Genomic DNA, 115,343 nt, shown 5'->3' on the forward strand with positions numbered 1-115,343 from the left:
TGGTTGGTGCGCGCCTTCGCCTTCTCTTGCGGCGCGTTGATCGGCAGTTGCAGGTAGTTGGGCCCCACGCGGTAGCGCTGGGTGTCGGAATACGACAGGGTGCGGCCCTGCAGCATCTTGTCGTCCGAGAAGTCGATGCCCTCGACCAGCACGCCGGTGCCGAAGGCCGACTGCTCGGTTTCTGCAAACACATTGTCTGGGTTCTTGTTCAGCACCATGCGGCCCACCGGCAGCAGCGGGAACTGGTCTTCCGGCCAGCGCTTGGTGTCGTCCAGCGGGTCGAAGTCGAGCTCGGGATGCTCGCCGTCGGCCATGATCTGGACGCAGAATTCCCATTCCGGGTAGTCACCGCGCTCGATTGCGTCATACAGGTCGCGCGTGGCGTGGCTGGTGTCGCGGCCCTGGATCTCGGCCGCTTGTTGCGCGGTCAGGTTGCGCACGCCCTGCTTGGGTTGCCAGTGGAATTTCACCAGGTGGGCGACGCCCTGGTCGTTGACCAGCTTGTAGGTGTTGACGCCCGAACCTTCCATCTCGCGGTAGTTGGCGGGGATGCCCCATGGGCTCTTGACCCAGGTAACCATGTGCAGCGCTTCCGGATGGCTGCAGATGAAGTCGTAGAAGCGCCACGGTTCTTGCTGATTGGTGACTGGGTCCGGTTTGAAGGCGTGGATCATGTCCGGGAACTTGATCGCGTCGCGGATGAAGAAGACCTTGAGGTTATTGCCCACCAGGTCCCAATTGCCGTCGACGGTTTTCAGCTTGACCGCGAAGCCGCGCGGATCGCGCGCGGTTTCGGGCGATTCCTTGGCGCCGATCACGGTCGAGAAACGCACGAATACGGGGGTCTGCACGCCGGTCTCGTTGAGCACGCGTGCAGTGGTGTATTTGGAGGCGGGTTCGTTGCCGATCTTGCCATAGGCTTCGAAGAAGCCGTGGGCGCCGGTGCCGCGCGCATGCACGACGCGCTCGGGGATGCGCTCGCGGTCGAAGTGGGTGATCTTTTCGATGAACTGGTAGTTCTCGAGCGTGGCCGGGCCACGTTCGCCGACCGAACGCAGGGACTGGTTGTCACGGACAGGATGGCCCTGGCGTGTGGTCAGCGTGGGACGCTTCTCATTCATTGCCTTCTCCTTTGATGCAGGTGATCGAGAAGGGCAGTATAGGAACTCGAACGGGAAGGCAGCGCGCGGCTGCCCTCGCTTTCAATCCCCGTCAAAAAGGCGCAGGAACTATTGCTTACAACTGCTGGAAGACGCCTTCGCTGCGGTTCTTGGTCACGTTATCCCACGGGAAAACCTGGCCGTTCATGGCGACATACACGCCGGCCGGCAGGGTCTGCGCCACGCCGCAGGCAAAGCCCAGGTTGAACAGCGCATCCGAGTTGGCGATGGAATATGGAATCATGGCGCCGGTCAGCACGATGGTCTGGTCGAGGTTGGCGGCGCCGAGGACGGCGGCCGTCTCGCGCATGGTGTCGGTGCCGTGCACGATCACGATCGCCTTCTCGCTGGCGGCCTGGCACGACGCCAGCACGCGCTCGCGGTCGGCATCCTGCATGTCGAGGGAGTCGAGCAGCGGCAGCACGTCGAGCGCGACCGGCACCGTCATGCGGCTGCGCTTGATCACCTCTGGCAGATGGCTTTCAGCAAAGCCGAGCACGCCGTTCAGTTCATTGTAATGCTTGTCGAAAGTGCCACCGGTGGCGATGAGTCGCAAAGTCATGTTGGTTTATCTACTCGCAGAAAAAAGGTGCGTCATGATAGCCGCAAACCATAGTGTATCCGACTGTGACTGCGCTAGAATCGTCCGGATCGGATGAGTACACTCATCGTCTTTCTTTTCTTTCTTTCCCCCGGCCATGAAAGCAGTTGCACCCGGCACCGTCATCTTCCACCGCCATCGCGGCTATGGCGTGATCACCCACGTCAATCTGCTCACTGGCTGGATCTCGGCGCGTTTCAACGACGAGGCGCGCGCCCTCGACCTGAACCTGTCGAGCGACGAAGTCCAGCATGCCGACGGCGAGCCGATCCTGTTCCGGCGCGCGCCGCCAGACCGCATGCCGCATGCGCGCCTGATGGCCGTGGTGCGCGCATTGCACGAGGCCGGCTACCAGAAGCTGTACCTGTATTCCTGGCCCAAGCCCTCCGGCCTGCACTGGCGCTGGCACCTGTTCACGGGGCCGCGCAACTGGATGCAGCGCACCTGGCGCGAAGGCTGGTATGGGTCGGGCGCCGACTACAACAACAATCCCGTGATGGGGTGGGGCGACGTGCCGGGCGCCACCACCGACGAGCTGATCCACGCGCTGGCGAAGTTCGATCCGCAAGGGCTGGCGCAGGCGCTGGGCCGCGACGAAGACCATACCGCCTGGTTCGCGCAAGCCTGCGACCTGCTGCTGCCGGGATACATGTACAGCCTCAATATGGAACGTCCCGCGGGCGGCGGGCTGGTCGAGGCGCCGGCGGTGCCGATCGTGCCGGTACGGGCGGGCTTGAAAGCCTACAGCGGCCGCGACATCGGCTGGCCGCCGGGCTGGGCGGGACTCTGGACCGGCACCCACGTGATGCCGGCGCCAAAGGTCAACCTCACGGGCGAGCCCGAACTGCGCTGAGCGCTTCCGGATTGAGAATGTTCGCCGGCTCGCCTTGCGCGAACTTGACGATGTTCTCGAACGCCGCCTGGAAATAAATCTCGTAACTGTCTTTCTCAACATAGCCCAGGTGCGGGGTGGCCAGCACCGTCGGGATGCGCAGCAGCGGAGAGTCCTGCGCCAGCGGTTCGCTGGTGAACACGTCCAGCGCCGCCGTGCCCGGCCGGCCCTGCTTCAGGGCGTGCTCGAGCGCGCCTTCCGCCACCAGTTCGGCGCGGCTGGTGTTGACGAACAATGCATCCGGCTTCATGCGCGCCAGGTCGCCGGCCGTGACGATGCCGCGCGTCGATTCCGCCAGCCGCAAATGCAGGCTCAGCACGTCGGCCTGCTCGAACAGCGCCTCGCGCGACGGCGCCGCCTCGAAGCCATCGGCGACGGCCGCCGCACGGCTGGCCTCGCTGCCCCAGACCAGCACCCGCATCCCGAAAGCGCGCGCATAGCCGGCCACCAGCTTGCCGATCTTGCCGTAACTCCAAAGGCCCAGGGTACGCCCGTGCAGCACCCGCCCCACGCCATTGAGCGCCGGATTGATCGAGGCCGTCTGCCACAAGCCATCCCTCAGATTGTTCGCATACGGCACGATCTTGCGGCTGGCGGCCATGATCAGGGCCCAGGTCAGCTCGGCCGGGGCGAGCGGCGAGCCGACCCCTTCGGCGATGGCGATGCCGTGCGCGGTCGCGGCGGCCACGTCGATGTGGCCGCTGACCTTGCCGGTCTGCGAGATGAGCTTCAGGTTCGGCAGTTTCGCCAGCAATGCCGGCGCAAAAGCGGTGCGTTCGCGGATCAGCACCAGGGCGTCGAAAGGGGCGAGGCGGATCGCCAGCTGGCCCAGTCCACGGGTGGTGTTATTGAAGACCTTGACCTCATGGCCGTCGAGCAGTCGGAAGCAGTCAAGACCGCGCACAGCGTCTTGATAATCGTCAAGAATCGCGATTTTCATTGGTGTTGTCAGAGTTGTATCAGTTAAATGTAAACAAATAACAGGGTAGGGCATTTGCCCAAATAGCCTACTACATTACTAGGGCATTTTTCCTACTTTTTTGTAGTGGAAGGGCCCGTAAGACGGTTTTTGGGGTGTACAATCGGCTCAGAACTTAAAGGAATGACACGTATCCAACGGTGCTCATGAGACGCACTGCTCAGCCTTGCCAGAGGCTGCCGACCCGACCGCTGTCCCACCGCGATCCTGCAATGGGCCGCCCGCCCACCGTCGATCCCGACCATGGGGCGCCCCGGCCAAAGGACGATCCCGACCCAGCGATCCACCCGAATTCTTTATTGGCATTTGGAGGACTCCCATGAATCAGCCCGTGATGGGCGGCGTCGCCGCACTGAACGTTCCAGCTTACATCAAACATCAAAAGCTCATCAATTGGGTCGCGGAAATCGCCGCCCTGACCAAGCCTGACAGCATTTACTGGTGCGACGGTTCGGAAGAAGAATACGACCGCCTGTGCGCACAGATGGTCGAAGCGGGCACGATGCAGAAGCTCAACCCCGCCAAGCGTCCGAATTCCTACCTGGCCTGGTCCGATCCGTCGGACGTGGCGCGCGTCGAAGACCGCACCTTCATCTGCTCCGCCACCAAAGAGCAAGCCGGCCCGACCAACAACTGGATGGAGCCGGCCGAGATGCGCCGCACCCTGCACGGCCTGTTCGACGGCTGCATGGCCGGCCGCACCCTGTACGTGGTGCCGTTCTCGATGGGCCCGCTGGGCTCGCCGATCGCCCATATCGGCGTCGAACTGTCCGACTCGCCTTATGTCGCGGTCAATATGCGCATCATGACGCGCATGGGCAAGGCCGTGTACGACGTGCTGGGCCCGGACGGCGAGTTCGTTCCCTGCGTCCACTCCGTTGGCGCGCCGCTGGCTGCCGGCCAGAAGGACGTCGCCTGGCCATGCAACGCCACCAAGTACATCGTGCACTATCCGGAAACCCGCGAGATCTGGTCCTTCGGTTCCGGCTACGGCGGCAATGCGCTGCTGGGCAAGAAATGCTTCGCCCTGCGCATCGCCTCGAACATGGGTTATCAAGAGGCGCAAGCCGGCGGCACCGGCTGGCTGGCCGAACACATGCTGATCCTGGGCGTCGAGTCGCCGCAGGGCGACAAGAAATACGTGGCCGCGGCCTTCCCTTCGGCCTGCGGCAAGACCAACTTCGCGATGCTGATCCCGCCGAAGACCTTCGACGGCTGGAAAGTGACGACCATCGGCGACGACATCGCCTGGATCAAGCCGGCCGCGGACGGCAAGCTGGTCGCGATCAACCCGGAAGCCGGCTACTTCGGCGTGGCCCCGGGCACCAATGAGAAGACCAATCCGAACTGCATGGCCTCGCTGCGCGAGAACGTGATCTTCACCAACGTGGCGCTGACCGACGACGGCGACGTGTGGTGGGAAGGCATGACCAAGGAAGCGCCGGCCCACCTGATCGACTGGCAGGGCAAGGACTGGACCCCAACCTCCGGCACCAAGGCGGCGCACCCGAATGCGCGCTTCACCGTGGCCGCGACCCAGAATCCGGTGATCGACCCGGCCTGGGACGATCCGGCCGGCGTGCCGATCTCGGCCTTCATTTTCGGAGGCCGCCGCTCGACCACGGTGCCACTGGTGACCGAAGCCAACAACTGGGTGGATGGCGTGTACATGGCCGCGACCATGGGTTCCGAAACCACCGCCGCCGCCGCCGGCCAGATGGGCGTGGTGCGCCGCGATCCGTTCGCGATGCTGCCGTTCATCGGCTACAACATGAGCGACTATTTCCAGCACTGGCTCGATCTGGGCAAGAAAGTGGCCGCGATCGATCCGGCTGCGCTGCCGAAGATCTTCTGCGTCAACTGGTTCCGCACCGGCGAGGACGGCAGCTTCGTGTGGCCGGGCTATGGCGACAATATGCGCGTGCTGAAATGGATCCTCGACCGTACCGAAGGCAGCGCCGCCGCCGGCAACGCGCACCTGTTCGGCACCTCGCCATCGTATGGCGACCTGAACTGGGATGGGGTGGAATTCACCGAAGCGCAGTTCACCCAGATCACGTCGATCGACAAGAACGCCTGGGCCGAAGAACTGAAGCTGCACGGCGAATTGTTCGACAAGCTGGCCTACCGCCTGCCGCAAGAGCTGGTGGATACGAAGGACCGCCTGGAGAAGCAACTGGCTGGCTAAGACCGGCCGAGTGGGGGAGAGGTCGCTGAAAGCGGCCATATAAAAAAGAACAGGGGCACCGCCAATGGCGTTGCCCCTGTTTCATTTGGGTCGAACCGTGAAGATCAAGCCTTCAGCAGCGGCTTCAGGTACTTGCCGGTCGGGCTGTCCTTGACCTTGGCCACCTGTTCCGGGGTGCCGCAGGCCACGATGGTGCCGCCGCCGGCGCCGCCTTCGGGCCCCAGGTCGACGATCCAGTCAGCGGTCTTGATCACGTCCAGGTTGTGCTCGATGATGGCGAGCGTATTGCCCTGGTCGCGCAGGCGGTGGATCACCTTCAGCAGCAAGTCGATGTCGGCGAAGTGCAGGCCGGTGGTTGGTTCATCCAGGATGTACAAGGTGCGTCCGGTGTCGCGCTTGGACAGCTCGAGCGACAGCTTGACGCGCTGCGCCTCGCCGCCCGACAGCGTGGTCGCGCTTTGTCCCAGCTTGATGTAGCCCAGGCCCACGTCGAGCAAGGTCTGCAACTTGCGCGCGATGACCGGCACCGGCTTGAAGAACTCGTGCGCATCCTCGACCGTCATGTCCAGCACTTCGGTGATGTTCTTGCCCTTGTACTGCACTTCCAGCGTTTCGCGGTTGTAGCGCTTGCCATGGCAGACGTCGCACGGCACGTACACGTCCGGCAAGAAGTGCATCTCGACCTTGATCACGCCATCGCCCTGGCAGGCTTCGCAGCGGCCGCCCTTGACGTTGAACGAGAAGCGGCCGGCGCTGTATCCGCGTTCTTTCGCGGTCGGCACGGTCGCGAACAGGTCGCGGATCGGCGTGAACAGGCCGGTATAGGTCGCCGGGTTCGAACGCGGCGTGCGGCCGATCGGCGCCTGGTCGACCGAGATCACCTTGTCGAAGTGTTCCAGGCCGTGGATCGAGCTGTGCTCGGCCGGCTCGGTCTGCGAACCGTACAGGTGGCGCGACAGCGCCGGATACAGCGTGTCGTTGATCAGCGTCGACTTGCCGGAGCCCGAAACGCCCGTCACGCAGGTCATCAGGCCCACCGGCAAGGTCAGGGTCACATCCTTCAGGTTATTACCCTTTGCGCCCGTGATCACCAGCTGGCGCGCCGGGTCGGCCTTGGTGCGCTTCTTCGGCACTTCGATCTTGCGCCGGCCGTCCAGGTATTGCGCGGTCAGCGAATGCTCGTTGTTCATGATCTGCTCGAGCGTGCCCTCGGCGATCACGGCGCCGCCGTGCACGCCCGCGCCCGGACCCATGTCGACGATGTAGTCGGCGGTGCGGATCGCATCTTCGTCGTGCTCGACCACCAGCACGCTATTGCCGATGTCGCGCAAATGCTTCAGGGTGGCGATCAGGCGATCGTTGTCGCGCTGGTGCAGGCCGATCGACGGTTCGTCGAGCACGTACATGACGCCGGTCAGGCCCGAGCCGATCTGCGAGGCCAGGCGGATACGCTGGGCTTCGCCGCCGGACAGGGTGTCCGCGCTGCGGTCGAGCGACAGGTAGTCCAGGCCGACGTTGTTCAGGAACTTCAGGCGCGAGACAATTTCTTTGATCACGCGCTCGGCGATGTCGCGCTTGGCGCCGCTCAGTTCCAGCTTGTCGAAGTAGTCCAGCGTTTCGCGCAGGGGTTTATCGGACACCTCGTAGATGGCGCGCTGCTGCTCGCCCTGGCCGATCTTGACGAAACGCGCTTCGGTGCGCAGGCGCGCGCCTTCGCAGGCCGGGCACTTCTTTTCGTTGATGAACTTGGCCAGCTCTTCCTTGACTGCCATGGAGTCGGTCTCGCGGTAGCGCCGCTGCAGGTTGTTGACCACGCCTTCGAAGGTGTGCTCGCGGATCACGGTGCGGCCACGCTCGTTCACATAGCTGAACGGGATCGCGGTCTTGCCGGAGCCGAACAATACGGCTTCCTGCGACGATTTCGGCAATTGCTCGAAAGGCTTGTCGAGGTCGAAGTCGTAATGGGCCGCCAGGCTCTGCAGCATCTGGAAGTAGAACTGGTTGCGGCGGTCCCAGCCCTTGACGGCGCCGGAGGCCAGCGACAGGTGCGGGAAGGCCACGATGCGCTTCGGATCGAAGAACTCGATATGGCCCAGGCCATCGCATTCCTGGCAGGCGCCCATCGGGTTATTGAACGAGAACAGGCGTGGTTCCAGCTCTTGCAGCGAGTAGCCGCAAACATTACAGGCGAACTTGTTCGAGAAGACGGTTTCCTTCTCGGTATCCATCTCATAGGCCACGGCGCGGCCATCGGCCAGGCGCAGGGCGGTCTCGAAGCTTTCGGCCAGGCGCTGCTTGATGTCCGGGTTCACTTTCACCCGGTCGATCACGACATCGATGCTGTGCTTTTCGGTCTTCTTGAGCTTGGGCAGCTCGTCGATCTCATGGATCTTGGCAGGGTTGACGCCGCTGGCGATGCGAAAGCGCACGAAGCCCTGGGCCTGCATGGCCTGGAACAGGTCGCCGTGTTCGCCCTTGCGGCCAGCCACGACCGGCGCCAGGATCATCAGCTTGGTGCCTTCCGGCATGGCAAGCACCGCATCGACCATCTGCGACACGGTCTGGGCCGACAGCGGCTCATGCGGGTGTTGCGGGCAATACGGCGTGCCGACGCGCGCGTACAAGAGGCGCAGGTAATCGTGGATCTCGGTGACGGTGCCGACGGTCGAGCGCGGGTTGTGCGAGGTCGCCTTCTGCTCGATCGAGATCGCCGGCGACAGGCCTTCGATCAGGTCGACGTCCGGCTTTTCCATCAGTTGCAGGAACTGGCGCGCATACGCCGACAGCGATTCGACGTAGCGGCGCTGGCCTTCGGCATACAGGGTGTCGAAGGCGAGCGAGGATTTGCCCGAGCCCGACAGGCCGGTGATCACGATCAGCTTGTTGCGTGGCAGGTCGAGGTTGATGTTCTTCAGATTGTGCGTGCGGGCACCACGAATGCGAATTTCTTCCATTAAGTTCGGCAGACTTTCTATCAGTTTTTGCGGGGCCGCAGACGCCAGCAGCGCGGTAAGCGGGCCAATCGGGGAGAACCCGTAAGTGTAGCGCGTTTTTGTTTCGGCTGTACATTCATCCAGTGGTTGGTGTACAGCGATGGCAGAACAGCACGGGACCTGGATACGCTTGCAGCCGGCCGGCGCCGTCCGAGGTATGTGGGCGTCTTCAAGGACGCTTCAATGGCAAATCGTTCAGAATCCCAAAATAATTTATGGCGCCCGGCTGTTCCTTCACGCAGGTTTTTCAGCACCCCGGCGTCAAGTCTTTGTTGCTCTCAGGTTACAATTTACTTCTTTGGCGAGGGCTTGTGCAATGCAGATTTTTACCGAAGACGACTTCAGCGGCGAACAGCCGGACCACCCATGGGCGGCGCAATTCACCATCATGACCTATGCGAGCGGCGGCTATACCAGCATCCCGCACGGGTTCTTCCGTAACTGGTTGGACGAAGAAGCCACCCATGGCTATTTCTACATTGGCCGCTGTTCGGGATTGGGCGTGGGTTCCATCGCCAAGTACGATGCCGGAAAACAAAACCTGGCGGTGGGGCGCTTCGTCGCCGGCGGCTTGCGCCTGCGCTTCCTGTTGAATGGCCAGCACGACATGCGGACCATCTCGACCAATATGTTCTCGGTCCAGGGCATGGGCTTGCGCAATGCGCCGCCGCCGCAATATGCCGATACCGTGATCAAGAACGACGTCTGGATCGGCGACGAGACCATGGTGCTGGGGGGCAGCGTGATCGAGAATGGCTGCGTGATCGGCGCCCGTTCCGTCCTGCCGCCCAACTTCCGGTCGGAGCCGTACGGCATCTATGCCGGCTCGCCGGCGCGCCTGATCCGCTTCCGTTTCCCGGAGAAGGTGCGCGCCGCGCTGGTCGAACTCGCCTGGTGGGACATGCCGCTGAGCTGGATCCGCGACAATAACGACGCCTTCCTTCAAGACATGACGCAGGACGAGGATGCGGCGCTGGCCACCATCGCCAAGCTGATCGAGCGCCGCAAGGCCTACGAGGCCGAGCATGGCCCGCAGACCTGACATTGCGCCCGATTGAGGAAGCTCACCGGCCAGGATTTATCACGTTTTGATGCATTAAAAACCACGAACAAATTCTGCTGAACAGGCATAATATCGGGTTGCAGCACACAGTTCCCTGACGCTTAGTCAAGTGCAGAGTCAGGGCTCACAACACCATTCAAGGAACCATCATGGCATCAGTCAACAAGGTCATCATCGTCGGCAATCTCGGCCGCGATCCCGAAATCCGCTACATGCCGAGCGGCGACGCCATCGCGAACATCGCGGTCGCCACTTCCTACCGCTCGAAGGACCGCAATACCGGCGAACAGAAAGAACTGACCGAGTGGCACCGCATCTCCTTCTTCGGCCGCCTGGCCGAGATCGTGGGCCAGTACCTCAAGAAAGGTTCGTCGGTCTACGTCGAAGGCCGCCTGCAGACCCGCAAGTACACCGACAAGGACGGCATCGAGCGCTACGCCACCGACATCATCGCTGAAAACATGCAGATGCTGGGCGGTCGCCAGGGTATGGGCGGCGACAGCATGGGCGGCGGTATGGGCGGCGGCATGGACGACGACTACTCGGCCCCGCAGCGTCCGGCTCCGCGCCAGGCGCCACCGGCTCCGGCCGCGCGTCCGCAGCCGAAACCGGCGCCGAACTTCTCGGATATGGATGACGATATTCCGTTCTAAGTGCGCCGTTTAATCTTATAAATCAAGTACTTACGGCATTTATGCCTGTAGTGTAGCTTACTTGGGAAGCTACTGGCAACCCGTCCCACCTTCGTTGGTAACAACTGTAATCCCGAAAGGGAGAGGGGAAAGCAGCATGGCGGGAAAAGGCGGAGACGCGGGGAAAAGACCTACCTTGCTTCCGTCATGCCAAGTCCCGTATGGCTAAGCCTGTATTGGTTGAACCATAGTCCTAAGCCGGGTTCGGGATCTCACCGACGCAGGGTCTTTGAAGCGTCGGTTCGGAAGATAGGCGGGTGATATTAGAACGCCCGCCTACCAAGTTCTTCCGAGGCGCGTACGACGAGTACGTTCACAGGACGAAAGTGGAGCCTAACCGAGACGCATCTTGTTTATAAGAGAACTCGGGATACCCTAAGTTGGACGCCTGGAAGATAGGCGGCCCAATATGGGTACGGAGTCCTCGTAGTACCCAAAGTCGGGCTGCAATGGCACCGGCAGTTCGGACGAACCCGAAGGAACGTATCCGGACCTGATAACCCGCTATAAGTGATCGGCAACGAAAGCGAAAGGTGGCGGTTCAGGGGGAAGGGGGACAGTCAACAGGTCCCTCGATGAAGACCTGAAAGGGAGGATAGTCAGTGCTGTCCGATCGAACGATTAAGGCCATCGAGGGTGCAGCAAAGGCTGTACACAACGGTTGTAAGGCAAAGAAGCTACTCAAGATCATGGGGGCTTGTCCTGACCTATGGTTGCGAGCCTACGCCAACATCCATCCCAACAAAGGCGCGCTAACGCGAGGGGTTGATGACAACACGCTGGACGGCTTTAGCATGGAGAGGGTCAACAACCTGATCCAGTCCATCAAGCACGGAGCGTATAGCCCCAAACCGGTACGACGTGTTCATATCCCAAAGGACAAGCTCAACCCGAAGGGGAAGACGCGGCCATTGGGCATTCCAACCGGGGACGACAAGCTGGTACAGGAGGTCATGCGAATGATCTTGGAAGCCCTGTATGAGCCAGTATTCAGCGAAGACTCCCATGGTTTCAGGCCGCGCAGGTCTTGCCACACCGCGTTGGATGGCATCCGGAGCGGCTGGAAGAGCACGAAGTGGTTTTGCGAAGTAGACATCAAGGGGTACTTCGACAACATCGACCATACGAAGCTGCTCGATATCCTAAGGAAGCGGATCGAGGACGAGACGTTCCTGTCGTTGCTCGGTAAATTTCTGAAGGCCGGGTATGTGGAGGACTGGCGATGGAGTGCAACCCATAGTGGAACACCCCAAGGCGGGATCGTTTCGCCGATTTTGGCAAACATCTACCTGCACGAGCTCGATATCTTCATGCAGGGCCTGAAGGCACAGTTCAATAAGGGACACCGCCGGAGACCGAACCAGGAATACGCAAGGCTGAAGAACCGTGCCTACCTTAGAAGGAAGCGACTGAGGGCGGCAGACACGCTGGGGGAAGAGGAAGCGAGCAATCTTCGAGAGAAGATCGCGACTCTGAAGGAGCAGTACCCTGGGAAGCCAAACGGAGACCTGGACCTTGATGCACCAGCGTACCGAAAGCTCGACAACGAGCTGGCAAAACTGCAGGCGGTGTTGCGGGATAAGGGACCAATTGATGACGAGGAGGTCGGAAGACTGCAATCGGAAATCAAGGTCCTGACCAAGCAGTACAATGCAATGCCAGCCAACGACATGCACGATCCGAACTTCCGTAGGCTGCACTATGTTCGGTATGCCGATGATTTTCTCATCGGGGTAACCGGCACCAAGGACGAAGCCAAAGGGATCATGGCTCACGTGGCCTCATTCATTGAGGGCGAACTGAAGCTTGAAGTCTCGACGGAGAAATCCCGGCTAGGTGCATTCGAGGACGGGTGCAAGTTCCTCGGCTATGGGATCAAAATGCGGAGAGAAGCAAAGCGGATGAAAACTGTGGTTGGCCGAAGAAGCGGACGTGCGATCCACGCCGTCAAGAGGACAATTACGGGGCACATTCACTTCTCGGTGCCAGAAGAAAAATGTCGTAAGTTTGTACGAAGTCATGGATACGGTGTCTATGACGCTGGGAGGACTGGGTTCTGGCCGCGTAAATGGATGACGCAATGTTCAGAATACGAAATCGTGACCCAGTACAACGCAGAAATGCGTGGCTTTGCGAACTACTACAACAGATGTGCGCGACTCTACCTGAACAAGGTGGAGTGGATATGGCTGAATAGTCTGATCAGGACTCTTGGCTGGAAATGGGGCCACATGACCCCCAACGCGGTGTACAGCAGACTGCGCCAGCCCGACGGAACGCATGCACTGGAGTTCGAGGGTAAGGATGGGAAACCGCGATTACTCAAGATATACAGTCTAACGGACCGCCGCCGCATATCCTACGGCGACAAAGGGCTGGAGAACCCCTATGTGGACATTCAGCCGAAGGCGGGATGGATGCTTGGGCGGACCGAACTACTGCGTAGGCTGAATGCGCACATTTGTGAATACTGCTGGGACGAGGAGGGGCCGTTCGAGGTTCACCACGTACGGAAAATGAAGGACATCGCCGAAGGGAAGAGTATGTGGCAAAAGCTGATGATCGCCCGGCAGCGAAAGACGATGGTGTTGTGTCTACCCTGTCACCACAGGCTCCACCAAGGCGCTCTCCCGGACAACCGGTTTTGGAAAAATGTTGATACTGTTGATGGAGAGCCGGATGCGTAGAAATGCGCAAGTCCGGTTCGGAGGGAGGGTAACGGGCGACTCTTGAGCGTCACGTACCCTACCCTACGATTTCCGGTCTGATCGGTACGACAAACCCTGCGAGTGCATCATTCGCAGGGTTTTTTTATAGTGCAGCATATTCAAGACACTAGCGCCGCGCCGCCTTCAGGAACAAGCCATGCGCCGGCGCGAAGTTCGCATGCAGCGGCAAGTAGGCCGCGCCGATGACCTTGGCCGTCATCCCGATCGTCCCCGCCATCACCAGCGGCCGCTCGGTGCCCTGCCAGCTGTAGCGCGTCATCTGCTCCTGCACCGCGGCGATCAGGCGTTCGAGCAGGGCGCGGCTGACGGCGCCGTCGACGATCACGCCGTCCAGGTCGAGCAGGCAGGCCGCGCCGGTGACGCCGAAGGTGATCGCATTCGCGGCTTCCTCGACCCATTGCAGGGTCACCGCTTCCCATGGGCCGCTCAAGAGGCGCTCGTCGCCGAACGCCAGCGGCGCCAATCCCGCCTGCGCATGCATCTCTTCCAGCCGCACCAGCGAGGCCGCCCCGAGTAGCTGCGGCGCCACGCCGCGTTCGTCCGTTCCGGCCAGGCCCAATGGCATCGAACCGATCGCGCCGGCGTTGCCGAACTGGCCGCTGTGCGGCTCGCCGTCGATCACCAGGCCGCCGCCGACCAGGGTGTCCACGAAAACGTACAGATAGCTTTTCAGCTTGCGTCCGCGGCCGGCCACCAGTTCGGCCACGCAGGCCGCGATCGTGTCCTTGGCGAAGTCCACGCGCAGCGGCGTCATGGCCTGCAGGCGGATGCGCAGGTCGACCCGGCGCCAGGCTTCGGCCTGATGCGGCAGCAGGCTTTCCAGGCCGTGCCAGGTGCCCAGCGTGAGCGGGGCGGCCAGGCCGATGCCGGTCAGGCGCGGGGCCAGCTCCGGGCCGAGGAAGTCGTCCACCTCGCGCAGCCTGGCGTCGATGGCGGCGAACACCTGCTCCACGTCGGGGCTGGCGTAGGGCGTCGACGACTGCCAGCGCAGCGCGCCCGTGAAATCGAGCAGGACCACGTCCAGCGCGCGCCTGCCGATCTGGATGCCGATCGAGAACGCGCCTTCCGGATTGAGGGCGATCGGCTGCGACGGCTGGCCGACCTTGCCGCGCACGGCGTCGCGCTTGACCACCAGCTGCTCGTCCAGCAGGCGGTTGATGATCACCGAGGCGGTCTGGGTGCTCAGATTGGTCAGGCGCGCGACTTCGGCCTTGGGCAGGCTGCCATGGGTGCGGATCGCCTGCAGCACGACCCGCTCGTTGAACTCGCGCATGCCGACCTGGTTCGAGCCGACGGTGCGCAGCAGCGGCATGGTGGCGGGGTCAAAGGCGGGAGGCGGTGCGTTATAGGGCGGCATGGCGCGGCGTTCGATGGGCAAGACAGCGGGAGACGGTAAGTATACGTCCTTCCGCTAAATAAACCTATGCGACTTATTTTTCGGGCCGATCGGGCGCTGTTGGTCGCCGCGCTGGGCCGCTTCGCGCTCGCCCGCCAAAAAATAATGCGGTGACAACTGGTCGAACTTGGCGTTAGAATCGCGCCCAATCAAGTGAATGGTGCCTTCCTGCTCGTCTGCAGGGAGGTGAAACGGGAAGCCGGTGACGTGCGCGATAGCCATCGCGCGCCAGTCCGGCGCAGCCCCCGCTGCTGTAAGCCTGACGACCCCGGTCGAACGCCACTGTGCCCCGTGCACGGGAAGGCAGGACCGGGGAAGGAAGACGGCGAGCCAGAAGACCGGCCATCCACGATGCATTCGCACGTCCCGGGGTGAGGGCGTGCCTGTTGGTTGTCCGCTGTTCCTTCTTTGTCTGCCCGCGTCATTCGCTGCGATCGCTCGCCTGCGCGGCGCGCAAGCGTCCCTGTTCATCGTGGAAGGATGGCGGCTGCCTGTTGTCGTGCGCGCGTCAAGCGCGCAGCTGAAAGGTCGACGTTCACATGAACACGCTTCTCCCTGTCCGCATCTGCGTCGCGCTGGTGTTCCTGCTCGCCTGCATGTCGGGCTTCCAGCATGCCGGCGCCACCACCCTGTTCGCCGTGGTCACCGAGCGCGCCGCGCCGGGCGCGATCGAAGCCGCCCACCGCCACCTGGCCAGCCGTCCGCGAGACCGCATCCTGCTGCGCACCCCGGCGCAGCTGATGGCGGCCGGCGAGCGCGAGGTGGCGCAGTGGATCGCCGGCGCCGACAGCATCCTGGCGGTGTCGCTGTTCGGCGACCCGGCGCGGCGCATGAAGGATGCCCTGGCGCGCCACGCCAGGCCAGGCACCGCCGTGCTGGCGCTGAACGGCGAGGCGACCCTGAACCTCATGACGCGCTCGCGCCACGGCAGCCTGGCCGGCTTCTCGCCCGAGCTGCTGCGCCAGCTGGCGAGCGAGGCGCCGCCGCAGGCCGCGCTGCGGGCGGCCGACGCCAATCCCGCCGCCCGCCACTGGCTGGCGGCGCGCCGCGTGTGGCAGGCGGGCGGCGTCGACAACACCACGGAGCTGATGCGGCACCTGCTCGCGCCGGGCACGCCCCTGGCCGATCCGCAGCCGGAGCCGACCCTGCGCCTGCGCGCGGGAGAGCGCGAGCTGCAGGACGGCGCCGCCTGGGGCAATGCGTCGAAGCTCGGCCTGCAGGACCGCCCGACCGTGGTCGTGCTCGACCTGGCGAACATGGATGGCGTGGTGCCCGCGGCGCTGTGCCGGCGCATCGAGGAACTGGGCCAGCCCTGCGTGCAGCTGCTCACGCGCTGGGGCGGCGCCTCGCGCGAAGCGCTCGAGCGCCTGCCGCAGCTGGTCGCGCCGGCCAAGCCTGCTGCGCTGGTGGTGCTGCAGGACTTCGTGGTCGGCGCCGCCGAGGGCCGGGAGGCGGTAGGCGAAGCCTTCAAGCGCCTGGACATCCCGGTGTTCAAGGCGATCCGCCTGTCGGACCGCACCGCGATGCAATGGCAGCTGTCGCCCGACGGCCTGCCGCCCGACTCGGTCCAGTACCGCGTGGCCCTGCCCGAGCTGCAGGGCATCGGCCAGCCGATGGTGGTGGCGGCCCTGGGCCAGGCCCGGCGCGACCCCCAGACCGGCATCGAGAACCGCCCGCCCGTGCTGCTGCCGGCTGAAGTCGACCGCCTGTCGGGCCGCGTGGCGCGCTGGCTGGCGCTGCGCGCCAAAGCGAACGCCGACAAGAAGATCGCGATGGTCTACTACAACCATCCGCCGGGCCGCCAGAACATCGGCGCCGACAACCTCAACGTGCCGGACTCGCTGTTCGGGATGCTGCATGCCCTCAAGGCGGCGGGCTACACGGTCGGCGAACTGCCGGCGTCGCCCGAGGCGCTGCTGGACATGATCATGGCGCGCGGCGTCAACCTGCCGGAAGACCGCGCCGCCCTGCGCGAGATGGCCGGCGCCGTCAACGGCGTCACGGCGCAGGAGTACGCGCGCTGGTTCGCGACCCTGTCGCCGCGGGTGCGGGGCGAGATGCAGGACGGCTTGCTGGGCCGCCTGCATGCCGACGTGCTGGCGGCCGAGAAGGCCGGCGAGCGCGCGCTGGGCCGCAAGCAGGCCGAGACCGTGATCGAGGAGCTGCTGCACCTGGTCGAGGGCGTCGACCATCCGCGGCGCGAGCAGGCCACGCGCGACCTGCATGCGCTGGAAGAAGGCTATTTCGCCTGCCTCGACGAAACCAGGCCACGGCCCTGCAAGGCGCTGGCGCCCCTCTACCGACGCCTGATCGGCTACGGCATCGAAGGCATGCGCGGCTGGGGCCCGGCGCCGGGCAAGGTGATGGTCGACGGCGGCAAGATGCTGGTGCCGGGACTGGTGTTCGGCAACGTCTTCATTGGCCCGCAGCCGCCGCGCGGCTGGGAGGTGGACGAGGAACTGCTGCACGCGAACACCAGCATCACGCCACCGCACCAGTTCCTTGGCTTCTACCACTGGGTCCGCGACCGCTTCAAGGCCGACGCCGTAGTGCACGTGGGGCGCCACTCGACCTATGAGTTCATGCCGGGCAAGGCCGTCGGCCTGTCGAGCGACGACTATCCGAGCCTGATCGCGAGCGACCTGCCGGGCATCTACCCGTATATCGTCGACGGCGTCGGCGAAGGCACGCAGGCCAAGCGCCGCGGCCTGGCCATCATCGTCGACCACCTGACGCCGCCGCTGGCCACCACGCCGCTGTACGACGAACTGCTGTCGCTGCGCCAGATCGTCGAGAGCTTCGAAGCCGCATCGTCCGAATCGCTCAAGACCCAGGCCGCGCAGCTGATGCGCGAGCGGGTGGTGGCGCTGAACCTGCGCGCCGAGCTGGAAGCGTCGATGTCCGACGTGCTGGAGGTGCGCGGCATCGGCTTCGACGCGGCCGACGACGACCTGCTGGCGCACGAGATCGGCCACTATCTGACCAAGCTGCAGGAGAAATTCATGCCCCATGGCCTGCATGTGTTCGGCCGGCCGTGGAGCCGCGAGTCGCTCGAGCTGATGCTCGATTCGATGAAGAAGAGCGGCATCGACGATCCCGACGTCGCGCATAAACTGCGCGATTCGCCGCGGCGCGAGATGGCGGCGCTGCTGGCCGGCCTGGATGGGCGCTACATCGAGCCGGGCAAGGGCAACGACCCGCTGCGCTCGCCCGAGGCGCTGCCGACGGGCCGCAACTTCCACGCGGTCGACGGCGACATCCTGCCGACCCGTCTTGGTTATGGGCTGGGCCGGCAGATGGCAGGAAAAGCGGCCGAAAGAGACAAGGTGGGCGAGGGCAGCGAAGGCATCATCCTGTGGGCGTCCGACGCCGTGCGCGACGAAGGCGTGATGGTCGGCTTCGCGCTGGCCATGATGGGCGCCGAGCCGGTGTGGAATGCGCGCGGCATCGTCACCGACGTGAGGCTCATGCCCGGCGCCGTCCGGCGCGACGCGGTGGTCACCACCTCCGGCCTGTTCCGCGACCTGTATCCGAACCTGATCCGCCTGATCGACCGCGCCGGCCGGCTGGCGCTGGCGGCGTCGGCGCAGACGCTGGTCGAACAGGACCCGTCCTTGCGCGACGCCCTGCAGGCGGCGCTGACGCCGATCGAAGGCGCGGTGTGGGGTCGCGAAGCGGCAACCAGCAACCGCGTGGCGCGCGAGTGGCTGACGCGCCAGCGGGCGCTGCTGGCCGATGGCATGCCGGCGAGCGAAGCAGGACGGGCCGCGGCGCTGCGCGTGTTCGGCGATGCGCCGGGCGCCTACGGCGCCGGCGTGAACCGCCTGACCGAGCGCTCGGGCGCCTGGCGCGAGCGCGAGGAAATCGGCCGCGCCTACCGCAACCGCATGGGCCATGCCTATGGCCTCGATGCCGAAGGCGCCTCCAGCCACCGCGCCTTCGACGTGGCGCTGGACGGCATCCACCGCACCTATCATGGCCGCGCCAGCAACCTGTATGGCCTGCTCGACAACAACGACGCCTTCGACTACCTGGGCGGCCTGTCGCTCGCGGTCGAGACGCGCACCGGGCGCGTGCCGGACGCGCTGATCCTGCAGCACTCGCGGCCCGGCCAGGCCGACGTCGAGCCGCTCGCCAGCGCCCTGCTGGGCGAGCTGCGCGGGCGTTTCCTGAACCCGGCCTGGCTGCGGCCATTGATGGACAACGGTTATTCCGGCGCGCGCACCATGGGCCAGGAATTCATCGAAAACCTGTGGGGCTGGCAGGTGACGCGGCCCGACCTGGTCAAGAACTGGGCCTGGGACGAAGTGAAGGCCGTTTACTTCGACGACCGGCACAAGCTCGGCCTGCCCGAATTCCTGGGCCAGCGCCACAACGCGCACGTGAAGGCGCACATGCTGGCGGTGTTCATGGTGGCGGCCGAGAAGGGCTACTGGAAGACCGATCCCGAGACCATCCGCCGCCTGGGCGGAGAGCTGGCGCGCCTGGTGGCGGCCAATGGCTTGCCGGGCAGCGGCCATACGGCGCCGGATCATCCGATGTGGGGCTGGCTGGCGCCGCAACTGGATGGCGCGGATGCGCAAAAGCTCGGCGTGACGCTTGCCAAGGCGCGTGGCGAGCTGCTGCCGGCAGTGGCGACGACCGTCCCCTCCGTCGCCGTCCCGGCGCAGCAAGCTATCGCACCTGACGCCGGCGAGACGGCAGAACCGGCAGCGCCCGCGCCGGAACCCGAACCGATGCGCGTCTATGAACTGAAACAGCAACCAGAACCCGCGCAGCCCGCCGCGCTGCGCATCGTGCAGGTGCTGGCCATCCTGGCCGCCTGCCTCGCCCTGTTCTCGCTCGGCCTGTGGCGCGGCCGGCACATCCCTCAACCTCTCAGGAGTCATCCATGATCGAAACCCTTTCCTATGCCTGGCTGCACGACGCCGTCAGCTGGCTGCTCGCGCCATCCCTGGTGGCGCTGCTGGCCGGCTGCGCGATCGCGCTGGTCGAATCCGGCATCGCCGTCGGCGAACGCTTCCACGGCCTGGCCAGGCTGCGCGCCAGCGGCGACCTGGCGCTTGTGCAAAAGATTGCCCGCCACCGCCTGGAACGCGCCGACCTGCTGGCGCGCATCCCGCCGATGCTGGGTCTGATGGCCACCATCATCCCGCTCGGACCGGGCCTGGCGGCGCTGGGCGAAGGCGACCCCGCCAAGCTGGCCAGCGCCGTGACCGTCGCTTTCGACGCCACCGTGCTGGGCCTGGTGGCCGGCATCGGCGGCCTGGTGATCGGCAAGCTGCGCCGCCGCTGGTATGAAGAGACGCTGGACGCGATGGAGCCGCAGCCATGAGTGGGCGCGGCAGACTGCGGCTGTACCGCCACCTCGACGCGCGCTTCGACCAGAGCGACGAAGATCCGCGCGCCAGCCTGGTCAACCTGGTCGACGTGATGCTGGTGTTCGCCTGCGGCCTGATCGCCGCCATCGCCGGCGCGCAAGGGACCCTGAAAACCCCGCAGCCGGTGGAGAAGGGCCGCCAGATCGAGCGTCCCGCCAGCGGCGTGACCCAGGACGGCAGCGGCTACGACCGCGTCGGCGAAGTCTATCGCGATCCCGCGACCGGCCAGCTGGTGCTGATCGAACCCGTGCAAACCAGGAACAAACAATGAACACCGTTTTCCAACCCCGCCCGCTCGGCGCGCTCGTCGCCCTGCTGTGCGCCGCCGGCGCCTTTGCGCAAGATCTGCCTACCGTCACCATCCGTGGCGCAGCCGGTGAAGAAGGCCTGGCGCTCGACCGCCAGAACACCACCGCCAGCCGCCTGGACATCAGCGCCCTCGACCTGCCGGCCAGCGCCAACAGCCTGAGCGCCGCCACCATCGCCGCGCGTGGCGACCTGCTGGTCAAGGACGCGGTGACGCGCAGCACCGGCCTGACCGACAGCAGCTCGCCCGGCAGCGGCATCAGCTATTCGGCGCGGGGCTTCAACGGCAACAACGCGATCGCAATGCTGGAGAACGGCCAGCGCCTGCTGGTCGGTTCCAGCACCGCGACCTATCCGGCCGATCCCTGGGGCTACGAGACGATCGACGTGCTGCGCGGCCCGGGTTCGGTCGTCCACGGCAGCGGCGCCACCGGCGCCATCGTCAACGCCGTGCGCAAGGCGCCGCGGCGCGCATCCTCGCTCGAGATCCTGGGCGGCATCGGCGGCGGCGAGTCTGTGCGCGCGGGCATCGGCGCCACCGGTGCGCTGGGCGAGCAGGGCGCCTTCCGCATCGATGCCTACGCCGGTCGCAGCGACGGCTTCATCGACCGCGGCGAATCCCGCCACGGCAAGATCCTGACCAGCATGACGACGACCCTGGCGCCTGGCGTGACCCTGTACGCCCAGCTCGATCATGCCGAACAAGAGCCGATCCGCTACTTCGGCACGCCGCTGGTAAACGGCGGCCTGGCCGAACGGCTGCGCGACCAGAACTACAATGCCGGCGACGCCGTGCTGCGTTTCGTCGACGACAAGGCCGTCGCGCGCCTGCACTGGCAAGCGGCGCCGAACCTGGAGATCAGCAACGAACTGGCTTACTTCACGTCGCGTCGCGACTGGCGCAATATCGAGTCGTACGCCTACGACGCCATGCGCGACGTGGTGGAGCGCAGCGACTACATCGGCATCCGCCACGACCAGGAGCAGACCGCGAACCGCCTGGAGGCGCGCTGGAAAACCGGCGCCAACCAGGTCGTGGCCGGCTGGGAAGCGTCGACCATCAGCTTCCGGCACACGAATAACTCGCCCTATGGCGGCGCATCGACGGTGGCGCCGACCGGCTTCGACCCGGGCAGCTTCTGGGACACGCCGGACCCGTTCCGCCCGAACTTCGCGACCGACACCACCACCCATGCCTTCTATCTCGAGGATGCCTGGCGCGTGGACGAGCGCCTGCTCGTGACGGCGGGCGCACGCCACGACCGCTACCAGATCGGCCGCCGCAACCTGCTGGCCGACAGCGGCCATTTTGGCACGACCCTGCGCGCCAATTCGGTCCGGGTCGGCGCGAGCTGGAAGCTGGCGCCGGACACCTCGCTCTACGGCCAGGTCAGCACCGGCAGCGATCCGGTGACGAGCCTCTTGTCGATGACCCTGGCCAACAGCAGGTTCAAGCTGACGGATGCGCGCCAGGTCGAGGCGGGCGTCAAGCAGATGCTGGCCGGCGGCCGGGCCGAGTGGACGGCGGCGCTGTACCGGATCAGGAAGGACGACATCATCACGCGCGACCCTGACAATCCGGCGCTATCGAGGCAGGGCGGCTCGCAAACCTCGCGGGGCGCGGAAGTGAGCGCCAGCGTAAGCCTGGCCCCCGGATGGCGCATGGATGCCAACCTGGCCTATACGGATGCCGAGTTCGACGAACTGCTGGAGGCGGGCAATGTCTCGCGCGCCGGCAATCGCCCGGCCGACGTGCCGAAGGTTTCTTCGAACCTGTGGCTGACGCACCGCGCCGGCGACTGGCGCACGAGCGCCGGCCTGCGCTACGTGGGCGAACGCTTCATCAGCAATGCCAACACCCAGGCCTTGCCGGCCTACACCACGCTGGACGCCTCGCTCGGCTGGGCGCTGAGCCGCAACGTGCAGCTGCAGCTCAACGTACGCAACCTGACCGACAAGCTGTACGCGATCACTTCGTATGGTTCATCGCAATACCTGCTGGGCGACGAGCGTCATGCCGAGCTGACCGTCCACTGGCGTTACTAGGTGAGTTCCTGGAAGCGCCAGCTCTACTGGTGGCACCGCTGGCTGGGCATCGCGATCGGCCTGCTGGTGCTGCTGTGGTTCGGTTCCGGCATCGTCATGATGTACGTGCCGTATCCCGAGCTGACGGAACAGGAGCGCATGGGCTGGCTGGCGCCGCTCGATCCCGACCGTGTGCAGGTCACGGCCGCTGAAGCATGGACCGGGACCACCGCACCGGATGCGGTGCGCCTGAACACCGTGGCTGGCCGCCCCGCGTGGCACTTCCAACACGAAGGCAGCTGGCATTCGATATGGGCCGACAGCGGGGCGCCGCTGGAAGTGAACTACCTGATCGTCTCGAGCAGCGCGCGCAGCGCGGCGCCCGATGCGCGTTCGCTGGCGGTCGACGAGATCGAACTGGACCAATGGACCTTCGGCGCCGTGCGCGCGCACCGGCCCCTGTACCGCGTTGCCGCCGACGATGGCGCCGGCAGCATCCTGTACGTGTCCGGCCGCACCGGCGAGCTGGTGCGCGACACGACGCGCAGCGAGCGCGCCTGGAACTGGGCCGGCTCCGTCATCCACTGGATCTACGTGACGCCGCTGCGCCAGCACAACGAGGCCTGGCGCCAGGCCGTGATGTGGACGTCCGGCGTGGCCCTGGTGCTGGCCGTGACCGGCATGGCGATCAGCCTCCTGCGCCTGCGGGTACGCACGGGGCGGCGCTATGCGGGCGGCAGGATGTCGCCGTATACGGGCTGGAAAGCCTGGCACCATTGGCTGGGACTGGGCGTCGGTGTGCTGGTCATCACCTGGCTGTTCAGCGGCTGGCTGTCGGTCGGGCCGTTCGGTTTCCCGGCCGGCCGCGGCGTCACCGCGCAGGACCGGCAGGCGTTCGCCGGCGGTGCGCCGGGCGGCGACGACCTGGCGCTGGATGCGGCCACGCTGCTGCGCGCGCATCCCGGCGCCTTGGAACTGGAATGGCGCCGCGTGGGCGGCAAGCTGTATCTGAGCGCGCTCGGCCGCGAACGACGCAAGCTGGTCGACGCGCACGACAGCGCCGCCGTGCCTGGCGTGCCGCAGGACGTACTGCTGCATGCCGCGCAGGCAATCCGCCCCGGCGCGCCCATGCAGGCCGAATTCCTCACCGGGCCGGACGACTATTACTACAGCCATCACCGCGAAGCGACCTTCCCGGTCTTGCGCGCGCGCTTCGACCTGCCTGACGCCCCGGTGTTCTACATCGACCCGGCCCAGGGCCGCCTGGCCGGCTACGTCGACCGCGACAAGCGCTGGGACCGCTGGCTGTTCAACGGCCTGCACCAGCTCGATTTCGCCTTCCTGCGCACCAGGCCGGTGTGGGACGTGGTCGTGATCGTCCTGTGCGTGCTGGGCTTTGCGCTGACCTTCAGCGGCCTGGTGCTGGGCTGGCGGCGCTTGACGAAAGGATGATCAGCGCAGCTGGCCGCGCCCGGTCGCGGCCCAGTAGATCCCGCCCAGCAGGTGGCCCAGGTATTGCGGGTCGCGGTACATCTCGCCGTTGTGCCCGAGCGTGGTGACGAACACGCGGCCCTTCTCGTGCTGGTGGTGCCAGGCGATCGGGTGGTCCTTGCCCATGCCCTTCACCGTCTGCCCCGGCCAGATCAGGGTCGGGTCGTAGCTCGACTCGTCCACGTTCAGGACCGGGTTGATCCTGACGTCGTAGGGGTTGGTGAAGGTGTAGAACTCGTCGCTCCAGACCCAGCGCTCGGGCAGGCCGAAGGTGGCGGGGAAGCGCTTGTCGACGACGGTCACCACCCCGGTCTGCAGCTTCGGATGCAGGCCGACCGTGCGGCCCACCATCTTCTCGAACCAGACCCAGTCGTTCGGCCTGGCGATCGCCGCGCGGTGCACCACGACGGCATTGCCGCCCCCGCGCATGTACTCCTCGAAATTGGCGCGCTGGGCGGGGTTCAATTCCTCGCCCGGCGTGTTCAGGAACATCACGGCGGCATACTGTTTCAGGTCGCCTTCGAACACCTGCGTCTTGTTGGTGTAGGTGAGCGCGAACGCGTGCAGTTTGGCCAGGCGCTCCAGGTTGTCGCGCGCGATCGGGATGTATTCGTAGTGGTATTTGCCGGGCGTGGCCAGCACCAGCAGCTTGAACTGGTCTTCGGCCAGGCCGTGCGACGCCGCCGTCATCAAGACGACGGCGCCCAGCATCGTTGTCATGCGTCCCATGCGTTCTCCTCAATCGATGCGGGTCGAGTACAGCGAGTGGTGGGTCAGGATGAACAAGGTGCGCTTGTCGGGTCCGCCGAAGATCAGCTGCAAGGGCCGCTCCGGCACGTCGATGCGGCCCTTCTGCCTGCCGTCCTTGCCATGGATGAAGACCTGGCCATTGGCCACATAGACGTCGCCGTTCGGGCCGACCGCCGCGCTCTCGCCGCCGCGGTTGGCCAGCAGCTTGAGATCGGTGATGCCGCCGCCCGCGTTGACGGCGCCGCTGAAGGTGCGGTTCTCGGAGCCGTTGGTGAACACCACGCGCTGGCCCACCGGCGCCGTGACGAAGCCGAAGGCCTGCAGCGAATCGGCCCAGCGCCAGCCCAGGTGGTCCGCCGCGCCCTGGCGCAGCACGCGGTAGGCGGGCAGCACCAGGCTGCCGTCGGGCGACACGTATTCTTCCTTCTTCGGCAGGGCCACGTCGCGCGCGAACATCTCGGCCAGGGTCGTGAATTCGAAGGTGTCATAGTCGAGCTGGTCCTTGAATTCGCCGTTCTGCCAGAAGTTGACCGGCACCGCGACCCGCGCGCCCTGGCGAGGCGCGACCGGGGTCGGCTTGATCATCGTGATTTCCGTCCCCGGCGTGCCCGGCTTGAAGGAATACACGCTGGCCTGCGGGCCGTAGTTCGAGATCACCATCAGGTTGCCGCTGTCGTCGATGGCCAGGTTGACCGGGTCGAGCGGGGCGTCGCGCACCACGACCAGGCCCTCGTCCTTCGTGTAGCTGTAGATGCGCTTCCAGTGGCGGTCGACGAAGTACAGCTTGCCCTTGGGGTCGACGGTGGCGCCGGCGATCGAATAGAAGCCGCCTTCCAGCTTGTCGACCTTGCCCAGCTGGGCGGGCGCCTTGCGCTGCTTGCCGGTGTAATCGAACACGGCGAACTCGCGCTCGCGCACTTCCAGCTTGTTGGTGACGTCGCGGATCGCGTTCTCGTAGGCGAACTTGCTGGCGCGCAGATAGGTGGTGCAGCCATTGTCGTCGCAGGTGGCGAAGCCGCTCTCGCCATTTACGTGGACGTTGCGGAAGCGGATGTCGCTGGAATTGGTGATCAGGATCGCGGCCGGCATCGGTTTATAGGAGCGCGTGACGCGGTAGCCGTGGTAGTTCGCGAACAGCAAATTTCTGGAATTGCGGATCTCCAGCGACACCGCATCGGCGCCGTCGCGGATTTCTTCCTCGGTCTGCGGCGCCAGGAATTCCCAGTTCTCGACATTGTCCAGCACGATCTCGGCGCGGATATGGTGTTCGGCCGACAGCTCGTAGACCTTGCCCGGCGTTTTGGTATTGGTCACGTAGAAGCCGGCCTGGGCATAGCCGCTGGGCGACCAGATGCCGGAGAAGGTGCCGCCGCCGCCATCGGTCACCCACACGCTCGGATACTGGCGGTCCCAGTGCGCGGTGGTGTCGAACTTCGCATCCTTCTGGTACGGATCGGCGCGCCGGCCGTCGTACAGGCGGGTGCCATGGCCGCCCTGGATGCGCACGTCGTCCACCAGCGAGTGTTCGCCAGCGCGCCACAGCAGCGCCACCGCACGGTTGTTGATCTCGCCGGTCGCGAGGCCGATGCCGGACACGATGCCTTCGCCGCCGCGCGCGCTCTCCAGCAGCGCCTTGGGGCTGTCGACGCCCTGGAACTTGGGCGAGCCGTTCGGCAGCAACAGTTGGGTCAGGCCCGGGTGCAGGGCGATGATCACGGTGTCCGGCCGCATGCGAATGGTGTCGTTGACGACGTAGAAGCCCAGCGGCAGGTAGACCACGCGATTGGCGTCGATCGCTTTCTGGATCGCCGCCGTGTCGTCGGTCGTGCCGTCGCCTTTCGCGCCGTACGCGTGCACGTTGGCCCACTCCTTCGAGGCCGGCAGCGGGCGCAGGGCGCGTGTCGTCGTCGGGTTCGCGGGCAGCGCAGACGTCTTGTAATGGGTCGAGAAGGTGCCAGGCTCGCCCATCTGCCTGACGAACAAGCCGTAGTTGAATTCGCTGACGGCGTAGTCGCGGCCCCTGCCGGCCAGCGTCTTGCCGCTGTCGCGGAAGCGCACGAAGGTCGGCACGTTGCGTGCGATGGCATTCTCCAGGCCGACCTGGGTATAGACATTGTCTTCGTTGCTGACGATGAGCGCGGCCTTGCTGACGTTCTCGAAACGCACGTCCTTGCCCCACAACCAGTCGCCATAGCCGCGGTTGATCTCGACGCCGACCGGGGTGTCCTTGATTTCCGTGTTGATCATCGTGAGGCTGGCTTCATGCTCGCGGATCGCGGCGTCGCGCTGGCCCTCGAACGTGGAATCCATCAGGGTGAACTGCCAGGCGGGCGAGGTCTTTTCGCTCAGGATGCCGTAGCGGCCGCCGTAGAAGCGCAGGTTGTAGGCCACGTTGCCGACCTGGTAGACGCCGGCCAGGCCCGAACCCAGGTGGAAATCGATGTGGCTCAGGTTCGAGTGCTGGGCCGTGTGCATGCGCACCGCGGCCGCGGCCGGATTACCGTCCTTGATCTCGAAGTCGACGTTCGACAGCGCCGAATAGAAGGTCGACGAGTTCGCGTTACGGACTGCCTTGCCCTCCTCGGCGCTGAACGGCACCGCGCTCGGCACCGGCATCGGCACCTTGCCGACGCTGTACTGGTCGCCGCCGGTGAAGATGACCATATTGGCCACGCCCTTCTGGAAGCCCGGCGTGTTCTCGGCCAGCACGAACACGGGACGGGTCGGGCCGACGCCATACAGGCGCACGGCCAGCGGAATCAGCAGCGAGCGGGTGATCCGATAGCGGCCCGACGGCAGGAAAACGATGCCGCCCTGGCCCTTGTTGGCGGCAGTATCGAGGGCTTGCTGGATCGCGGCCGTGTCGTCGGCCTGGCCGTCGCCCCTGGCGCGCACCACGACGGCGCGCGGGTCTTCGGGCATGAGCTGGTAAGCGGATACGGAAGGCGATGGCGCGGCGATGGCCGGGGCCAGTGCGCTGGCGGCCAGCAACAGCGACAGCGCCATGGCGCGCGGAAGATTGGTATGTGTTGTCATCATTGATCTTTTCCTCAGCTATTCAAAAACAGCGACAGAAGCATCACGAACAGCAGGCCGAACACGCCCACCAGGGTCTCCATCAGGGTCCAGGAGCGGAAGGTATCCTTCAGGGACAAGCCAAAATATTCCTTGAACATCCAGAAGCCGGAATCGTTGACGTGGCTGCACATCAGGCTTCCCGCGCCGATGGCCAGCACCATCAGGTTCGGGTCGACGCCCGAGCTGTGCACCAGCGGCGCCACGATGCCGCCGGCCGTCACGCCCGCGACCGTGGCCGATCCGAGGCAGATGCGGATCACCGTCGCGACCGACCATCCCAGCACCAGCGGCGGCACCGGAAGGCTGGACAACAGCGCACCGAGATCGGCGCTGACGCCTGATTCCACCAGCACCTGCTTCAGTGCGCCGGCGCCGGCGATGATTAGGAGGATCGGCGCGATCTCGCGCATCGCCTCCGCCGGGCCCTGCATCACGGCCGAGAAACGGCGTCCTTGCGCGAGGCCCAGCGTGTAGATCGCCACCAGATAGGACACCAGCATCACCACCAGCGGGTTGGCGAGGAACGACAGGCTGCCGTTCAGGTCGGGCCGCGCCATCATGAGCACCGTGCTCGCCCCCAGCAGCAGCACCGGCAGCAGCGCGGTGGCGAAGCTGTTGAAGACGCCCGGCAGTTCTCCATCCTGCAGCGCGCGACCGTCCTGGAACATGGCGGCCGGTTGCGCCTGCACATGGCGCAGCGACATCGCGAACAGGGGCCCGGCGATGATCAGCGTCGGTATCGCCACCACGATCCCGTACAGCAGGGTAGTGCCCATGTCGGCGTGGATCGCCGAGACGAGCGCCACCGGTGACGGATGCGGCGGCAGGAAGCCGTGCGCGATCGACAGCCCGGCCAGCAGCGGGATCGCCAGCGCCACCGCCGGCCGCCCCGAGCTGTAGACCAGCGAGAAGATCAGCGGCACCAGCAGCACGAAGCCGACGTTGTAGTACAGCGGGATGCCGACCACGAAGCCGGTGACGGTCAGCGCCACCGGGATGCGCGACGGACCGAGCGCGTCGACCAGGCAGGTGGCGATGCGGCGCGCGGCCCCGCTGTCGGCGATCAGCTTGCCGAACACGGCGCCCAGGCAGATGATCACCACCAGGGAGCCGAGCAGGTCGCCGATGCCCTTCTCGATCGCGCCGGGAATCTTCGACGGCGGCACCCCGAGCAGCAGGGCCGCCGCGATCGATGCCGCCACGAAGGCCAGCAGGGGCTGGACCTTGCCCCAGGCGATGAGCAAGGTCAGCAGGCCGACCGCCAGCAGCACGGAAACGATGTTCCACACGGCCGGCTCCCGTCAGAAGCCGTAGCGCAGGCCGGCCCGGTAAGTGCGTCCGACCACGTCGTACAGCGCCGGATTGATGCCGTAGCTGGCATTGGTCTGCGGCGCCGCTTCCGGCGCGCGGTCGGTGACGTTGTCGATCTTGAAGTAGGCCTGCAACTGCTTCGACAGGTTGTAGCTGGCGCCGATGTCGAGATAGGCCGCGCCCTTCATCTTGTTGTCGTAGATGGTCGGGTGGATCAGGGTCGACATCGGGCAACCGGTCTGGCACTCGATGAAGTCGTTGCGGTAGGTGCCGTCGCTGAACCAGCGTTCGGTCAGCGTGACGCTCAGCTTGTCGTTCTCCCAGGTCTGCTGCGCCAGCACCTTCCACTTCGGCGTATTGCCCATGTTCGAGCCGGCCGAATCCACCGCGATGGTGCCGACCACGCCCGACTCGGTGATGTAGTGCAGGTTGCGGGTGGCCAGCGCGCGGAAAGTGAAGCGGCCCGGCAGGTTCAGCCGCTCGAGGCCCGTCCGGTAGGCGGTCTCGAGGTCGAAGCCCTTGACCTTGAGCGACGCCAGGTTGAAGTTCTGCACCGTGACGTAGTTGTTGCCCGGGCTGTTCAAGACCATGGCGTTGCAGATCTCCTGGTTGCCGGCCACGCACAGGTCGACTTCCTGCTGGATCGTCAGCGCCGAGATCACGCCTTTGACTTCGATGTCGAAGTAGTCGGCCGAGATACTGAAGCCCGGCGCCCACTTCGGCTGGCTCAGGACGATGCCGAAGGTGTTGTTGCGCGCGATCTCCGGACGCAGGTTGGTGTTGCCCACCGTGCGTTCCTGGACGCTGATGGTATTGCCCTGGTACTGGACCACGTTGTTGACCACCACCGGCGCTGCGAACAGTTCGGACAGGTTCGGCGCGCGCACGTCCTTCGAGGTCACGCCGCGCAGGCGCAGGCCGTCGATCGGCGTCTGCCAGGTGGCGCCCAGCTTCCAGCTGCCCACGCTGCCGGCGGTGCTGTACTTGGTTTCGCGGTCGGCCAGGTTGAGGTTGGCCTCGCCCCAGGTCGCGGACTTGAACACCGGGATGTTCAGCTCCACGTAGGCTTCGCGCACGTTGTAGCTGCCTTCGCCGTTATGGAAGTTACCGGCATACCAGTTGTTGCCGACCGTGGTATTGAGCAGCGGGTCGGCCGGGTACATGGCGTTGTTCGGCGAATCCGGGGTCACGCCGTTGCCGTAGGCGTCGCCGCGGACGCGGTATTTCTCGCGCCGGTACTCGGCGCCCGTGGCCAGCGAGATCGGGCCGGCCCAGCCTTCGAACAGCTCGCCGTTGATGTTGAAGCTGCCGACGTCCTGGCTTTGCGTGGTGCGCTGGCGCGGGCCGTTGGCCGGCGCGATATAGGCCCAGGCGGCCGGATCGATCGGGTTGTCGCCGATGATGTTGAGCGGCACGCAGCCCGACGCCGCGGCCACCGGATTGCGGCAGACGATGCGGCCGTCGGGCGCGCGCACCGCGTCGATCGCATTGTTGTAGCGCGCATTGAGCGTCATGTTGAAGGCGTCGAGATTGGTCTTGTTCTCGCCGTGGGTCACGTAGGCGTCATACGACCAGTCCTTGCCGAACAGGGCGAACTTGCCTTCGGCGCCGAGCACGAAGCGGCGCTGGGTGCGGGTCGGCTGGACGTCGATGTTCTCGGGGAAGACCGCGTTCGCGGTGCCGTACTGGAAGCTGGTGATGTTGGTGCGCGCGCAGGCATCGACGATCGAGGCCGGCAGGAAGGGATTCGAGCACTGGATGTTCAGGTTGGCGTTCTTGGCCGCGCCCGGGTTGGGCGAGAAGCGCGAATCCACCTTGCCGTAGTTGGCGGTGAAGTAGAGCTGGTGGTCCGGCGTCAGGTCGTACGACATGCGGGTATAGGCCACCTGGCGCTTGAAGTTCATCGCCAGGTTGGTGCCCGAGCCCACGCTGCCGCTCAAGTCGCCGCCGATGCAGAACGGGTTGACGCAACCGGTGACGGCGCCGGTGCCGGTCGGCTGGCCATTGGAACCGTACTGGAACTGGTAAGGCACGCCGCCCGCGCCGAAGGCCGTGCCCTGCAGCGGGCCGCTGGTGATCAGGCCGTACTTGGCGTACTGGTATTGCTGCGCCTGTTCGATCACGCGGTATTGCGGCAGGCCGTCGCCGGTCTGGCTCAAAGGACGCACCGAGTAGGCCGGGTTCTGGTACCAGGTGCGGCCGTTCGGTCCCTTGCCGCCGAAGCCGGGCGACTCGATGCCGTTTTCCTTGGTGAACTCGGCGCTGGCCGTCACGTGGAAGCGATCGTTCAGGAAGGCCTTGCCCCAGGCCGCCTGCACGCTGCCGCCGCGGTCGTCGTCGTACTTCGTCTGGCCGCCCTGGACGTGGGCCTTGAAGCCGGTGAATTTTTTGTCGGTGACGAAGTTGACCACGCCGCCCACCGCGTCCGAACCGTAAGACGCCGAGGCGCCGCCGGTCACCACGTCGACACGCTTGACCAGCAGCTGCGGGAACTGGCTGACGTCGGTCACGCCGGTGACGTTGGCGCCCACCACGCGCTGGCCGTCGAGCAGGGTCAGGGTCCGGATCGTGCCCAGGCCGCGCAGGCTCAGCGAAGACAGGCCCTGGATGCCGCTGCTGGTGCTGTTGGTGCTGGTGGTGCGGCCGGTGCTGCCCTGCAGGGCCGGCAGCTCGGCCAGGGTGTTGAACAGGTTCGGCTTGGCCGATTTCTCGAGGTCGGCGCTGGTGAGGCTCGTCGTCGGCGTCGGCATGGTGAAGCCGCGCGCGGCGATGCGCGAGCCGGAGATGCGCACGACATTGGAGGCTTCCCCGGTCGCCGGTGCGGCCTCCGCGGGTGACGGCGCGGCGTCGGTGGGCGGGGTTTGCGCGGCGGCGTCGGCGGCCGCGGCCGGAGTGTCGGGTTCTAGCTGCGCCTGCTGGGCGTGGGCGGCGCCGACGCTCCAGCAGGCGCTGGCCACGGCCAGGCTGATGAGAGTCCGTTGAACTGGTGTACGCATGATGTCTCCTCGATGCTTGTTGTATGGGAGCGCGCCGTCTCTGTGGTCGGCTGCGCGACAGCTTGCAACTGGCTGCTTGCGATGAATCTCGCCGACCCCCGGTGCCAGGGCCGTGGTTCAGGTGTCGTCGTTCAGGCGCTGCTTGTGATGCGTTGCACCAGCGCCGGCGGCGCCAGGGTGATGTCCAGCGTGAGGCCGGCTTCGTCGGCCTGCAGCGGTTCGAGGATGCTCAGCTGCGAATCGAGCAGTGAGGGCGGCATGTAGTGGCCGGGGCGGCCGTGCATGCGCTCGGCAATCAGCTCGCGCGGCCCGGCCAGGTGCACGAAACGCAGCGCCGGGTCGGCCATGCGCAGCAGGTCGCGGTAGCGCCGCTTGAGGGCCGAGCAGGACAGCACCAGGCCCTGGTCCCGGCTGCGGGCCTGGCCGATTTCGGCCGCCAGCGCGTCAAGCCAGCCGGCGCGGTCATCGTCGTCGAGCGGGATGCCGGCCGACATCTTGCTGACATTGCTGGCCGGGTGGTAGGCGTCGCCCTCCAGGAAGGGGACGGCGAAGTGCCTGGCCAGGCCGGCGCCGACCGTGCTCTTGCCCGATCCGCTGACGCCCATGACGACCCAGCGCAGGGCGCCGGCTGAAGTGGATGGGGGGTTGACGCTGGATGCTGACATCGTTTCTCCTCGAAAGACCGTTAGCGCTAACATCGCGTTATTCGAAGTGTTGTTCAGCCATGAATTTTTGTAAACACGTTATCGATGTTGCAATGCAATGTGATCCGGAACCGGATGGACGGTTTTTTTAACGGAGCAAATGGCCAGACGACCAGATTTTCACTCAGCCGTCGCCACAAATATCTGATAGCGCTAACATTGTTGCGGCGCGCAATCAATTTTTCGCGATGTTGTATTTACTCGACATTGACGCGCACGAAAAAAAGGCCTGGAAAATTTCCAGGCCTGGTTTGGGATCCGGATCGATGCCGGTGGACTATTCGCGGGTGACGGTATACACCTCGCCTGCGGTCGCGCCGGCGTCGCCTTTCCTGGCGCGCAGGTCGCGGTAGACGGCGGCGCGCATGATCATCATCGACACCACGGGCGCGGTCAGCAGCACGAACACGGTGATGATGATCTCGTGCACGACCGGGCGCGACTGCGCCACCGTGAAGTACAGCATCGAGGCGATCAGGAGGCTGCCGGCGCCCAGGGTGATGGTGATCGCCGGGCCGTGGATGCGCTGGTAGAAGGTGCGCAGGCGCAGCAGCCCGAGCGCGCCGATCAGGATGATGCTCGCGCCCAGGATCAGCAGCAGCGAGACGAGCAGGGCGGCCCAGTCGGGCAGGTGTGCGATGCCGGTCATTCGATGATCTCCCCGCGCATCAGGAACTTCGCCATCGCGATGGTCGAGACGAAGCCGACCAGCGCGATCAGCATCGCCATTTCAAAATAGACCTGGGTGCCGAAGCGGATGCCCAGCACCAGGGCCAGCAGCATGCCGCACATCCAGAGGGTGTCGAGGGCCAGCACGCGGTCGTGGGCCGAGGGGCCGATCAGCAGGCGGGCGGCGCACAGCGCCATCGCCGCCAGCACGCACACGAGGGCGTAGCCGATCGAGATTTCAAGCAGGGTCGCCATGGCGGACCTCCGTGTCGAAGATGTGAATGAGGGGCTGTTCGTAGCGGGTCTTGATGGTGTCGACCCACCACTTGGCGTCGTGCAGGTCGAACACGTGGAGCACCAGCTCGTGGCGGCCGGGATCCTTCCCGGGCTGCAGCTCGGTCCACACCGTGCCCGGCGTCATGTTGATCAGGCAGGACAGCGCCGCCAGGCCGTAGGGATCGCGCATGTCCAGCGGAATGCGGATGAACTGCGAGTTCAGGTTGGCGTAGTCGGCAAGCAGGATGATGCGGCTGACGTTGAAGCAGGAGCGCACCACCTCGACCGCCGCGAAACCCAGCAGGCGCATGGCGACGATGGGCTTGCGCAGGCGCGGATAGCCCAGCGGATTGAGGTGGCGCGTCAGGACCGGGCCGGCGATGCCGAGCGCCGCGCCGAGCAGGATGTGGCCCGGATACAGGGTCTGGTTCAGCAGCAGCCACAGGACGCACAGCGCCAGCGACACGAAGGGGTACGGGAGCCAGCGTGTCATGGCGCCTCCGGGATCGACAGGGTGGAAGGGGCCGTGCTCGTCGGGCCCGGCACGGCCGGCTCGGACAGCACCCGGCCGATATAGGCGCCGGGGCGATGGATGTCGTCGCTGGCGCGGCTCAGGTAGCCGAACAGCGGCTCGGCCTGCACCGTCATCAGCACCGACAGGGCCAGCAGCAGCAGGATCGGCGCCACCTCGGAGCGGTGCACCTTGGGCGGCTCGGCGGCGCCGCTGGCCCAGAAGGTGCGCACGCCGAAGCGCATCATCGAGATCACGGTGATCAGGCCCGAAAGGATGATCAGGACCATCAGCATCCAGCCGGCGGCCGGGATCGCGGCGCTGCCGCCGACCGTGCCGGCGCCGTCGATGTGCGGATTGAGCAGCGCATGGAACATGCCGAACTTGGCGACGAAGCCCGACAACGGCGGCAGGCCGGCGATCATCAGCGCGCAGGCGGCGAAGGCCAGCGACAGGAAGGCCATCGCGGCCGGCACGCCGCGTCCCACCGGCTCGTCCGGCGCATCCTCGACCGCATACGCTTCCATGGTCAGCGCCAGCATGGCCGAGCGCGGAGTGCGGATGCGGTCGATCAGTTCGATCAGCAGCAGGAAGGCGGCCACCGCGATGGTGGAGCCGATCAGGTAATAGATGCCGGCCGTGACCAGGGTGGGCTGGCCGTAGCCGATCACCGCGAGCAGGGTACCGGACGAGACGATCGCGCCATAGCCGGCCATGCGGCCGGCGGTATCGGTCGACAGGATGCCGGCGGCGCCGAACACGATGGTCGCCATGCCGCCATACAGCAGCGCGTCGCCGCCGAAGCCGGCCGCGGCGCCCGCATGGTCCGAAAAGATCAGCAGCCACATGCGCAATATCACGTAGGCGCCAACCTTGGTCATCAGCACCAGCATCGCCGCCACCGGCGGCGATGCCGCGGCGTAGGTGGTGGGCAGCCAGAAGCCCAGCGGCCACATCGCGCCCTTGGTCAGGAAGGCCAGCGCCATCACGGTGGCGCCCACCTTGAACAGCGCCAGCTCCTCACCCACCAGCAGCGGCACGCGCGCGGCCAGGTCGGCCATGTTCAGGGTGCCGGTGGTGGCGTAGGTCAGCGCGATCCCGATCAGGAACAGCAGGGCGGCGGCGAGGTTGATCGCGATGTACTGCATGCTGGCGCGGATGCGCTCGGCGTTATACCCGTGCAGCACCAGGCCATAGGACGCGGCCAGCATCACCTCGAAGAACACGAACAGGTTGAAGATGTCGTGGGTCAGGAAGGCGCCGTTGATGCCCATCAGCAGGAACTGGAACATCGTGTGGAAGTGCACGCCGATCCGTCCCCAGCGGGTCTTGGTGAAGTGCAGCGCGGCCAGCCCGAGCACGGCGGTGAGCAGCAGCATGATGGCGCTCAGGCGGTCGGCCAGCAGGGCAATGCCGAACGGCGCGCTCCAGTTGGCGGCCAGGTAGATGCCCATGCCGCCAGGCCAGTGGCCGCCGTCGGTCATCTGGATCAGGGCCACCGCGGTGGCCAGGAGGCCGAGCAGCGAAACGTAGCTGAGCCAGAACTTCAGGCGATGCCAGCCCTGCGTCAGCGGGGCCAGGACGGCGCCCACCAGCAACGGCAGCAATACCGGCACCAGGATCAGGTGCTGGGTCCAGTGCAGACTCATAATTCAGGCTCCTTGCCATCCACGTGGTCGGTGCCGGTCAGGCCGCGCGAACCGATCATCACCACTAGGTACAGGGCGGTGGTGGCAAAGCCGATGACGATCGCCGTGAGCACCAGGGCTTGCGGCAGCGGGTCGGCCAGGACGGCCGGGTCGGGCGTCGCGCCGGCGGGCGTGAGCGGCGGGGCGTCCACCCACAGGCGGCCCATGATGAAAATGAACAGGTTGACGGCATACGACATCAGCATCAGGCCCGAGAGCACCTGGAAGCTGCGCGGACGCAGGATCAGCCAGATGCCGGAGCCGAACACGATGCCGATGGCGAGCGAAATGACGAGCTCCATCAGAAGATCTCCTTGGCGGGCGGGATGGTGGCGCGCGTGGCGTCGGCCGCCGCGCGGTGGCTGCGCAGCGACTGGTGGGCCAGCGCGACCAGGGTCAGCATGGTGGAACCGACCACCACCAGGAACACGCCCAGGTCGAACATGAAGGCGCTCGGGACGTGGATCTCGTCCAGGATCGGCAGGGTGAGGTGGGCGGTATGGCTGGTCAGGAACGGGTAGCCGAGGAACCAGGCGCCGATGCCGGTGAAGGCGGCGCACGCCAGGCCCCAGGCGATCCAGCGGTGCGGACGCAGGCGCAGGTGCGATTCGACCCAGTCGGTGCCGGCCACCATGTACTGCACGATCAGCGCGGTGGCGAAGATCAGGCCGGCGACGAAGCCGCCGCCCGGCAGGTTATGGCCGCGCATGAAGAAGTAGGCCGCCATCACGCCCATCACCGGCAGCAGCATGCGCAGGTATACCGCAGGGATCATGAGGTAGCCGCTGGAGGCCTGCTCGGCCGGGGTTTGCGTGACGGCCGGGTCGACGTCGCTGGCCTGCTGCACGGGAATCGCGATCGATTCGGTGGCTGGGCGGAAGCGGCGCAGCAGTGCGTACACGGTCAAGGCGACGGCCGACAACACGGTGATTTCACCCATGGTGTCGAAGCCGCGGAAGTCGACCAGCAGCACGTTGACCACGTTCGAGCCGCCGCCTTCGGTCAGCGCGCGCAGCACGAAGAACTCGCCGATCGAGGGCGGCGGCGAGAGCCGCAGGACCGCGTAGCTGGCGGCCGCGATGCCCAGGCCGCCGGCGATGGCGATGAAGCTGTCGCGCCCGCGCCGCAGCCAGGTGCTGGCCGGCGCCCTTTCCTTGAGGCCGGCCGGGGCGAAGCGCGGCGGCAGCCAGCGCAGGCCGAGCAGGATCAGCACCGTGGTCACGGTCTCCACCATCAGCTGGGTCAGCGCCAGGTCGGGCGCCGACAGCCACAGGAAGGTGATCGACGTGACGACGCCGGCGCCGCCGACCAGGGCCAGCGCGACCAGGCGGTGGTATTTGGCGCTATAGGCCGCGCCGAGGGCGCAGGCGGCGCCGATGATCCACAGCACTGCGAACAGCGGGTCGAGGGCCTGCACGCTCAGCGCGGGAATCGTGGGCAGCGGATCGACCAGCAGCAGCGGTGCGGCGACCATGACCGCCATCAGCACCAGCATTTGCGGTTGCAGGCGGCGGGTGCCGGTCCAGCGGATCAGCGCGTTGGCGCCGGTCGACAGCGCCAGCATCGTGCTTTCATAGGCCTGCGCGCCCTTGAGGCGGTGCAGCACCGGCACCTCGGTGCGCTCGCGCAAATCGTGGCGGCGCCACAGGACCCAGTACAGCAGGGCGCCCAGCAACAGCGCGGCGCCGCTCATCAGGAGCGCCAGGTTGAAGCCGTGCCAGATCGCCAGGTCGTATTCGGGCAGCGCGGCGCCCAGGACCGAACCCGACGCCACCGCCAGCACGTCGCCGACCACGCGTTCGGGCATGACGCCGACCGCGATGCACAGCACCACCAGGCACTCGACCGGGAAGCGCATCCAGCGCGCCGGCTCGTGCGGCTCGTGCGGCAGGTCTTTCGACAGGCGGCCGAAGAACACGCTGATGAAGCGCAGCGAGTAGGCGACGCTGAAGATGCCCATCGCCACTGCCACGTAGGACAGGGTCCAGTCGTCGCTGCCGCCGACGTGGGTGGTCTCGGCGAAGAACATCTCCTTCGACAGGAAGCCGTTCAGCAGCGGCACGCCGGCCATCGAGGCCGAGGCCACGATCGCCAGCGCGGCCGTCACCGGCATCGCCTTGCGCAATCCGCGCAGCACGCGCATGTCGCGGGTGCCGGTCTCGTGATCGACGATGCCGACCGCCATGAACAGCGACGCCTTGAAGATCGCGTGGTTCATGATGTGGAACACCGCCGCCACCACCGACAGCGGGGTGCCGATGCCCAGCAGGCAGGTGATCAGGCCGAGGTGGCTGATGGTCGAGTAGGCCAGCAGTCCCTTCATGTCGTTCTGGAAGATCGCGAAGAACGAGGCCAGCGCCAGGGTGGTGGCGCCGGCGCCGACGACGATCCAGGTCCATTCCGGCGTGCCGCCGAGGGCCGGGTACAGGCGCGTGAGCAGGAACACCCCGGCCTTGACCATGGTCGCCGAGTGCAGGTAGGCCGACACCGGAGTTGGCGCTGCCATCGCATGCGGCAGCCAGAAATGGAACGGGAACTGCGCGCTCTTGGTCAGCGCGCCGAGGGCGATCAGCACCAGCGCCGGCAGGTAGAGCGCGTGGGCGCGGATCTGGTCGCCGGCCGCCAGCACCGTCTCGAGCTCGTAGCTGCCGACGATGTGGCCGAGCGTGAGCACGCCGGCCAGCAGGCACAGGCCGCCGGCTGTGGTGACGGTGAAGGCCATGCGCGCGCCGCGGCGGGCGTCGTTGCTCTCCTGCCAGTAGCCGATCAGCAGGAAGGACGTCAGGCTGGTGAGTTCCCAGAACACCACCAGCTGGATCAGGTTGCCGGACAGGACCACGCCCATCATCGAGCCCATGAAGGCCAGCATGTAGGCGTAGAAGCGCGCGACCGGGTCGCGCTTGGACATGTAGTAGCGCGCGTACAGGATCACCAGCAGGCCGATGCCGAGCACCATGATCGAGAACAGCCAGGCCAGGCCGTCCATGCGGATGATGATGTCGAGGCCGAACATCGGCAGCCAGCTGTGGCGCGACTGCAGGACTTCGCCGGCGTCCAACCGGCCGAACTGGGAAATGGCGAAGAGAAGGGCCAAAAGGGTGAACGCGCCGGCCGCGATGGCGGGACGGTTGCGCGACCCGTTGGGCAGGCAGGCGGCGACGAAGGCGCCGGCGAAGGGAAGAAGGACGAGCAGGATCAGTGGCAGTGAGGTCATCGACATCATCCTTCGGGGCAGTGCGACATGTAGCGGCGCGCGCAGAGGCGCAGGGCGGTTTCAGGTTTCTTCATTCTCATCATATTCTCCAGGGCGCACAGGGGGACGCACGAGCAGCGTGTCGCACACGACTGCCTGCAGCAGGTATTCACTGCGGCTACCGGTCAGGAGGCGCATCAGCGCCGATTCTTCATGCAGGCCGAGCACGACCAGATCAATACTATTATCCACTACATGGCGCGCAAGCTGCGAGGCCGGTTCGCCTTCGCCGATCACCGGGTCGACCAGCTCACGGACGCCGGGCGGCAGCGCGCAGCCGTCCAGGAAGCGGATCAGCTCCGCATGCGGGCGCGTGTCGGGCGCCAGCGCTTCGGCGTCATGCGCATGGAACACGGTGAGCCGGCGCTGCGGGAACAGGCTGGCCGCCGTTTCCAGCGCCAGCTTCGCGGCCGGCGTGAAGTCGGTCGCGACCATGATGCGGCGGTAGGGGCCGCGCACGCGCTGGCGCACCACCAGCAGTGGCTGCGCCAGGGCGCGCGCCAGTTTCTCGACGGTGGAGCCGAGCAGCAGGTCGCCCAGGCTGTCGTGCTGCGAGGCGCCGGCGACCACGATGGCGCCGGGCAGGGTGGCCGCGCCGTCGAGGATGGCGGCGGCGGCCGGGCCGGTGGCGAAACGCTGGGTGACCTGCAGGGGCGAGCCGGCGAACTCGCGCGCGAACTCGGCGCGCGCCGCGCGTTCCTGGTGTTCGCGTCCGGCGTCGCCGCCCTGCCATTGGAGCACTTCGCCGGGCGCCTGGGGCGCGTCGTGCACCGTCAGGACCACCAGCGGTAGTGAAAATTCGTCGGCCAGCTGCTTGGCGCGTTCCAGGGGCCGGTCGCAGCGGGCGCTCAGGTCCGTCGCAAGCAACAATCCGCGGGGCGTAGTCGGGCTACGGTCTGGCATGCGCCGCCTCATGGAAAGTCTTTTCGGAAGGCGACACTCTACCGTAGTTGATGACCTGACTACAACGCGTTTCTTCAGTTATTTCGAATTTACTTCGGATAACTCCGGGTGCAGTGCAGCATTTTCGCGCATCGTCGACCCGGAGCCCGGCGTCATGCGGTGACCTCGAGCGCCGGGGCAGCGGCTTCAACCTGTCCATACGCGGCGCGCACCTCGGCCTGGCGCATTCCGGCCTGCTCCGCGTTCTGCATCTCGTTCTCCTTGCGCAGCCTGGCCTCGTAGGCGGCGCGTTCCTCGTCGCTGACCGTCTTGTCCGAATTGGTGTCGGCTTCGGCGATATAGTCGGCGTCGGTGGTTTCCGAGGATGCCGCGCCGGCGCCGCCGGCGCCTCCCGCGCCTCCCGCGCCTCCCGCGCCTCCTGCGCCGCCGGCAGGCGCAGCGGCCGGCGCCTGGGCGGTGGCGGTGGCGGCGCCCGCTTCTTCGGTCGCTTCGCCGGTGTCGGCCACAGTCGTGGATTCGTCCACGGCGCGCTGCACGCGCGAGGCGTCGGCCTGGGCGTTCAGCTGCTCGCCCAGGCGCGCCGAGGCCGCCGATTCGGCGCTCTGCGCCGGCGCCGGCGCGGTTTCCTCGGCTTCGGCGGCGCCAGGGGTGGTGGCGGCATCCGCCTGCCCGGTGGTGGTTTTCGGGGTGGCCGGAGTAGCGGAATAAGCCGCCTGTGCGGCGCTGGCGCCGCCGATGCTGTTGACCATGGTCGTTTCCTGTTGCGGGTTGTCGTCCATGATTAACGGCCGGGCGGGCCGCGCGGCGCAGGGCGGGAAATGTAAAGCCACGTAAAACCAACACGAATGGGTGGATGGGACTCCCCTCGATTGGGGATAGGCCGGGACGGGTCCCGTGGCCGACAATTCCCGCAAGGAGAATCTCGATGAGTAAATACTTGCGCCGCAGTGCGCTGGCGCTGGCGGCATGCGCCGCCGCCGCACATGGCCAGGCCCAGACCCAGGTCCAGCTGTACGGCCGCCTGAACGCGGCGGCCGAATACGTGAAGGCGTCCGCCACCGCCGACGGCCCGCGCCTGAGTCAGCAGCGGGTCTCGAACAACCGCTCGGTGCTGGGTTTTCGCGGCAGCGAAGACCTGGGCGCCGGGGTCAGCGCCATCTTCCAGGTCGAGGGCACGCTCTCGCTCGACACCGGCGCGGGTGAACTCGCGCGCCGCGATACCCGGATCGGCCTCGATGGCGGCTTCGGCACGCTGTTCGCCGGTCACTGGGTCACCGCCTACAACGGCGCGACGTCGAGCCTCGATCCGTTCTACCCGACCACCGCCGGCTATATGAGCATCATCGGCAACGGCGCCGGGGCGGCGGTCGACAACGTGAACAACCTGTCTTCCTTCGACCGGCGCCAGGCCAACTCCATCCATTACTGGAGCCGGCCCTGGAAAGGTGTCGGCCTGCGCCTGACCCACGGCCTGGCGGAGGAGCGTCCGGCCAGCGGCGCCAGGCCATCCCTGACCTCGGCCGCCGTGGTCTATGAACAGGGATCGTGGTATGCGACGCTGGCCCACGAGCGGCATCATGAATACCAGGGGCCGGGATTGCGCGACAGCGGCACCAAGCTGGCCGTGGCGCGCCGCTTCGGCGACACCCGGGTGGCGCTGCTGGCCGAACGCCTCGCATACGAGACGGCCGCCGGCGGCCTGGATCGCAATGCCTGGTATGTCTCGGTCACCCATCAACTCGGCGCGCATGGCGTGCGTCTCGGGCTGGCGCATGCCGGCGACGGCAAGGGCGCCGGCGGCAACCGGGTCGGCTTCGTCCGTGGCGGCGCACGCACCGGCGCCACCCACGTCACGCTCGGCTACGAATACACGCTGTCGAAACGCAGCGCGGTGTATGCCTACGTCACCCACCTCGACAACGAGGCGAACGGCGTCTACGACTTCGCGATCAACAGCCTGGACACGGCCCCCGGCGCCAACTTGACGGGCGCCGCGCTCGGCCTGCGCCACGCCTTCTGATCCGGGCGATTGTCCGGCATCGATACTGGCGCTACACTTGGTGGTCCCGCCGCCCATACGGGAATTCAACCGAGGAGAAGCCGATGAAAGCGCTGTGGATGGCAGTCGTGTCGCTGTTCCTGGTCAGCTGTTCGGGCGCGCCGCGCGGGCCCGACCCGGGCTTCACGGACCGCGACATCGAGGCCCTGATGGCGCGCCAGAAGGTGGTGGGGCTGGCGCTGGCGCTGATCGACGAGGGCCGGGTGGTCAAGGTGGCGGCCTACGGCAAGCGCAACCTGGAGCGCGACCTGCCGCTGCAGCCCGACACGGTGATGTACGGCGCCTCGCTGACCAAGACCGCCTTCGCCTACATGCTGCTGCAGCTGGCCAGCGAAGGCCGGCTCGATCTCGATGCCCCGCTCACGCAGCTGCTGCCCAGGCCCCTGCCCGAGTACCGCCTGGGCGAGCGCCGGGATTTCAGCGACCTGGCGCTGGATGAACGCTGGCGCCGGCTCACGCCGCGCATCCTGCTCACGCACGCCGGCGGCTTCGCCAACTTCCGCTGGCTGGAGCCGGACGAAAAGCTGCGCTTTCACTTCGACCCCGGCGCGCGCTACGCCTATTCGGCCGAAGGCATGTACATCCTGCAGCTGATCGTCGAGCAGGGCCTCGGGCTCGATGCCGGCCGCGAGATGCAGGTGCGCGTGTTCGACCGCCTCGGCATGCCCAATACCGCCATGCGCTGGCGGCCCGACTTCGCGGCCAACCTGGCCGACGGCTACACCCTGGAGGGCAAGATGGAGCCGCACGACCAGCGCAGCGCCGTCACCGCCGCCGGTTCGATGGACACCACGATCGCCGACCAGGCGCGCATGTGGGCGGCGCTCGCGCGCGGCGACGCGCTGAGCCCCCGGATGCGCGCCGAGATGGTGCGCCCGCAGCTGCCGATCCTGAGCGCCGGCCAGTTCCCGACCCTGGTGTCGCGGCCCGGGCCGCAGGTAGCGGGGCTGGCGGCCGGGCTGGGGGTGGTCACATTCCAGGACCGCAGCGGCACCGGATGGTTCAAGGGCGGGCACAACGACAGCACCGGCAATATGGCGATCTGCCTCGAGGCGCGCCGGCGCTGCCTGGTGATGCTGTCCAACGACGTGCGCGCCGAGCGCATCTTCCCCGAGATTGCGCGCCTGGCGTTGGGCGAGAACGACATGCCGTGGCGCTGGGAATACGGCTGGTACGGCGCGTCCCTGCCCTGACGGCCCCGGCGTGCCGGCGGGCATCCGTGCCCGCCTGAAAAGCCGCGACTGGTACGATGGGCGAAAATAGCTCACCGACCCGTCCGTTCATGAACACATTCCCGACCCGGCTTGCGATCGCGGCCGGCGCCGCCATCGCCTGCATGCTGCTGGCCCTCACTGCGCTGGTTGGCTGGGGCCTGCATTCGCCGGCATTGATCGGCGCCGGCGCCGGTGCGCCGCAGATGTATCCGCTTACCGCGGTCGGGTTCCTGTGCGCCTCTGCCTGCCTGTTGCTGCAGCTGCATCCGGTGCGCGCCGTTGCCCGCGCCGGCCGCGTCCCGGCGCTGCTGGTCCTGGCGATCGGCGCCGGCAACGCGGCGATGCGCCTGTCCGGCTGGGCGCCGGCGCCGCTGTCGCTGGGCCTGGGCCAGGCATCCACCGCCTGGAGCCTGCCGGCGCTGCTGACGGCCGGCCTGTTCGTCGTGCTCGGCGCCGGCATGGCGCTGTCGTGCGCGCGCCGCACCGTCGGCATCGGCCAGGCGCTGGCCGCCAGCGTGCTGCTGTTCTCGTTGCTGACCCTGGCCGGCTTCGCCGCCGAAGACACCTCCCTGTACCAGCTGCTGCCGGGACGCGGCACCTCGCTGCGCACCGCGCTGGCCTTCATGCTGGCCTCCGTCGCCACGCTGGCGCTGCATCCGGACCAGGGCATGGTGGTGGCGCTGGCCAGCCCCACGTCCAGCAGCCGCACCCTGCGCCAGCTGATGGCGCCGCTGGTGCTGGCGCCGATCGTGCTGGGCATGGTCGCCACCGCGGCGGTGCGCGCGGCCAATCCCGGTCTCGACCTGACCACCACGATCTGGCTGTTCGTGTGGGGCCTGCTGGTGATCCTGATCGCCGTGGTGTGGCGCTTCGCCTACCAGCTGCATCGCCAGGACCTGATCCGCGGCATGGCCGAACGCGAGCGCAACGAGGCGCTGCAGGCGCTGCGCGTGGCGGACGAGCGCAAGAACGAGTTCCTGGCCATGCTGGCGCACGAGCTGCGCAACCCGCTGGCGCCGATCAGCACCGCGGCGGGCCTGCTCAAGGGCGTGTATGCGAGCGACCCGGGCGCGGTCCGGCGCACCAGCGAGATCATCACGCGCCAGGTGGACCACATGGTGCACCTGGTCGACGACCTGCTCGACGTGTCGCGCGTCACGCGCGGCATGATCGAACTCAAGCGCGAGCGGGTCGACCTGCGCCAGCTGGTCGGCGCCGCCGTGGAGCAGGTGCAGCCGCTGCTGGACATGAAGCGCCATCGCCTGCGCACCGAGCTGCCGGGTACGCGGGTGCTGGTCGAGGGCGACGCCAAGCGCCTGATCCAGGTCATCGCCAACCTGGTCAACAACGCCGCCAAGTACACGCCGGACGAAGGCAGCGTGCTGGTGGCGGTGCGCACCCGGGGCGGCGAGGCGGTGCTGGCGGTGCGCGACGACGGCATCGGCATCGCGCCCGAACTGCTGCCCGACGTGTTCGGCCTGTTCACCCAGGCCGAGCGCACGCCGGACCGGGCCCAGGGCGGCCTGGGCCTCGGGCTGGCGCTGGTCAAGAACCTGGTCGGGCTGCATGGCGGCGCGGTGAGCGCCGACAGCGCCGGGCCCGGCCACGGCAGCACCTTCACCGTGACCTTGCCGCGCCTGGACGAGGCTGTGCCGGCCGCCCAGGACGATGCGCCGCGACCCCAGGCGCCTGCGCACGGCCAGGCGGCCAATGTGCTGGTGGTGGACGACAACGTCGATGCGGCCGCCTCGCTGGCGCTGCTGCTGCAGGCGGAAGGCTACCGGGTGGCGGTCGAGCATGCCCCGGCGCCGGCGCTGCGGCGCGCGCTCGATCAGCCGCCGGACGCCTGCATCCTGGACATCGGCCTGCCCGACATGGACGGCCGCGAACTGGCACGCCGCATCCGCGCCGGCCTGGGAGCGCGCACGCCGCTCCTGATCGCGCTGACCGGCTACGGCAGCGAGGCCGACCGCCAGGCCGCGCTGGACGCCGGCTTCGATCATTACCTGGTCAAGCCGGCCAATATGCAGCAGCTGGACGCGCTGCTGACCGAGGCTCAGTCGCTCGGATAGCGCAGGCCGATCTGCCTGCGGATCGTGTCGAGCAGGCCCATGATCGCCAGCGTGTCGTCGTGGGTCATCGCAGGATGTTCGAGCAGGCCTTCGCGCAGGCAGCGGCCGGCCTCGATCGCCTCGTGCGTGTAGCCGTTGCCGAGCCACGGCGTGTCCACCGTGCGCGTGGAGCCGTCCTGCAGCGCAACCGTGACGCGTTCGGCCATGTGGAACATGCGGTGCATGCGCACGCTGCCGCGCGTGCCGGACACCACCAGCTCGCCCGGCGCATGCGCCCGCAGCGAGCAGCTGCAGACCGACAGCGTGCCGCCGGCATGGCGCATGGTGAAGGCGGTGGTGAGGTCGACGCCGGTCTCGCCCATGATGGCCTGGGCCTGCACCGTCTCGACCCGGCCCAGCAGGGCGCAGGCGATCGACAGCGGATAGATGCCCAGGTCGAGCAGGGCGCCGCCGCCCAGCGCCGGGTCGTTGACGCGGTGGCTGGCATCCAGCGTGGCCGAGAAGCCGAAGTCGGCGTGCAGCTGGGTCACCGTGCCGATCTCGCCCGAGGCAATGACGCGCCGCACTTCGGCCAGGGCCGGCATGAAGCGGGTCCACATCGCCTCCATCAGGAACAGGTTCTTCGCCCGCGCCAGCGCCACGATTTCGCCCGCCTCGCGCCGGTTCATCGCGAACGGCTTCTCGCACAGCACCGCCTTGCCGGCGCGCAGGGCGAGCAGGGCGTTGGCGGCGTGCATCGGGTGCGGGGTGGCGATATAGACGATGTCGACATCGGGACAATCGACCAGCGCCTCATAGGAAGCGAACGCACGCGGTACGTCGAACCGCGCGGCGAACCCCTGTGCGCCTTCGCTGCTGCGCGAGCCGACCCCGGCCAGCACGGCGTCGGGCGTGGCGCGCAGGCCTTGCGCGAAATCGCGGGCGATGCGCCCGGTGCCGAGGATGCCCCAGCGGACGATGCGGGTCATGGCGATTCTCCGATCTTCAGATGGTCCTTCAACGCCGCCACCACCAGCGCGTGGTCGTCCGCGCCGGGCAGGCCCGAGACCGTGACCGTGCCGACCGCGCCGCGGCCGCGCACGACGATCGGATAGGCGCCGCCGTGGGCCGCGTAGTCGCGCATGTCCAGGCCGGGCAGCGCGTCGTGGTCGCCGCCGGCCTGGCGCACCTCGTGGTGGGTGTAGAAGGAGCTGTGGCCGGTGCGCCTGACCAGGTTGTTCTTGCGCCGGATCCAGTCGGCGTGGTCGGGCGAGGCGCCCGGCATCGCCTGCGCGAACAGGACCTCGTCGCCCTGCCTGATTTCAAGCGTCACCGGGCGGCCGGCGCGCTTCGCCCGTGCCACCAGCGCCGCCCCGAGGGCGGCGGCGGTGTCCCGGTCGAAGCGGTCGAACTGGAGCTGTCGTTCTTCCTGCAGCAGGGCGTCGAGCGAGATAGTGGAAATGGCGTGCATGGCGGATGGCTGTGGAAGTTGCTGCGCCGCGGCCGCGGCCGCGGACAGCAGCAGGCAGGAAGCAAGCTGGACATGGCGCTTCATGCCGGCACCGTCTTGCCCTCGGCATCGAGGTCCGGCTCCGGCTTCGGCTGGCTGCCGTCGTCGTGATAAAACGGCGCGAACCAGGTGGCCAGGAACGAGGGGATGGTGGCGACCATCACCAGCACGAAGTAGCCGACGTAACCCATCATCTCCTGCAGGTGGCCGCTGATCACGCCGGTGACCATGCCGCACAGGCCCATCAGGCCGGTGCCGAAGGCATAGTGGGTGGTGGTGTACTTGCCCGGCGCGAGCTGCTGCATCAGGTAGATCATGAAGCCGACGGCGCCGAAGCCGAAGAAGAATTTTTCGATCGCGACGCCGAGCGTGATCAGGACCAGGCTCGATGGCATGGTGAGCGCCAGCACCAGGAAGGCCACGTTCGGGATGTTGATCGCGCAGCACAGCACGAACAGCGTCGCCTTCAGGCCGCGTTTGGCGACGTACAGGCCGCCGAGCAGCGAGCCGACCAGCACCGCGGCCAGGCCGTAGGTGCCGTAGATCAGGCCCAGCATCTCGTTCGACAGGCCCAGGCCGCCCTTCGAGGCAGGATCGACCATGAAGAAGGGACCGATCTTTTCCAGCAGGCCCACGCTGAAGCGGAACAGGAAAGCGAAGGCGATCATGCGCCACACGCCGCGCTTCTGGAACAGAGTGACGAAGGCGTCGAGCAGGATGCGGCCGGCGTCTTTCACCGAGGACGGCGTGTCGGCCGCGCGCGCGCCTTGCGGCATGGTGCGCCAGTGCCATAGCGCCATCAACAGGGTCAGGCCGCCGACCAGCAGGAAGATGATGCGCCAGGCGTCGATCCAGTCCGGCCCGAACACGGCGGGATCGTGGCCGAAGACGTGCGTGTGCAGGTAGCCGGAGAGATACACCATGCCGCCGGCGGCCACGATCGGGCCGATGTTCCAGGACAGGCTCTGGATGCCGCAGTACAGCGATTGCGCGCGGGCGTCGAGCGAGGTGACGTAGACGCCGTCGCTGGCGATGTCCTGCGTCGCGCCGATGAACGACAGGGCGAAGAAGATCGCCATCAAAAAGGTCATGTAGCCGGGCAGTTCCATCAGCAGCGCCACCCCGGCGAAGCCGGCGCCGATCGCCACCTGCGCGCACAGCACGAAGAATTTCTTGGTGCGGTACATCTCCACGAACGGCGCGAATAGCGGCTTGACCGTATACGCCAGGATCAGCAGGCTCGAATACTGGGCGGCGCGGCCGTTGTCCATGCCCAGGTTCTTGAACATGATGGCGGTGACGCTGGTGAGCATCACGTAGCCGAGCGCCATCGTGAAGTAGCCGGTCGGCACCCACAAGAGCGGCGAGGCGATCTTACGCATGGGCGGCCTCCGTGCTCGTACGCGGCGCTGTCGCATGGGTCCGGGCCAGGTGGTCCGCGAGGATCGCCGATGCGCCCTGCAGGGCCGGATAGGGGGCCGTGATCAGCCAGGTGGGGATGCGCGCCGTGAACTCGCTGAAGCGGCCCTTGCGCTCGAAGCGCGGGCGGAACGGCGAGGCGACGAAATAGGCGCCCAGGCGCGGCACGACGCCGCCGCCGATATAGATGCCGCCGCGCGCGCCGAGGGTCACCGCCAGGTTGGCGGCCACCGTGCCCAGCATGCCGCAGAAGCAGTCGATCGCTTCGAGCGACAGGGCGTCGCCGCCGGACAGGCCGCGCGTCACGATGTCGGACGGCGACAAGTCCTTATCGGACGCCATGCCGCGGCTCATGGCCAGCGCCTCGCGGATCAGCACCAGGCCGGGGCCGGAGACGAAGCGCTCGGCCGAGACGTGGTCGTAGCGCTGCCAGGCGTGGCGCAACACGGTCACCTCGCGCTCGTCGAGCGGCGAGAAGGCCACGTGGCCGCCTTCGCTATGGAGGGGAATCCAGCGCTCGCCGCTCGGGACCAGCCCCGAGACGCCGAGGCCGGTGCCGGCGCCGACCAGGCCGATGGCGGCGCCGGCCAAGGGAGCGCCGCCGCCGACCTGGGCCAGGTCGTCCGGCTGCAGAGCCGGCAGCGACATCGCCAGCGCCGTGAAATCGTTCACCACCAGCAGCGTCTCCAGGCCCAGCGCACGGCGCGCAGCCTCGATCGAGAACGCCCAGTGGTGGTTCGTCATGCGGATGGCGTCGCCGTCCACCGGATTGGCGATCGCGATCACCGCATGGCGCACCTTCGCGCCGGCGCCGGCCAGGTAGAAGCGCGCCGCGTCTTCGAAGCGGGCGTGGTCGGCGCAGGCCAGCGTCTGCACGGCCTGGATCGCGCCCGGCGCCGGCTCCAGGGCGAAGCGCGCGTTGGTGCCGCCGATGTCGGCCAGCAGGCGCGGGCCGTCGGGGTGGGTAGTCGTCAGCATGTCTCCTCCTTGTCGCTCTTTTTTTGTGGCGATCAAGTCTTGATGCGGTTGTCGCGGGCTGCGATGAATTCGCGATACCACAGCGCGCTGTCCTTCAGGGTGCGCTGCTGGGTCGCATAATCCACGTGCACGATGCCGAAGCGCTTGGCGTAGCCCGAATTCCACTCGAAGTTGTCGAGCAGGCTCCAGAGGAAGTAGCCGCGCACGTCGACGCCGGCATCCATCGCCTCCTTGAGCGCGGCCAGGTGGCTGCGCACGTAGGCGATGCGTGCCGGATCGTGGACACGGCCGTTCTCGACCACGTCGGGATTGGCCATGCCGTTCTCGGTAATGTACACCGGCGGCAGGTCGGGGTACTCGGCTTTCAGCTTGATCAGCAGTTCGGGCAGGCCTTCCGGGAAGATCTCCCAGCCCATGTCGGTGACGCCGTGGCGAGCCGGCGGCGGCAGCGGCGGGTTGGCGGCGCTGCACCAGCTGCGGAAATAATAGTTCGAGCCGAGGAAGTCGATCTTCTGCCGGATGATGTCGAAATCGCCGTCGCGCACCTGCGGCGCGTTGGCGCCATGGCCGCGCAGGGCGAGTTCGGGATAGCGGCCCTTGAAGATCGGGTCCATGAACCACTGCACCGAGCGCGCGTACTCGAATTCGGCCATCGCGCGATCGGCCTCGGAACCGGTGGCGGCATCGGCGGTCCACTGGTTCAGCACGATGCCCAGCTGCGCCGCGCCGCGCACCTCGCGCATGGCGCGCATGGCCAGGCCGTGCGACAGCAGCAGGTGGTGCGAGACCTGGATCGACTGCTTCAGGTCGACCACGCCCGGCGCGAACTGGGCGTTGCCGTAGCCGAGGTTGGCCGTGCACCACGGTTCGTTGTGGGTGGCGATCGCCTCGATGCGGTTGCCGAAGCGGCGCGCCACCTCATGCGCATAGTCGGCGAAGCGGTGCGCGGTGTCGCGGTTCAGCCAGCCGCCATCGTCCTGCAAGCCTTGCGGCAGGTCCCAGTGATAGAGGGTGGCGTGCGGGCGGATGTTCTTTTCCGCCAGCGCGTCGAGCAGGCGGTCGTAGAAGCCGAAGCCGGCTTCGTTCCAGGCGCCCTTGCCATCCGGCTGGACGCGGGCCCAGGCCAGCGAGAAGCGGTAGGCGTCCACGCCCAGCGAGGCCATGATGTCGACGTCCTCGCGGTAGCGGTGGTAGTGGTCGCAGGCGACGGCGCCGTCGCTGCCATCCTTGATGTTCGCCTTGTTCTTGCAGAAGGTGTCCCAGATCGACGGGCCCTTGCCGTCGACGTCGTGCGCGCCTTCGATCTGGAAGGAACTGGTGGCCACGCCCCAGGTGAAGTCGGATGGGAAGTCGTTGTTGAAGTCGAAGTCGGGGCTCTTGGTCATGGAATTCTCTGATCGATGCAAAGCGCGGGGGCGAAGCGCTGGAAAACAAAAAGCAGGCCCGGGGAAACGGGCCTGCCGTGCTGCGGCTTAGAAATCGAAGCCGGTGTTGATGCCGACGGTGCGCGGCGGTTTGTACTGCGCCAGCCATGGGCCGAAGCCGTTGAAGGCGCTGGTCTTGATCTTCTTGTCGCTCACGTTGCGCACGAAAGCGTCGACCCACCATTTGTCCTGCTGGTAGCGCAGGCCGACGTCGGCGCTGGCGTAGGCCTTCTGGCGGTCTTCCGGTCCGAGGTCGAACACGCTCAGGCGCACCTCGTCCTCGTAGCGCGCCGTGATGCGCGGCACGATGGTGCCGCCATTGGCCAGGTGGAAGGTGTGCTGGTACTGGACCGTGGCCGAGAATTTCGGCGCGTGCGGCAGCTTGTGGCCGGTGACGTCGAGGCAGTTCGAGATGCTCGGGTCGACCGTGCAGGTCGGCAGCGAGTAGTCGTTCGAGCCGGCGATCAGGTGACCGAGCTTGGTGTCGAGCACGGCCAGCGCGATCGACAGGCGGCCATCCCTGGCGACGCGGGCCGCGATCTCGGTTTCCAGGCCGTATACTTCGGCGCCGTCGGCGTTCTCGATGGCCAGGCCACGGCTGCCGTCCGGGAAGCTGACCGGCGAGTTGAACTGGAAGTCCTTGAAGTCCATGTAGAACAGCGCGTTATTGATGCGTAGCGCGCCGTCCAGGAAGGTGCTCTTCGAGCCGATCTCGTAGTTGGTCAGCGTCTCGGGCTGGTAGGGCAGGCCGCGATCCTGCACGCCGCCCGACTTGTAGCCGGTCGACACGCTGGCATAGACCATATTGTTGCGGTCGATGTCGTAGTTCAGGCGCACCAGGCCGGTGGCCTTGTTGTCCTTGTACTTGCCGTCGTTCGGCACGCCGGCGACATAGCCGGTGGCCGGGTCGCGCGGGTCGATGTGCGGGTTGAGCGGCAGTTGCGGCGCGGCCGGGTCATAACCCCAGGTGTAGCCGCGCCCGCCGATGTGCTCGCGGTCGTCGCGGGTGTAGCGCACGCCGCCGGTCAGGTGCCAGGCATCGGTGATGTTCCATGTAGCCTGGCCGAATACCGCCGTGGTGTCCACGGTCTGCTTCGGCTGGATGAAGGAACCCTGCCAGTTCACGGCGCCGTCCGGGGTGCCTTTCATGCCGGCGATGTCGAAGCGGATGTCGTTCTTCTCGTTGCCATAATAGGCACCGACCTGCCAGTCGACCGTGCGCGTGCCGGTCGACTGCAGCAGCAGCTCGTGGCTGTGGCTCTTGTAGTTGGAGTCGACCGTGGTGTGTTCCTGGAAGATGCCGCCGGTGGTGATCGAGGTCGGGACCACGGTGCCGCCATCCTGGTCGAAGCGCATGTCGCCGCTGTACTTGGACCAGCCGGCCACGTACTGCAGCGCGATGTCGGGGCTGATGTCCCAGCTCAGGCGGCTGCGCACGTTGTGGCTGTCGCGATTGATCCACGGGGCGCTGTCGGACAGGGTCGACCAGTGCTTCTCGCCGGCGCGCGGCACCTGCATCAGGTTCGCGCTCGGGGTGCCGCGGTCGATGAATTTTTCATAGGCGATGTCCCAGCGCACGTTGGGCGCCAGTTGCCACAGCAGCGACAGGCGCGCGGCGCTCTGGTCCTGGGCGCTGTACTTGTCGCCGCCCGAGACGAAGAGGTTCGGGTCGATCGGTCGGAAAGCGGCCGGATCGGCGCCGGACGCCAGGTAGGCGGCGCGCTGCGACTCGACCGACGGATTCTTGAAGCGCTGGTAGTCGACGTAGCCGTCGTGGCGCTCGTGCACCACGGCGAAGCGCAGCGCGGCATTGTCGGCGATTGGGATGTTGACCGCGCCGCGCACGCCCAGGCGGTTGTAGTCGCCGATGCCGCCCTCGAGGTAGCCGGAGCGGCTGTTCAGTTCCGGCTTGACGGTCTGGATGTTGACCGCGCCGACGGTGGAGTTGCGGCCCCACAGCGTGCCCTGCGGGCCGCGCAGCACCTCGATGCCCTCGACGTCGAACATCAGGGCGGTGGCGCCTTCGGCGCGCGGCGAATAGACGTTGTCGACGAAGGACGCGACTTCGGGGTCGGCGTATTCGGTCTTGGCGCTGTCGTTGCCGATGCCGCGCAGGGTCATGGTGGTCACGCCGTGGTCGCCCTGGGCCGTGGCCTGGAAGCCCGGCACCAGCGCCACCACGTCGAGCATGGTCTGCACGTGGTTGTCCTGCAGGGTGGCGGCGCTGAGCGCGGTGACCGCGATCGGGGTGCGCTGCAGCGAGGTCGAACGCTTGGTGGCGGTGACCTTCACCTCGGCGATCTGGCCGTTGTCGACGACGGCGGGCGGTGTGGCGGCGGCAGCCGAAGCCGGGTCGGACGCGCTCTGGGCCTGGGCGCTGCCGATGCCGGCGAGCAGGGTCAGGATGGCGAGGCGGATGGGGGTGGACGACGAGGTGCGCACTGCGGCCCCCGCGGGCGTAGTCATGGTCATTGCTTGTCTCCGAATATTGTTTTATGGGTACATCAGGAGCGCTGAGAGCGCTAACACGTGGATCGATGAGAAATCGATTTCATCAATCTTGAAAACGGTTTCATAGTAATTTCGTCCGTAAAAAAATGTCAATTAGAATTTTTGAACATGCTTACTGCGTTTGTTGTATCTCAACGACGGCCATCCTATGAAAGATTTTCATGGCGACGCGCTTTCCATGCTTTGCGGGTGAGTATCGGTGATATACTTCAAGCAACAATCTGTCTTGGATGAGTCCGGAACGCTTCATGAAAAACGTCGAGAGCAGCACCAGCACCCTGTACCAGGTCGCCAGCGCTGCCGGCGTCTCTCCCGCCACGGTCTCGCGCTTCCTGAACGGCACCGCCAAGGTGTCCGAAGACAAGCGGCGCACCATCGAGCGCGTCATCGATGAACTGAACTACAAGCCGAACCGCCTGGCGCAAAGCCTCAAGATCGGCAGCACCCGCACCATCGGCGTGCTGACCCAGTCGCTCGAGAGCGGCTACTTCAACCGCGCCATGGTCGGCATCGAGGATGCGGTCAAGGCGGCCGGCTATGCGCTCCTGATCATGAGCGGGCACTGGCATGCCGACGAAGAAGCCGAGCGGGTCGAGCTCCTGATCGGACGCCGCGTCGACGGCGTGGCCATCCTGACCGGGAACATGAGCGACCAGCAGATCCTCGACTTCTCGAAGCGGGTGCCGATCGTCGCCTTCGGGCGCGACGTCCAGGGCGCGCGCACCCACGGCTTTTGCCTGGATAACTACCGCGGCGCCTGCGAGGCGGTGGAATACCTGATCGCCCAAGGCCACCGCCGCATCGCCCACATCGCCGGCCCGGACGACCATCGCGACGCGCGGGCGCGCCTGGCCGGCTACCACGACACCCTGGCCAAGCACCGGATCGAGGCCGATCCGCGGCTGGTGGTAGCGGGCGACTTCAGCGAATCCGGCGGCTTGCTGGCGCTGAACGGGCTGCTGGCCGCCAACCTGCGCTTCACCGCGATCTTCGCGGCCAACGACCTGACGGCGTATGGGGCGCGGCTGGCGCTCTACCGGCGCAATATCCGGGTGCCGGAAGACATCTCGCTGGTCGGCTTCGACGACCTGGAAAGCTCGATGTATACGACGCCTCCCCTGACCACGGTGCGCCAGCCGCTGTATGACGCCGGGATCGGCATCGGGCGCCGCATGCTGGCGATGCTGGCGCACGAGCAGCCGGAGGGCGAGGTGCCGCAGCTGAGCCTGATCGTGAGGGAATCCGTCAGACTGCTATGAGCCCCGCGCAGGCTTGCTGTTACATCTGGTAACACATTGCTAAAATAAATCGTTTGCAATTAAATCGCGAGCTATGTAATATGCTTTTCATGGCAGCGCCGAACGGACAATCAAACGGGTCGGCGGGCCAAGGCAGCAAACCATTTATATAGCGCGCTACTAAATAGCGATTTAATGAAATCGGGCGGCAAGGCCGCCGACTACGACAAGGAGTCTCATCATGGCAATCGACAAAGTTCTCTACCGTGCACGCGCCAAAGCCTCGGGTGGCCGCGAAGGCCGCGCCGTTTCCTCGGATGGCGTGCTGGACGTGAAACTGACCACCCCGAAAGAACTGGGCGGCGCCGGCCTGGAAGGCACCAACCCGGAACAGCTGTTCGCGGCCGGCTACTCGGCCTGCTTCCTGGGCGCCATGAAATTCGTCGCTGCCCGCGACAAGCTGAAAATCTCCCCGGACGTGTCGGTGGAGGGCAGCGTCGGCATCGGTCCGATCCCGACCGGCTTCGGCATCGAAGTCGTCCTCAAGATCAGCCTGCCGGGCGTGCCGGCCGATGAGGCACAAACCCTGGTCGACCGCGCCCATATCGTCTGCCCGTACTCGAACGCTACCCGCGGCAATATCGACGTGACCCTGCAACTGGTGTGATGCGGCGCTTCCCCCGGGCAACCGGGGGATACGGAAACCTGTCGTATGCAAATAGCCGAAATAAATAAGTAGCGTGCGATTTAATCGTGAATATTTTCACTGGCCGCTACCGCCACCGAATGATCCGTTTATGCAATGAAGGCGCGCGGCGCGCTGCTAATGTGGCAGATGGCCCCCCGCCAATCCAGAACCCAAACAAGAAAGGAAGCACCATGAACACCCTGAGCAAAGCCCTTGTCGCGGCATCCCTGACCCTCGCTTACGGCGCCGCAGCGGCCGCCGACATCGCCCCCACCGTGGAGCGCCGTACCGCCGAATTCCTGACCGCGCTCAACTCCGGCGGCGGCAAGCCGATCGAGCAGCTGTCGCCAGCGGACGCCCGCAAGGTGCTGGAAGGCGCGCAGAAGAGCGTCAAGGTGAACCTGCCGGCGGCCGAGGTTTCGGACAAGGTGATCACCGTCGACGGCAAGCAGATCAAGCTGAAGATCGTGCGTCCGGCCGGCGTCAAGGGTGTGCTTCCCGCCTTCATGTTCATCCACGGCGGCGGCTGGGTGCTGGGCGACTATCCGACCCACGAACGCCTGGTACGCGACGTGGTCGAAAGTTCCGGCGCGGTGGCGGTATTCGTCGACTATACCCGCTCGCCGGAAGCCGGCTACGGTGTGGCGCTCAACGAAATCTATGCCGCGACCAAGTGGGTGGCCGAACATGGCAAGGAACTGGATATCGACGGCAGCCGCCTGGCGGTGGCGGGCAATAGCGTCGGCGGCAATATGTCGGCCGCGCTGACCCTGATGGCCAAGGACAAGGGCGGACCGACACTGCGCTATCAGGTGCTGATGTGGCCGGTGACCGACGCCAACTTCGAGACCGGTTCGTACAAGCAGTTTGCAGAAGGGCACTTCTTGACTCGCAATATGATGAAGTGGTTCTGGGACAGCTATACGAAGGACGCGGCCAAGCGCAAGGAAGTCTATGCCTCGCCGCTGCAAGCCACCCTGCCGCAACTGAAGGGCTTGCCGCCGGCGCTGATCCAGACCGCCGAGAACGATGTGCTGCGTGACGAAGGCGAAGCCTATGGCCGCAAGCTGGACCAGGCCGGCGTCGACGTGACCGTCACCCGCTACAACGGCATGATCCACGACTTCGGCCTGCTCAATCCGCTGGCCACCGTGCCGGGCGTGCGTTCGCAAGTGCTGCAAGCCGGCGCCGAACTGAAGAAGCACCTGGCCAAGTAACACTTGCTGCTTGCTGTCTGGGCCGCCCGAGGGCGGCCCTTTTTTTATGCGCCATCATGCAATCGGTGTCGTCGGCGCAAATGGATTTAACAATTGCAGAGATGCCCGGGCGGCTGGTCTGGCCGAATAAACGTGATGGGAAATCACGAACGGGAGACTGGTCACGATGGCGCTTGCCCTGGCTGCGTCAACACGTCCCGGCGCACGAAAACAAGCCATTTTGGAATGAAACTGCTGCATTGCAGCAATTCGGCTCCATCTGTGGAGCGTCGTCGGGCTCAGCAATAAATGGTTACATCTGACGCTAAATCCTTACTTCTTCATGCGTCAACCATGCTGAATTACCAGCTTTTCGTATATGTCCAGCAAGTAAGTTGTCATCTTTGCGTCGGCGCAATACAACGACGCGAAATATTTTTCCGCACGGAAAACCAAAGCGAAAAAAGGTGTTTAGAATTGCCGTCCATCAGCTTCCTGACGTAAATATTTCAGACGCGTCCGGGCTGTAAAAAGCACTCAGGCAATTACTTTACATCTCAAGAAATTTAACAATTCGCGGCTTCCATGCAAACTACCGTTTCTGTTCCACGTCGTTCTTCTTCCGTACTCGTACAAGCCCAGCTGTTCTCGCTGCCGGTCGTGTTCGCCCTGTTCGGCGTGATCATGGGCTCGTGGGCCGGCCGCATCCCGGCCCTGGCCGCCGGCGTCAACGTCTCTCATGCGGCGCTGTCGATGGTGCTGCTGTGCGGCGGCCTCGGCGCCGTGATCTCGTACCCGATCTCGTCCTTCCTGATGGGCCGTTTCGGCGCGCGCAAGACCCTCATGATCTCGGGCCTGGCCCTGCTGTGCGTGCTGGTCTCGATCGGCATGGCGCCGGACGTGTCGCGCCTGATGATGGCGGTCCTGATGCTGGGCATCACGGCCAGCACCTTCGACGTCGCCATGAACTCGGCCGCCGCCCGCCGCGAAAAAGAGAGCGGCAAGTCGGAAATGTCGCGCCTGCACGGCCTCGCCTGCGCCGGCGGTCTGGTCGGCGCCACCCTGGGCAGCCTGATGGCCAGCATGAAGATTGCGCCGGCCACCCACTTCCTGATGCTCGCCGGTCCGCTGGCCGTGGTGCTGTGGCTCGCCGTCAACCTGCTGGAGGCGGATGAAGCCGGCGTCAAGGTCGAGAAGAAGAAGTTCGCGCTGCCGCGCGGTCCGCTGGTCCTGCTGGGTCTGCTGGGCTTCTTCGGTTCGATGGCCGAAGGCAGCATCGCCGACTGGAGCGGCCTGTTCCTGAAAGAACACTTCGGTGCATCGGACGGCCTGGCGCCGCTGGCACTGTCGTCGTTCTCGGTGATGATGCTGATGTCGCGCATGGTCGGCGACAAGATGAAGGAACGCTACGGCGCCAAGCGCCTGGTGACCCTGGGCGCGCTGGTCGCCGCAGCGGGCCTGTTCTTCGCGGTGCTGGCGCCGAACGCCTATGTCGCCCTGGGCGGTTTCGCGATCGCCGGCGTCGGCCTGGCCCTGGTGTTCCCGTTCGTGTTCAGCGCCGCCGGCGCGCAAGGCCCGGCTGCCCTGGCGGCGGTGGCGAGCATGGCCTACAGCGGTAGCCTGATGGGCCCGCCGGCAATCGGCGCCGTCGCCCACTTCATCGGCATGCAGGCAGCCATCGCCTACGTCGGCGGCCTGTCCCTGGTGATCGCCATGGTGGCGTGCCGCACCCGCCTGCTGAAATAAGATCGATGGCGGCCTCGGTGGCCGCCTGGGAAGTCACAACGCAGACGCGTCCGCAAGGGCCGTCTGCGTTGTCGTTGGTGGTGTCCGGATCAGCCGGTGACCTGCTTGAGCCACTCGCGCGGCGAGGCGCCCATCATCGTCGTGAAGGCGCGCGTGAACGTGGATGGACTGGTATAACCCGTGCGGCTGCTGACCTGTTTGACCGGCATGCCTTCGCGCAGCAGACGTGTGCCGACGCCGATGCGCCAGCGTGTCAGGTACTCGCCAGGCGGGACGCCCATCACGTCGCGGAAGCGCTCGGTGAACGCGGCGCGCGACATGCAGGCCACCTGGGCCAGCGACTGCAGGCTCCATGGTTCATGCGGGCGCTCGTGGATGACGGCCAGCGCCAGCGACAACTGGCGGTCGGACAGCCCGGCCAGCAAGCCCACCGACAGCCTGCCGCTGTCGAATTCGCGACGGATGACCTGGATCATGAGCACATCGCACAGGCGATCCACGATCATGTCCGAACCAGGACCATCCTTGCCCGCTTCGTCGAACAGAAGGTCCAGGGTGCCGCGCAGCCCATCGATTTCCGAAAGGGGAATGACGAGACAGGATGGCAGCACGCGCGTCAGCGGGTTGTGCAACCCATCCTGGAACGTGATGTGTGCGCACAGCAGGTTGGCGGAATGGCCGGGGCGCACCTGCAGTGTGTGGTTATCGCCGCGGGGATAAAACAGCAGGCTTGGCTCCGTGATGCAGAGGGTGCCGCCGTCGTCATGCACGAAGTCCACCGTTCCGGAGCGAACCAGGTGTAGCTGGCCCGACATGCCGTCTGCCAGGAAACGATTGCCGTCGCAAAATGTGCCGTTGTAGAAAATACGGGCGTTGAAGGATTGACGACCGACCAGCGATGACAACTTATCCATAACCATTCAATTTCGACTGAGTGACAGCTATTCTGGACGATAAGACGGGTTTCCGCGTGGAAATTGGTGAGAATTCAAGCGAGAATACAACGCTTGTCGGCAATCGCCTTCCTATCTTTTTCCCCCACCATGAACAATCTACGTATCAAGCACGTGATCACCGCCGTGATCGGCGTGCTCATCCTGCTGACGATCGCCGTTGGCGCCATCGGATTCCATACCACCCAGCGCGCGGTCGACCTGCTCGAGAACCTCGCTCTGCGCGCAGCCAACCAGCAAACCGCTGTCGCCAGCATCGAACTGCGTATGGAGATGAATCGAAGCCATATCCTGCAAGCATTGCAACATAACCCGGAAAATCGGTTTGCGGCGCTCCATAACCATCCGCTATCGGTTCATAGTCAGTTCATCGCAAATAATAGTGAAGAGTTGCGTAGGGAAATCGCCACTCTGCGTGCAAGTGTCGTCCGTCCCGAGACGCGGCAAGAAATCGAAAAATGGGCCGACGTCAGCAACAACTTCGGGATGGCGCTGGTCGATGAAGCCATGCGCGCCATCGAAGGCAGTCAGTGGGACCAGGCAAATAAGATGCTGGGGAAAAAAATCAATCCGGTGTATGCCGAAGCCATGAAGGCCTACCGGGATCTCGATGCGTTCATGAACGAGCGCAACAAGCAGCAGAGCGAGCAACTCCACGCGGAACTGGACACCCTGAACATGGTTGTGGTCGGAGCCATCCTGCTTGCCGTGCTGCTGGCTTGCGGCGCCACCGTCTATCTGGTGCGTGCCATCGGCGCGCCGCTGTCCAGGGCCGTCGACGTGGCGCGCCGTGTAGCTGCCGGTGACCTGGGTGTGCGGATCGATGTCGATTCGCGTAACGAGTTCGGTCAACTGCTGGCCGCGCTGCGCGACATGACGGCAAGCCTGGCCGGCATCGTCGGCGACGTGCGCAATGGCAGCGATACCATCGCCACCGCCTCCACCCAGATCGCAGCGGGCAACCTGGACCTGTCGGCGCGTACCGAGCAACAGGCCAGCGCGATCGAAGAAACCGCCGCCTCGGTCGAGGAACTCACGAGCACCGTGCGCCAGAATGCGGAAAACGCACGCCAGGCCAATGGATTGGCAGCATCGGCATCGGACGTCGCCACCCGCGGCGGCGCCGTGGTCACCGAAGTGATCGGCACGATGGGTGAAATCAATGCATCGGCGCGCAGGATCGTCGACATCATCGCGGTGATCGACGGCATCGCTTTCCAGACCAACATCCTGGCCCTGAATGCCGCGGTCGAGGCGGCTCGGGCCGGCGACCAGGGCCGCGGCTTCGCGGTCGTGGCGACCGAAGTGCGCAACCTGGCCCAGCGCTCGGCCAGCGCCGCGAAGGAAATCAAGGAATTGATCACCGATTCGGTCGGCAAGGTCGACAGCGGCAGCCGCCTGGTCGACCAGGCTGGCGCGACGATGGAAGAGATCGTTCAAAGCGTGCGCCGCGTGGCCGACATCATGGGCGAGATTACCACCGCCAGCGCCGAGCAGAGCGCCGGAATCGAACAGATCCACCAGGCCATCAGCCAGATGGACCAGGGAACCCAGCAGAATGCCGCGCTGGTCGAGGAGGCCGCCGGCGCCGCCCAGTCGCTGCAGGACAGCGCCGCAGGACTGGCACAGCGCGTCAGCGTCTTCAAGCTGGCCGCAGGCCAGCAATCCTCGGCGCCGGTTGCGCCGGCCGGAATGGCGAGCGCATCAAGAAAGCTGGCGCACTGGTCGCCGGCGCGTGCCTGACGCCTGCCGGCGCCAAGACCGATCGGATGGCCGCTGCGCAGGCTGTTCAGGGCGACTGCGCTTACCAGTAAGGCCACATCCCCGCCGCACGTTGCCTGCTGGGTTCGGCGCCAGTGAGCAGGGTGCGCGCATGTTGCAGCACGACGGTGGCGCGCTCGGCGCCGGGGTCCCAGATGCAGCGGTGACGCAGGCGGTCGAGCGGCGCCCAGCGCGCGATGTCGGCCTTGCTGAAGATGACCACGCTGTTCAGGCCCAGTCCGGCGGCGATGTGCGACACCCCGGTGTCGTTGCAGATCAGCAGGCGCGCGCGGCTCATCAGGGCCGCCATGGCGCCGATCGAGATCGGGGCGGCGGCGATGATGGCGGGCGCATGCATGCGATCGGCGACCGCCTGCGCCAGCGGCGCCTCGTCCGCCGATCCGGTCAGGACGATGCGCATGCCGAACTCGTCGGCAAGCCGATCGGCCACCCTGGCGAAGCGTTCCGGCGGCCAGCAGGTGTCGCGCTGGCGCGCTCCCGGGTGCACGCAGATATAGCTGCCCGGCTCGAGCCCTGCCGCCAGGCCGCTGGCAGCGAGCTCGTCGTCGTCTTCGCGCAGGATCGGGAACTCGAGGTGCGTGCCGGCCTCCGGCGCCCCGAGATGGCCGACCAGGTGCAGCAGGCGTTCCGGCTCGGCGCCGGTCTCGGGATAGGGGACGAGAACGGTCTTTTCGGTGCTCAATGGCTTGCCGCGGCAGTGGCCCGCCATCGCGGTCGCCCCGAAGCCGGAAACGATGTGGTTCGCGATGTCGCCGCTGCCGTGCAGTTGCACGGCCAGGCTGAATTCGCGCGCGCACACGGTCGCATAGAACGGGGGCAGGTCGTCATGGTGCACGGTTTGCTCGGGCAGCAGGGGATGGCCCGGAAACGGCAGGAATTCATCGAGGTAGGCGGCAAACCGGTGGACGAACTGCGCTGCCCACGGCAGGCCGACCAGGGCAATCCTGGCCTTGGGCAAGGCGGTGCGCAGGGCGCGCAGGGCCGGGACCGCACACAGCATGTCGCCAAGATGCAGTGCGCGAAACACCACGACCGATTGGATAGGAATGCGATGCAGCAATGGTCGCCGGAGCATGGCTCTCTCTCCTCTCAACATCGTTTTTCATCGCGGCGAATTCTTGTCGTTCGCCGATTGCCCTTCGCCTTGCACGAAACATATCGCTAGCCCTGCCTTGCCCTTCGTGAACCAGCCGCGGACGCATCACGCCAGCAAACGGTCGAGCACATTGCGCGTGATGCGTTCGACGCGGCGGTCGCGCGGCCCGTCGATGACTTGCGCCCAGTCGGTGGTCCCGGCCGAGAACACGGTGCCGCCGCGCTGGTAGATGCCCAGCGTGGCGGCGTGGATGCCTTCGCGGGCGGCGTGCCGCTCGCGTGAAGGAAGATCTTGCCAGTGGCGGTCGAGGTGGCAGGCCGCCAGCACCTGGTAACCGTGCGGCGTGCCGGCGCGGTCGCACCAGGCGGACAGGGTCGCCTTGCCGCTGTCGTGGTCGAAGGCGGCGAGCGGGGCGCCGTCGCAGGCATGGCCGGCCAGGGGCGGCCAGGTGTCGTGGCCGAAGCGCTCGCCCTGCGCCAGGCCGGTGCCGGCGAATATCCAGTGGCTGGCATCCTGGACCCGGAACCCGCCGCTGTGGCGCGGGCCGTCGCGCCAGCCGCCGCCGTGGCGGTAGCTGGCGCCGCTCAGGCTGTCTTCTGGACGGGCCGCGCCGCCCGGCTGCCACCAGTGGTCGTGCGCATCCTGTGGTCCGTCCTGCCGGCAGACCAGGGCCGTGCCGCCGTCGACCAGGTGGATGCGCCACCAGCACAGCTTGGCGCCGAAGAAGGCGACGTTGCCGCCGCCTTCGACGAAGGCTTCGACGGCGTCGCGGCGCGCCTCGGTCCAGTATTCGTCGTGGCCGGCGCCGACCAGCAGCCGGTAGCGGCCGAGCAGGGCGGGATCGGCATGGATGTCGAGATCGGTGCAATAGTCGACCGCGTAGCCGCTGCGCTCGAGCCAGCGCACGAAGCGGGCGTCCCAGTGGGCGAACGTCTGGCGCGGCGAGCGGCAGTCGTAATGGTCGGGGGCGCCCCAGACCGGCCCGCCAATGCCGCCGCCCGGCCTGCGCAGCGAGACCCGCGCCCCAGGCGGCGTTGCGGCGCGCTGCGCCGCCGCCTGGTAGTCACCGCCGCCACCGCCGCTGCGGTTGTAGGCGTGGTAGGTGGCCAGCGGCAGCTTGTACAACAGGCGGCGCGCGGGGCGGCGGCCGGCGTCGGCGCCGCTCGGGACATGCACGGGGGCGGGGCCGCGGCGTCGGGTTCGGCCCGCACCACGAACAGGGCCGCGCCGGCATCCTGGTCGAGCCGCGGCGGGCGCGGACCGGCGTCTTCGAGCTGGGCCAGGTAGACGCCGGAGCGCAGCGACGGATCCAGCACCAGCGAGTAGTCGGGCCAGTGCCAGTCGTCGGCCGGATCGGCATCGACGGCATGCTTGCCGGGCAACCAGTCGCTGCGCATGACGGGCTCGAAACCATCGCCCCAGCGGTACAGTGCGGCGCGAAAGCGCGGCCGGTCGGTCGACACGTGCAGCTGCAGGCGTTCGCCGGGCCAGATGCTGGCATGGCGTGGGTAGCCGCGGATCATGCCGGCAACCCTGGTTCGTGGCGCTTCATGACGAGGTAGGGCGGCATGGCCAGGCCGTGCAGCGGCAGGCGCCGGAAAGTGGCGACGGCTTCTTGCGGCGTTTCGACCAGCGGCTCGTGCCTGCCGCACAAGGAGGTGCCCAGCAGCACCGGCACCCCGGTGCGCACTTCGAAGCCGGCCAGCAGGGCGCGCAGCACCGGATCGTCGCTGGGACCGACCGTCTGCAGGCGCGCGCTGCCGTCGACGTGGGTGACCGCCGCCAGCAGCGGCATCACGCTGCTGCGCACCGGGACCGCGAACTGCATGAAGGGCGATGGCGCCTGCAGGTCGAAATACTGGGACGCGCGCTCTTCGGCCACCATCGGGGAGAAGGGGCGGAACCACTCGCGCTCCTTGACGCGGGCGTTGATCCAGTCGCGCATGCGCTCGCGGCGCGGATCGGCCAGGATGCTGCGGTGGCCCAGCCCGCGCGGGCCGAATTCGCTGCGGCCCTGGTACAGGCCGACGACCCGGCCCGAGCACAGCAGGTCGAGCATGCGCGCGCACAGGGCGTCGCGCCCGCGCGGATGCTCGACGATCAGGTCGCTCGCGCCGTCGAGCGCCGCCTCGATGTCGGCCAGTTGGGGCGCCGGACCGAGATAGTCGTGGGTCCAGCGGAAGTCGGCGCTGCGGCCGGCCAGCTCGAGCAGGCCGTAGATGGCGCAGCCGAGGGCGGCGCCGGCCGCGCCCGGCGCCGGCGGCACGAACACGCGCCGGAACGGGCCTTCGCGCAGCAGGCGCGCATTGGCCGCGCCATTGAAGGCGGCGCCGCCGGTGAGGCACAGGTCGTCCAGGCCGGTGCGCCCGTGCAGCCAGCGGGCCAGCGCCAGCAGCGCTTCTTCGAAAGCGCGCTGGCCGGCCGCCGCCAGGTTGGCGCAGTCGGTGAAGCCGGCCTTGGGCGAGCCGAAGCGGAAACGCTCGGCGTCTTCGAGCAGCACCGGCCAGGCATGCGGGATGGCGACCTGCATGCCGTCGACCTCGAGCGGCGGCAGGCCGAGCGCGTGCGGATCGCCGTAGGGCGCCAGGTCGGTCACCTTGCCCTCGTTGCCCTGGCCCGGGAACAGCGCCTGGGTGAGCCTGGCGTAGAACATGCCGAGCCCGGCGGGGTGCTGGTCGCCATCCCCCCTCAGTTGCTGGCCGATGCGGGCGATGCGTTCGCGGTCGACGCGATGGCAGGAGGCGACTTCCCGCTGCCCGTCGGCCCCCACGCTGCCCCGGCCGCCCACGACCATCACCGCGGCCTCGCGGAAGGGAGACGGGTGGAAGGCGCCCACCACGTGCGCCAGGTGCTGCGGGATGCGGGCGCGGCGCGCGCCGCGGGCGAAGACGAGGGCATGGTCGCCATCGCCGCCGGCCGCCTCGCCGGCCACTGCGTTTGCCACCCCGCCGGCTCCCGCGCCGGATGCATGGCATTCGACCAGTACGTCGAGCGGCCGTTCGAGCCCGGACAGGTAAGGCAGGTAGAAGGTCTCGATGTCGCCCGGCTCTCCCGGGTGGTGCTGGTGGCGGGTGAGGCGCGCTTTCTGGATTGCCCATTGCACGTGTGAACCGTGCATGAGGCAGACGCTCGCATGCCGGTCGCGGTTTATGCCGAGCACAACGGGGGTATCGTCCATCGTCTTCTCCTGGTTAGCGCAGCGGCAGATCAGTGGGTTGAACACCGGGAACGACAGCCGGTGTATGCCGGATTGAAAGCAGCGGGCAGCGTGCGGTAGTCAGCCATTGGTAGTCAGCCATTCTTTGAGCGCGACCGTTCAGGATTAGTTCGCGGCCATGCGGCGAATTCGGCCGGCCGCGCCGGGCCGGCGCCGGTACGCTCACCGGAAAGGCGGTATCATCGATGGATCCTGGCCACCATTTTCCCGACCATGCTCCAGACGCCCGCCTCCTTCACGCCGCTGTTCGCGCCGCATCCCGACCCGGAACCCTTGAACTTCCTGTTCCACAAGGGACAGCTCCTGGTGCGCGAAGACGGGCCGGCATTGCCGGACGCGGCGGCGCTGGAGCGCATGGGCGTGGCGCGCGACACGCTACAGCCGCTGGGCTTGCTGGACGGACGGTATTGCCAGGCCGGCTGGTTCGACCTGGAGCCGGCGCTGCCGCCGGGCCATGCCTGGCGCGGCCTGCGTGCGCTGTTCGGGGTGATCGACGAGGCGCTGGTGGGCATCGCGGGAAGGGCGGCGCAAGTGGCCGAGTGGGCGCGCACCCACCGCTTCTGCGGCGTGTGCGGCAGCGGCACCGTGCTGGCCGTCGGCGAGCGTTGCTTCAAGTGCGTCAATTGCGGCCACATGGCCTATCCGCGCATCTCGCCGGCCATGATGGTGCTGATCCGCAAGGGCGACTCGGTGCTGCTGGCCAAGCACCTGCAGCATGCGACGCAGCGTTTCGTGCCGCTGGCCGGCTTCCTGGAAGCGGGCGAGTCGATCGAGGAAGCGATCCACCGCGAGGTGTTCGAAGAGGTGGGCCTGCGCGTGCACAATCTGCGCTACTTCTCCAGCCAGTCGTGGCCGTTCCCGCATTCGCTGATGCTGGCCTTCACGGCCGACTACCTCGAGGGCGAGATCCGGGTCGACGCCAGCGAGATCGCCGAGGCGCGCTGGTTCGGACCCAACGACGAATGGCCGGAGCGGGTGCCGCAGATGTCGATCTCGAGCGTCCTGGTGGACGCCCATCGCCCGCCCGGCCGCTAGGGATCGGACGGCACGCTCAGGACCGGGCCGGCGCCACCACCACGGTCACGCCATCCGGCGCGCGGGCGGCGGCCGGCGCCGGCGTGGGCGCCAGGGACTGTTCGACATTGAGCGGGGCCGGCTTGGCGCCGGTGCTGCGCAGGTTGATCGCGCGCTGCAGGATGTCGAACCAGAACGGCGCGCCGAACAGGGTGGTGCTGGCGGTGACCAGCCAGCCCGAGGCCTGCAGCGCGAAATCGGCATCGAGCAGCGGCGGAAAGGCTTGCCAGCCGATCGGCAGCACCCACAGCTGGGCCATGACGTCGGCGTCCAGCCCATCGGGCACGGAAGTGATGTGGGCCGCCATGGCGGGATGCTGCCACAGGGTCTGGAACAGGTGGATGCTGTCGATATTGAACAGGATCGTCAGCAGCAGCGAGACCAGGAACGAGATCAGGAGCTGGCGCCGCTTGTAGACGCCGGACAGGCGTTCCATGGCGGTCTCGAACCAGCCGGCAAGGGCCGCCTGGAAGCGCTGCAGGTCGCCGCCCGCCTGCTGGTACAGGGTCTGCAGGGTGCGCCGCAACTGGGGATCGGGAACCGCGGCGATGTCGGCCTCGAGCGAGCCCTGACCGCCGCGGATGGCGTCGATCAGCGCGATCGCGAAGTTTGCCGGTTCGATGTAGGATGGGCGCAGCCCGGCGGGCAGGCGTGCGCCGGGATCGAGCGCACCGGCGCGCGGGTTGACCAGCGGATGCGCGTACAGCGCCCGCGCCGTGGCGTCGAAGCGGGGATCGTTCAGCATGCGCTTGATGGCATCCTGCAGCATGCCGGCGCGCAGGCGGAAGCTTGCTGCCAGCGCTTCCTGCAAGGTGGTGACGACCAGCGCCAGGGTGCCGTAGCAAAATGCCAGGCCGATGGCGACTTCCAGAACCGTGCTGCCGAACATAGCGCTCTCCCAGGCTGGAACCACACTCAACGCTAAGCGATCTGTGTCATATCGGATTTAATTTTCCTCAAGAATAGGGCGGCCGCCAGCCGGCTACGGTGCTTACCTATATACTTGCGGCAATCGTTTTTTTAAGGTGCACCATGTCTGACAAAGAAGCTTTCACCGAACACGACTGGCGTCGTCTCCTGACCAGCCTGGGCGAAAATCCGGAACGTCCGGGCCTGGTCGAAACGCCGGCACGCGTCGCGAAAGCCTGGAAGCACTGGACCTCGGGCTACAACCAGGATCCGGTGGAAGTGCTCAAGGCGTTCGAGGATGGCGCCGAGGAATACAATGAACTGATCGTGGTGCGCGGCATTCCGGTCTACAGCCACTGCGAACACCACCTGGCGCCGTTCTTCGGCAAGGCCACCGTCGGCTACCTGCCGAACGGAAAGATCGTGGGCCTGTCGAAGCTGACCCGCCTGGTCGACATCTTCTCCAAGCGGCTGCAGGTGCAGGAACGCATGACGATGCAGATCGCCAATGCGCTGATGGAAGTGCTGGAACCGAAGGCCGTCGGCGTCGTCGTCAAGTGCCGCCATATGTGCATGGAAAGCCGCGGCATCCGCGCCATCGGCGAAGAAACCATCACCTCGACCCTGCTGGGCGAGCTGCAACCGAACCTGGCGCTGCGCACCGAGTTCCTCGCGCTGGCGCGCGACTGAGATCCCGGGAATAGGTTACCTTGTAAATACAACGGGAACCTGTTCCAGATCAGGACCTCCAAGTTGTTTTGGAGGTCAATATGGATCGTCCAGCCTATCCCAGCGATATTCCTCGCGAGCAGTTCGAGGCGATACGCGCCATGCTCGAGGCGGCCCGGCGCAAGACGCGTCCGCGCAAGCATGATTTATACGATGTGTTCTGCGCCGTGCTGTACTTCCTGCACACCGGCACTACCTGGCGTGCGATGCCGGCCGGCTATCCGCCCTGGCGCACCGTGCACGAATATTTCACCCAGTGGACCATGCAGCGCGAGAACGGCCAGTCGCTGCTCGAAAGCGTGCTGGAGAAAGCGGAGAGGCAGGCCGAACTCGCCCAGCTGCGCTCCTTGATGCACAAACGCTAGGCGCCCCGCACGAGCTGTCACTTTTTTGTCACATTCTGTTGCACTTTGCCAAAGGTGCGCAGGAATGGATGGGCTAAGCTATGGAAAAAGTTATCAATTTTTCATCAATAGCCCCGCGCCATGTTCGAGCACGTCAATCTGATCCTGTTTTCCGCCCTGAATGCCCATGCTGGCCTGACTGGCTGGCAATTGTTGGGGGCTATGTTTGCAGCCGAATGGCTGATTTTCCTGGTGCCTTTTTCCCTGGTCTTGTTGTGGGCCAGTGGGACGGGTCCGCGGCGCGAGGTGGCGCTGCGCGCCTTCCTGGCGGCGGCCTGTGCGCTGACCTTGAACGCCATGATCGGCCACCTGTGGTACAGCCCGCGTCCCTTCGTGGCCGAGATCGGCCATACCTTCCTGCTGCATGCCCCCGACAGCTCTTTCCCCAGCGACCACGCGACCAGCATCTTCTCGGTGGCGCTGGTGCTGGCCTTCAGCCGCGTGCCGCTGGCGCGCAGCCTGGGACTGGTGATGCTGCCGATCTCGCTGCTCGTGGCCTGGTCGCGCGTCTATCTCGGCGTGCATTGGCCGAAAGACATGATCGGGGCCTTGCTGGTGTCGGGCGGCTTTGCGCTGCTGGCCTATACGCCGCTGGCGCAGGCCGCCTGCGCACGGGCGCTGCCGGCGCTCGAACTGGTCTATCACCGGCTGCTGGCGCTGCCGATCGGACGCGGGTGGCTGCGGCCCTGATTATTCTTCAGTCGACGCTTCCGGCTTTTCGAAGGTCAGCTTGTCGTCATCGCCGAGTTCGAAGATTCCCAGCGGCAGGCCGGTGACGGCGTCGGCATCCGGCGCTGCCAGCTCGGTGCAGCCCGTGGTGTCGATCTGCCAGGCCTGGTCGTCGGCGCGCAGGGTATACACGTTGTTGCCGTTGCCGAACAACTCGACCTGCAAACCCGACAGCCATACCGACCCCAGCTCGAGCTGGCGCTGGCATTCCGGCAGGCGCGACATGATCACGCGCAGCGTTCCTTCCTTGGCCCAAAAGGTTTCTTTCTCGACCCTGACCGTGATCGCGTGATCGGTATTGGGATCGATGGAATAGGTGGCCGTCTCGATGAAGCAGCCGGTCAACAGCAGCGGAGCCAGGAGGATGAGGGGAAGGCGCATCGGCAGTGTCATTGTTCATTCATGCAACAGTGTGGTGTGCCGAGTATAGCAATAGCGATAAGGACGGCGCCAATTCAGGCGGACAGCATGGATTGTCGTTTTGCGCCATCATGCGCCGCATGGAAAAGAACGACTACGAAGTGCTCGGCGGCCCGACGGCCAGTCGTCCCGTGAAGATGTGGACCAGGGGCGTGCCGGTCGAGCCGGAGGCGAAGGAACAGTTGTCGAAACTGGCGCAACTGCCGTTCGTCTTCCACCATGTCGCCGTCATGCCCGACGTCCATGTTGGCAAGGGATCGACGATCGGCAGCGTGATCCCGACCCTGGGGGCGGTGATCCCGGCCGCGGTCGGCGTCGACATCGGCTGCGGCATGATGGCCGCCAAGACCACCCTGCGCGCCGACGACTTGCCCGACAACCTGGGCAGGCTGCGCAGCGCCATCGAGCAGGCGGTGCCGCATGGCATGTCGCCCAAGACACGGCACGCCAAGGGCCGCGACGTCGGTTCCTGGAACAATCCGCCGCCGACCGTCGATGCCGGCTGGGCCAGGCTCAGGAACGAGTTCGACGAGATCTGCCGCAAGTATCCGAAGCTGCGGCATGCGAACCACTACAAGCACCTGGGCACCCTGGGCAGCGGCAACCATTTCGTCGAGGTTTGCCTGGACGAGGAAAACTTCGTCTGGCTGATGCTGCATTCCGGCTCGCGCGGCGTGGGCAATGCGATCGGCACCCATTTCATCGAGCTGGCGCGCCAGGACATGCGGCGCCACATGGTCAACCTGCCGGACCAGGACCTGGCCTACCTCGAAGAAGGCACCCAGCACTACGACGACTACGTCGAGGCGGTCGGCTGGGCCCAGAAGTTCGCACGCATCAACCGCGAAGTCATGATGCAGAACCTGATCCACGCCGTACGCAGCGTGATCAAGAAGCCTTTCGAGACGCATGTGGAAGCAGTCAATTGCCACCATAACTATGTGCAGCGCGAGCGCCACTTCGGCAAGGACGTCCTGATCACGCGCAAGGGCGCGGTATCGGCGCGCGAAGGCGAGCTGGGCATCATCCCCGGTTCGATGGGCGCGCGCAGTTTCATCGTGCGCGGCAAGGGTAATCCAGAAAGCTTCAATAGCTGCAGCCATGGCGCGGGTCGCGTGATGAGCCGCACCGAAGCCAAGCGCCGCTTCACGGTGGCCGACCAGGAGCGCGCCACGCGCGGGGTCGAATGCCGCAAGGACGAAGGCGTGATCGATGAAATTCCGATGGCCTACAAGGATATCGACGCCGTCATGCACGCCCAGCGCGAGCTGGTCGACGTGGTCCACACCCTCAAGCAGGTGGTGTGCGTGAAGGGATGAGCGCCCCATCTACCATCAAGCGAGCCTGTCCATGACTGAAGACCAGAGCCTGACTGCCCGTCGCGGCAATGCGCCGGTTGCGCCACCCTCCGAGGTGCACGATCCGCAGCGCAATCCGGCGCCATCGACGCCGCCCGACAACCTGTGCCGCGCCGGCAGCTATGCCGGCCTGGTCACGGCGGTACGCAAGGCGCTCGAGCGCAACGCCGACTTCGGCAGCTGAATCTGCCGGGGATGCTAGCGCCGCGCCAGCGACAGCAGGTCGGCCGGCGCGCCGAACTCGCGCTCCGGCGCCACCCGGCGCAGCGTCTCGATCGGCGCATAGCCCCAGCTGACCGCGCCGAAGGCGATGCCGGCGCGGCGCGCGGCGTCGGCGTCGGTGGTCTGGTCGCCCACGTACAGCGCCTGCGACGGCGGCGTGCTCGCCAGCCGCACCACCTTGCGGATGCGCGCGGCCTTGCCGAAGATCGACATGCCGCATTCGTACTGCCGCATCAGGGCCGCCAGCTCGGGCCCGAGCACGGCGCGCACGTTCTCCTCGGCATTCGAGGAGACCACCGCCAGCCGCACGCCGGCGCGGTCGAGCTCGCGCAGGATCGGGCCGATGCCGTCGAACAGCGGGATGCGGCCGGCGCCGGTGACGGCGCGCATGCGGTCGATGAAGGAGCGCGAGGCGAACGGCAGCTTCCAGGCCGGCATGCCGACGTGGCGCATGACGTCGCGCGGACCGTAGTGGCGCAGCCGCTCGGCCTGCTCGGCGTCGACCCGCCGGAAGCCGTGCTGGTCGGCGATATCGTTGAACACGCTCAAAAAGAAGGGCCAGGAATCGGCCAGCGTGCCGTCGAAGTCGAAGATCGCCAGGCGGTAGCTCATGCGGGGAGCCGGGAAGGAGTGGTCATGGCGCGATTATAGGAGACGGCGGCCATGGGGTGACGCCTGGTTTCCAATCGCCCGCAGGCGCCGCGCGCTGCTGATCCAGGAACCGAGCGCGCAGCGCATCCTGGAGCGGGTCCGCGGCGCGCCGGTGGCCGCCTAGCGCACCGCCTGCAGCAGGCTGGCGCCATCGAGTGACTGGCGCAGCCGCGTCGAGTCGCGCCCCGGCGACATGCCGAAGAAGCGCGCGTACTCGCGCGAGAACTGCGAGCTGCTCTCGTAGCCGACCGCATGGCCTGCGCGCGCCGCGTCCTTGGCGCCGGTGAGCATCAGGCGCCGCGCTTCCTGCAGGCGCAGCTGCTTCTGGTATTGCAGGGGGCTCATCGATGTCACCGACTTGAAGTGCTCGTGCAGGGTCGACGAACTCATGCCCACGTCGCCGGCCAGGCGTTCGACGCTCAGCGGGCGGTTGAAGTTGTCCTTGATCCAGCAGATCGCGCGCGTGACTTGGGCCATGCGGCCTTCGCCGCGCGCGATGTGGCGCACCACGTCGGCGTGTTCGCCGGTGAGCAGGCGATAGTGCAGCTCCTTCAACAGCAGCGGGGCCAGCACCGGAATGTCTTGCGGCGCCTCGAGCAGGCGCACCAGGCGCGCCGCGACGTCGGCCAGGCCAGGCGTGGTCTCGCTCAGGAACAGGCCGCGCGCTGACGTCGCGCCGCGTGCGCGTGGCATGGGGCGCCCCGGCAGTTCGAGGTCGAGCGCGGCCAGCACCTGGGGATCGAGGTCGACCCGCAGGCACAGATAGGGTTCTTCCTTGCTGGCCTGGGTGACGCAGCCGGTCACCGGCAGGTCGACCGACACCACCAGGAACTTGGCCGGGTCGTAATGGAAATCGTTGCCGGCCAGCGACACCAGCTTGGCGCCTTGCGCGATGATGCAGACCGCCGGCGCATGCACCACGTGCAGCGGTTCGGTGGTGCGGTCGCTGCGGATCAGCCACATGCCGGAAACAGGGCTCCGGTGCATGCCTTCGATGGGCGCATGGCGGGCAATCAGGTCGGCGAGTTCACGGATCGCTTGCATCGTCGGTCTCCTCGTGGCGGTGGCGGTTCATGCGCCTATTACACCCCATAACGCGCGTGAAATGCTCCGCAAGGATTGCCCAATCCTCCGGCTACACCACGCCGCCGTTGGCGCGCAGCACCTGGCCGTTGACCCAGCCGGCCTCAGGGCCAGCCAGGAAGGACACGACACGGGCGATATCCTCCGGCTCGCCCAGGCGCTCCAGCGGCGGCAACCCGGCGAAATGGGCGATCTGCTCGGGCGTCTTGCCGTCGAAGAACAGCTCGGTCGCCACCGGACCCGGCGCCACCACGTTGACGCGGATACGGCGGCCGCGCAGCTCCTTGGCGAAGATCTGGCTCATCGTCTCGACGGCGGCCTTGGTGGCGCCGTAGATCGCGTAGCCGGGCGGCTTGAGGCCGACCACGCTGGTGGAAAAGTTGACGATGCTGCCGTCTTCGTTCAGGCGGGTGGCCGCTTCGCGCATGGTGTTGAAGCTGCCCTGCACATTGATGGCGAAGGTGCGCGCGAACAGCTCGTCGGAGGTATCGGCCAGCGGCACCGTCTTGAGGATGCCGGCATTGTTGACCAGGACGTCGACCTTGCCCAGCTCGCGCTCGGTGGTGTCGAACAAGGCGCGCACCTGGTCGGGCTGGGCGACGTCGGCCTGGATCGCGATGGCGGTGTGGCCGGCGGCGCGCAGGGCGGCGACGGTTTTCTCGGCTTCCTGGGTATTGCTGGCGTAGTTGATGGCGACGCGGTAGCCGTCTTCGGCCAGGCGGCGGGCGACGGCGGCGCCGATGCCGCGCGAGGCGCCGGTGACGATGGCAACTTTGGATGGGGTCATGGATACTCCTCGGGTTGGTTGAGGACTCCATGATGCGCTGTTATCGGAAAAAGATCATTGCTGCGAAACCACCATCATTGTTTCGTTGCGGATAATTATTTAGTAGCAGGGATTATTATCGGCAGTCATGCAGACGGTGGCGACCCGTTTGCGTTCCACGTAGTCCGGCCGTGGGACGCTGCCGTCGTCCGGGCAAGCGCCGGGGCCATTGCGGTTGCAGGCGACCGACTGGATCGTGTAGATGTGCTTGACGGTCGCTTCCGGCTCGCCGTTGGCGCCGGGGTGTTGGCCTTCGCGGAAGACGCGGTAGGAGCAGGTGACCGTGACCCGGAAACCGCTGGCGTCGACGAAATCGCCGAGGTCCGTGACGGCGCCCGTTGGCGTGCAACGGCTGCCCAGGCCCTGGTAGACCCATTCGATGCCGGCGCGCGCCGCCAGGCCGGCGCGGGCGCCGAGCAGGGCCTGGTTGACGGTGGCTTGCTGGGTATTGGTCAGCTGCAGCAGGGCTACCGCAATCCCGGCGACCACCACCAGGAACACGATCGCCGCGATATAGGCGAAGCCGGATTGTGGGCGCGTCTGGCTCATGGCACGTTGTCCACGTGGGCGCCGATGGTGAGCGGGACCGACTCGCCCTTGTCGCTCAGGGTCAGCTGCAGCTGGATGAAGCCGCTTTCCTGGGTCGCGCCCTGGTTGGGAGAATAGATGAAGGCGCAATGCGATACCTTGTCCGCCACCAGCGCGGCGCCGGCCGGCGCCGCTGCCGGGCAGGTCTCGTTGAAGTGGAAGCTTGCGTCGGCGAGGCGGTACAGCTTGCCTGCGCCGGTGCCTCCGGCCAGCTCCGCACCGAGGCACAGGTAGGTGACGACTTTTTCGTCCTTCGGCACGATGACGAAACGTCCGCCGTCATAGCCCGGCGGGACCCGGATGGGGGCGTCGAGGGTGATGCTGGACACCCCGGTGGCGGCGTTGGTGGGAGCGCCCGATGCATTGACGATGCCGACGTTCACCTGGTCATAAACGTCGCTCGTGTTCTGGTTGCCGATCACGATGGCATCGCCCGGCACGGGCGCATTGACGTAGTCGGTCAGCACGTCGAAGCGGTCCCTGGGTTCGGTATCGTCGAGGAAGTCGCCGGCCACAGTGTTGCCTTCGATGTGGGGACCCATGCGGTAGCGGCCGCCATCCTTGGTCGGCACCAGTTCCATGCACGTGGACGATCCGAGCCGCAGCGAATTGGGCACCGCGCTGCGCACTTCGCCGACGATCTTGCGCAAGGCGGTGTCGGCCTGGTTGGTCAGCGCCGCGCGTTGCCCGACCAGCAGGTAGCTGCGGATCGCCGGCAGCAGCTGCAGGACGAGCACGCCGCCGATGATGCCGATCAGGACGATGACGACGATCAGCTCGACCAGCGTGAAGCCGCGCGCGAGGGGGCGCTTCATGGCTGTCATGGCCTGGTCCTCCAGCCGGTGAGCTGCAATTGCTGGCCGCCGCTTTCCGTCACCACCACCTGGATGCGCCGGACATTGTCTGCATCGGCGATGTCCGTCAGCGTTGCCGGTGTGACGCTGACCGCGACGTCGTAGCGGTCGAGGCCTGCGATCGGAGCGCCGGCCACGTCGACGATGCCGCCGCTGGTCGCATATCCGTTGTAGTGAGTGACCTCGGTATAGTCGGCGCGGTTTTCAGGCTGTGCGGCACTGCCGCCCTCTGTGAGGTAGGGCTTGAGCATGATCTCTTCCATCATGGTTTCGGCGATCGCCAGCATCTGCTGGGTGATCAAGGGGTCGGCGCTGGCGACGTTGGCGCGGTTGTAGACCGCGACCAGGCCGGCCAGCGCCGTGCCCACGATCGCGATGGCGATGATCAGCTCGACCAGGGTCATCCCGGCCATGCGTTTAATTGACAAGGCCGGTCCTCCCGTCGACGTGGATCGTGCGCCGCACGCCGCTCGAATCGCTGACCGTGATGTCGAAGCCCGCGAGCGGCGCATTGCCCGCCGTGGCGGCGACCGTGCCGTCCGGACGGAAGAACAGGGCGGGCTGCGGGTTGTTCATGCTGATCTTGCCATCGCTGCTGTCGAAGGCGCCATCGTTGGCGCCGTCGAGCTGCAGGTTGCAGGCGGCCGTGCCGGCAGCCGTGCTGATGCGCAGTTCAATGCGCCGCTCGAAGGTCGTCACGCACACGATGCGGCGCTTGGCCACCGCGCTCTTCTGGGCGGTGCGCAAGGCGCTGGCCACCTGGTCGCCGAAGACGACGGCATTGATGCTGTTCCCGCCCATCAGCCGCGGAATGCCGATCGCGGCCAGCACGCCGATCAGCACCATCACCGTGATCAGTTCGACCATCGAGAAGCCGTCCTGGCGCCGCCATGCGCGCTTCAATTGAACACCTCGCGCATGTGGATGATGCGTTTGCTCTCGGGCGCGAAGATGCCGAAGGTGGCGCGGCCGGATGGATCGGCGCAGCCGCCGAGCGATTGCAGCCAGGGCAGCTTGGCGCCAGCACTGGTGCGGATCGGGTCGGCCTTCAGGCAGGACTGGTCGTGCGTGGTGTCGATGCCGAGGTTGAAGGCAATGTCGATCCAGCCCGCCGCATCGCCCTGGACTGGCAATTTGGCCTTGCCGCCATCGAGCTTCAGATCGGAAAAGACCTGGGTCTTGGGCTTGGCGCCGCTGCCGTTGGCGTGGGCATGCGAGGTCTGGGCGATGGCCGCGGCAGGCACGATGGTGAAGTCATCCCTGTTGTTGAGGAGCCAGCTGGCGCCGCTCCAGTATTCCACCGTGACCGGTAGATCGAGCGTGGAGCCGGCGCGGCCGAACAGCGTGGCGATGCGCAGGCGCCCGCTGCGAATTTCCGGCTGCGCTTTTTCATGACTATCGTCGCCGCCCGAGCCGACCGTATTGTCGGCGTTCTGCGCGCGCAGGCGCATCACGCCGGGCGCGAGCGGCAGTCGCTTGCCATTGGCGTCGGCCGGCGAGGAATAGGTGGGATTGGCGCGCGCCACGCCCTTGGCGAAGGCGCTCGCCGCGATCGTCGCGGATCCCAGGACACCGCCGTTCGGGTTCGCTGTCTTGCCTTCCTTGTCGTAGGCAGTGAGCGTGACAGTCTGGCTGACGATGCCGTCCGAATAGTTTTCGGTCGCCTGGCCCGCGGCGTTCATTGCCGTGACCTTGACGGGAATCGGCTCGCCCGCATAGAAGAAGTCGAGCGGCTTGCGTGGCTCGTTGAACTGCTCGACCAGGAAGTACTTTGGAATGACCGGCCCGACGCTGGTGCAATGGTCGGTTCCGTTGGTGGCCTGCGTGCTGCCCACGGTGTCCAAGCCGGTATTCAGGAATGTCGTCTCCGTCTTTGCCGTCAGCTGAAGGCTGCCGGCTTCGTTCCACGACACCGCCGCGGTGGCCTTTCCTTCGCCGAACTCGAATGCTTTCTTCGTGAGTTGACCGGCTATGGCGCCGACCGGACGCACGCAGTTCAGGGAAATATTCGTCATGGTCGCGCTAGGCGGCAGCTTCGCCTTGTCGAAGTTCGCCGTGACCTTGTTGTTCTTGCTGAGCGCCGACACTGCCACATCGAACGTATCGCCCGCGTGGATCGGCCCTGCCGGCGCTGTGAGACCGAACTTGTAAGGTGCGACGCCAAAGGTGGCCTCGCCTTCCACTTCGCCGGACTTCGCTTTCAGGCCCAACTCACCGGCATCCTCGTAGGCCAGCGTTACCTTGGCGTCGCCATACCTGTCGAACAAGGTCGCCAGGGTTTGCGCCTTGCCGGCAGCGCAGGCGAGGGCGATGCCGCTGCCGCCGGTCACGTTCAGGGCTTCGCCGCCGGTGCCCGGCCGGACATAGGCGCAGCTGTATTCGACGTCGATCGTCTGTTCCTTGAACTTGGCGACGCAGGAGTCGGTGTTGTCGCTTTTCTCCCGGGCCTTGATGATCGCCTGGATGCTCTCGCCCGCCCTGAAAGGCTGGACCTCGATCTCGAAGCCGGCGCCGGCAAAGCTCATGTCGCAGCTATTCACGCTGTTCTCGCCGGGAGTACTGCGGATGCAGCGTACCGGCGTGGTGCCGCCGGACGTCAGGCGCAGCGTTTCGGAGCCCACCGTGTGGCGCGAGACGGTCGCCTTGACCGTGCCGGTGCTGCCGGTGTCCGCGCTCACGTTGCCGGGGAATAGCTTGACCTGCGCGCCGCCGGTGAACTTGCTGCTGCAATCGGCATTGGCGCAGGCGGCGACCGTCACCGATTCCGGCGCGCACACCGAGCCGCTGCCATCGTGCGAAATCAGGAAGTGGTCGAGCGCCCCGGCTGCCGGCTTGGGTGCCTCGCAGCGTGGCCCGTTGGCGGTATTGACCGGATAGTCGCTCTGGTTGTCGACGCAATCGCAGTAACCCGGCCGCGTGCCCTTCTTGCAGAAGATCTTTTCGCTGACGCGGCCATGCCAGTACAGGGTCGCGAAGTCGACCGCCGCATTGCCGTTGATGAGCGCGTCGGAGGCTTCCAGCTTGAGCTGGCCGGTGTCGACGTCGCCGTTGATGCGCACCGCGTGTCCCATGGTGAGGTATGTCGACGCCGTGACCTTGCCGGTGACGATGCTGCTGGCCGCATACATCTCGATTTCAGGCGAGGTGATATTGCCGTTGACCGTGCTGCCCGACGCCAGCGTGAAGCGGCTGGTGGCGACGATATCGCCTTTCAGGGTCACCGGCGAGCCGGTAGTGACGACGGTGCCGCTGATCGCGCCATCGATGTTCGCGTGCGAGCCGATCGTGATCGGCCCTTTCGAGCTCACCGTGCCGACGATGGTCGACGGGGAGTTGAGCGTGATCGAGTTCGTGCCGCTGACCGGCCCGCGGATCGTCGAATGGGAGCCGACCGTCAGGACGTCGCTGGCCTTGACCGTGCCGGTGATCGTGACCGAAGCGTCGGTGGTGATGGAGGTGCCGGTGACATCCGCGCCGACGGTGCTGCTGGAGCCGATCGACACCTTCCCCGTCGCGGTCACGCTGCCGCTGATCTTGACCGATGAGTTGGTGGTGACCTGGGCACCGCTGACCGAGCCGTTGACGATGCCGCTGGAGCCGATCGACACCTCGCCGGCCGACGCCACGTTGCCGGTCACGGTCACCGAGGAGTCGGCCGTGATGGACGAACCGCTGACTCCCGCGCCGATGGTAGTGCTGGAGCCGATCGACACGGCTCCCGTCCCGGCCAGGCTGCCGCTGATCCTGACCGACGAGCCGACGGTGACCTGGCCGCCGCTGACCGAGCCGTTGATGATGGCGCTGGTGGCGACCGACACCGCGCCTTTCGAGACCATATTGCCGGTGATCTGGAAGCCCGCTTCGCCCCCGAGCGTCATGGAGCCGGCCGTCACGTTGGCGGTCACGCGGACCGGCCTGGTCAGGGAGAACTCGCCGGCCGCGTCGAACGAACCCCCGGAGATTCTGATCTTTTCCGGGTTGATCCCGTTGAGGTTGATGGAACCCCCGCTGCTCAGGCGCGCGCTGCCGGACATCGACACGCCATAGTCCCAGCCCGGACTGATACTGGATCTGATATGGACGCTGTAGCCGTTGGCGATCGCCATCGAGTCGTCCCATGCGCTCGAGGGCAGGTTGCCGCAGGTGTATGCCTTGCCGTCGAGTTGGCAACCTTTCACCCTGCTTCCATTGAAGGCATGCACCTCGCCAGCTTGCGCCGGCGCCTGCGTCAGGCACAGCACGCACAGCAGCATCCACGTCCACAGGCGCAGCGCTGGAATTGCTGTAAGAACGGAAGGAAAATGCACGAAGACCCTGACGCTAAGCGTAATTCCCGAAAGTGTGCACCGGATTGCCGCCAGGCGACAATAAGTTTTTCACTTCGGCAACGATCTGGTCGCATTCCCGCCCAAGAATGCGTTCCCCGGACAACGGTGTGTGACTATCATGGAAACAGACTTACAATAGTTTCCACCTTACTAACGCTTGCGGACACCATGGCCCATATTCAACCAGCCGGCTGGCGCGAGATGGCGGTCACCGGCGCCGCCGCGCGCGAGATCGAAACCCTGACGTATCTCGAGCAGCGCCTGGCCGACACCCCCTACGTCATCTACCACGGCGTGCACTGGACCAATGTCGAGCAGGGTTACTCGGTGTATGGCGACGTCGATTTCATCGTGCTCGCCCCGAACGGCCGCATCCTGGTGATCGAGCAGGTCGCCGGCTTCCTGAACGAGACCCCGGAAGGCCTGGTGAAAAGCTACCAGGGCAAGCCGCGCAAGATCCGCAGCCAGATCCTGGCGACCATCGAGGGGCTGACCAAGCGCTACCACGGCACGCTGTCGGTCGACTATCTGCTGTACTGCCCCGACTACATCGTGCGCGACCAGCAGCTGGCCGGGATCGACCCGGACCACATCATCGACGCCACCAACAAGCCCAAGCTGGCGCGGGTGATCCGCGAGTCGCTGCCGGTCACCGACCGCACCGACGACTTCGACAAGGTCACGCGCTTTTTGGGCGACACGCTGAACCTGCGGCCCGATCCCAGCGCCATGATCGGCAATGCGGTGAAGATGGTGACGCGGCTGTCGGGCGGCCTGGCGACATGGGCCCGGCGGCTGGAATTTTCTCCGTTCCGCCTGCACGTGATCGGCACCGCCGGCAGCGGCAAGACCCAGCTGGCGCTGGCCGAATACACGGCCGCGCTCGACGCCGGCCTGCGCCCGCTCTACGTCTGCTTCAACCGGCCGCTGGCCGACCACATCGAACGCCTGGTCCCGGCCGGCGGGCGGGTGGCCACCTTCCACATGCTGTCCGACGCCTGGCTGCGCGCACAGGACGTCACGCCCGACTACGGCGCGGCCGACGTCTGGGACAAGATCGAGACGTCGATGACGGACGCCGAGCTGCCCGAAACCTGGCAGTTCGACGTGGTGATCGTCGACGAAGGCCAGGATTTCTCGGTGGCCTGGCGCGACATCGTGCTGCGCATGCTCAAGCCGGGTGGGCGCGCGATCTGGATGGAAGACCCGGACCAGAACCTGTACGGCCGCGCGATGGTGCCGCTGCCGGGCTGGGTGACCCTGCATTCGCACACCAACTACCGCAGCCCGCGCCAGATCGTCGACATGCTGACGGCGCTCGGCGCCGCGCGCCAGCCGGTGGAGGCGGGCAGCCCGTTCAAGGGCGCCGACATCGAGGAGCTGACGTATCCGGAAGGGGACGAGGAAGCGATGCTGGCGCAGACCCGGCGCGCCGTCACTTCGTGCCTGGCTGCGGGCTTCGGGCGCCAGGACATCGCGATCTGCGCGTTTCGCGGACGCGAAAAATCGGCCATCCTGAAGCTCGACCGGCTGAGCGATTCGCACACGCTGCGCTCGTTCACCGGGGCCTATGACTTGTTCGGGAACCCGGTGTTTCGCGAAGGGGGCTTGCTGGCGGAGTCGGTGTACCGCTTCAAGGGTCAGTCGGCGCCGGCGCTGATCTTCACCGAGATCGACTTCGAGGAGCTGGACGAGCGCGCGCTGCGCAAACTCTTCGTTGGCATGACGCGCGCGCGCCTGAAGCTGGTGCTGGTGATGAGCGAGCGCGCCTCGCTGCAGATGCTGGACCGGATGAGCGGCCCGGGCGCCACGGCGTGAAGCGCGCGCCGCCCGGCCCGCGCCGGCGTATAGTCGGTGCATCCGGCCACATCGGCAGGGCACAGGAGGCAGCATGCGCGAAGCGACCCCGGGCACCACGTTCCACGGCTTGCCATTGACCGCCGAACAGCATAGCGAGATCCAGCATTACATCCACCGCCGGCAGCGCGCCGGCGAGGACTGGGACACGCCGGAACTGCAGGCCATGCTGGCCGACATGCTCGATCCACCCGAGGCGGCCGTCCATTCGCGAGCCGACGACGATGCGTCGACCGCGGCCGAACGCTTCACGGCCGGCCGCGACGACGGCGAAGAGCCGATGCCGCATTGAGACAGTACGAACATTATTTTGTGCGCCGCACAAAAATGCTGTTATACTCGGCTGCTCGATCAGGCCACGCCTGGTCGAAAGTCCTCCGATCCGTGACCGCGCCTGTGCAGTGCGCGACTTTCCGGAGGACGTGTTTTCGGTATGTCAGTCAGCCTGTACAGCGGACGCACCGCGCAGATAGCGCGGGCGCCCATAGCTCCGGCACCACGCAGATAGCATGGGCGGGAGCGGCGATAAATCGGTAATGCTTTGAAACGAAGCCCGCAGGATGCGGGCTTTTTTTTCATCCCTCTCCTGGCGCTCGATGCCGGGCCCCATGATCCCCCCGCATCAACGACGCCCGGCGCCTGCCGGCGCCGCATCCCCAGGAGAACCCGCATGGCAAAAGAAGAACTGATCGAAATGAACGGCCTCGTGTCGGAAGTGCTGCCCGAACTGCGTTTTCGCGTCGAGCTGGAAAACGGCCACAAGATGATCGCCTACACAGCCGGCCGCATGAAGAAGAACCACATCCGCATCCTGATGGGCGACCGCGTCACGTTGGAGCTCTCGCCCTACGACCTGACCAAGGGTCGCATCGTGTTCCGCCATCTCGAGTCGCGCGGACCGGCCGGCCCGCGCCGCGCGCCGCAGCGCCGCCGCTGATCGATCGGCGGCGCCGGCAGGGCGTGCGCCGCCCCGCCTGGAACTTCAGGCCGCCAGCGCGGCCGGATTCTCTGCGCTCGCCGCCATGTGACGGTTCACCGCCGACAGCACCGACTTGAACGAGGCGGTCACGATATTGCTGTCGATGCCCACGCCGAACAGCGTCAGGCCATTCCCCACGCGCAGTTCGACGTAGCAGGCCGCGCGCGCATCGGCGCCCGAGCCGATCGCATGCTCGTGGTAGTCCATCAGGCGGATTTCCAGGCCCAGCGCGTTCACGAAGGCGTCGATCGGGCCATTGCCGGTGCCGGCGAAGGCTTGCTGCGCATGGTGGCGCGTCACGGTCACGTCGAGCTGGACTTCGTGCTCGCTGTCCTCGACCATGCGGTGCGAGATGTAGTGATACGGCTCGTCCTGTTCCAGGTATTCGCGCGCGAACAGGGCGTGCAGGTCGCCCGCGTTGATCTCGCGGCCGCTCTCGTCGGCCACGCGCTGCACGGCGCGCGAAAACTCGATTTGCAGGCGCCGTGGAAGCTGCAGGCCGTATTCCTGTTCCAGCAGATAGGCCATGCCGCCCTTGCCCGACTGGCTGTTGACGCGGATGACGGCGTCGTAGCTGCGGCCCAGGTCGGCCGGGTCGATCGGCAGATACGGCACTTCCCAGATCGCGTCGGGCTGCTGCTTGGCGAAGCCCTTCTTGATCGCGTCCTGGTGCGAGCCCGAGAAGGCGGTGAACACCAGGTCGCCCGCATACGGATGGCGCGGATGCACCGGCAGCTGGTTGCAGTCCTCGACCAGTTGGCGCACCGCGTCGATGTCCGAGAAGTCCAGGCCGGGATTGACGCCCTGCGTGTACAGGTTCATCGCCAGGGTGACCAGGTCGACGTTGCCGGTGCGTTCGCCGTTGCCGAACAGGCAGCCCTCGACGCGGTCGGCGCCGGCCATTACCGCCAGCTCGGCGGCGGCGACGGCGGTGCCGCGGTCATTGTGCGGGTGGACGCTGATGACCAGCGATTCGCGGTTGTTCAGGTGGCGGCACATCCATTCGATCTGGTCGGCATAGACGTTCGGCGTCGCCGCCTCGACGGTCGACGGCAGGTTGACGATCATCTTGTTGTCCGGCGTCGGCTGCCATACGGCGCTGACCGCGTCGGTGATCTGCTTGGAGAAATCGAGTTCGGTGGTCGAGAACGATTCCGGCGAATACTCCAGGCCCCATTGGGTCTGCGGATGCTGGGCCACCAGTTCCTTGATCAGCTGGACGCCCTTGACCGCAATCTGCACGATCTCGTCGCGCTCCATGCCGAACACCACGCGGCGGAACACCGGCGCCACCGAGTTGTAGACGTGGACGATGGCGCGCTTGGCGCCGACCGCCGACTCCACCGTGCGGCGGATCAGCTCATCGCGCGACTGGGTCAGCACGATGATGGTGACGTCGTCCGGAATGTGCTTGTCTTCCACCAGCATGCGCACGAAATCGAAGTCGGTCTGCGAGGCCGACGGGAAGCCGACCTCGATTTCCTTGATACCGATCTTGACCAGCATCTTGAAGAAGCGCAGCTTCTTCTCGACGCTCATCGGCTCGATCAAGGCCTGGTTACCGTCGCGCAGGTCGGTGCTCATCCAGATCGGCGGCGTGGTGATGGTGCGGCTCGGCCATTGGCGGTCGGCCAACGGGACGGCGGGGAAGGGACGGTATTTGGTGGCGGGATTGTTCAGCATGATCGGGGCTCCTGATGGGGTGGTCACTGGGCGACCTTGTGGGTCTGCGAGGTGGCGACAGGCTGCCGGACGGGCCACGAAAACGCTAGGCCCGGCAACCGATCGGTAGCTTTAGCAGCAGGCGAATGCCTGCGCGCGAGCCTGCCGCCAGGACGAGCCCGGTGGGAAAATGCGATGGTGCGAAAAATGGCGTGGTAGACATCGGTGCGAATCCTACTGCTGTTGGGGCCGGCGGTGCCGGGACGTACGGCGGAGCGTTACGCGCGTAGTAGCAGGGCAGCCAGCGATAGCGCGCCGGCGGCTGGTAGGGAGGTCGACAGATGCAGGGTGAAAGACATAATTTCGACTTTAAGGAACTCTTGGCCGTATGTCAAGCGGGAAAGTGCCGATTGTGGAAAAGAAAGTACGGGAAATTCGCCGCGTTGATTACGTGGGTTGTTTGGCGAAAGTGTCACTTCGACGCCGTGGGGCGCACTGGCGATGCAGTTTATGCAGCTACCATGGCTGAGAACAGCGGCCGGTAGTTTGCTGCGTGGTAGCATCGAAGACGGACCTTTTTGGAGAGATTCATGACTCGCCGTTCCGTGACTGACACTGCCCGACTTCGCCTCAAGCTGTGTGGCGCCGCCGCCCTGATGCTGCTGTGCTCCGCCTGTGGCGACGGCATACCGAAGGACGAGGACGACGAGGATGGCGGCGAATCTCCCCCGCCGCAGGCCGCGCTGTCGATCCTGGCGGGCGATCCGACGATCGAGGGCACGATGGACGGCGCCGGCACGGCTGCGCGCTTCAAATGGCCGCAGGGTATTGCGATCGATGCCGATGACAATCTGTATGTCGCGGACACCGGCAACTTCGTCATTCGCAAGATCACGCCGGCAGGCGTTGTCACGACGGTGGCTGGGGCGGCCGGCACCAGCGGCTTTGTCGATGGCGACGCGGGCAATGCCCGCTTCGGTAATCCGGTGGCCGTGGCGGTGAACAGGCGCGGAACAATTTATGTCGCCGATAATCTGCGCATCCGGAGCATTACCTCCGCTGGACGCGTCAGCACGACGGCCACGATCCCCATCGGGAACAACGTCAGCGACGGCCGGCTGGCCTCCGTGGTGCCTGGCGCGATCGCGGTCGATGCTAACGATAACCTGTTCATCACCAACAGCTACAGTACGCGCAGGATTGCGGGGGACAATACACTGATGCTGGAAGGCCAATCCGTCGTCAACAACCTGACGGGGGTGAGCCTGTTCGAGCCGCGCGGCGTGGCGGTGGACAACAACAACAACGTGTTCGTGTTCGACCTGGACCGCGAGATCAGCCGCTGGAACCCGAACGGCGTGATTGGCGTCAACAATATGATTTTCCTGGCCGGCGCAGCGAATGCCCGGGGATCGAACAACGGCATCGGCACCGCCGCGCGCTTCGAGCAGGTGGTGGCGCTGACGGTCGACCCGCGCGGCAATGTGTATGCAGCCGATGCGATCAACAACCTGGTGCGCAGGATCACGCCGGAAGGCGTGGTCACGACGTTAGCGGGCTCGACGCGCTCGACGACCCTGCGCACCGGCGACTTGCCGGGCAGCCTGGCCGACGTGCGCGGCATCGTCACGGATGGCAAGGGCAACCTGTATGTCACGTCCGGAAATGCGGTGGTCAAGATCAGGCTGCCGTAGGCGCTGACCCGCATCTTCGGATGATCGTGCAAGCTTCCCGGATGATCGAGCTACCGCGCGCCGGCGCGTGCGCTGCACACTAGCCGGAAGCGGAAGAGCCGGGATGGCCTTCCCATTCAACGATCATCAGGGAGTGCGATATGAAATTCTTTCGATCCGGTTCGGGTGGTTCGTCACGTTGGGCGGCTGCCTGGGTGTTGATAGCTGCGCTGGTGTGGTCTGCGTCTTCGGCGCGTGCCGACAGCGGCTCGGCGCAAGCGCAAGCCAACAAGGAAGCGGTTAATAAAGCATTCGCTGCCTGGGCCGCCGGCGGACGGACGTTCTTCGACGACATGCTGGCGCCGAATGTGGTCTGGACCATCAAGGGCAGCAGCCCGACCGCGCGCGTGCTTCGCGGCAAGCAGGAATTGATCGACGGCGCGGTCATGCCGCTGTCGACCCGCCTGCAACGCCAGATCCGGCCCACGATCCGCAACCTGTGGGCCGATGGCGATCACGTCGTCATCGAATGGGACGGCGAAGCGGTGGCGAAGGACGGCAAGCCTTATCGCAACAGCTATCTTTGGATTTTCCGCATGCAAGGCAGCCGTGCGATTGAGGTGACGGCCTATCTGGACCTGGCGCCGTATGACGACGTGTTGCGGCGTGTGCCGGCTTCGCAATAAACCCATGCAGGCCGTAATGGCGTTAAGTAAAGTGGAAAATCGTTCTTCAGTTAGCGTATGAACGTCGTTCCCGCGCAGGCGGGAACCTAATTTTTCACGCGTTTCGACGACGTTCGCAGCCTTGGGTTCCCGCCTGCGCGGGAACGACGTCGTGGCTGCTTTAAACTTAACAGCGCTATACTCAGGCCGGCATCACGACAGCCTGCTTTCCATACTCGACCATGCGCCCGCCGTGTTCACGCTGCCAAGCCGCGGCGGTCGGCTTGTCCGCAAACCAGATGTGCTCATGGTCGCCGAACGCGCCGAGATCGAGCCGGAAGCGGTCGAGCACTTCCGGCGGACGGCGGTCGATATCGCGCTTGCAGGCATCCCAGGTCGCGTAGCCCAGCTCCGCGGCCAGCGTGCGGAACATGTGCTTGAGCTGCAGCGTCGTGCGCGCGTGGTAGAGCTGTGTGACGCGCGTGTCCGCTGTCTTTCCAGCCGCATGCACGCGGCGCACGATGGGCAAGGCTTTGCTAGGCTGGTCCGAATGGGCGCTGCGCAGCATGGCGCGGGCGTGGCGACGCAGGAAATCGGTATTGGTGTCTGGAAGGGTGTTTCGATGGAGGCGCATGCCAAGTCCTTTTCACATGGTATTGGCCGCTCTCGCTACGGCATCAGTGAATGAACAGGGATCGAACTCCTGAGAAACGGTCACGTCGTGGACGTTGGCAGGTGCGCTGGCTTTCGCGAGAGTGGGCATCCTGCATAGCCCGGAGCGGATGGTAGCACGAGTTTTATGCCTTGTTGTCGCTGTGTTGCAAACGTGCCATGGCAAAAAAGGCGTAACCGGTCGCTGGTGTCGTTTGATACCATCCCGAAATGAACGTTACCCCTACTCACCTGGCCGCGACTGCGCGCATTCGCTACCGCCAGAATCTGGCATTGGCCCTGCTGGTCGTCACCGGCGTCATCAACTACCTGGACCGCGCCACGCTCGCCGTCGCCAATGAATTCATCCGCGCCGACCTTGGCCTCTCGCTCGGCGAAATGGGCGTGCTGCTGTCGGCCTTCTCGTGGAGCTATGCGCTGTGCCAGTTGCCGGTGGGCGCCCTGGTCGACAAGATCGGGCCGCGTTGGCTGCTCGGTGCGGGACTGGTGATCTGGTCGCTGGCCCAGGCTGCAGGTGGACTCGTCTCCACCTTTGGCTGGTTCGTGCTGGCGCGCGTCGTGCTCGGCATCGGTGAGGCGCCGCAATTCCCGGCTGCGGCGCGGGTGGTGAGCAACTGGTTCCCCTTGCGAACGCGCGGCACGCCGACCGGCATCTATAACTCGGCCTCGCCACTGGGCTTCGCGCTGGCGCCTTTGTGCCTGTCGCCGCTGATCGCCGCGACCAGCTGGCACTGGGCCTTCTTCATTACCGGCGCGCTGGGCATCGTCGCGGCCATCGTCTGGGTCATGCTGTATCGCGACCCGGTGCGCGAAGAGTTGACCGCCGCCGAGCGGGCTTATCTGGATGAAGGGCAGACCCTGGAGGCTGCGCCGGCGACGGGCTTCGCGTCCTGGCGTGCGCTGTTCCGCCAGCGCGCCACCTGGGGGATGCTGCTTGGCTTCTTTGGGTCGGTGTATTTGAATTGGGTTTTCCTTACCTGGCTGCCGGGGTATCTGCGTACGGAACGTCATATGGACGTGGCCTATGTCGGTGTGGCGGCGACGATTCCCTTCCTGTGCGGGTTCCTGGGCGCATTGTCGGCCGGCTGGGCGTCGGACCAGATCACGCGCCGTGCGAAATCGGTCGTCGCGGGACGGCGGTCGGCGGTGGTGCTGTCGATGCTAGGGATGGTGGCGTTCACGATTCCTGCCGCGCTGGTCGAGAGCAATACCGCGGCGATTGCCTGTATCTCGGTTGTGATCTTCTTGGCGAATGCGGCGTCGGCCTGTTCGTGGTCGCTGGTGACGGCGGTGGCGCCACACAGCCGGGTTGCCTCGCTAGGGGCGATCCAAAATTTTGGCGGGTTTATCGGCGGCGCCCTGGCGCCGATCTTGACCGGCTATATCGCTCAGGGCTGGTCGTTCGTGCCGGCCTTGCTGACGGGCGCCGGCATCGCTTTCCTTGGCGCGATGTCGTACCAGTTCCTGGTGGTTCGGCCGATACCCGAGCAAGATTGATTAGCGAAAGAGGGCTGTAATAAATTGAAGAGTAGAACTATTTTAGTCTGTCACATGCGTTGATCGTAGATCTAGCGCTACGGTAAAGGCGTGCAATGTCTCAACATGTCAGCTTTACGAAGAATTGCTTTTAAGGCAATTTTTCTGTAGTAGGACCCTGATAGTTGTCAGCTAGCAAATCTTCGTGACTGGCCGGCTTGTCAAGGTTGATACTGTTCATATATACAGTATTTTCTTCTGTACAGGGGTTAACGATCTAAGTGATAATGCTGTTCGGATGTAATAGCAGGTATTGCAGTGAACGTTCAAGCAAGTCTTCCACAGGAATTGATTGCACATCAACATTCTTGCTGCAGAAAAACAATTTTAGATAATTTTTGTAATATTCAATTCGATAACTTTTGAAGGTTGTTGGATTAATAGGAATAAATATGCCTTATGATTTAACTGATGAGCAACGTCAAGTTTATCGTGAAACTTCACGTCGTTCGCAGCAGAGAAAAATTGAACTACTTCAGCGCGCGATTGATAATCTGCATGAAGATGAAGGCATGCATGAACCGCGGCTCAACCCTGAAACGCTGATGCCTCAAGCAGAAACTAATGGATTAGCTGCATTGTCACTATTTTCAGGTGGTGGAGGACTAGATTTAGGATTTGAGCGTGGCGGATTTACGCATGTGGCCTCATATGAGTTGCTTGAAATTGGAGCGAAAACACTATCCTCAAATCGTCCTACATGGGAAGTGTTTGGCGGTGTGGCAGGAGACGTGCGCGGGGTAGATTGGCGAAATTATCGTGGCATAGTTGACGTAATTCATGGTGGTCCCCCTTGTCAGCCATTCTCTATTGCTGGACGTCAGGCTGGCATTGACGACCCTAGGAACATGTGGCCTGAATTCGTTAGGTGTGTTTTGGAAGTTCAGCCAAGGGCATTCATTGCTGAAAATGTTCCAGGATTGCTAGACGAGAAATTTAGCGGATTCGTTGAGGAATTTATCCTTAAGCCGCTTCGTGCTTTCTACAAAATAAGAATGTTTGTTTTAAAAGCAGACGACTTTGGAGTTCCCCAAGCGAGGAAGCGAGTTTTCTTTGTCGGCTTCCTCGAGGTCGAAGATTTTGAGAATTTTGTTATTCCGTTGCCGACTCACGGCGATGAGGCCCATCTTTTGCCTAAGAATACTGCAAGATACTCCCTCGGGCTTCCCGATATCGGCTTTGACTGCGTGGTTCCAACTCTTCGTTCTGGCTTTACTGGGCCACGAAATACGACCAGCGTCGTAAATAGCAAAGCATCTATGAATATATGGAACAGCCTACAAATCTGGCCTCACGGAGTACAACGTTCCAGAGCGCAAGCCATTGTTTATCCTCCAGAAAATGGGCATTACCGTCTTTCGGGAACTGATTGCGGGATATTACAAGGGTTCCCTCAAAGCTGGGTATTTGAGGGTGCTGCTTATCAAATTTTAGGTCAAATTGGAAATTCTGTCTGTCCTCCTGTAGCATATGCAGTTGCAACAAGTGTTGCGGCAGCATTAAGGAGAGCAGATGACCGTGCAGGATGATCAACGTGAGAGAGAATTATGTCGTACCTTTAATTTGCATTGGACTCCCGGTCATGAAAGGGGTGGGACGGATGCAACATTTAAAATAAAGATAGGTGACAGAACATTATTGGTGCCAGTAGAAGTCAAGTCGACAACTGGCTCCACTGTGTCTACTGCGCGTGATGTCGGTATCGAACATATCCGAAAATGGCGGTCTCATTTCTGGATAATTGGATATTATTCAAGAGGCGGGCGACCCGAGCTTCAGAAGACTTTATGCTTGAGCCCTAATGACATTGAGCCTTGGGTAGCGTCGATCGAGCAGAAAATACTACCTGATTTTCAAATTGCAGCTTCAGCAGCACGTCGAGTTCAAATGGCCGATCTTTATGCAATTTGCGGGGAAAAGGCAAGTTATACCATTAGTGATGCTCGGAAGCTTCATAAAAATCAGTGGGGAAAAGCAGATTATTTGCGCGAGGCTGATGTTTTAAAGGGTGGGGAGAAGCACTTTTCGCAAGAAAAAATGCTTTTCTTATTAAGATTAAGGTCTCAATATATTGCCGAGCGCGGAGCTACTTTAAATAATCCGCATATCACTAAAACATTTCTTGATAGTTTTTTAGGAACAAATCGCGAAATATATGAAGATTGGTCTTCAAACTTTAAGACGGTTGTTCAAGAATATTTGGCGGCATATCCTGATCATCCATTCGTTAGATGGGAATAGTAGAGCTAGAGCATATTGACTCAGCTTCCTTCTATAAAAGACCTGACTCTTTTTTCTACGAGTGTCAGGTCTTTTATTTCGCACTCCCAGATGACTAGCGACTGCCATCCTAGCGATTTCAGTTTGCTCAATGTTTCCTGGTCACGTTCAATATTTCTCTGAAGCTTTGCATTCCAGAATTCAACATTAGTTTTTGGTTTAAATCCACGTTTGCAGCTATGAGCGTGCCAAAAGCAGCCATGAATAAAAATCAATTTTTTTCTTGCAGCAAAAACAATATCGGGTCGGCCTGGCAAATCTTTCTTATGCAAGCGATAGCGATAGCCCATTGAATACACTAATTTGCGAACAATGAGCTCCGGCTTCGTGTTTTTACTTCCAATTCGCGCCATCAATGCACTGCGCGCTTCTGGATTCATAGGCTAAAATATTAACCTATTGCTATTGCAATAGGTATTAAACGTCGATATTCCCCGCCCGCAACGCATTAGTCTCAATGAAGTTACGACGCGGCTCCACCTCATCCCCCATCAGAGTCGTAAAGATCTGATCCGCCGCAATGGCATCCTCGATCTGCACTTTCAACAAACGACGCACGGTCGGATCCATCGTGGTCTCCCACAACTGCTCCGGATTCATCTCGCCCAGACCCTTGTAGCGCTGCTTGTTCACGCCCCGCTCAGCCTCTTCACGCAGCCACTCCATCGCCGCGTGGAAGTCGCGCACAGCAAACTCCTTCATGCGCTCGCCTTCGCCGCGGCGCACGATCGCGCCTTCGCCCATCAGGCCCTGGAAGGTGGCTGCCGAATCGGCCAGCACGGTGTAATCGGCGCCCGCCACGAAGTCGGCGTCGATCGCGGTCACCTGCACGTTGCCGTGGTAGATGCGTTCGATGCGCAGGCCGTGCTTCTCGGACAGCTCGTCCGACTTGACCTTGACCTTCACCGCCGGATCGTTGATCGCCGCTTCCATCGCCTTGGCCGACGCTTCCGCGCCTTCGAGCGTGGTCAGGTCCAGCACCACGCCGCCGCTGACGATCGCGGTCAGCGCAGCGCGGTCGATCACGCGCGCCAGGCGCATCATGATGGCGTTGGCCAGGTTGTACTTGCGCGCCAGCTCGGCCAGCGCCTCGCCCGTCACGGCTTCAGCGCCTTCGCGCGGAATCAGCGATGCGGTGTTCAGCGCCACGGTCATCATGTAGCTGGCTTCTTCGACGTCATCCTTCAGGTAACGCTCGTCGCGGCCGGCCTTGACCTTGTACAGCGGCGGTTGCGCGATATAGATGTGGCCGCGCTCGACCAGCTGTGGCATCTGGCGGTAGAACAGGGTCAGCAGCAGGGTGCGGATGTGGGCGCCGTCGACGTCCGCATCGGTCATGATGATGATGCGGTGGTAGCGCAGCTTGTCGACGTTGAATTCGTCCGGGCCGATCGAGGTGCCGAGGGTCGCGATCAGGGTCGTGATCTGTTCCGACGACAGCATCTTCTCGAAGCGCGCCTTTTCCACGTTCAGCACCTTGCCGCGCAGCGGCAGGATCGCCTGGAATTTACGGTCGCGGCCCTGCTTGGCCGAACCGCCTGCCGAGTCACCCTCGACGATGTACAGCTCGGCCAGCGCCGGGTCGCGTTCCTGGCAGTCGGCCAGCTTCGAGGACAGGCCCAGGCCGTCCATCACGCCCTTGCGGCGGGTCAGGTCGCGCGCCTTGCGCGCCGCTTCGCGGGCGCGGGCGGCTTCGACGATCTTGCCACAGATGATTTTCGCGTCGTTCGGCTTTTCCATCAGGAAGTCCGTGAGCGTCTTGGCGACGATTTCCTCGACCGGGCCGCGCACCTCCGACGACACCAGTTTATCCTTGGTCTGCGACGAGAACTTCGGCTCGGGCACTTTCACGGACAGCACGCAGGTCAGGCCTTCGCGCATATCGTCGCCCGAGATCTCGACCTTGGCCTTCTTGGCGAAGTCGTTCTCGTCGATGTACTTGTTGATCACGCGCGTCATCGCCGCGCGCAGGCCGGTCAGGTGGGTGCCGCCGTCGCGCTGCGGGATGTTGTTGGTGAAGCACAGCACCTGTTCGTTGAACGAATCGTTCCACTGCATCGAGACGTCGACCGAGATATTCGTGCCCTGGTCCGACATGCGGTCGCCGGTTGCCTGGAACACGGTCGGGTGCAGGACGGTCTTCGACTTGTTGATGTACTCGACGAAGCCGCGGGTGCCGCCTTCGAAGGCGAACAGTTCTTCCTTGCCGGTGCGCTGGTCGCTCAGCTTGATGCTGACGCCATTGTTCAGGAACGACAGTTCGCGGATGCGCTTCGACAGGATTTCGTAGTGGAACTCCACCAGCGTGAAGATCTCTTCGTCGGCCCAGAAGTGCACCTCGGTGCCGCGCTTGTCGGTCTCGCCGATCACCTTCATCGGGGATACTTCCACGCCGTCGACCACCTCGATCAGGCGATCCACCGGCACGCCGCGGGTGAATTCCAGCTGGTGCACTTTGCCGTTCTGGCGCACGGTCACGCGCAGCAGCTTCGACAGCGCGTTCACGCAAGACACGCCGACGCCGTGCAGGCCGCCCGACACCTTATAGGAATTCTGGTTGAACTTGCCGCCGGCGTGCAGCTCGGTCAGGGCGATCTCGGTCGCCGAGCGCTTCGGCTCGTGCTTGTCGTCCATCTTGACGCCGGTCGGGATGCCGCGGCCGTTGTCGGTGATCGAAATCGAGTTGTCGGAGTGGATCGTGACGTGGATCTCGGTGCAGAAACCGGCCAGCGCTTCGTCGATCGAGTTGTCGAGGACTTCGAACACCAGGTGGTGCAGGCCGGTGCCATCCGACGTGTCGCCGATATACATGCCCGGACGCTTGCGCACCGCTTCCAAACCCTCCAGGATCTGGATCGAGGACGCGCCGTAATCATCCGCCTGTGGGGCGGGCTTTTCTGCTGGGATATTCTCGGACATGGACTGCTTTCTATAAGACTATCTAGTTCAGGCAAATGCATACGGGCCGCCGAAGCGGCCCGCGCGACGCGTCAGATGCGCATCGGCATGACGACGTACTTGAAGTCGCCATTGTCGGGAATCGAGATCAGGGCCGACGAATTCGAGTCGCCCAGGGCGATGTTCACCTGGTCGCACTTCAGGTTGTTCAGCACGTCGAGCAGGTAGGTGACGTTGAAGCCGATGTCGATCGCGTCGCCGCCGTAGTCGATCTCGAGTTCTTCGACCGCTTCTTCCTGGTCGGCATTGGTCGAGCTGATCTTCATGACGCCCGGCTCGATGATGCAGCGCACGCCCTTGAATTTATCGCTGGTCATGATCGCGGCGCGCTGCAGCGAACGCAGCAGTTCATCGCGGCTGATCGTGAAGTCGTTCTTGTAACCCTTCGGGATCACGCGGGTGTAGTCAGGGAACTTGCCCTCAACCAGTTTCGAGACCAGCTCGATGTCGGCGAAGGTCAGTTTCACCTGCGAGGCCGCGATGTCCAGGCGCACGGTTTCATCGCTTTCTTCCAGCAGGCGCTGCAGCTCGATGATGGTCTTGCGCGGGATGATGACTTCCTGGCGCTCGAACTGCTGCTCGGTCTCCACCTGGCAGAACGCCAGGCGGTGGCCGTCCGTTGCCACGGCAATGATATTGCTGCCATCCAGCACCAGCAGCAGGCCGTTCAGGTAGTAACGGATGTCCTGCTGGGCCATCGAGAAGTACACCATATTGAACAGGTGCTTCAGCGTCTTTTGCGGCAGGGTCACCGAGGCGTTGTAGCTGTCGGCCACCGAGACGGTCGGGAATTCCTCGGCCGCCAGGGTCTGCAGCGCGAAGCGCGACTTGCCGCTCTGGACCGCCAGGCGCTTGTTCTGCAGGGTCATGGTGACGTCGCCCGATTCCGGCAGCGCGCGCAGGATGTCGAGCAGTTTACGCGCGGCCACCGTGGTGCCGGTCACGTCGTCGCCCGAGCCGATATTGGCGTGCGTGGTGATCTGCACTTCGGTGTCGGTCGACAGGAAGGACACGCTCTCGCCGGTCTTGCGAATGAGGATATTGGCCAGAATCGGCATAGTGTGCCGACGCTCGACAATACCACTCACGATCTGCAGTGGCCGGAGAAGCGTATCTCGGGTGGTTTTGACCAATTGCATAGTTATCCTCAGTACGTTTGAAAGGTGGTGTGTTACTAAAGCGATATTGTGCCATTGCCTGAGGCAAACACAAATATTCCGCTCAAGGGCAGAAAATCAACCCTTGAGCGTCTGTTCCAGTACGTGCAGCTCGTGGTTGCACTCTGGATTCTTCTGGCGGTCGCCAGCAATCTTGCGCACCGCGTGCAACACGGTCGTGTGGTCGCGGCCGCCGAACAGTTCGCCGATTTCGGGCAGACTCTTTTGCGTGAGTTCTTTTGCCAGGTACATGGCGATCTGGCGCGGACGGGCGATGTTCGCCGGCCGGCGCTTCGAATACATGTCCGCGACCTTGATGTTGAAGAAGTCGGCCACCGTCTTCTGGATGTTTTCCACAGAGATTTGACGGTTCTGCACCGACAGCAAATCCTTGAGCGCTTCCTTGACCACGTCGATGGTGATGTCCTTGCCGTGGAAGCGCGAGTAGGCCAGGATCTTGCGCAGCGCGCCTTCCAGCTCACGGACGTTGGAGCGCAGGTGCTTGGCCACGAAGAAGGCGACGTCGTCCGACAGGGTCACGTCCTCGGACTGCGCCTTCTTCAAGAGGATCGCCACGCGCATCTCGAGCTCGGGCGGCTCGATCGCCACCGTCAGGCCGGAATCGAAGCGCGAGATCAGCCGGTCGTCCATGCCCGTGATCTCTTTTGGATACGTATCCGAGGTGATGATGATCTGCTTCTTGGCCGCGATCAGCGCCTCGAACGCATAGAAGAACTCTTCCTGCGTCCGGCTCTTGCCACCGAAGAATTGAATATCGTCGATGAGCAGCATGTCGAGCGAGTGGTAATAGTGCTTGAAATCGTCGAAGCCCTTGCGTTGATAGGCGGTGACGACGTCGCGCACGTACTGCTCGGCGTGGATGTAGCGGATGCGCGCATTCGGCTGGTCGGCCATGACCTGGTTGCCGATCGCATGGATCAGGTGAGTCTTGCCGAGGCCGACGCCGCCGTAGAAGAACAGCGGGTTGTACGACACGCCCGGATTGTTGGCGACCTGGATCGCGGCGGCGCGCGCCAGCTGGTTGGCCTTACCGGTCACGAAGCTGTCGAACGTCAGCTCGGTGTTGATGCGGCTTTGCTCGCGCTTGGGCGAGTTGGCGATGTTCAGGTTCTGGGTCGGGCTCGGGCTGGCGGACGGGCTCGGGTTGTCGGCGCCGGGCGCAGGGCGCGGCGCATTGAAATCGACCGTGGCCGAATTGCCGGACGCGCTCGTGTCTGCCACCTTGCGGGCAGGATTGTTCTTTGGGTCGAGCACGAACTGCACCTCGACCGGCGCTTCCCAGTACTGGGCCGCCAGTTCGGTGATGCGAGTGGCGAACTGCGTCTTGACCCAGTCGAGCTTGAAGCGGTTGGGCGCAGCGATGCGCAGCTTGCCGTCTTCGTAGTCGAGGGCCACCAGCGGTTTGATCCACGCGCTGAATTGCTGCGGCGTGAGCTCGAGCTCAAGCTGCGCGGATGCTGACTGCCAAAAATTTTCCATACTTCGCTTTTGATTCGTAACACGCTATTTTACCTGTCTCGGCCGAAGTTATCCACAGGCGCTGCACATATTTTCCACCGAAACGGCAAGCCGGGGCGACCTCTTGCCAAGCTGGAAAGCTCGCACGATGGCGCTTGGCGAAACAACACCTGCCTTGACATGAGGGTGCGAAGTAGAGTCTAATTCAGGGTTCCCCGTCCGTGCGCCATGCCAGGCTGTGATTTTTCAGCGGCTGGTGGTTGGGCGACGAAAGACTTGCTGTGGCGTGACGCTGGTTTAACCTCGAGCGAAACTGTCATCGGCGCCGAATCTGACACGACGTCAGACCCGATTTTGCATCTTATTTTGCTTTAAGCGAGACCACCATGAAACGTACTTACCAACCTTCCGTCGTCCGTCGCAAGCGCACGCACGGCTTCCGCGCACGTATGGCTACCCGTGGTGGCCGTCAAGTCCTGAACGCTCGCCGCGCCAAGGGCCGCAAGCGTCTGGCTGTCTAAGTCACGCACCGCAGATCGATTGCGGTCGGTGATGACAGGCGAAGGTTCGCACGACTTCGCGCGCGTTCGGCGCATCGTTAAAACGGATGAATTTTCATCCGTTTTTCGTTTGCGGCCGACGCAAAAAACGGCGCATTTCGTGCTCTACACGCGTCCGAACGACCTGCCGCATGCGCGGCTGGGCGTCGTTGCGGCCAAGCGTTTCGCGCCGCGCGCGGTGACCCGCAATACGATCAAGCGCATGACGCGCGAGCTTTTCCGTACGAGCAGCCTGGCGCCGGTCGATTGCATCGTCCGCCTGTCGCGTCCCGTCAACGCCAAGGATGGCCCGGCCACCACGCGCGCCCTGAAGGCCGAGTTGAAGGTGGAACTGGCGCGCCTGTTCGCTTCCCAGAAGCCGCGCCCTGCGCGGGCCGGCTCGCCATGAAGACGCTGCTCGTCTGGTTGCTTCGCGGCTACCAGCTGCTGCTGTCCCCCATGCTCGGGCCGCGTTGCCGGTTCTATCCCAGCTGTTCCAATTACGCAATCGAAGCGCTGCGCGTCCATGGCGCCGCACGCGGTTCCTGGCTGGCCGCGCGCCGCGTGGGCCGCTGCCATCCGTGGAACGCGGGTGGCGTCGACCCGGTGCCGCCCAAAGACGGCGGCCCCAAGGAATCCCATTCAGCCGCTTGCGGTTGCAACCACTCCTGAAGACTCCAATGGAATTCAATAAACGTACTGTCCTGTGGATCGTGTTCGCCATCTCCCTGATTGTTCTCTGGAACAATTGGATGGTGGCTAACGGCAAGCAGTCGCTGTTCTCGGCGCAACCGCCGGCGCAAGTCGCTCAGCAGAATAAACCGTCGGACGTGCCGGCTGCCGCGCAGCCGGGCAGCGCCGCCGTGCCGGGTACTCCGGCGGCTGCCGCTACCGCCGTGCCGGGCGCTCCGGCTGCCCCTGCGGCGCCAGCCAGCCAGATCGTCACCGTCACCACCGACGTGGTGAAGGTCGACATCGACTCGGTCGGCGGCGTCATCAAGCGCCTCGAGCTGCTGCACTATCCGGATCACTTCGACAAGACCAAGAACCAGGTCCTGTTCAATGTGAACGGCCCGAACGTCTACCTGGGCCAGACCGGCCTGATCGGCACCAGCGCCGCCGGCGTGCTGCCGAACCACACCACGCCGTTCACCGTCAAGTCGGCGCAGACCACGCTGGGCGGCAACAACCAGGCGCAGGTCGTGCTGGAAGCCGAGCAGGGCGGCGTGCGCCTGACCAAGACGCTGACCTTCCGCAAGGGCGATTACCTGGTCGGCGTGCGTCATGACGTCACCAACATCAGCGCCGCACCGGTCCAGCCATCGCTGTACCTGCAGCTGCAGCACGACGGCAACAAGCCGGCCACCGATTCCTGGTTCATGCCGAGCTACACCGGCCCGACCCTGTACACCGACGCCGACAAGTACCAGAAGCTGACCTTCGAGGAAATCGAAAAGGGCAAGGCCGACCACTCGACCAAGGCGGATAACGGCTGGGTCGCGATCTCGCAGCACTTCTTCGTCTCGGCCTTCATCCCGGCCGACAAGGCGCCGCGCGACATCTTCACCAAGAAGATCGCCAACAACCTGTACGCGATCGGCACCGTGCAGTCGCTGGGCACCGTGGCGCCCGGCGCGACCGTGTCGAACGACACCCGCCTGTATTCGGGTCCGCAGGACGAGCAGATCCTGGAAACCATCACCCCGGGCCTGGAGCTGGTGAAGGACTACGGCATGCTGACCGTGATCGCCAAGCCGATCTTCTGGGTGATGACCCAGCTGCACTCGATGCTGGGTAACTGGGGCTGGACCATCGTCGCCCTGACCATCCTGATCAAGCTGGCCTTCTTCCCGCTGTCGGCCGCCGGCTACCGCAGCATGGCCAAGATGCGCGTCGTGACGCCGAAGATGCAGGCGATCCGCGAACGCTACAAGAGCGACCCGGCCAAGATGCAGCAGGCCACCATGGAGCTGTACAAGACCGAGAAGATCAACCCGCTGGGCGGCTGCCTGCCGATCCTGGTGCAGATGCCGGTGTTCTTCGCCCTGTACTGGGTGCTGCAGGCATCGGTCGAGATGCGCGGCGCGCCATGGGTCCTGTGGATCCAGGACCTGACCCAGCCCGACCCGTACTTCATCCTGCCGGTGATCTACGCGGTGTCGATGTACATCACGACCAAGCTGAACCCGCAGCCGACCGATCCGGTGCAGGCCAAGATGATGCTGTTCATGCCGATCGCGTTTTCGGTGGTGTTCTTCTTCTTCCCGTCCGGCCTGGTGCTGTACTGGGTGGTCAACAACATCCTGTCGATCGCCCAGCAATGGGTCATCACCCGCAAGTTCGAGAGCGGCGCGGCCAAGTAATTCGCAGCCTTCTCGTGAAAAGCCCGCGCTTCGAAAGCGCGGGCTTTTTGTTTTTGAAGATCCCGTATCCCTTACAATCGCCCTCATGAAACTCGATACATCACCCATCGCCGCCATCGCCACCGCCCCGGGCCGCGGCGGCATCGGCGTCGTGCGCGCCTCCGGCAAATCGCTCGCCTTCCTGGTCGACGCCCTGTTCCCCGGCGTGACCCTGGCGCCGCGCCACGCGACTTACATCCCGTTCAAGGCCGCCAATGGCGACATCATCGACGAGGGTCTGGCCCTGTACTTCAAGGGACCGCATTCCTATACCGGCGAAGACGTGCTCGAACTGCAGGGCCACGGCGGCCCGGTGGTGCTGCAGATGCTGCTGGCGCGCGTGCTGGAAGCCGGCGCGGCTTCAAGCCTGCGCCTGGCCGAGCCGGGCGAATTCACGCGCCGCGCTTTTCTGAACGATAAACTCGACCTGGCCCAGGCCGAGGCGGTGGCCGACCTGATCGACGCCTCCACCGAAGCCGCCGCCAAGTCGGCCTCGCAATCGCTGTCGGGCGCCTTCTCGCAAGTGGTGCACAAGCTGGTCGACGGCACGATCAATCTGCGCATGCTGGTCGAGGCCACGCTCGACTTCCCGGAAGAAGAAATCGACTTCCTCGAAAAATCGAACGCGCGCGGCCAGCTGGCCGGCATCATCGAGTCGCTCGAAAACGTGTTCCGCCAGGCGGCGCAGGGTGCGCTGCTGCGCGAAGGGCTGAATGTGGTGCTGGTCGGGCAGCCCAATGTCGGCAAGTCCTCGCTCTTGAATGCGCTGGCCGGGGCCGAGGTGGCGATCGTCACGCCGATCGCCGGCACTACGCGCGACAAGGTGAGCGAGACGATCCAGATCGAGGGCATCCCGCTCAACATCATCGACACCGCGGGCATCCGCGCAGTGAGCGAAGAGATCGACGTGGTCGAGCGCATCGGCATCGAGCGCACCTGGGGAGAGGTCGGCAAGGCCGACGTGATCCTGCACCTGCTGGACGCGAATCTCGGCCCGAGCGCGGCCGACGAAGCGATCGTCGCGGCCTTCCCGCCCAACGTGCCGGTGGTGCGCATCTGGAACAAGATCGACCTGTCGGGGCACAAGCCGTCGAAGGACGAAAGCGCGGACGCCGTTCACCTGTATCTGTCGGCGCACGAAAAGCTCGGCATCGACCTGCTGCGCGCCGAACTGCTGCGCATCGCAGGCTGGCAGCAGACCGGCGAATCGCTGTACCTGGCGCGCGAGCGTCACCTGATCGCGCTGCGCGCCGCGCGCGAACACCTGGAACTGGCGCGCCAGCACGCGATGCAGGACGACCAGTCGCTCGACCTGTTCGCCGAAGAGCTGAGGTTGGCGCAAGACCATCTGTCGAGCATCACCGGGCAATTCACGCCGGACGATCTGCTGGGCGTGATCTTCAGCCGCTTCTGTATCGGCAAGTAACGGTCAACAAGCGTCCAGCCGGCTCGTGCTAGGCTTGGAATATGGATCAATACAAGCCACCCCATTCCGCCGTGCCGATGCGGCGCACGGTCGCCAGGCTGGCCGCCATCGCGGTCGGCGCCAGCCTGCTGGCGTCCTGCTCCAGCCTGATCGGCCCGCGCCAGGTCGAGGTCCCGCTGCACAAGCTGCAGGCCGGCCTGGACAAGCGTTTCCCCGTCAACGAGCGCCTGCTGGAACTGTTCGACATCCAGCTCACCCGTCCGCAACTGGCGATCCAGCCCGAGGACGACCGCGTCGCGCTGGCCGTCGAGGCCTCGGTCGCGCCGCCGTTCGCGCGCGCCTGGACCGGCAACATCGCGTTTTCCGGGCGCCTGTACATCGATCCGGGCCGCGCCGCCGTCATGATGGCCGAGCCGCGCGTCGATCGCCTGCAGCTCGGCAACCCCGAGGCCGAGCGTCACCTGACCCGGGTCGCCAACGGCCTGATCGACACCGTCGCGCGCGACATGCCGGTCTACACTTTCGAGCAGAAAGACTTGCGCTATGCGGGCGTGCAATTCGTTCCCACGCGGATCCAGACCACGCGCAGCGGCCTGGTCGTCACGCTCGAGCCGGCAAAATAAGCCGGCGTACACAAGCGTGCACGCCGACAGTTGGCTTTACACTACGATTTTTGGCGGTGCACCGTGGCTCATGCAGCGACAAACGTTGCACGCATGTCAAATCGCTCTGCGGAAGCCAAGCGGAGATTGCACCCGCCTGGCATTGGGCGCACACTGATACGCAACGAAAGTCGTGATGGGTTCGCCTGTCGCGGTCCGGCTTGCGCTTTCTCATGCGCACGGAGTTCCGCTGAAGTAATCTTTCTCTGACTAAAGGCTGCCGTATCAGGGGGTGGATCTTGGAAACGACACACGAGAGTCTTCCGGACAGTGGGCTGCCCGCCGAGCCGCCGGTGGCCGTCTCAATTGCCTCCACAGGCAGCATGCCGACCCGCGCCAGTCTTCCGGCCAAGGGTTCGTGCTGGTACTGCGAAAAGCCGCTCGACAGCGTGCGGCGCTTTTGCGGCAAGTCCTGCGCCGATTCCTTCGACGAAGAAGCCGAGTTCACGCGCTGATGGCGCGCTGCGCAGTCAGCGTGGTCAGCCCGGGCCGGCCTGCTCCAGCAGCGCCAGCGCGTTCTCGAAATCGAAGCGCCTGAGCGCCGCGTCGAACGCCGCCACCTTCTCGCTTCCCATGCCCGCCAGCAGGCGCGGACGCAGTTGCGCGGCCAGGTCCGGCGCGCGCCCGTCGCCGATGTCGAGCATGTCGCGCAGGCGCGCCAGGTCGTCCCGGGCGGCCGGCGAGTTTGCCTGCACCTGCGCCGCCGTTTCAGGCGCAGCCAGCAGCGCGTCGACTTGCGCCAGCACCCGCGCCAGCTCCTCGTCCAGCGCCGCGATCAGCGCCAGCGGCGCCGCGCCGCCGGCCTTCAGCGCCAGTTCGACGTCCAGCGCCAGCCGGCGCAGCCGGTTCGCTTCGATCATCCCGGCCGCGCCCTTGAGCGTGTGGGCGATGCGGTGGGCCAGCACGGCGTCGCCGGCATCCAGCGCCGCGTGCAGGCGCGCCGCGAGGTCGCGGTAGTCGCCGGCGAAGCGGCCCAGCACGCGCAGGAACAGCGCGCGGTCATCCATCACCCGCTCCAGTCCGGCCGCGAAGTCGATGGCCGGCGCGCCGGGCGCCGCCGCCGAGCCGCTCACCGCGTCGTGAACGACCAGGCGCGCGACACCGCCGCGCCATTGACCGTACCGGTGAAATTGACCTCGTAGGTCGTGGCCGCGCGCAGCGGGAGCACGGGGATGATGGAGGCCGCGGTCGGCTGCCCGAGCGGATCGACGCGCAGCACCTGCAGGTCGGCGCCGCCGCGCGGACGCACCGTGAAACTGTTGACCGCCAGCGTCGAATCGAGATTGGTGTGCACGCTGATCGGATACCCTACCTCGTTGCGGTCGGGGACCGGGTCCGGTTCCTCGGTGTCGCTCAGGAAGTTGGGCGCGACCCCGGTCTGGCCGTTGAAGGGCCAGGTGACGATCGCGCCGCGCGCGATGCCGGGGCCGTAGCCGTTGCGGCTGGCGAAATCGGCGGTGAAATAGTGGTAGCCGCGGCTGGCGCTGGCGGCGCCGGTGCCGATCTCGCGGAACATCGGCTCGAAGATCACGAAACGGTGATAGATCGCCGTGATCAGTTCTTCGGTCATGAAGAAGCCCGAGCCGTTGCTGCTGCCGGAAATCACCTCGCCATAGGCGAAACCGCGCGTCCGATCCAGCGTGTAGCCGGCCGCGTTCAGGCGATCTTCCAGCTTGGCGCCGGTGAATCCCTGGAGGCCCGGCTTCTGGTCGTGGCTCATCAGGTTGTTGATGCGCAGGTATTCGGAGTGCCCGAGCGCGGCATTGTCGATCTGCGCGTTCTGGCTGACCGTCGGCACGCCGGCCTGGGCGCGCCGGTAGTTGATCCAGTTGCGGCCATCGACGGCGATATTGCCGGTCAGGGTGGGGGCACCCGCGGCCGGCGTGGGCGCGGGCGCGGTGGGGCTTGGCGTGACCGCCAGGCCGCCACCGGATTCGCCCGTCGGACTGCCGCCGCCACCGCCGCCGCATGCACTCAGGGCCAGGGCAGCGCCCAGGATCGCGGCAATCGACTGCCAGCGTGGCGTATAGCTCATCTTGCAACTCCTGTCAATACATAAGCGTGGGGCATCATTCTAGGCCAAAAACAGGGATCGTGACCGCCGCTGCAACCATCGCGCAACACCCTTGCAGGGCACCCTGTAAAATAAGCCAACCTTTCCCTTGTCGAGTCGACCATTGAAGCTATCTAACCAGCAACGCCTCGCGCGCGCCAAGTTCGCCCTGCCCAGTTCCGTGACGCTGCTGTCGATCGCCTGCGGCTTCGCCAGCATCGTGATCTCGGTCGACAACGCGCGCGTCGGCGACCCGGACGACTTCCGCCTGGCCGCGATCCTGCTGGTGCTGGCCGGCGTGTTCGACGCGCTCGACGGTTTCGTGGCGCGCGCCACCAATACCCAGTCCAGCTTTGGCGTGCAGCTCGACTCGATCGCCGACGTGATGAACTTCGGCTGCGCGCCCGGCCTGCTGCTGTATTGCTACGGCTTCACCCAGCTGGGCGACGTGCACCCGACCCTCGAGCGCATGGGCGGCCTGGCCTGCTTCGTGTTCGTCACCTGCGGCGCGTTGCGCCTGGCGCGTTTCAATATCAGCCATGGCCGCACCGACCCGCGCTACTTCGTCGGCATGCCGATCACCGCCGGCGCGGCCTGCGTCGCCTCGGTGGTGGTGGCCTGGCCCGATCCCGTCATCGCGACGGCGCCGGCCTTCCTGGTGTGCGCGCTGATGGTCTGCGTCGGCGCGCTGATGGTGTCGACCATCCGCTTCCCCAGCTCCAAGCACCCGAAAGGCAAGGTGATGCTGGCGCTGCTGGGCGTGTGCCTGGTGCTGCTGGCGCTGCTGCAGGAGCGCTTCTTCGTGCTGTTCTTCCTGCTCTACGTGTGCGCGACGCTGCTGCTGAACATCGGCTGGAAGCTGGGCTGGCGCGGCGTGGCGCCGCCCAAGGTGTTCGAAGATTAAGTCACGCGATTAAGTCACGCGAACTTGTCGAGCATCGCCGCCAGGTGGGCGGCGCGGGCGCGGGCGTCGTCGAGGTCTTGGGCGTCCCCGGTCTGGGTCAGGATCGATGAGGTCAACAGTTGCACGAAGGAGCGGTCGAGCGCCTTGCGCGCCGCCGCCATCTGCTGCGCGACGGCGTCGCAATCCGACGGCGAGTCGGCCAGCGCGATCAGTTTCTGCACGCCGCGCAGCTGGCCCTCGATCCTGGCCAGCCGGTTCAGCAAGTCCTTCTTCTGCTGCGCGCTGAGGGCCTTGCCCTCGACGATCCGGAGCGGGCCCTCGACCATCTCAGGCCACCTCGTGTCCGCGCGCGGCGCGCAGGATGCGGAACCAGTCCTCGCGTTCGAGCTCGAAGCTGGCGCCCAGCAGCGCCTCGCGGATCGCCGCGATGCGACCGCTGCCGGTGAGCGGGATCGGACGGCAGGGCAGGCGCATGATCCACGCGAACACCACGCTGCAGAACGGCTTGCCGATGCGCTCGGCCACCTCCTGGATGACCTGGCGCAGCGCGGCGCCGCGCGCGTCGTTCGTGTCGAACAGGCGCCCGCCGCCCAGCGGCGACCAGATCATCGGCGCGATGCCCAGGTCTTGCAGGCCGTCGAAGGTCTCGTCGAACATCGGCGCGGTGTGCAGGGGAGAGAACTCGACCTGGTTGGTGGCCAGCGGTATGCGGCGGTCGAGCGACTCGAACTGGCGGCGCGTGAAATTCGACACGCCGAAGTGCAGCACCTTGCCGTCCTGCTTCAGGCGCGTGAAGGCCGCGGCGATCTCGTCGAATTCCATCAGCGGATCGGGACGGTGGATCAGCAGCAGGTCGAGGCGGTCGGTGCCCAGCTTGCGCAGCGACTCCTCGGCCGAGCGCATGATGTGGCTGGCGCTGGTGTCGTAGTGCTGGATGGTGTGGCCTGGGTGCTTGTTCGACAACAGCTTGATGCCGCACTTGCTGACCAGCTCCATGCGCTCGCGCAGCGACGGTTGCGCGCGCAGGGCTTCGCCGAACAGCTCCTCGACGCCGTAGTTGCCGTAGATGTCGGCGTGGTCGAAGGTCGTCACGCCCAGCGCCAGGCACTGTTCGATGAAGTCGACGCGCGCCGCCACCGGCATGTCCCATTCGACCATGCGCCACATGCCGGCCACGATGCGCGACAGTTCGAGGCCGCCATCGCGCGTCGGAATGCGGGGGGTGAGAAGTTCGGCGGGCGCTTGCGGCATCGGGTTCTTTCGTGATGACTGGATGGCATCATTATAGCGGCCGGAAGCCTGGCCCGCGTCAGCCGCCGCGCATGAAAAAAGCCCGTCCGGCATAAGGCGCGGACGGGCTTTCGACGATCGAAGGCGGATGCTTACCGCATCCGGCTTATTGCATCCAGAGGCGCATCGAATCCCAGGCGCGCCCGAAGATGCTCGCTTCCTGCACTTCTTCCAGCGCCACCACCGGCAGCACCAGCAGCGGCTTGCCGTCGACCGTCATCTTGAGCGTGCCGACCTGGCCGCCCAGCGCCAGCGGCGCGACCAGCGGGTCGCGGCGTTCCAGCACCGGCTTGAGCTTGCCCGCCACGCCCTTCGGCACGGTGACCAGGATATCGCGCGTGAAGCCGATCTTGACGGTCGATTGCGCGCCCTTCCAGATCGACGGGGTCTGGATCGCCTGACCCTTCGAGTACAGCTTGACGGTGTCGAAGTTCTGGAAGCCCCAGTTCAGGAGCTTCTGGCTTTCCTGGGTGCGCACGTCGGTCGAGCTGGTGCCCAGCACCACCGAGATCAGGCGGCGTTCGCCGGTGCTGCCGTTCGGACGGCGCGCCGAGGTGATCATGCTGTAGCCCGAGGAGGTGGTGTGGCCGGTCTTCATGCCGTCCACGGTCGGGTCCAGCCACAGCAGGCGGTTGCGGTTCTGCTGGGTGATCTTGTTATAGGTGAACTGCTTGATCGAGTCGATCTTGTACAGGTCGGGGAAATCGCGGATCACGTGGGCGGCCAGCTGCGCCAGGTCGGCCGCGGTCGAGTAGTTGTTCGCGTCCGGCAGGCCGTGCGGGTTGGCGAAGCGGGTGCTCTTCAGGCCCATGCGCTGCGCTTCGCGGTTCATCAGGGTGACGAAGGTGGCTTCGTCGCCCGCCACCGCTTCGGCGATGGCGACCGCGGCGTCATTGCCGGACTGGATCATCAGGCCATGCAGCAGGTCGTTGATCGACACCGGCACGCGTGGATCGATGAACATCTTCGAGCTGCTGGCGTCGACTTTCCAGGCGCGCTCGGACACATTCACCATCTGGTCCAGGGAAATGCGTTTGTCGCGGATCGCGACAAAGGCGACGTAGGCCGTCATGACCTTCGTCAGCGAAGCCGGTTCGATGCGCATATTCTGTTCTTGCGAGGCGATGACCTGGCCGCTCGTCGCGTCGAGCAGCAACCACGATTTGGCGGCGATGGCGGGCGCGGGCACGGTTTGCGCACTGGCCGAGACCATCACCAGGCTGGCGGCGAAAGCCGCTAACAGTTTTTTCATGGGGAGTATTTCGTCATTAAAAGTAGAGCGGTGGTGGAGCGCAAGGCAATGCCCCGAAGGAAGCATTGCCTCAAGAGAAGGGAATTATTATAGGGGGTTGTTGCGACTAAATGTCACGTCGCCACAGTTGAATCACGAGATTTTTAATGTGGCCGAGCTTGCGATGGAAGAAGTGGTCGGCGCCTGTAATGACGGTGACAGGCAGGTCGAGCGGTCGCGCCCAGTCGAAAACTTCCTTCAGGGTAATAGTATCGTCCAGTTCGCCGTGGATCAGGATCGTGTCCTGCGGCACTTCCGGCATCGGCCACTTGCCGGCCGCCGTGCCCACCAGCACCAGGCGCTCGGCCGGCCGGCCTTCGGCCGCCAGGCGCAGCGCGAATTGCGCCTGGACGAAGGTGCCGAACGAGAAGCCGGTCAGCGTGATCGGCAGGTCCGGATATTGTTCGCGCATGTGGGCGTACATGACGGCCATGTCGTCGACCTCGCCCCGGCCTTCGTCGTGCACGCCTTCGGATTCGCCCACGCCGCGGAAATTGAAGCGCGCCGCCGCATAGCCGAGCGTCACGAAGGTGCGCGCCAGGGTCTGGGCCACCTTGTTTTCCATGGTGCCGCCATACAGCGGATGCGGGTGCGCCACCAGGGCGACGCCGCGCGGCGCGCCTTCCGGCAGGTCGAGCAGGCATTGCATCTTGCCGGCGGGGCCGTCGAGTTGGAACTTGTGCGAATGGATGTTCATAAAGCGTCTTGTCGGATCAGATCTTGAGGCGGTCGACGACCTTGCCGCCGACCAGGTGGGTATCGATGATGTCGTCGATGTCGTCGTTGTCGACGTAGGTGTACCAGGTCCCTTCCGGATAGACCACCAGCACCGGGCCTTCCTCGCAGCGGTCGAGGCAGCCGGACTGGTTGATGCGCACCTTGCCCTGGCCGCTCAGTTCCAGTTCCTTGATGCGTTTCTTGGCATGCTTCTGCGCCTTCTCGGCGCCGCACTTGCCGCAGCTCGGGCGCGCATCCTTGCCCTCGCGGATATTCATGCAGAAAAATACATGGTGCTTGTAAAACTGCTCGTCATTCACTTGGTCGTTCATGTCGTTCTCATTGGAAAGAGTGGCATGGCGTCGCGCCAAAGCGCCATGATACGCGCTCTTATTGCCGATTGAGTTTATGCGAGGGCAGCAGCAAGAACCATAAGGCAACAAAGGGCCAGGCCAGCGACAGGAACTGGGCCGCGCCATTAAAGTTGAGGAACTTGCCCTGCACCCAGCCCTGCAGGGTCGACGAGAAATACGGGTTCACCGGGATCGTATTGACCACCACCAGCGCCAGGATCAGGGTCACGACCGCCAGCCGGCGCTGCGCCACCTGCGGCGCGAACACCAGGCCGGACAGCATGATCAGGCCGATCAAAAAGCCGCCTTCGGCGCCCGGCGTGACCCAGACCAGCGCGTTATCGGGCCGGAACAGCAGCGAGCTGGAGAAAGCCTTCACCACGAGTGCGCCCGCCAGCAGGGCCAGCATGAGCCAGAAGCGCGGGGCGCCGCGGCGCACCAGGCACATCAGGGTGAGGGCGGCGCCGGTCATGCCGCAGGCGGTGATGATGGTTTCGGACAGCCAGTACTGCTCCACGCTCATGATGTCGTCGCCGGGGCGCAGCATGGCTACCAGGTCGATCTCGGTGTCGAGCCAGGACGACATCCAGCCGGACAGGATCGGCAGCACCTGGCCGTGGCCGAACAGGTAGCTCTGCGGGTAGATCTGGGCCAGCGGCCACATCGCCACCAGCACCAGGCCCTGGCTGGCGTGCGGCGCGAACCAGCGCTGGCGCAGCTTGAACAGGCGGCTGCGGTCGAGCAGGCCCGGGGCCCACAGCGCGCCGAGGATGGCGCCCAGGAAGCAGCCGCCGGCATTGGTGACGAAGTCGAGGTTCGACGGCACGCGGCTGGGCAGGTAGGTCTGCACCGCCTCCATCGTGCCGGTGGTGAGCAGCCCGGCGAGCGTGGCCAGCAGCACCGCCCACACGCCGCGCACGCGCGGATACATCGACAGCACCAGCAGCATGCCGAACGGGATGTAGCCGACGATATTGACGCCGGCGTCGAAGCCGGTCCAGTAGCGCTGCTTGACCAGGTTCAGGAAGGCCAGCGGCGAGATGCCGCTGTCGCGCCAGCCGGTGAACGGAAACCAGCTGGCGTAGACGATCAGGAGCAGGTAGGCCAGCAGCGCGGCGCGCACGATGGGCGAGCCGCGCGAGCGGCCTGCCGCCACCTCTGCCGGGACTTCCGCTTCGGTCATTTGCCTTGCAGGTTCAGGGTGGCCAGCCAGGCGCCAATGTCGTCCGCCAGCCCGTCGGTGCTGGCCGCCAGCGCCGCCGCGCCGCCGGCCGCGTCCTGGCTCGCTGCCGGCGTGCTGCGCTCGAAGCTGCGCTGGTCGACCAGGCGGTGTTCGGTAAACACCGAGGCGCGCAGCATGATCCGGCCTTCGCTCCGGTCCGCGCTCGGGAACGCGTGCACGAAGTCGTCGATCTCGATGCGCAGGACCGGCACGCCATTGGCGGCGTCGGTGGCCGACAGCACCTTCATGTGCGCCTGTGACAGGCGGGTTTTGATGCGGGTGGTGACCAGGGCGACCGGGGTCGCGCTCCAGCGGCTGCTGGCATAGGTGCGCGCCTGCTGGGCATCGGCGTAGTTCAGGCGGTAGAACATGCGCTCGGTGTCGAGCCCGCTGGGGCCGGTGACGTCCATCACCACGATCGCGAGCGGAGCGGCGGGCGGCGTGGCCGGTGTGGACGGCCGCGGCGACGGCGCGCCGAAGTCGTAGACGGTGTTCTGCGCGCGTTCCTGGCTGGCGCAACCGGCCAGCAGCAGAGCGCAGGCGACGGCGGCGGCGACGGGAAAGCGGAAGGATTGACGGTTCACGGTGGTCCTCATTTGGTCGGGGGCACGAAGCCGGGCTCGCCGGGGCCGGGCGCGTCGCCCGGGGTGCCGAACAGGATGCTCTGCGGGCGGTCGGAGAACGAGTTGGCGGTGCGCCGCACCGCGCGCAGCGAGGCGCGCGCCTCGTCGGTCATCCGCACCACGTGCGGCAGGGTTTCCAGTTCCAGTTCGCTGGTGGCGGCGCCGAGCGCGCCGATGGTGGTGTTCAGGCGCTCGATCGGGCCGTCCGGCGCCTGAAGGCGGGTCGCCAGCTGGTCGTAGTTGCGCGTCATCGAAGTGGCGCTGGTGGCCAGGGTGTCGATCGAATCCATGCTGCGGTCGACCTTCTTCACCAGGCCGGGCAACTGGTCGAGCACCGGATCGAGGCGCTCGGGAATGGCGGCGTAGGCCTCGGCGGCGCGGTCGACGCTCTCGAAGGCGCCGACCATCCTGGCGCGGTTGTCTTCGCTCAGCAGCTCGTCGAGGCTGGCGGTCACTTTCTCTGCCTTTTCGAGGATCGCCAGGCCGCGGTCTTCGAGCTGGTCGAGCAGGCCCGGACGCAGCGGGATGCGGGCAATGCGTTCGCCATTCGTCGCCAGCCGCGGCGAACCGGTGCGCTCGTCGTCGAGCTGGATGAAGGCGATGCCGGTGACGCCCTGGTAGCCGAGGGTGGCGTAGGTGGTGCTGGTGATCGGCGAGGCGGCGTCCACCGACAGCCTGATGAGGATCTGGCCGGTGACGCGCGGGTCGAACACGATCTCGTCGACGCGGCCGACTTCGAGGCCGCGGTAGCGCACCGTGGCTTGCGGGTTCAGGCCGGGGATCGACTGGGTGGTGACGATCTCGTAGGGCACCAGCTCGGTCTTGTCGCGGTTGAACCAGAGGCCGACCAGGATGGTCGCCACCAGCAGCGCGATCGTGAAGATGCCGGTCATCAGGGCATGCGACCTGTTTTCCATAACTATCGATTCTCCGATTCATGCTGGGCGTGGCGCTCGTCGAGCACTTCCAGCGCCCGCTGGCCGCGCGGGCCCAGGAAAAAGTGTGTGATGAAGGGATGCTCGACCTGCAGCACGTCGCACGACGGTCCCACCGCCAGCACGTGCTTCTCGGCCAGCACCGCGATGCGCGAAGACAGCGCGAACAGGGTGTCCAGGTCGTGCGTGACCATCACCACCGTGAGCTTCAGTTCGCGGTGCAGGGTCTGGATCAGGGTGACGAAGGCGTCCGACAGGTCGGGATCCAGCCCGGCGGTCGGTTCGTCCAGGAACAGCAGCTGCGGCTCGAGGGCCAGCGCGCGCGCCAGGGCGGCGCGCTTGACCATCCCGCCCGACAGGTCGGCCGGCATCTTGTTGGCGTGCTCGGGGCCCAGGCCGACCATATTCATCTTGAGCAGCACGGCGTCGCGGATCACGTCCTCGGGCAGCGAGCGCAGCTCGCGCATCGGCAGGGCGATGTTGTCGAACACGCTCAGCGCCGAGTACAGCGCGCCCTGCTGGAACAGCATGCCCCAGTGGTTGCGCATGCGCTGCAGCTGTTCGGGCGAGGCCGCGCTGATGTCCTCGCCGAACACGTGCACACTGCCCTGCGACGGCCGCTCGAGGCCCAGCATCTGGCGCAGCAGCACGGTCTTGCCGGTGCCCGAGCCGCCGACGATGGTGAGGATTTCGCCGCCGTAGATCTCGAGGTTCAGGTCCTGGTGCACCACCGTGCGTCCAAAACGGGTCCACAGGTTGCGGATCTGGACCACCGGCGCGCCGACTTCCTCGTCGGGGCGCAGGTTCAGTTCCTGGCGGCGTTGTTTGCTGGTGTCCGGCATCAGAAGCCCGTCCCGCTGAAGATGATGGCGTACACCGCGTCGGCCAGGATCACCACCGTGATCGCGGTGACCACCGAGGTGGTGGTGCCGCGGCCCAGGCTCTCGGTGTTGGGCTTGATGCGCAGGCCGAAGTGGCACGAGATCAGGGCGATCAGCACGCCGAAGGTCGCGCCCTTGAGCAGGCCAATGGTGTAGTTCACGAACGGCACCGCGTCCGGCAGCTTTTGCAAAAAGTAGCGGAACGACATGCCCATCTCGATCTTGGCCGAGACCATGCCGCCCAACAGGGCCATGGCGTCGGTCCAGACCACCAGCAGCGGCATCGAGATCGCCAGGGCGGCCACCTTGGGCATGATCAGGCGGTAGCCATGCGAGATGCCCATCACCAGCATGGCGTCGAGTTCTTCGGTCACCCGCATCACGCCCAGCTGGGCGGTGATCGAGGAGCCGGAGCGGCCGGCGACCAGGATCGCGGCCAGCAGCGGACCCAGTTCGCGGATCACCGCCATGCCGAGGATGTTGACGAGATAGGCGTCGCCCCCGAACATGCGCAGCTGCTGCGACGAAAGGTAAGAGAGCACGATCCCGATCAGGAAGCCGACCATGGCCGTGATGCCCAGCGCCTGGAAGCCGGAGTGATAGATATTGGCCGAGATTTCGCGCCACGGTCCGGTCTGGGGACGGCGCAGGAAGCGGCCCAGGTCCTGGATCACGATCCCGATCAGGCCGATGAAGCTGCGCAGGTGCTCGAAGAAGTTCAGGATGCCGGCGCCGAGCACGATCACCCAGTGGAAGGGGCTGGTGCGGTGGCGCGGCAGCTTGATGTGGCTGGCTTCCTCGATGCGGTGGAACAGGTCTTCCTGGCGCGGGTCGAGCTTGAGGCGTTTGGGGCGCTCCTTGTTCCAGGTATTCCAGAACATCTGGGCGCCGATGTGGTCGAGGCTTTCGATGCCGGACAGGTCCCATTCGCACGCCCCCTTGTCCTTCAGGCCGGCCAGCTGGCGCGTGATGCCCTTGAGGACGCCGCGCTGCGACAGGCCGTGGACTTGCCAGACCCCCTCGGCAATGACGGATTGGCCGGCCCCCTGGCCGGACTGTTGAATGGTTAATGTTGGCGCATTTTCAATCCGCATTGCGCCAGTGTAAAAGAGAATCGTTAGTGTTGCCAGCCGCGATCCTCTTGCGTGTTTGCCCCGTCAGGCAGCCAGATGGCGGACCTGGCGCGCCGGAGCGACCGCTTTCGGCGCATCCGCCGGCTTCACCAGGCGAGTCGGGGCGTCGACCTTGCCGGCATAGTCGCTGGCCAGCAGCGCCGCCGCTTCGCCGGCATCCATGCCGCGCACCTGCAGCCACTGGGCCACCAGCTTGGCCAGGCGGTCCAGCGCGATGCGGTGGGTGGCGTCGGTGTTCGCATAGATCCAGTCCGAGAAGGCCATGAAGTTGTCGAACGGCGCCTCGCCCAGCAGCACCGGGATGGTGTTGGCGAAGCGGCCCGAGTTGGCCACCAGGTCCCAGTAGCGCGCGAAGCGCACCAGGCGCTGCATGGTGGCGAAATCGATCCTGTTCGTTGCCAGCACGGTGTAGGGCGGGTAGGGATCGTAGACCATGCCGAAATCCTGGGTATGGCGGATGATCGGCGTGCCGCGCAGGCGCTTGAGGATGCCGAACTGGATCTCTTCGGCGCCCAGGCTCACCAGGTGGTCGAAGCCGCGCGCGAAGCTGGCCACGTCTTCGCCCGGCAGGCCGGCGATCAGGTCCACGTGCAGGTGGGCGGTGGAGTGCCGGGTCAGCCAGCGGATGTTCTCGGCCGCTTTTTCATTGTTCTGGCGCCGGCTGACCAGGGATTGCACCTCGGGGTTGAAGCTCTGGATGCCGATCTCGAACTGCAGCGCGCCGGCCGGGAATTTGGCGATGGTCTCCTTCAGCGCCTCGGGCAGGTGGTCGGGCACCAGTTCGAAGTGGGCGTAGACCGGGTCGTTTGGCGCCGCCTCGATCTTGTCGAGGAAGAACTGCATGATGCGCAGGCTGGTCTTGACGTTCAGGTTGAAGGTGCGGTCGACGAACTTGAACAGGCGCGCGCCTCGGGAGTACAACAGCTCGAGCTCGGCCAGGAACGTGTCCAGGGGGAAGGGCCAGGCCGTCTTGTCGAGCGAGGACAGGCAGAATTCGCACTTGAACGGGCAGCCGCGCGAGGCTTCCACGTACAGGGTGCGGTGGGCGATGTCCTCCTCACTATATAAAGAGTAGGGCAGGGCGATGTCTTCCATCGGCGGCTGCACGCCCGCATGCACCTTCATGATCGGCTTCGGGCCGTCCAGGATCTCGCGGCACAGCTTGGGGAAGGTGACGTCGCCCCAGCCGGTGACGACGTAGTCGGCCAGTTTGACGATCTCTTGCTCGCCTGTCTCGTGCGAGACTTCCGGGCCGCCCAGGACGATGGTCACATCCGGCGCCACGCGCTTGAGCATGGCCACCAGGCGGGTGGTCTCTTCCACGTTCCAGATATAGACGCCGAAGCCGACGATACGCGGCCCATGCGCCAGGATGCGCTCGACCAGGTCGGTGGTCTTGGCGCCGATGACGAATTCCTGGATCGTCGTCCGCTCTTGCAGCGGGCCCATATTGGCCAGCAGGTACCGCAGGCCAAGCGAGGCGTGCGTATAGCGGGCATTGAGGGTCGTGAGCAGGATCGTCATGGCGGGGAAAGGAGGGCGGCGGCGGGAAAGGCGGTATTTTACTGTGATTGCCAGCTCTCGCCTTTATATGGAAGCGTCTTTCGGGTGTGTTTTTACAGCTTGGCGGCAATAACGCTGGCGCTTGGTGGAATTGCTTGTTAGAATGCACGCCGGAATTCAGGAAGCCTGTTGCCCAGTAGAGGAACAGTTTTCCAGCAAGTTATGCCTGATGACCATAGCAAGTCGGTACCACCCCTTCCCATCCCGAACAGGACCGTGAAACGACATTGCGACGATGATAGTGCTGCAACCAGTGTGAAAGTAGTTTATCGTCAGGCTATTCAATAGAGAGAAAGCCCACCAGATGTCTGGTGGGCTTTTTTGCTTTCTGCGGTACTTAAACGACGGTGTTGCGTAAAACTCATCTATTTTGAGAAGTTGTGCGTAAGTGATGGTGTGTAGGTATTAATTCAGGGTTAAAGTTGTTGCACCTTTTGCCCTTCGTTCCGCCATCTTCCAATATGCGGCCGTCGCCGCGGAAAGCGCCCTGATGAAACCTCCTGTCCCTGCGGTCCGGTTTCTGTTTGTCTCGATGCTCGCGCTGGCGCTTGGCGCCTGCAGCAGCGACGACGATCCCGCGCCACCACCACCGCAGCCGCCTTCCGAACCCGCCGCCCGCGTCCAGGTCGAGCTTGCACGCACGACGCATGGCGTGCCGCATGTGCGCGCCGATGATTTCCATGGCCTTGGCTATGGGCTGGCCTATGCCTATGCCCAGGACAATGTCTGCATGTTCGCCGACTCCCTGTTGACCGTGCGTGGCGAGCGCTCGCTGTTCTTTGGCGCCGATGCGCGCCCGCGCCAGCGCACGGGCGACGAGTATGGCGGCGGCAGCGGGTTCATGGACTTGAGCAATGAAGAGAGCGACTTCTTCTTCAAGGGCTATCTCGATATCGGTCAGTTGCGCGCCGGCTATGCCGCGGGGCCGCGCGAGCCGCGCGATCTGCTCGAAGGCTTTGTCGAAGGTTATAACCGCTACCTGAAGGATGCCGGCGGCAAGCTGCCGGCCGCCTGCGCCGACGCCAAATGGGTGCGGCCGATGACGCTCGACGATATGGTTCTGGTGGTGGCGGAGAAGGCGCTGCACGCCTCGGGCCAGGCCTTCGCCAGGGATTTCGTCGCGGCCGGGCGGGTGCCCG

General features: G+C 65.3%; 97 protein-coding genes, 1 rRNA gene, 1 pseudogene and 1 riboswitch (2 of these 100 only partly in view). Of the genes and pseudogenes, 42 read left to right on the forward strand and 57 right to left on the reverse strand.

Features of this window, described 5'->3' with window-relative positions; all coding sequences use genetic code 11:
• Window positions 1-1,121 carry the 5' portion of a catalase gene (locus LO55_RS07935; RefSeq protein ID WP_071361061.1) on the reverse strand. It extends 520 nt beyond the left edge of the window, so only the first 1,121 of its 1,641 coding nucleotides appear in the window; the start codon lies at window positions 1,119-1,121; its stop codon lies beyond the left edge, outside the window.
• Between the two features lie 115 nt (window positions 1,122-1,236).
• Window positions 1,237-1,722: an asparaginase domain-containing protein gene (locus tag LO55_RS07940; protein ID WP_071361062.1), complete on the reverse strand. Its 486-nt coding sequence runs from the start codon at window positions 1,720-1,722 to the stop codon at window positions 1,237-1,239.
• 136 nt (window positions 1,723-1,858) lie between these two features.
• Between LO55_RS07940 and LO55_RS07945 the strand changes: the two genes are divergently transcribed.
• A complete protein-coding gene (locus tag LO55_RS07945) occupies window positions 1,859-2,614 on the forward strand; it encodes an L-asparaginase (protein ID WP_071361063.1) in 756 nt (251 codons plus the stop codon).
• On the opposite strand, the gene LO55_RS07950 is transcribed toward LO55_RS07945, so the two are convergent.
• Window positions 2,589-3,593: a D-2-hydroxyacid dehydrogenase family protein gene (locus LO55_RS07950; protein ID WP_071361064.1), complete on the reverse strand. Its 1,005-nt coding sequence runs from the start codon at window positions 3,591-3,593 to the stop codon at window positions 2,589-2,591. The two genes, LO55_RS07945 and LO55_RS07950, sit on opposite strands and share 26 nt — an antisense overlap.
• 358 nt (window positions 3,594-3,951) lie before the next feature.
• Here LO55_RS07950 and LO55_RS07955 point away from each other — a divergent pair, with 358 nt between their 5' ends.
• Complete coding sequence (locus LO55_RS07955) at window positions 3,952-5,820, forward strand: phosphoenolpyruvate carboxykinase (GTP) (RefSeq protein ID WP_071361065.1); 1,869 nt, start codon at window positions 3,952-3,954, stop codon at window positions 5,818-5,820.
• 104 nt (window positions 5,821-5,924) lie between these two features.
• On the opposite strand, the gene uvrA is transcribed toward LO55_RS07955, so the two are convergent.
• On the reverse strand, window positions 5,925-8,774 hold the full coding sequence (uvrA, locus tag LO55_RS07960) for an excinuclease ABC subunit UvrA (RefSeq protein WP_071361066.1): 2,850 nt from the start codon (window positions 8,772-8,774) through the stop codon (window positions 5,925-5,927).
• A gap of 355 nt (window positions 8,775-9,129) precedes the next feature.
• Here uvrA and LO55_RS07965 point away from each other — a divergent pair, with 355 nt between their 5' ends.
• From LO55_RS07965 to LO55_RS07975, 3 genes are all read left to right on the forward strand, one after another.
• Entirely contained in the window at window positions 9,130-9,855 is a 726-nt protein-coding gene (locus LO55_RS07965) for an LbetaH domain-containing protein (protein ID WP_071361067.1), read from the forward strand.
• 170 nt (window positions 9,856-10,025) lie between these two features.
• Entirely contained in the window at window positions 10,026-10,529 is a 504-nt protein-coding gene (ssb, locus tag LO55_RS07970; RefSeq protein ID WP_005664461.1) for a single-stranded DNA-binding protein, read from the forward strand.
• A 641-nt stretch (window positions 10,530-11,170) separates the two neighbouring features.
• Window positions 11,171-13,255: a reverse transcriptase domain-containing protein gene (locus LO55_RS07975; RefSeq protein ID WP_143054483.1), complete on the forward strand. Its 2,085-nt coding sequence runs from the start codon at window positions 11,171-11,173 to the stop codon at window positions 13,253-13,255.
• 148 nt (window positions 13,256-13,403) lie between these two features.
• Here the strand turns inward: LO55_RS07975 and LO55_RS07980 are convergent, their stop codons facing one another.
• Complete coding sequence (locus LO55_RS07980) at window positions 13,404-14,654, reverse strand: ROK family transcriptional regulator (protein WP_071363714.1); 1,251 nt, start codon at window positions 14,652-14,654, stop codon at window positions 13,404-13,406.
• A gap of 180 nt (window positions 14,655-14,834) precedes the next feature.
• Window positions 14,835-15,054, forward strand: a riboswitch (cobalamin riboswitch).
• 178 nt (window positions 15,055-15,232) lie between these two features.
• Between LO55_RS07980 and LO55_RS07985 the strand changes: the two genes are divergently transcribed.
• From LO55_RS07985 to LO55_RS08005, 5 genes are read left to right on the forward strand one after another with little or no spacing between them, the layout of a single operon-like run.
• The gene (locus LO55_RS07985; protein ID WP_071361069.1) at window positions 15,233-19,588 is read left to right on the forward strand and encodes a cobaltochelatase subunit CobN; all 4,356 of its coding nucleotides are present in this window, start codon (window positions 15,233-15,235) and stop codon (window positions 19,586-19,588) included.
• The gene (locus LO55_RS07990) at window positions 19,585-20,028 is read left to right on the forward strand and encodes a MotA/TolQ/ExbB proton channel family protein (RefSeq protein WP_071361070.1); all 444 of its coding nucleotides are present in this window, start codon (window positions 19,585-19,587) and stop codon (window positions 20,026-20,028) included. Before LO55_RS07985 ends, LO55_RS07990 begins: the two co-directional genes overlap by 4 nt.
• Window positions 20,025-20,345 carry a DUF2149 domain-containing protein gene (locus tag LO55_RS07995; protein ID WP_083415235.1) on the forward strand — a complete coding sequence of 107 codons (321 nt, stop codon included), beginning with the start codon at window positions 20,025-20,027 and terminating at the stop codon, window positions 20,343-20,345. The genes LO55_RS07990 and LO55_RS07995 overlap by 4 nt, the downstream gene beginning before the upstream one ends.
• Complete coding sequence (locus LO55_RS08000; protein ID WP_071361071.1) at window positions 20,342-22,426, forward strand: TonB-dependent receptor; 2,085 nt, start codon at window positions 20,342-20,344, stop codon at window positions 22,424-22,426. Before LO55_RS07995 ends, LO55_RS08000 begins: the two co-directional genes overlap by 4 nt.
• Window positions 22,427-23,857: a PepSY domain-containing protein gene (locus LO55_RS08005; protein ID WP_071361072.1), complete on the forward strand. Its 1,431-nt coding sequence runs from the start codon at window positions 22,427-22,429 to the stop codon at window positions 23,855-23,857.
• Here the strand turns inward: LO55_RS08005 and LO55_RS08010 are convergent, their stop codons facing one another.
• The 13 genes from LO55_RS08010 to LO55_RS08070 form a co-directional block, all read right to left on the reverse strand.
• Entirely contained in the window at window positions 23,858-24,625 is a 768-nt protein-coding gene (locus LO55_RS08010) for a ThuA domain-containing protein (protein WP_177185509.1), read from the reverse strand.
• 9 nt (window positions 24,626-24,634) lie between these two features.
• Window positions 24,635-27,685 (reverse strand): glycosyl hydrolase family 28-related protein, encoded by a 3,051-nt coding sequence (locus tag LO55_RS08015; RefSeq protein WP_083415237.1) that lies wholly within the window; start codon window positions 27,683-27,685, stop codon window positions 24,635-24,637.
• 11 nt (window positions 27,686-27,696) lie between these two features.
• A complete protein-coding gene (locus LO55_RS08020; protein WP_071361073.1) occupies window positions 27,697-29,013 on the reverse strand; it encodes a gluconate:H+ symporter in 1,317 nt (438 codons plus the stop codon).
• Window positions 29,014-29,025: 12 nt separating this feature from the next.
• Window positions 29,026-32,031: a TonB-dependent receptor domain-containing protein gene (locus tag LO55_RS08025; protein WP_071361074.1), complete on the reverse strand. Its 3,006-nt coding sequence runs from the start codon at window positions 32,029-32,031 to the stop codon at window positions 29,026-29,028.
• A 131-nt stretch (window positions 32,032-32,162) separates the two neighbouring features.
• A complete protein-coding gene (locus LO55_RS08030; protein ID WP_083415240.1) occupies window positions 32,163-32,696 on the reverse strand; it encodes a gluconokinase in 534 nt (177 codons plus the stop codon).
• A 316-nt stretch (window positions 32,697-33,012) separates the two neighbouring features.
• Window positions 33,013-33,384: a monovalent cation/H(+) antiporter subunit G gene (mnhG, locus tag LO55_RS08035; protein WP_071361076.1), complete on the reverse strand. Its 372-nt coding sequence runs from the start codon at window positions 33,382-33,384 to the stop codon at window positions 33,013-33,015.
• Complete coding sequence (locus LO55_RS08040; RefSeq protein WP_071361077.1) at window positions 33,381-33,659, reverse strand: K+/H+ antiporter subunit F; 279 nt, start codon at window positions 33,657-33,659, stop codon at window positions 33,381-33,383. The genes mnhG and LO55_RS08040 overlap by 4 nt, the downstream gene beginning before the upstream one ends.
• The gene (locus tag LO55_RS08045; RefSeq protein WP_071361078.1) at window positions 33,643-34,173 is read right to left on the reverse strand and encodes a Na+/H+ antiporter subunit E; all 531 of its coding nucleotides are present in this window, start codon (window positions 34,171-34,173) and stop codon (window positions 33,643-33,645) included. Before LO55_RS08045 ends, LO55_RS08040 begins: the two co-directional genes overlap by 17 nt.
• A complete protein-coding gene (locus LO55_RS08050) occupies window positions 34,170-35,840 on the reverse strand; it encodes a monovalent cation/H+ antiporter subunit D (protein ID WP_071361079.1) in 1,671 nt (556 codons plus the stop codon). The genes LO55_RS08045 and LO55_RS08050 overlap by 4 nt, the downstream gene beginning before the upstream one ends.
• Window positions 35,837-36,181, reverse strand: coding sequence for a Na+/H+ antiporter subunit C (locus tag LO55_RS08055; RefSeq protein WP_071361080.1), 345 nt, complete (start codon window positions 36,179-36,181; stop codon window positions 35,837-35,839). The genes LO55_RS08050 and LO55_RS08055 overlap by 4 nt, the downstream gene beginning before the upstream one ends.
• On the reverse strand, window positions 36,181-39,093 hold the full coding sequence (locus LO55_RS08060) for a monovalent cation/H+ antiporter subunit A (protein WP_177185510.1): 2,913 nt from the start codon (window positions 39,091-39,093) through the stop codon (window positions 36,181-36,183). The genes LO55_RS08055 and LO55_RS08060 overlap by 1 nt, the downstream gene beginning before the upstream one ends.
• Before the next feature lie 60 nt (window positions 39,094-39,153).
• The gene (locus tag LO55_RS08065) at window positions 39,154-40,035 is read right to left on the reverse strand and encodes a universal stress protein (protein ID WP_071361081.1); all 882 of its coding nucleotides are present in this window, start codon (window positions 40,033-40,035) and stop codon (window positions 39,154-39,156) included.
• Between the two features lie 152 nt (window positions 40,036-40,187).
• A complete protein-coding gene (locus LO55_RS08070; RefSeq protein ID WP_071361082.1) occupies window positions 40,188-40,784 on the reverse strand; it encodes a hypothetical protein in 597 nt (198 codons plus the stop codon).
• A gap of 176 nt (window positions 40,785-40,960) precedes the next feature.
• Between LO55_RS08070 and LO55_RS08075 the strand changes: the two genes are divergently transcribed.
• The 3 genes from LO55_RS08075 to LO55_RS08085 all read left to right on the forward strand — a co-directional run bounded on the left by LO55_RS08075 (window position 40,961) and on the right by LO55_RS08085 (window position 45,380).
• Window positions 40,961-42,055: a porin gene (locus LO55_RS08075; RefSeq protein ID WP_071361083.1), complete on the forward strand. Its 1,095-nt coding sequence runs from the start codon at window positions 40,961-40,963 to the stop codon at window positions 42,053-42,055.
• A gap of 83 nt (window positions 42,056-42,138) precedes the next feature.
• The gene (locus LO55_RS08080) at window positions 42,139-43,287 is read left to right on the forward strand and encodes a serine hydrolase domain-containing protein (RefSeq protein ID WP_071361084.1); all 1,149 of its coding nucleotides are present in this window, start codon (window positions 42,139-42,141) and stop codon (window positions 43,285-43,287) included.
• Window positions 43,288-43,376: 89 nt separating this feature from the next.
• Complete coding sequence (locus tag LO55_RS08085; RefSeq protein ID WP_071361085.1) at window positions 43,377-45,380, forward strand: ATP-binding response regulator; 2,004 nt, start codon at window positions 43,377-43,379, stop codon at window positions 45,378-45,380.
• On the opposite strand, the gene LO55_RS08090 is transcribed toward LO55_RS08085, so the two are convergent.
• The 6 genes from LO55_RS08090 to LO55_RS08115 form a co-directional block, all read right to left on the reverse strand.
• Window positions 45,365-46,348, reverse strand: a complete 984-nt coding sequence (locus LO55_RS08090) for a Gfo/Idh/MocA family protein (protein WP_071361086.1) — start codon at window positions 46,346-46,348, stop codon at window positions 45,365-45,367. The two genes, LO55_RS08085 and LO55_RS08090, sit on opposite strands and share 16 nt — an antisense overlap.
• Entirely contained in the window at window positions 46,345-46,914 is a 570-nt protein-coding gene (locus LO55_RS08095) for a heme-degrading domain-containing protein (RefSeq protein ID WP_218145974.1), read from the reverse strand. The genes LO55_RS08090 and LO55_RS08095 overlap by 4 nt, the downstream gene beginning before the upstream one ends.
• Complete coding sequence (locus LO55_RS08100) at window positions 46,911-48,251, reverse strand: MFS transporter (RefSeq protein WP_005664510.1); 1,341 nt, start codon at window positions 48,249-48,251, stop codon at window positions 46,911-46,913. The genes LO55_RS08095 and LO55_RS08100 overlap by 4 nt, the downstream gene beginning before the upstream one ends.
• Window positions 48,244-49,266 (reverse strand): glucokinase, encoded by a 1,023-nt coding sequence (locus tag LO55_RS08105; RefSeq protein WP_071361087.1) that lies wholly within the window; start codon window positions 49,264-49,266, stop codon window positions 48,244-48,246. Before LO55_RS08105 ends, LO55_RS08100 begins: the two co-directional genes overlap by 8 nt.
• Window positions 49,267-49,298: 32 nt before the next feature.
• Window positions 49,299-50,651 (reverse strand): GH1 family beta-glucosidase, encoded by a 1,353-nt coding sequence (locus tag LO55_RS08110; protein WP_071361088.1) that lies wholly within the window; start codon window positions 50,649-50,651, stop codon window positions 49,299-49,301.
• 87 nt (window positions 50,652-50,738) lie between these two features.
• Window positions 50,739-53,162 (reverse strand): TonB-dependent receptor, encoded by a 2,424-nt coding sequence (locus LO55_RS08115; protein WP_071361089.1) that lies wholly within the window; start codon window positions 53,160-53,162, stop codon window positions 50,739-50,741.
• Between the two features lie 287 nt (window positions 53,163-53,449).
• Between LO55_RS08115 and LO55_RS08120 the strand changes: the two genes are divergently transcribed.
• From LO55_RS08120 to LO55_RS08135, 4 genes are all read left to right on the forward strand, one after another.
• Window positions 53,450-54,460, forward strand: coding sequence for a LacI family DNA-binding transcriptional regulator (locus LO55_RS08120; protein WP_229410097.1), 1,011 nt, complete (start codon window positions 53,450-53,452; stop codon window positions 54,458-54,460).
• A 220-nt stretch (window positions 54,461-54,680) separates the two neighbouring features.
• Entirely contained in the window at window positions 54,681-55,106 is a 426-nt protein-coding gene (locus LO55_RS08125) for an organic hydroperoxide resistance protein (RefSeq protein ID WP_071361091.1), read from the forward strand.
• Between the two features lie 212 nt (window positions 55,107-55,318).
• Window positions 55,319-56,344: an alpha/beta hydrolase gene (locus LO55_RS08130; RefSeq protein WP_071361092.1), complete on the forward strand. Its 1,026-nt coding sequence runs from the start codon at window positions 55,319-55,321 to the stop codon at window positions 56,342-56,344.
• A gap of 564 nt (window positions 56,345-56,908) precedes the next feature.
• Window positions 56,909-58,069 (forward strand): MFS transporter, encoded by a 1,161-nt coding sequence (locus LO55_RS08135; protein WP_071361093.1) that lies wholly within the window; start codon window positions 56,909-56,911, stop codon window positions 58,067-58,069.
• Between the two features lie 89 nt (window positions 58,070-58,158).
• Here LO55_RS08135 and LO55_RS08140 read toward each other — a convergent pair whose 3' ends face one another.
• Window positions 58,159-58,983 carry an AraC family transcriptional regulator gene (locus tag LO55_RS08140; RefSeq protein WP_071361094.1) on the reverse strand — a complete coding sequence of 275 codons (825 nt, stop codon included), beginning with the start codon at window positions 58,981-58,983 and terminating at the stop codon, window positions 58,159-58,161.
• 129 nt (window positions 58,984-59,112) lie between these two features.
• Here LO55_RS08140 and LO55_RS27280 point away from each other — a divergent pair, with 129 nt between their 5' ends.
• Window positions 59,113-60,765: a methyl-accepting chemotaxis protein gene (locus tag LO55_RS27280; protein WP_071361095.1), complete on the forward strand. Its 1,653-nt coding sequence runs from the start codon at window positions 59,113-59,115 to the stop codon at window positions 60,763-60,765.
• A 61-nt stretch (window positions 60,766-60,826) separates the two neighbouring features.
• Here LO55_RS27280 and LO55_RS08150 read toward each other — a convergent pair whose 3' ends face one another.
• The 3 genes from LO55_RS08150 to LO55_RS08160 all read right to left on the reverse strand — a co-directional run bounded on the left by LO55_RS08150 (window position 60,827) and on the right by LO55_RS08160 (window position 65,003).
• Complete coding sequence (locus tag LO55_RS08150; protein WP_083415244.1) at window positions 60,827-61,879, reverse strand: glycosyltransferase family 9 protein; 1,053 nt, start codon at window positions 61,877-61,879, stop codon at window positions 60,827-60,829.
• Between the two features lie 126 nt (window positions 61,880-62,005).
• Window positions 62,006-63,076: a N,N-dimethylformamidase beta subunit family domain-containing protein gene (locus tag LO55_RS08155; protein WP_229410098.1), complete on the reverse strand. Its 1,071-nt coding sequence runs from the start codon at window positions 63,074-63,076 to the stop codon at window positions 62,006-62,008.
• Between the two features lie 343 nt (window positions 63,077-63,419).
• Complete coding sequence (locus tag LO55_RS08160; RefSeq protein ID WP_229410100.1) at window positions 63,420-65,003, reverse strand: carbamoyltransferase C-terminal domain-containing protein; 1,584 nt, start codon at window positions 65,001-65,003, stop codon at window positions 63,420-63,422.
• A 327-nt stretch (window positions 65,004-65,330) separates the two neighbouring features.
• Here LO55_RS08160 and nudC point away from each other — a divergent pair, with 327 nt between their 5' ends.
• Window positions 65,331-66,152 carry an NAD(+) diphosphatase gene (gene nudC, locus LO55_RS08165; RefSeq protein WP_083415247.1) on the forward strand — a complete coding sequence of 274 codons (822 nt, stop codon included), beginning with the start codon at window positions 65,331-65,333 and terminating at the stop codon, window positions 66,150-66,152.
• 16 nt (window positions 66,153-66,168) lie between these two features.
• Here the strand turns inward: nudC and LO55_RS08170 are convergent, their stop codons facing one another.
• Window positions 66,169-67,080, reverse strand: a complete 912-nt coding sequence (locus LO55_RS08170) for a hypothetical protein (protein ID WP_071361098.1) — start codon at window positions 67,078-67,080, stop codon at window positions 66,169-66,171.
• A gap of 143 nt (window positions 67,081-67,223) precedes the next feature.
• Here LO55_RS08170 and folE point away from each other — a divergent pair, with 143 nt between their 5' ends.
• The 3 genes and pseudogenes from folE (at window position 67,224) to LO55_RS08185 (ending at window position 68,923) form a co-directional block, all read left to right on the forward strand.
• Window positions 67,224-67,790, forward strand: coding sequence for a GTP cyclohydrolase I FolE (gene folE, locus LO55_RS08175; protein ID WP_005664537.1), 567 nt, complete (start codon window positions 67,224-67,226; stop codon window positions 67,788-67,790).
• Window positions 67,791-67,870: 80 nt separating this feature from the next.
• Window positions 67,871-68,143: pseudogene (locus LO55_RS08180) on the forward strand (transposase); the annotation flags it as partial.
• Window positions 68,144-68,425: 282 nt separating this feature from the next.
• Complete coding sequence (locus LO55_RS08185) at window positions 68,426-68,923, forward strand: phosphatase PAP2 family protein (protein ID WP_229409730.1); 498 nt, start codon at window positions 68,426-68,428, stop codon at window positions 68,921-68,923.
• Here the strand turns inward: LO55_RS08185 and LO55_RS08190 are convergent, their stop codons facing one another.
• Window positions 68,924-69,343 (reverse strand): hypothetical protein, encoded by a 420-nt coding sequence (locus tag LO55_RS08190; RefSeq protein ID WP_229409731.1) that lies wholly within the window; start codon window positions 69,341-69,343, stop codon window positions 68,924-68,926.
• Window positions 69,344-69,462: 119 nt separating this feature from the next.
• Between LO55_RS08190 and LO55_RS08195 the strand changes: the two genes are divergently transcribed.
• Window positions 69,463-70,701 carry an RtcB family protein gene (locus LO55_RS08195; protein ID WP_071361099.1) on the forward strand — a complete coding sequence of 413 codons (1,239 nt, stop codon included), beginning with the start codon at window positions 69,463-69,465 and terminating at the stop codon, window positions 70,699-70,701.
• 31 nt (window positions 70,702-70,732) lie between these two features.
• On the forward strand, window positions 70,733-70,924 hold the full coding sequence (locus tag LO55_RS08200) for a hypothetical protein (RefSeq protein ID WP_005664542.1): 192 nt from the start codon (window positions 70,733-70,735) through the stop codon (window positions 70,922-70,924).
• Window positions 70,925-70,938: 14 nt separating this feature from the next.
• Here LO55_RS08200 and LO55_RS08205 read toward each other — a convergent pair whose 3' ends face one another.
• The 8 genes from LO55_RS08205 to LO55_RS08240 form a co-directional block, all read right to left on the reverse strand.
• Window positions 70,939-71,574: an HAD hydrolase-like protein gene (locus tag LO55_RS08205; RefSeq protein WP_071361100.1), complete on the reverse strand. Its 636-nt coding sequence runs from the start codon at window positions 71,572-71,574 to the stop codon at window positions 70,939-70,941.
• A 159-nt stretch (window positions 71,575-71,733) separates the two neighbouring features.
• Complete coding sequence (locus LO55_RS08210) at window positions 71,734-72,657, reverse strand: AraC family transcriptional regulator (RefSeq protein ID WP_071361101.1); 924 nt, start codon at window positions 72,655-72,657, stop codon at window positions 71,734-71,736.
• 91 nt (window positions 72,658-72,748) lie between these two features.
• Window positions 72,749-73,483: an SDR family oxidoreductase gene (locus LO55_RS08215; protein ID WP_071361102.1), complete on the reverse strand. Its 735-nt coding sequence runs from the start codon at window positions 73,481-73,483 to the stop codon at window positions 72,749-72,751.
• A gap of 99 nt (window positions 73,484-73,582) precedes the next feature.
• Window positions 73,583-74,071, reverse strand: coding sequence for a hypothetical protein (locus LO55_RS08220; protein ID WP_071361103.1), 489 nt, complete (start codon window positions 74,069-74,071; stop codon window positions 73,583-73,585).
• Entirely contained in the window at window positions 74,068-74,925 is an 858-nt protein-coding gene (locus LO55_RS08225) for a prepilin-type N-terminal cleavage/methylation domain-containing protein (protein WP_177185511.1), read from the reverse strand. Before LO55_RS08225 ends, LO55_RS08220 begins: the two co-directional genes overlap by 4 nt.
• A gap of 5 nt (window positions 74,926-74,930) precedes the next feature.
• Window positions 74,931-75,392, reverse strand: coding sequence for a type II secretion system protein (locus tag LO55_RS08230; protein ID WP_177185512.1), 462 nt, complete (start codon window positions 75,390-75,392; stop codon window positions 74,931-74,933).
• Window positions 75,382-75,867 carry a GspH/FimT family pseudopilin gene (locus LO55_RS08235; protein ID WP_071361106.1) on the reverse strand — a complete coding sequence of 162 codons (486 nt, stop codon included), beginning with the start codon at window positions 75,865-75,867 and terminating at the stop codon, window positions 75,382-75,384. The genes LO55_RS08230 and LO55_RS08235 overlap by 11 nt, the downstream gene beginning before the upstream one ends.
• Entirely contained in the window at window positions 75,864-79,217 is a 3,354-nt protein-coding gene (locus LO55_RS08240) for a DUF6701 domain-containing protein (protein WP_071361107.1), read from the reverse strand. The genes LO55_RS08235 and LO55_RS08240 overlap by 4 nt, the downstream gene beginning before the upstream one ends.
• A gap of 243 nt (window positions 79,218-79,460) precedes the next feature.
• Between LO55_RS08240 and LO55_RS08245 the strand changes: the two genes are divergently transcribed.
• The 3 genes from LO55_RS08245 (at window position 79,461) to infA (ending at window position 82,086) form a co-directional block, all read left to right on the forward strand.
• The gene (locus LO55_RS08245) at window positions 79,461-81,110 is read left to right on the forward strand and encodes an ATP-binding domain-containing protein (RefSeq protein ID WP_071361108.1); all 1,650 of its coding nucleotides are present in this window, start codon (window positions 79,461-79,463) and stop codon (window positions 81,108-81,110) included.
• 73 nt (window positions 81,111-81,183) lie between these two features.
• Window positions 81,184-81,441 (forward strand): hypothetical protein, encoded by a 258-nt coding sequence (locus LO55_RS08250; protein ID WP_005664552.1) that lies wholly within the window; start codon window positions 81,184-81,186, stop codon window positions 81,439-81,441.
• A 378-nt stretch (window positions 81,442-81,819) separates the two neighbouring features.
• On the forward strand, window positions 81,820-82,086 hold the full coding sequence (gene infA / locus LO55_RS08255; RefSeq protein WP_005664553.1) for a translation initiation factor IF-1: 267 nt from the start codon (window positions 81,820-81,822) through the stop codon (window positions 82,084-82,086).
• A 45-nt stretch (window positions 82,087-82,131) separates the two neighbouring features.
• Here the strand turns inward: infA and leuA are convergent, their stop codons facing one another.
• Window positions 82,132-83,814 carry a 2-isopropylmalate synthase gene (gene leuA, locus LO55_RS08260; protein ID WP_071363721.1) on the reverse strand — a complete coding sequence of 561 codons (1,683 nt, stop codon included), beginning with the start codon at window positions 83,812-83,814 and terminating at the stop codon, window positions 82,132-82,134.
• Between the two features lie 566 nt (window positions 83,815-84,380).
• Between leuA and LO55_RS08265 the strand changes: the two genes are divergently transcribed.
• Entirely contained in the window at window positions 84,381-85,484 is a 1,104-nt protein-coding gene (locus tag LO55_RS08265; protein WP_071361109.1) for an NHL repeat-containing protein, read from the forward strand.
• A 140-nt stretch (window positions 85,485-85,624) separates the two neighbouring features.
• A complete protein-coding gene (locus LO55_RS08270; protein ID WP_071361110.1) occupies window positions 85,625-86,149 on the forward strand; it encodes a nuclear transport factor 2 family protein in 525 nt (174 codons plus the stop codon).
• 181 nt (window positions 86,150-86,330) lie between these two features.
• On the opposite strand, the gene LO55_RS08275 is transcribed toward LO55_RS08270, so the two are convergent.
• Window positions 86,331-86,762 carry a hypothetical protein gene (locus tag LO55_RS08275; protein WP_071361111.1) on the reverse strand — a complete coding sequence of 144 codons (432 nt, stop codon included), beginning with the start codon at window positions 86,760-86,762 and terminating at the stop codon, window positions 86,331-86,333.
• A 248-nt stretch (window positions 86,763-87,010) separates the two neighbouring features.
• Here LO55_RS08275 and LO55_RS08280 point away from each other — a divergent pair, with 248 nt between their 5' ends.
• From LO55_RS08280 to LO55_RS25765, 3 genes are all read left to right on the forward strand, one after another.
• On the forward strand, window positions 87,011-88,297 hold the full coding sequence (locus LO55_RS08280) for an MFS transporter (RefSeq protein ID WP_071361112.1): 1,287 nt from the start codon (window positions 87,011-87,013) through the stop codon (window positions 88,295-88,297).
• Between the two features lie 431 nt (window positions 88,298-88,728).
• Window positions 88,729-89,865, forward strand: coding sequence for a DNA cytosine methyltransferase (locus tag LO55_RS25760; RefSeq protein ID WP_083415249.1), 1,137 nt, complete (start codon window positions 88,729-88,731; stop codon window positions 89,863-89,865).
• Complete coding sequence (locus LO55_RS25765; RefSeq protein ID WP_083415251.1) at window positions 89,849-90,577, forward strand: hypothetical protein; 729 nt, start codon at window positions 89,849-89,851, stop codon at window positions 90,575-90,577. Before LO55_RS25760 ends, LO55_RS25765 begins: the two co-directional genes overlap by 17 nt.
• 20 nt (window positions 90,578-90,597) lie before the next feature.
• Here LO55_RS25765 and LO55_RS25770 read toward each other — a convergent pair whose 3' ends face one another.
• The 4 genes from LO55_RS25770 to dnaA all read right to left on the reverse strand — a co-directional run bounded on the left by LO55_RS25770 (window position 90,598) and on the right by dnaA (window position 96,231).
• Window positions 90,598-90,996: a very short patch repair endonuclease gene (locus LO55_RS25770; protein ID WP_083415253.1), complete on the reverse strand. Its 399-nt coding sequence runs from the start codon at window positions 90,994-90,996 to the stop codon at window positions 90,598-90,600.
• Window positions 90,997-91,033: 37 nt separating this feature from the next.
• Window positions 91,034-93,535 (reverse strand): DNA topoisomerase (ATP-hydrolyzing) subunit B, encoded by a 2,502-nt coding sequence (gene gyrB / locus LO55_RS08285; RefSeq protein ID WP_071361113.1) that lies wholly within the window; start codon window positions 93,533-93,535, stop codon window positions 91,034-91,036.
• 71 nt (window positions 93,536-93,606) lie between these two features.
• A complete protein-coding gene (gene dnaN, locus LO55_RS08290; RefSeq protein ID WP_005664571.1) occupies window positions 93,607-94,713 on the reverse strand; it encodes a DNA polymerase III subunit beta in 1,107 nt (368 codons plus the stop codon).
• Between the two features lie 96 nt (window positions 94,714-94,809).
• Window positions 94,810-96,231: a chromosomal replication initiator protein DnaA gene (gene dnaA / locus LO55_RS08295; RefSeq protein WP_005664573.1), complete on the reverse strand. Its 1,422-nt coding sequence runs from the start codon at window positions 96,229-96,231 to the stop codon at window positions 94,810-94,812.
• Between the two features lie 365 nt (window positions 96,232-96,596).
• On the opposite strand from dnaA, the gene rpmH reads away from it, so the two are divergent.
• The 7 genes from rpmH (at window position 96,597) to LO55_RS27170 (ending at window position 101,694) form a co-directional block, all read left to right on the forward strand.
• Complete coding sequence (rpmH, locus tag LO55_RS25775; protein ID WP_040378179.1) at window positions 96,597-96,731, forward strand: 50S ribosomal protein L34; 135 nt, start codon at window positions 96,597-96,599, stop codon at window positions 96,729-96,731.
• A gap of 31 nt (window positions 96,732-96,762) precedes the next feature.
• Complete coding sequence (gene rnpA / locus LO55_RS08300) at window positions 96,763-97,158, forward strand: ribonuclease P protein component (RefSeq protein WP_083415255.1); 396 nt, start codon at window positions 96,763-96,765, stop codon at window positions 97,156-97,158.
• On the forward strand, window positions 97,155-97,421 hold the full coding sequence (yidD, locus tag LO55_RS08305; RefSeq protein ID WP_005664577.1) for a membrane protein insertion efficiency factor YidD: 267 nt from the start codon (window positions 97,155-97,157) through the stop codon (window positions 97,419-97,421). The genes rnpA and yidD overlap by 4 nt, the downstream gene beginning before the upstream one ends.
• A gap of 8 nt (window positions 97,422-97,429) precedes the next feature.
• A complete protein-coding gene (yidC, locus tag LO55_RS08310; protein WP_071361115.1) occupies window positions 97,430-99,112 on the forward strand; it encodes a membrane protein insertase YidC in 1,683 nt (560 codons plus the stop codon).
• A gap of 85 nt (window positions 99,113-99,197) precedes the next feature.
• Window positions 99,198-100,577 carry a tRNA uridine-5-carboxymethylaminomethyl(34) synthesis GTPase MnmE gene (gene mnmE, locus LO55_RS08315; RefSeq protein ID WP_071361116.1) on the forward strand — a complete coding sequence of 460 codons (1,380 nt, stop codon included), beginning with the start codon at window positions 99,198-99,200 and terminating at the stop codon, window positions 100,575-100,577.
• A 41-nt stretch (window positions 100,578-100,618) separates the two neighbouring features.
• A complete protein-coding gene (locus LO55_RS08320; RefSeq protein WP_071361117.1) occupies window positions 100,619-101,200 on the forward strand; it encodes a DUF1439 domain-containing protein in 582 nt (193 codons plus the stop codon).
• A gap of 362 nt (window positions 101,201-101,562) precedes the next feature.
• The gene (locus tag LO55_RS27170) at window positions 101,563-101,694 is read left to right on the forward strand and encodes a hypothetical protein (protein WP_267873230.1); all 132 of its coding nucleotides are present in this window, start codon (window positions 101,563-101,565) and stop codon (window positions 101,692-101,694) included.
• Between the two features lie 24 nt (window positions 101,695-101,718).
• Here LO55_RS27170 and LO55_RS08330 read toward each other — a convergent pair whose 3' ends face one another.
• Both LO55_RS08330 and LO55_RS08335 read right to left on the reverse strand, forming a co-directional pair.
• Window positions 101,719-102,312, reverse strand: a complete 594-nt coding sequence (locus LO55_RS08330; protein ID WP_229410102.1) for an Hpt domain-containing protein — start codon at window positions 102,310-102,312, stop codon at window positions 101,719-101,721.
• The gene (locus tag LO55_RS08335) at window positions 102,309-103,274 is read right to left on the reverse strand and encodes a CAP domain-containing protein (RefSeq protein ID WP_071361118.1); all 966 of its coding nucleotides are present in this window, start codon (window positions 103,272-103,274) and stop codon (window positions 102,309-102,311) included. The genes LO55_RS08330 and LO55_RS08335 overlap by 4 nt, the downstream gene beginning before the upstream one ends.
• Window positions 103,275-103,416: 142 nt before the next feature.
• On the opposite strand from LO55_RS08335, the gene pssA reads away from it, so the two are divergent.
• Window positions 103,417-104,196: a CDP-diacylglycerol--serine O-phosphatidyltransferase gene (gene pssA / locus LO55_RS08340; RefSeq protein WP_005664587.1), complete on the forward strand. Its 780-nt coding sequence runs from the start codon at window positions 103,417-103,419 to the stop codon at window positions 104,194-104,196.
• A gap of 14 nt (window positions 104,197-104,210) precedes the next feature.
• Here pssA and LO55_RS08345 read toward each other — a convergent pair whose 3' ends face one another.
• From LO55_RS08345 to LO55_RS08395, 11 genes are all read right to left on the reverse strand, one after another.
• Window positions 104,211-104,522: a metal-sensitive transcriptional regulator gene (locus tag LO55_RS08345; RefSeq protein ID WP_071361119.1), complete on the reverse strand. Its 312-nt coding sequence runs from the start codon at window positions 104,520-104,522 to the stop codon at window positions 104,211-104,213.
• 1 nt (window position 104,523) lies between these two features.
• Window positions 104,524-105,447 (reverse strand): aldo/keto reductase, encoded by a 924-nt coding sequence (locus LO55_RS08350; protein WP_071361120.1) that lies wholly within the window; start codon window positions 105,445-105,447, stop codon window positions 104,524-104,526.
• 145 nt (window positions 105,448-105,592) lie between these two features.
• A complete protein-coding gene (locus tag LO55_RS08355) occupies window positions 105,593-106,738 on the reverse strand; it encodes a D-alanyl-D-alanine carboxypeptidase family protein (RefSeq protein ID WP_071361121.1) in 1,146 nt (381 codons plus the stop codon).
• Between the two features lie 106 nt (window positions 106,739-106,844).
• The gene (locus LO55_RS08360) at window positions 106,845-107,474 is read right to left on the reverse strand and encodes an alpha/beta hydrolase (RefSeq protein WP_005664594.1); all 630 of its coding nucleotides are present in this window, start codon (window positions 107,472-107,474) and stop codon (window positions 106,845-106,847) included.
• Window positions 107,475-107,490: 16 nt separating this feature from the next.
• Complete coding sequence (locus LO55_RS08365; protein WP_221435087.1) at window positions 107,491-107,826, reverse strand: (2Fe-2S) ferredoxin domain-containing protein; 336 nt, start codon at window positions 107,824-107,826, stop codon at window positions 107,491-107,493.
• 58 nt (window positions 107,827-107,884) lie between these two features.
• A complete protein-coding gene (locus LO55_RS08370; protein ID WP_071361122.1) occupies window positions 107,885-109,030 on the reverse strand; it encodes a VanZ family protein in 1,146 nt (381 codons plus the stop codon).
• Window positions 109,027-109,653, reverse strand: a complete 627-nt coding sequence (locus tag LO55_RS08375; protein ID WP_307188246.1) for an ABC-type transport auxiliary lipoprotein family protein — start codon at window positions 109,651-109,653, stop codon at window positions 109,027-109,029. The genes LO55_RS08370 and LO55_RS08375 overlap by 4 nt, the downstream gene beginning before the upstream one ends.
• Window positions 109,654-109,661: 8 nt before the next feature.
• Window positions 109,662-110,609 carry an MlaD family protein gene (locus LO55_RS08380; RefSeq protein ID WP_071361124.1) on the reverse strand — a complete coding sequence of 316 codons (948 nt, stop codon included), beginning with the start codon at window positions 110,607-110,609 and terminating at the stop codon, window positions 109,662-109,664.
• A 2-nt stretch (window positions 110,610-110,611) separates the two neighbouring features.
• Window positions 110,612-111,469, reverse strand: coding sequence for an ABC transporter ATP-binding protein (locus LO55_RS08385; RefSeq protein ID WP_071361125.1), 858 nt, complete (start codon window positions 111,467-111,469; stop codon window positions 110,612-110,614).
• Window positions 111,469-112,602 carry an MlaE family ABC transporter permease gene (locus LO55_RS08390; RefSeq protein ID WP_071361126.1) on the reverse strand — a complete coding sequence of 378 codons (1,134 nt, stop codon included), beginning with the start codon at window positions 112,600-112,602 and terminating at the stop codon, window positions 111,469-111,471. Before LO55_RS08390 ends, LO55_RS08385 begins: the two co-directional genes overlap by 1 nt.
• A gap of 63 nt (window positions 112,603-112,665) precedes the next feature.
• Entirely contained in the window at window positions 112,666-114,165 is a 1,500-nt protein-coding gene (locus tag LO55_RS08395; protein WP_071361127.1) for a B12-binding domain-containing radical SAM protein, read from the reverse strand.
• A 204-nt stretch (window positions 114,166-114,369) separates the two neighbouring features.
• Between LO55_RS08395 and rrf the strand changes: the two genes are divergently transcribed.
• A 5S ribosomal RNA gene (rrf, locus tag LO55_RS08400) occupies window positions 114,370-114,482 on the forward strand.
• Window positions 114,483-114,694: 212 nt separating this feature from the next.
• Window positions 114,695-115,343 carry the 5' end (the start) of a penicillin acylase family protein gene (locus LO55_RS08405; protein ID WP_229410108.1) on the forward strand. The gene runs 1,760 nt beyond the window's last position, so only the first 649 of its 2,409 coding nucleotides appear in the window; it begins with the start codon at window positions 114,695-114,697; its stop codon lies off the right edge, out of view.

The organism is Massilia timonae (assembly GCF_001866515.1).
Taxonomy (GTDB): domain Bacteria; phylum Pseudomonadota; class Gammaproteobacteria; order Burkholderiales; family Burkholderiaceae_D; genus Telluria; species Telluria timonae.

Bases quoted from the DNA above. Each gene is read 5' to 3' on its own strand.
- LO55_RS07940 (WP_071361062.1), bottom strand. From the start codon at position 1,722: ATGACTTTGCGACTCATCGCCACCGGTGGCACTTTCGACAAGCATTAC.
- LO55_RS07945 (WP_071361063.1), top strand. From the start codon at position 1,859: ATGAAAGCAGTTGCACCCGGCACCGTCATCTTCCACCGCCATCGCGGC.
- LO55_RS07950 (WP_071361064.1), bottom strand. From the start codon at position 3,593: ATGAAAATCGCGATTCTTGACGATTATCAAGACGCTGTGCGCGGTCTT.
- LO55_RS07955 (WP_071361065.1), top strand. From the start codon at position 3,952: ATGAATCAGCCCGTGATGGGCGGCGTCGCCGCACTGAACGTTCCAGCT.
- uvrA (WP_071361066.1), bottom strand. From the start codon at position 8,774: ATGGAAGAAATTCGCATTCGTGGTGCCCGCACGCACAATCTGAAGAAC.
- LO55_RS07965 (WP_071361067.1), top strand. From the start codon at position 9,130: ATGCAGATTTTTACCGAAGACGACTTCAGCGGCGAACAGCCGGACCAC.
- ssb (WP_005664461.1), top strand. From the start codon at position 10,026: ATGGCATCAGTCAACAAGGTCATCATCGTCGGCAATCTCGGCCGCGAT.
- LO55_RS07980 (WP_071363714.1), bottom strand. From the start codon at position 14,654: ATGCCGCCCTATAACGCACCGCCTCCCGCCTTTGACCCCGCCACCATG.
- LO55_RS07985 (WP_071361069.1), top strand. From the start codon at position 15,233: ATGAACACGCTTCTCCCTGTCCGCATCTGCGTCGCGCTGGTGTTCCTG.
- LO55_RS07990 (WP_071361070.1), top strand. From the start codon at position 19,585: ATGATCGAAACCCTTTCCTATGCCTGGCTGCACGACGCCGTCAGCTGG.
- LO55_RS07995 (WP_083415235.1), top strand. From the start codon at position 20,025: ATGAGTGGGCGCGGCAGACTGCGGCTGTACCGCCACCTCGACGCGCGC.
- LO55_RS08000 (WP_071361071.1), top strand. From the start codon at position 20,342: ATGAACACCGTTTTCCAACCCCGCCCGCTCGGCGCGCTCGTCGCCCTG.
- LO55_RS08010 (WP_177185509.1), bottom strand. From the start codon at position 24,625: ATGGGACGCATGACAACGATGCTGGGCGCCGTCGTCTTGATGACGGCG.
- LO55_RS08015 (WP_083415237.1), bottom strand. From the start codon at position 27,685: ATGATGACAACACATACCAATCTTCCGCGCGCCATGGCGCTGTCGCTG.
- LO55_RS08025 (WP_071361074.1), bottom strand. From the start codon at position 32,031: ATGCGTACACCAGTTCAACGGACTCTCATCAGCCTGGCCGTGGCCAGC.
- LO55_RS08030 (WP_083415240.1), bottom strand. From the start codon at position 32,696: ATGTCAGCATCCAGCGTCAACCCCCCATCCACTTCAGCCGGCGCCCTG.
- mnhG (WP_071361076.1), bottom strand. From the start codon at position 33,384: ATGACCGGCATCGCACACCTGCCCGACTGGGCCGCCCTGCTCGTCTCG.
- LO55_RS08040 (WP_071361077.1), bottom strand. From the start codon at position 33,659: ATGGCGACCCTGCTTGAAATCTCGATCGGCTACGCCCTCGTGTGCGTG.
- LO55_RS08045 (WP_071361078.1), bottom strand. From the start codon at position 34,173: ATGACACGCTGGCTCCCGTACCCCTTCGTGTCGCTGGCGCTGTGCGTC.
- LO55_RS08050 (WP_071361079.1), bottom strand. From the start codon at position 35,840: ATGAGTCTGCACTGGACCCAGCACCTGATCCTGGTGCCGGTATTGCTG.
- LO55_RS08055 (WP_071361080.1), bottom strand. From the start codon at position 36,181: ATGGAGCTCGTCATTTCGCTCGCCATCGGCATCGTGTTCGGCTCCGGC.
- LO55_RS08060 (WP_177185510.1), bottom strand. From the start codon at position 39,093: ATGACCTCACTGCCACTGATCCTGCTCGTCCTTCTTCCCTTCGCCGGC.
- LO55_RS08065 (WP_071361081.1), bottom strand. From the start codon at position 40,035: ATGCCAGACCGTAGCCCGACTACGCCCCGCGGATTGTTGCTTGCGACG.
- LO55_RS08070 (WP_071361082.1), bottom strand. From the start codon at position 40,784: ATGGTCAACAGCATCGGCGGCGCCAGCGCCGCACAGGCGGCTTATTCC.
- LO55_RS08075 (WP_071361083.1), top strand. From the start codon at position 40,961: ATGAGTAAATACTTGCGCCGCAGTGCGCTGGCGCTGGCGGCATGCGCC.
- LO55_RS08080 (WP_071361084.1), top strand. From the start codon at position 42,139: ATGAAAGCGCTGTGGATGGCAGTCGTGTCGCTGTTCCTGGTCAGCTGT.
- LO55_RS08085 (WP_071361085.1), top strand. From the start codon at position 43,377: ATGAACACATTCCCGACCCGGCTTGCGATCGCGGCCGGCGCCGCCATC.
- LO55_RS08090 (WP_071361086.1), bottom strand. From the start codon at position 46,348: ATGACCCGCATCGTCCGCTGGGGCATCCTCGGCACCGGGCGCATCGCC.
- LO55_RS08095 (WP_218145974.1), bottom strand. From the start codon at position 46,914: ATGAAGCGCCATGTCCAGCTTGCTTCCTGCCTGCTGCTGTCCGCGGCC.
- LO55_RS08100 (WP_005664510.1), bottom strand. From the start codon at position 48,251: ATGCGTAAGATCGCCTCGCCGCTCTTGTGGGTGCCGACCGGCTACTTC.
- LO55_RS08105 (WP_071361087.1), bottom strand. From the start codon at position 49,266: ATGCTGACGACTACCCACCCCGACGGCCCGCGCCTGCTGGCCGACATC.
- LO55_RS08110 (WP_071361088.1), bottom strand. From the start codon at position 50,651: ATGACCAAGAGCCCCGACTTCGACTTCAACAACGACTTCCCATCCGAC.
- LO55_RS08115 (WP_071361089.1), bottom strand. From the start codon at position 53,162: ATGACCATGACTACGCCCGCGGGGGCCGCAGTGCGCACCTCGTCGTCC.
- LO55_RS08120 (WP_229410097.1), top strand. From the start codon at position 53,450: ATGAAAAACGTCGAGAGCAGCACCAGCACCCTGTACCAGGTCGCCAGC.
- LO55_RS08125 (WP_071361091.1), top strand. From the start codon at position 54,681: ATGGCAATCGACAAAGTTCTCTACCGTGCACGCGCCAAAGCCTCGGGT.
- LO55_RS08130 (WP_071361092.1), top strand. From the start codon at position 55,319: ATGAACACCCTGAGCAAAGCCCTTGTCGCGGCATCCCTGACCCTCGCT.
- LO55_RS08135 (WP_071361093.1), top strand. From the start codon at position 56,909: ATGCAAACTACCGTTTCTGTTCCACGTCGTTCTTCTTCCGTACTCGTA.
- LO55_RS08140 (WP_071361094.1), bottom strand. From the start codon at position 58,983: ATGGATAAGTTGTCATCGCTGGTCGGTCGTCAATCCTTCAACGCCCGT.
- LO55_RS27280 (WP_071361095.1), top strand. From the start codon at position 59,113: ATGAACAATCTACGTATCAAGCACGTGATCACCGCCGTGATCGGCGTG.
- LO55_RS08150 (WP_083415244.1), bottom strand. From the start codon at position 61,879: ATGCTCCGGCGACCATTGCTGCATCGCATTCCTATCCAATCGGTCGTG.
- nudC (WP_083415247.1), top strand. From the start codon at position 65,331: ATGCTCCAGACGCCCGCCTCCTTCACGCCGCTGTTCGCGCCGCATCCC.
- LO55_RS08170 (WP_071361098.1), bottom strand. From the start codon at position 67,080: ATGTTCGGCAGCACGGTTCTGGAAGTCGCCATCGGCCTGGCATTTTGC.
- folE (WP_005664537.1), top strand. From the start codon at position 67,224: ATGTCTGACAAAGAAGCTTTCACCGAACACGACTGGCGTCGTCTCCTG.
- LO55_RS08190 (WP_229409731.1), bottom strand. From the start codon at position 69,343: ATGCGCCTTCCCCTCATCCTCCTGGCTCCGCTGCTGTTGACCGGCTGC.
- LO55_RS08195 (WP_071361099.1), top strand. From the start codon at position 69,463: ATGGAAAAGAACGACTACGAAGTGCTCGGCGGCCCGACGGCCAGTCGT.
- LO55_RS08200 (WP_005664542.1), top strand. From the start codon at position 70,733: ATGACTGAAGACCAGAGCCTGACTGCCCGTCGCGGCAATGCGCCGGTT.
- LO55_RS08205 (WP_071361100.1), bottom strand. From the start codon at position 71,574: ATGAGCTACCGCCTGGCGATCTTCGACTTCGACGGCACGCTGGCCGAT.
- LO55_RS08210 (WP_071361101.1), bottom strand. From the start codon at position 72,657: ATGCAAGCGATCCGTGAACTCGCCGACCTGATTGCCCGCCATGCGCCC.
- LO55_RS08215 (WP_071361102.1), bottom strand. From the start codon at position 73,483: ATGACCCCATCCAAAGTTGCCATCGTCACCGGCGCCTCGCGCGGCATC.
- LO55_RS08220 (WP_071361103.1), bottom strand. From the start codon at position 74,071: ATGAGCCAGACGCGCCCACAATCCGGCTTCGCCTATATCGCGGCGATC.
- LO55_RS08225 (WP_177185511.1), bottom strand. From the start codon at position 74,925: ATGAAGCGCCCCCTCGCGCGCGGCTTCACGCTGGTCGAGCTGATCGTC.
- LO55_RS08240 (WP_071361107.1), bottom strand. From the start codon at position 79,217: ATGCTGCTGTGCGTGCTGTGCCTGACGCAGGCGCCGGCGCAAGCTGGC.
- LO55_RS08245 (WP_071361108.1), top strand. From the start codon at position 79,461: ATGGCCCATATTCAACCAGCCGGCTGGCGCGAGATGGCGGTCACCGGC.
- LO55_RS08250 (WP_005664552.1), top strand. From the start codon at position 81,184: ATGCGCGAAGCGACCCCGGGCACCACGTTCCACGGCTTGCCATTGACC.
- infA (WP_005664553.1), top strand. From the start codon at position 81,820: ATGGCAAAAGAAGAACTGATCGAAATGAACGGCCTCGTGTCGGAAGTG.
- LO55_RS08265 (WP_071361109.1), top strand. From the start codon at position 84,381: ATGACTCGCCGTTCCGTGACTGACACTGCCCGACTTCGCCTCAAGCTG.
- LO55_RS08270 (WP_071361110.1), top strand. From the start codon at position 85,625: ATGAAATTCTTTCGATCCGGTTCGGGTGGTTCGTCACGTTGGGCGGCT.
- LO55_RS08275 (WP_071361111.1), bottom strand. From the start codon at position 86,762: ATGCGCCTCCATCGAAACACCCTTCCAGACACCAATACCGATTTCCTG.
- LO55_RS08280 (WP_071361112.1), top strand. From the start codon at position 87,011: ATGAACGTTACCCCTACTCACCTGGCCGCGACTGCGCGCATTCGCTAC.
- LO55_RS25760 (WP_083415249.1), top strand. From the start codon at position 88,729: ATGCCTTATGATTTAACTGATGAGCAACGTCAAGTTTATCGTGAAACT.
- LO55_RS25765 (WP_083415251.1), top strand. From the start codon at position 89,849: ATGACCGTGCAGGATGATCAACGTGAGAGAGAATTATGTCGTACCTTT.
- LO55_RS25770 (WP_083415253.1), bottom strand. From the start codon at position 90,996: ATGAATCCAGAAGCGCGCAGTGCATTGATGGCGCGAATTGGAAGTAAA.
- gyrB (WP_071361113.1), bottom strand. From the start codon at position 93,535: ATGTCCGAGAATATCCCAGCAGAAAAGCCCGCCCCACAGGCGGATGAT.
- dnaN (WP_005664571.1), bottom strand. From the start codon at position 94,713: ATGCAATTGGTCAAAACCACCCGAGATACGCTTCTCCGGCCACTGCAG.
- dnaA (WP_005664573.1), bottom strand. From the start codon at position 96,231: ATGGAAAATTTTTGGCAGTCAGCATCCGCGCAGCTTGAGCTCGAGCTC.
- rpmH (WP_040378179.1), top strand. From the start codon at position 96,597: ATGAAACGTACTTACCAACCTTCCGTCGTCCGTCGCAAGCGCACGCAC.
- rnpA (WP_083415255.1), top strand. From the start codon at position 96,763: ATGACAGGCGAAGGTTCGCACGACTTCGCGCGCGTTCGGCGCATCGTT.
- yidD (WP_005664577.1), top strand. From the start codon at position 97,155: ATGAAGACGCTGCTCGTCTGGTTGCTTCGCGGCTACCAGCTGCTGCTG.
- yidC (WP_071361115.1), top strand. From the start codon at position 97,430: ATGGAATTCAATAAACGTACTGTCCTGTGGATCGTGTTCGCCATCTCC.
- mnmE (WP_071361116.1), top strand. From the start codon at position 99,198: ATGAAACTCGATACATCACCCATCGCCGCCATCGCCACCGCCCCGGGC.
- LO55_RS08320 (WP_071361117.1), top strand. From the start codon at position 100,619: ATGGATCAATACAAGCCACCCCATTCCGCCGTGCCGATGCGGCGCACG.
- LO55_RS27170 (WP_267873230.1), top strand. From the start codon at position 101,563: ATGCCGACCCGCGCCAGTCTTCCGGCCAAGGGTTCGTGCTGGTACTGC.
- LO55_RS08335 (WP_071361118.1), bottom strand. From the start codon at position 103,274: ATGAGCTATACGCCACGCTGGCAGTCGATTGCCGCGATCCTGGGCGCT.
- LO55_RS08345 (WP_071361119.1), bottom strand. From the start codon at position 104,522: ATGGTCGAGGGCCCGCTCCGGATCGTCGAGGGCAAGGCCCTCAGCGCG.
- LO55_RS08350 (WP_071361120.1), bottom strand. From the start codon at position 105,447: ATGCCGCAAGCGCCCGCCGAACTTCTCACCCCCCGCATTCCGACGCGC.
- LO55_RS08355 (WP_071361121.1), bottom strand. From the start codon at position 106,738: ATGAAAAAACTGTTAGCGGCTTTCGCCGCCAGCCTGGTGATGGTCTCG.
- LO55_RS08360 (WP_005664594.1), bottom strand. From the start codon at position 107,474: ATGAACATCCATTCGCACAAGTTCCAACTCGACGGCCCCGCCGGCAAG.
- LO55_RS08365 (WP_221435087.1), bottom strand. From the start codon at position 107,826: ATGAACGACCAAGTGAATGACGAGCAGTTTTACAAGCACCATGTATTT.
- LO55_RS08370 (WP_071361122.1), bottom strand. From the start codon at position 109,030: ATGACCGAAGCGGAAGTCCCGGCAGAGGTGGCGGCAGGCCGCTCGCGC.
- LO55_RS08380 (WP_071361124.1), bottom strand. From the start codon at position 110,609: ATGGAAAACAGGTCGCATGCCCTGATGACCGGCATCTTCACGATCGCG.
- LO55_RS08385 (WP_071361125.1), bottom strand. From the start codon at position 111,469: ATGCCGGACACCAGCAAACAACGCCGCCAGGAACTGAACCTGCGCCCC.
- LO55_RS08390 (WP_071361126.1), bottom strand. From the start codon at position 112,602: ATGCGGATTGAAAATGCGCCAACATTAACCATTCAACAGTCCGGCCAG.
- LO55_RS08395 (WP_071361127.1), bottom strand. From the start codon at position 114,165: ATGACGATCCTGCTCACGACCCTCAATGCCCGCTATACGCACGCCTCG.